The 112,322-nt window shown below is 74.1% G+C and carries 103 protein-coding genes, 1 tRNA gene, 1 pseudogene and 1 riboswitch (2 of these 106 running past the window's edge); of the genes and pseudogenes, 43 read left to right on the top strand and 62 right to left on the bottom strand.

Annotated elements, in window-relative coordinates:
* From ML5_RS25105 to ML5_RS25095, 3 genes are all read left to right on the top strand, one after another.
* Positions 1–531, top strand: the 3' portion of a protein-coding gene (locus ML5_RS25105; protein WP_013476660.1) for a hypothetical protein. 132 nt of this gene lie to the left of the window's left edge; the window shows 531 of its 663 coding nt (coding positions 133–663); its start codon lies beyond the left edge, outside the window; it ends in the stop codon at positions 529–531.
* Between the two features lie 146 nt (positions 532–677).
* Positions 678–2,993, top strand: coding sequence for a transglycosylase domain-containing protein (locus tag ML5_RS25100; RefSeq protein ID WP_013476659.1), 2,316 nt, complete (start codon positions 678–680; stop codon positions 2,991–2,993).
* Positions 2,994–3,405: 412 nt separating this feature from the next.
* Positions 3,406–5,469, top strand: a complete 2,064-nt coding sequence (locus ML5_RS25095) for a M4 family metallopeptidase (RefSeq protein WP_013286503.1) — start codon at positions 3,406–3,408, stop codon at positions 5,467–5,469.
* Between the two features lie 98 nt (positions 5,470–5,567).
* Here ML5_RS25095 and ML5_RS25090 read toward each other — a convergent pair whose 3' ends face one another.
* Positions 5,568–6,017 carry a YbaB/EbfC family nucleoid-associated protein gene (locus tag ML5_RS25090; RefSeq protein WP_013286504.1) on the bottom strand — a complete coding sequence of 150 codons (450 nt, stop codon included), beginning with the start codon at positions 6,015–6,017 and terminating at the stop codon, positions 5,568–5,570.
* Positions 6,018–6,206: 189 nt separating this feature from the next.
* Positions 6,207–6,866 (bottom strand): transglycosylase family protein, encoded by a 660-nt coding sequence (locus ML5_RS25085; RefSeq protein ID WP_013476658.1) that lies wholly within the window; start codon positions 6,864–6,866, stop codon positions 6,207–6,209.
* Positions 6,865–7,036, bottom strand: a riboswitch (cyclic di-AMP (ydaO/yuaA leader). Its footprint overlaps the gene before it by 2 nt.
* Positions 7,037–7,181: 145 nt before the next feature.
* Between ML5_RS25085 and ML5_RS25080 the strand changes: the two genes are divergently transcribed.
* The 3 genes from ML5_RS25080 to ML5_RS25070 are packed head-to-tail and all read left to right on the top strand — an operon-like array spanning position 7,182 to position 9,997.
* A complete protein-coding gene (locus ML5_RS25080; RefSeq protein WP_013476657.1) occupies positions 7,182–8,744 on the top strand; it encodes an LLM class flavin-dependent oxidoreductase in 1,563 nt (520 codons plus the stop codon).
* 46 nt (positions 8,745–8,790) lie between these two features.
* Positions 8,791–9,267 (top strand): helix-turn-helix domain-containing protein, encoded by a 477-nt coding sequence (locus tag ML5_RS25075; protein WP_013286507.1) that lies wholly within the window; start codon positions 8,791–8,793, stop codon positions 9,265–9,267.
* A 31-nt stretch (positions 9,268–9,298) separates the two neighbouring features.
* Positions 9,299–9,997 carry an SDR family oxidoreductase gene (locus ML5_RS25070; RefSeq protein ID WP_013476656.1) on the top strand — a complete coding sequence of 233 codons (699 nt, stop codon included), beginning with the start codon at positions 9,299–9,301 and terminating at the stop codon, positions 9,995–9,997.
* A 381-nt stretch (positions 9,998–10,378) separates the two neighbouring features.
* On the opposite strand, the gene htpG is transcribed toward ML5_RS25070, so the two are convergent.
* Positions 10,379–12,271, bottom strand: a complete 1,893-nt coding sequence (gene htpG, locus ML5_RS25065) for a molecular chaperone HtpG (protein ID WP_013476655.1) — start codon at positions 12,269–12,271, stop codon at positions 10,379–10,381.
* Positions 12,272–12,408: 137 nt separating this feature from the next.
* Here htpG and ML5_RS25060 point away from each other — a divergent pair, with 137 nt between their 5' ends.
* The 10 genes from ML5_RS25060 (at position 12,409) to ML5_RS25015 (ending at position 21,265) form a co-directional block, all read left to right on the top strand.
* A complete protein-coding gene (locus tag ML5_RS25060; RefSeq protein WP_013476654.1) occupies positions 12,409–13,137 on the top strand; it encodes a FadR/GntR family transcriptional regulator in 729 nt (242 codons plus the stop codon).
* Complete coding sequence (locus ML5_RS25055) at positions 13,134–13,961, top strand: sterol desaturase family protein (protein ID WP_013476653.1); 828 nt, start codon at positions 13,134–13,136, stop codon at positions 13,959–13,961. The genes ML5_RS25060 and ML5_RS25055 overlap by 4 nt, the downstream gene beginning before the upstream one ends.
* Positions 13,958–14,632 carry a lysoplasmalogenase gene (locus ML5_RS25050; RefSeq protein ID WP_013476652.1) on the top strand — a complete coding sequence of 225 codons (675 nt, stop codon included), beginning with the start codon at positions 13,958–13,960 and terminating at the stop codon, positions 14,630–14,632. Before ML5_RS25055 ends, ML5_RS25050 begins: the two co-directional genes overlap by 4 nt.
* Entirely contained in the window at positions 14,605–15,096 is a 492-nt protein-coding gene (gene smpB, locus ML5_RS25045; protein WP_013286513.1) for an SsrA-binding protein SmpB, read from the top strand. The genes ML5_RS25050 and smpB overlap by 28 nt, the downstream gene beginning before the upstream one ends.
* Positions 15,097–15,138: 42 nt before the next feature.
* Positions 15,139–15,687 carry a DinB family protein gene (locus ML5_RS25040; RefSeq protein ID WP_013476651.1) on the top strand — a complete coding sequence of 183 codons (549 nt, stop codon included), beginning with the start codon at positions 15,139–15,141 and terminating at the stop codon, positions 15,685–15,687.
* A gap of 47 nt (positions 15,688–15,734) precedes the next feature.
* The gene (locus tag ML5_RS25035) at positions 15,735–16,310 is read left to right on the top strand and encodes a helix-turn-helix domain-containing protein (protein WP_013286515.1); all 576 of its coding nucleotides are present in this window, start codon (positions 15,735–15,737) and stop codon (positions 16,308–16,310) included.
* Entirely contained in the window at positions 16,307–17,587 is a 1,281-nt protein-coding gene (locus tag ML5_RS25030) for an MFS transporter (RefSeq protein WP_013476650.1), read from the top strand. The genes ML5_RS25035 and ML5_RS25030 overlap by 4 nt, the downstream gene beginning before the upstream one ends.
* Before the next feature lie 114 nt (positions 17,588–17,701).
* The gene (locus ML5_RS25025; RefSeq protein ID WP_013286517.1) at positions 17,702–18,937 is read left to right on the top strand and encodes a glycoside hydrolase family 16 protein; all 1,236 of its coding nucleotides are present in this window, start codon (positions 17,702–17,704) and stop codon (positions 18,935–18,937) included.
* Positions 18,938–19,382: 445 nt separating this feature from the next.
* On the top strand, positions 19,383–20,462 hold the full coding sequence (locus ML5_RS25020; RefSeq protein WP_013473518.1) for an IS110 family transposase: 1,080 nt from the start codon (positions 19,383–19,385) through the stop codon (positions 20,460–20,462).
* A 155-nt stretch (positions 20,463–20,617) separates the two neighbouring features.
* Positions 20,618–21,265, top strand: coding sequence for a GNAT family N-acetyltransferase (locus tag ML5_RS25015; RefSeq protein WP_013476649.1), 648 nt, complete (start codon positions 20,618–20,620; stop codon positions 21,263–21,265).
* A gap of 71 nt (positions 21,266–21,336) precedes the next feature.
* Here the strand turns inward: ML5_RS25015 and ML5_RS25010 are convergent, their stop codons facing one another.
* Positions 21,337–27,111, bottom strand: a complete 5,775-nt coding sequence (locus ML5_RS25010) for a TIR domain-containing protein (protein ID WP_013476648.1) — start codon at positions 27,109–27,111, stop codon at positions 21,337–21,339.
* 107 nt (positions 27,112–27,218) lie between these two features.
* Between ML5_RS25010 and ML5_RS25005 the strand changes: the two genes are divergently transcribed.
* The gene (locus ML5_RS25005) at positions 27,219–28,451 is read left to right on the top strand and encodes an SLC13 family permease (RefSeq protein WP_013476647.1); all 1,233 of its coding nucleotides are present in this window, start codon (positions 27,219–27,221) and stop codon (positions 28,449–28,451) included.
* A 75-nt stretch (positions 28,452–28,526) separates the two neighbouring features.
* Positions 28,527–29,426, top strand: coding sequence for a GNAT family N-acetyltransferase (locus ML5_RS25000; protein ID WP_013476646.1), 900 nt, complete (start codon positions 28,527–28,529; stop codon positions 29,424–29,426).
* A 17-nt stretch (positions 29,427–29,443) separates the two neighbouring features.
* Here the strand turns inward: ML5_RS25000 and sigJ are convergent, their stop codons facing one another.
* On the bottom strand, positions 29,444–30,304 hold the full coding sequence (sigJ, locus tag ML5_RS24995) for an RNA polymerase sigma factor SigJ (protein WP_013476645.1): 861 nt from the start codon (positions 30,302–30,304) through the stop codon (positions 29,444–29,446).
* Positions 30,305–30,441: 137 nt separating this feature from the next.
* On the opposite strand from sigJ, the gene ML5_RS24990 reads away from it, so the two are divergent.
* Positions 30,442–31,218, top strand: coding sequence for an SDR family oxidoreductase (locus ML5_RS24990; protein ID WP_013476644.1), 777 nt, complete (start codon positions 30,442–30,444; stop codon positions 31,216–31,218).
* A gap of 14 nt (positions 31,219–31,232) precedes the next feature.
* On the opposite strand, the gene ML5_RS24985 is transcribed toward ML5_RS24990, so the two are convergent.
* The 6 genes from ML5_RS24985 to ML5_RS24960 form a co-directional block, all read right to left on the bottom strand.
* Positions 31,233–31,640, bottom strand: a complete 408-nt coding sequence (locus ML5_RS24985) for a VOC family protein (RefSeq protein WP_013476643.1) — start codon at positions 31,638–31,640, stop codon at positions 31,233–31,235.
* Positions 31,641–31,664: 24 nt separating this feature from the next.
* Positions 31,665–32,567, bottom strand: a complete 903-nt coding sequence (locus ML5_RS24980; RefSeq protein WP_013286528.1) for an inositol monophosphatase family protein — start codon at positions 32,565–32,567, stop codon at positions 31,665–31,667.
* Positions 32,568–32,582: 15 nt separating this feature from the next.
* Entirely contained in the window at positions 32,583–33,236 is a 654-nt protein-coding gene (locus ML5_RS24975; RefSeq protein ID WP_013286529.1) for a hypothetical protein, read from the bottom strand.
* On the bottom strand, positions 33,233–34,234 hold the full coding sequence (locus ML5_RS24970) for a hypothetical protein (RefSeq protein ID WP_013286530.1): 1,002 nt from the start codon (positions 34,232–34,234) through the stop codon (positions 33,233–33,235). The genes ML5_RS24975 and ML5_RS24970 overlap by 4 nt, the downstream gene beginning before the upstream one ends.
* Before the next feature lie 55 nt (positions 34,235–34,289).
* Positions 34,290–35,066, bottom strand: a complete 777-nt coding sequence (locus ML5_RS24965; protein ID WP_013286531.1) for a class I SAM-dependent methyltransferase — start codon at positions 35,064–35,066, stop codon at positions 34,290–34,292.
* Between the two features lie 112 nt (positions 35,067–35,178).
* Entirely contained in the window at positions 35,179–36,132 is a 954-nt protein-coding gene (locus tag ML5_RS24960) for an LpqB family beta-propeller domain-containing protein (RefSeq protein ID WP_230649811.1), read from the bottom strand.
* 149 nt (positions 36,133–36,281) lie between these two features.
* Here ML5_RS24960 and ML5_RS24955 point away from each other — a divergent pair, with 149 nt between their 5' ends.
* From ML5_RS24955 to ML5_RS32435, 5 genes are all read left to right on the top strand, one after another.
* A complete protein-coding gene (locus ML5_RS24955) occupies positions 36,282–36,875 on the top strand; it encodes an HD domain-containing protein (RefSeq protein WP_013476642.1) in 594 nt (197 codons plus the stop codon).
* 82 nt (positions 36,876–36,957) lie between these two features.
* Positions 36,958–37,599, top strand: a complete 642-nt coding sequence (locus tag ML5_RS24950; protein ID WP_013476641.1) for a dihydrofolate reductase family protein — start codon at positions 36,958–36,960, stop codon at positions 37,597–37,599.
* Positions 37,600–37,630: 31 nt separating this feature from the next.
* Positions 37,631–38,110 carry a DUF2975 domain-containing protein gene (locus ML5_RS24945; RefSeq protein WP_013476640.1) on the top strand — a complete coding sequence of 160 codons (480 nt, stop codon included), beginning with the start codon at positions 37,631–37,633 and terminating at the stop codon, positions 38,108–38,110.
* Entirely contained in the window at positions 38,110–38,328 is a 219-nt protein-coding gene (locus ML5_RS24940) for a helix-turn-helix transcriptional regulator (protein ID WP_013476639.1), read from the top strand. Before ML5_RS24945 ends, ML5_RS24940 begins: the two co-directional genes overlap by 1 nt.
* A complete protein-coding gene (locus tag ML5_RS32435; protein WP_013286537.1) occupies positions 38,325–38,489 on the top strand; it encodes a hypothetical protein in 165 nt (54 codons plus the stop codon). The genes ML5_RS24940 and ML5_RS32435 overlap by 4 nt, the downstream gene beginning before the upstream one ends.
* A gap of 32 nt (positions 38,490–38,521) precedes the next feature.
* On the opposite strand, the gene ML5_RS24935 is transcribed toward ML5_RS32435, so the two are convergent.
* The 4 genes from ML5_RS24935 to ML5_RS24920 form a co-directional block, all read right to left on the bottom strand.
* Entirely contained in the window at positions 38,522–39,721 is a 1,200-nt protein-coding gene (locus ML5_RS24935; protein WP_013476638.1) for an RtcB family protein, read from the bottom strand.
* Positions 39,722–39,751: 30 nt separating this feature from the next.
* A tRNA-Glu gene (locus ML5_RS24930) sits at positions 39,752–39,824 on the bottom strand.
* A gap of 374 nt (positions 39,825–40,198) precedes the next feature.
* Complete coding sequence (locus tag ML5_RS24925; RefSeq protein WP_013476637.1) at positions 40,199–40,873, bottom strand: HAD family hydrolase; 675 nt, start codon at positions 40,871–40,873, stop codon at positions 40,199–40,201.
* A gap of 76 nt (positions 40,874–40,949) precedes the next feature.
* A complete protein-coding gene (locus ML5_RS24920; protein ID WP_013286540.1) occupies positions 40,950–41,342 on the bottom strand; it encodes a hypothetical protein in 393 nt (130 codons plus the stop codon).
* Between the two features lie 147 nt (positions 41,343–41,489).
* Here ML5_RS24920 and ML5_RS24915 point away from each other — a divergent pair, with 147 nt between their 5' ends.
* On the top strand, positions 41,490–42,263 hold the full coding sequence (locus ML5_RS24915) for an alpha/beta hydrolase family protein (RefSeq protein WP_013476636.1): 774 nt from the start codon (positions 41,490–41,492) through the stop codon (positions 42,261–42,263).
* Between the two features lie 24 nt (positions 42,264–42,287).
* Here ML5_RS24915 and ML5_RS24910 read toward each other — a convergent pair whose 3' ends face one another.
* The 3 genes from ML5_RS24910 to ML5_RS24900 are packed head-to-tail and all read right to left on the bottom strand — an operon-like array spanning position 42,288 to position 44,674.
* On the bottom strand, positions 42,288–42,794 hold the full coding sequence (locus ML5_RS24910) for a DinB family protein (RefSeq protein ID WP_013476635.1): 507 nt from the start codon (positions 42,792–42,794) through the stop codon (positions 42,288–42,290).
* Positions 42,795–42,838: 44 nt separating this feature from the next.
* Positions 42,839–43,648 carry a M15 family metallopeptidase gene (locus ML5_RS24905; RefSeq protein ID WP_013476634.1) on the bottom strand — a complete coding sequence of 270 codons (810 nt, stop codon included), beginning with the start codon at positions 43,646–43,648 and terminating at the stop codon, positions 42,839–42,841.
* Positions 43,649–43,708: 60 nt separating this feature from the next.
* Positions 43,709–44,674 (bottom strand): acetylxylan esterase, encoded by a 966-nt coding sequence (locus ML5_RS24900; RefSeq protein ID WP_013476633.1) that lies wholly within the window; start codon positions 44,672–44,674, stop codon positions 43,709–43,711.
* 199 nt (positions 44,675–44,873) lie between these two features.
* Here ML5_RS24900 and ML5_RS24895 point away from each other — a divergent pair, with 199 nt between their 5' ends.
* Entirely contained in the window at positions 44,874–45,899 is a 1,026-nt protein-coding gene (locus ML5_RS24895; RefSeq protein WP_013286545.1) for a LacI family DNA-binding transcriptional regulator, read from the top strand.
* 15 nt (positions 45,900–45,914) lie between these two features.
* Here the strand turns inward: ML5_RS24895 and ML5_RS24890 are convergent, their stop codons facing one another.
* The 8 genes from ML5_RS24890 to ML5_RS24855 all read right to left on the bottom strand — a co-directional run bounded on the left by ML5_RS24890 (position 45,915) and on the right by ML5_RS24855 (position 54,906).
* Positions 45,915–47,195: a D-alanyl-D-alanine carboxypeptidase family protein gene (locus tag ML5_RS24890; RefSeq protein ID WP_041784268.1), complete on the bottom strand. Its 1,281-nt coding sequence runs from the start codon at positions 47,193–47,195 to the stop codon at positions 45,915–45,917.
* Positions 47,196–47,295: 100 nt separating this feature from the next.
* A complete protein-coding gene (locus ML5_RS24885) occupies positions 47,296–48,018 on the bottom strand; it encodes a polysaccharide deacetylase family protein (protein ID WP_013476631.1) in 723 nt (240 codons plus the stop codon).
* Positions 48,015–49,178, bottom strand: coding sequence for a UDP-N-acetylglucosamine--LPS N-acetylglucosamine transferase (locus ML5_RS24880; RefSeq protein WP_013476630.1), 1,164 nt, complete (start codon positions 49,176–49,178; stop codon positions 48,015–48,017). Before ML5_RS24880 ends, ML5_RS24885 begins: the two co-directional genes overlap by 4 nt.
* A 62-nt stretch (positions 49,179–49,240) precedes the next feature.
* Positions 49,241–50,527 carry a D-alanyl-D-alanine carboxypeptidase family protein gene (locus ML5_RS24875; RefSeq protein WP_013476629.1) on the bottom strand — a complete coding sequence of 429 codons (1,287 nt, stop codon included), beginning with the start codon at positions 50,525–50,527 and terminating at the stop codon, positions 49,241–49,243.
* 101 nt (positions 50,528–50,628) lie between these two features.
* Entirely contained in the window at positions 50,629–51,045 is a 417-nt protein-coding gene (locus ML5_RS24870; RefSeq protein ID WP_013286550.1) for a protein-tyrosine phosphatase family protein, read from the bottom strand.
* Between the two features lie 98 nt (positions 51,046–51,143).
* Positions 51,144–51,764 carry a hypothetical protein gene (locus tag ML5_RS24865; RefSeq protein ID WP_013286551.1) on the bottom strand — a complete coding sequence of 207 codons (621 nt, stop codon included), beginning with the start codon at positions 51,762–51,764 and terminating at the stop codon, positions 51,144–51,146.
* A 13-nt stretch (positions 51,765–51,777) separates the two neighbouring features.
* On the bottom strand, positions 51,778–53,562 hold the full coding sequence (locus tag ML5_RS24860) for a DUF4012 domain-containing protein (protein WP_013476628.1): 1,785 nt from the start codon (positions 53,560–53,562) through the stop codon (positions 51,778–51,780).
* 102 nt (positions 53,563–53,664) lie between these two features.
* On the bottom strand, positions 53,665–54,906 hold the full coding sequence (locus tag ML5_RS24855) for a glycosyltransferase family 4 protein (protein WP_013476627.1): 1,242 nt from the start codon (positions 54,904–54,906) through the stop codon (positions 53,665–53,667).
* A gap of 144 nt (positions 54,907–55,050) precedes the next feature.
* Between ML5_RS24855 and ML5_RS24850 the strand changes: the two genes are divergently transcribed.
* Positions 55,051–55,605, top strand: a complete 555-nt coding sequence (locus ML5_RS24850) for a low molecular weight phosphatase family protein (RefSeq protein ID WP_013286554.1) — start codon at positions 55,051–55,053, stop codon at positions 55,603–55,605.
* Here ML5_RS24850 and ML5_RS24845 read toward each other — a convergent pair.
* On the bottom strand, positions 55,586–57,034 hold the full coding sequence (locus ML5_RS24845) for a polysaccharide biosynthesis tyrosine autokinase (protein ID WP_013286555.1): 1,449 nt from the start codon (positions 57,032–57,034) through the stop codon (positions 55,586–55,588). The genes ML5_RS24850 and ML5_RS24845 overlap by 20 nt on opposite strands.
* 185 nt (positions 57,035–57,219) lie before the next feature.
* Here ML5_RS24845 and ML5_RS24840 point away from each other — a divergent pair, with 185 nt between their 5' ends.
* Both ML5_RS24840 and nhaA read left to right on the top strand, forming a co-directional pair.
* Positions 57,220–59,067 carry a nucleoside-diphosphate sugar epimerase/dehydratase gene (locus tag ML5_RS24840; RefSeq protein WP_013476626.1) on the top strand — a complete coding sequence of 616 codons (1,848 nt, stop codon included), beginning with the start codon at positions 57,220–57,222 and terminating at the stop codon, positions 59,065–59,067.
* Between the two features lie 161 nt (positions 59,068–59,228).
* Positions 59,229–60,530, top strand: a complete 1,302-nt coding sequence (gene nhaA / locus ML5_RS24835; RefSeq protein WP_013476625.1) for a Na+/H+ antiporter NhaA — start codon at positions 59,229–59,231, stop codon at positions 60,528–60,530.
* Between the two features lie 60 nt (positions 60,531–60,590).
* Here the strand turns inward: nhaA and ML5_RS24830 are convergent, their stop codons facing one another.
* The 8 genes from ML5_RS24830 to ML5_RS24795 form a co-directional block, all read right to left on the bottom strand.
* On the bottom strand, positions 60,591–60,794 hold the full coding sequence (locus tag ML5_RS24830; RefSeq protein ID WP_013286558.1) for a hypothetical protein: 204 nt from the start codon (positions 60,792–60,794) through the stop codon (positions 60,591–60,593).
* A gap of 132 nt (positions 60,795–60,926) precedes the next feature.
* The gene (locus ML5_RS24825) at positions 60,927–61,514 is read right to left on the bottom strand and encodes a TMEM165/GDT1 family protein (protein ID WP_013286559.1); all 588 of its coding nucleotides are present in this window, start codon (positions 61,512–61,514) and stop codon (positions 60,927–60,929) included.
* 227 nt (positions 61,515–61,741) lie between these two features.
* Positions 61,742–62,707 (bottom strand): L-histidine N(alpha)-methyltransferase, encoded by a 966-nt coding sequence (gene egtD, locus ML5_RS24820; RefSeq protein WP_013286560.1) that lies wholly within the window; start codon positions 62,705–62,707, stop codon positions 61,742–61,744.
* Complete coding sequence (gene egtC, locus ML5_RS24815; RefSeq protein ID WP_013286561.1) at positions 62,704–63,486, bottom strand: ergothioneine biosynthesis protein EgtC; 783 nt, start codon at positions 63,484–63,486, stop codon at positions 62,704–62,706. The genes egtD and egtC overlap by 4 nt, the downstream gene beginning before the upstream one ends.
* A gap of 9 nt (positions 63,487–63,495) precedes the next feature.
* Positions 63,496–64,803, bottom strand: coding sequence for an ergothioneine biosynthesis protein EgtB (egtB, locus tag ML5_RS24810; protein ID WP_013476624.1), 1,308 nt, complete (start codon positions 64,801–64,803; stop codon positions 63,496–63,498).
* On the bottom strand, positions 64,800–66,035 hold the full coding sequence (gene egtA / locus ML5_RS24805; protein ID WP_013476623.1) for an ergothioneine biosynthesis glutamate--cysteine ligase EgtA: 1,236 nt from the start codon (positions 66,033–66,035) through the stop codon (positions 64,800–64,802). The genes egtB and egtA overlap by 4 nt, the downstream gene beginning before the upstream one ends.
* A 155-nt stretch (positions 66,036–66,190) precedes the next feature.
* Entirely contained in the window at positions 66,191–66,937 is a 747-nt protein-coding gene (locus ML5_RS24800; RefSeq protein WP_013476622.1) for a hypothetical protein, read from the bottom strand.
* A 1-nt stretch (position 66,938) separates the two neighbouring features.
* On the bottom strand, positions 66,939–67,574 hold the full coding sequence (locus tag ML5_RS24795; RefSeq protein WP_013476621.1) for an RNA polymerase sigma factor: 636 nt from the start codon (positions 67,572–67,574) through the stop codon (positions 66,939–66,941).
* 501 nt (positions 67,575–68,075) lie between these two features.
* On the opposite strand from ML5_RS24795, the gene ML5_RS24790 reads away from it, so the two are divergent.
* Positions 68,076–69,461, top strand: a complete 1,386-nt coding sequence (locus tag ML5_RS24790; protein WP_013476620.1) for a serine/threonine-protein kinase — start codon at positions 68,076–68,078, stop codon at positions 69,459–69,461.
* Between the two features lie 67 nt (positions 69,462–69,528).
* Here the strand turns inward: ML5_RS24790 and ML5_RS24785 are convergent, their stop codons facing one another.
* The 5 genes from ML5_RS24785 to ML5_RS24765 form a co-directional block, all read right to left on the bottom strand.
* A complete protein-coding gene (locus tag ML5_RS24785) occupies positions 69,529–72,009 on the bottom strand; it encodes an ABC transporter permease (protein ID WP_013476619.1) in 2,481 nt (826 codons plus the stop codon).
* Positions 72,010–72,014: 5 nt separating this feature from the next.
* Positions 72,015–72,779 carry an ABC transporter ATP-binding protein gene (locus tag ML5_RS24780; protein WP_013476618.1) on the bottom strand — a complete coding sequence of 255 codons (765 nt, stop codon included), beginning with the start codon at positions 72,777–72,779 and terminating at the stop codon, positions 72,015–72,017.
* A 149-nt stretch (positions 72,780–72,928) separates the two neighbouring features.
* Complete coding sequence (locus ML5_RS24775) at positions 72,929–73,594, bottom strand: response regulator transcription factor (RefSeq protein ID WP_013476617.1); 666 nt, start codon at positions 73,592–73,594, stop codon at positions 72,929–72,931.
* Positions 73,591–74,808 (bottom strand): sensor histidine kinase, encoded by a 1,218-nt coding sequence (locus ML5_RS24770; RefSeq protein ID WP_091327424.1) that lies wholly within the window; start codon positions 74,806–74,808, stop codon positions 73,591–73,593. Before ML5_RS24770 ends, ML5_RS24775 begins: the two co-directional genes overlap by 4 nt.
* 165 nt (positions 74,809–74,973) lie before the next feature.
* Positions 74,974–75,669, bottom strand: coding sequence for a DUF305 domain-containing protein (locus ML5_RS24765; protein WP_013476615.1), 696 nt, complete (start codon positions 75,667–75,669; stop codon positions 74,974–74,976).
* Positions 75,670–75,807: 138 nt separating this feature from the next.
* Here ML5_RS24765 and ML5_RS24760 point away from each other — a divergent pair, with 138 nt between their 5' ends.
* Positions 75,808–77,259 (top strand): LVIVD repeat-containing protein, encoded by a 1,452-nt coding sequence (locus ML5_RS24760; protein WP_013286568.1) that lies wholly within the window; start codon positions 75,808–75,810, stop codon positions 77,257–77,259.
* Positions 77,260–77,338: 79 nt separating this feature from the next.
* On the top strand, positions 77,339–77,959 hold the full coding sequence (locus ML5_RS24755; protein ID WP_013476614.1) for an HD domain-containing protein: 621 nt from the start codon (positions 77,339–77,341) through the stop codon (positions 77,957–77,959).
* Positions 77,960–77,983: 24 nt separating this feature from the next.
* On the opposite strand, the gene ML5_RS24750 is transcribed toward ML5_RS24755, so the two are convergent.
* The 3 genes and pseudogenes from ML5_RS24750 to ML5_RS33125 all read right to left on the bottom strand — a co-directional run.
* Positions 77,984–78,979, bottom strand: coding sequence for a carcinine hydrolase/isopenicillin-N N-acyltransferase family protein (locus ML5_RS24750; protein WP_013476613.1), 996 nt, complete (start codon positions 78,977–78,979; stop codon positions 77,984–77,986).
* Between the two features lie 48 nt (positions 78,980–79,027).
* The gene (locus ML5_RS33130; protein ID WP_255348687.1) at positions 79,028–79,195 is read right to left on the bottom strand and encodes a DUF1203 domain-containing protein; all 168 of its coding nucleotides are present in this window, start codon (positions 79,193–79,195) and stop codon (positions 79,028–79,030) included.
* Between the two features lie 73 nt (positions 79,196–79,268).
* Positions 79,269–79,604 (bottom strand): annotated as a pseudogene (locus ML5_RS33125) (DUF1203 domain-containing protein); the annotation flags it as partial.
* Positions 79,605–79,624: 20 nt separating this feature from the next.
* On the opposite strand from ML5_RS33125, the gene ML5_RS24740 reads away from it, so the two are divergent.
* The gene (locus ML5_RS24740; protein ID WP_013476612.1) at positions 79,625–80,500 is read left to right on the top strand and encodes a transglutaminase domain-containing protein; all 876 of its coding nucleotides are present in this window, start codon (positions 79,625–79,627) and stop codon (positions 80,498–80,500) included.
* A gap of 6 nt (positions 80,501–80,506) precedes the next feature.
* On the opposite strand, the gene ML5_RS24735 is transcribed toward ML5_RS24740, so the two are convergent.
* The 5 genes from ML5_RS24735 to ML5_RS24715 form a co-directional block, all read right to left on the bottom strand.
* Positions 80,507–82,117 (bottom strand): asparagine synthetase B, encoded by a 1,611-nt coding sequence (locus ML5_RS24735; protein WP_013476611.1) that lies wholly within the window; start codon positions 82,115–82,117, stop codon positions 80,507–80,509.
* Positions 82,118–82,121: 4 nt separating this feature from the next.
* Entirely contained in the window at positions 82,122–83,081 is a 960-nt protein-coding gene (locus ML5_RS24730; protein ID WP_013476610.1) for a hypothetical protein, read from the bottom strand.
* A gap of 102 nt (positions 83,082–83,183) precedes the next feature.
* Positions 83,184–83,978: an isocitrate lyase/phosphoenolpyruvate mutase family protein gene (locus ML5_RS24725; protein ID WP_013476609.1), complete on the bottom strand. Its 795-nt coding sequence runs from the start codon at positions 83,976–83,978 to the stop codon at positions 83,184–83,186.
* Complete coding sequence (locus ML5_RS24720) at positions 83,975–84,979, bottom strand: cytochrome P450 (protein WP_236619285.1); 1,005 nt, start codon at positions 84,977–84,979, stop codon at positions 83,975–83,977. Before ML5_RS24720 ends, ML5_RS24725 begins: the two co-directional genes overlap by 4 nt.
* A gap of 105 nt (positions 84,980–85,084) precedes the next feature.
* Positions 85,085–85,828 carry a helix-turn-helix transcriptional regulator gene (locus ML5_RS24715; protein WP_013476607.1) on the bottom strand — a complete coding sequence of 248 codons (744 nt, stop codon included), beginning with the start codon at positions 85,826–85,828 and terminating at the stop codon, positions 85,085–85,087.
* Between the two features lie 125 nt (positions 85,829–85,953).
* Between ML5_RS24715 and ML5_RS24710 the strand changes: the two genes are divergently transcribed.
* Positions 85,954–88,149, top strand: a complete 2,196-nt coding sequence (locus ML5_RS24710) for a family 43 glycosylhydrolase (protein ID WP_013476606.1) — start codon at positions 85,954–85,956, stop codon at positions 88,147–88,149.
* A gap of 37 nt (positions 88,150–88,186) precedes the next feature.
* On the opposite strand, the gene ML5_RS24705 is transcribed toward ML5_RS24710, so the two are convergent.
* Genes ML5_RS24705 through ML5_RS24695 form a run of 3 tightly spaced genes read right to left on the bottom strand, consistent with a single transcriptional unit; the run spans position 88,187 to position 90,512 of the window.
* On the bottom strand, positions 88,187–88,720 hold the full coding sequence (locus ML5_RS24705; protein ID WP_013286579.1) for a 2'-5' RNA ligase family protein: 534 nt from the start codon (positions 88,718–88,720) through the stop codon (positions 88,187–88,189).
* A gap of 44 nt (positions 88,721–88,764) precedes the next feature.
* Positions 88,765–89,370, bottom strand: coding sequence for a response regulator transcription factor (locus ML5_RS24700; protein WP_013286580.1), 606 nt, complete (start codon positions 89,368–89,370; stop codon positions 88,765–88,767).
* Positions 89,367–90,512 (bottom strand): sensor histidine kinase, encoded by a 1,146-nt coding sequence (locus ML5_RS24695; protein WP_013286581.1) that lies wholly within the window; start codon positions 90,510–90,512, stop codon positions 89,367–89,369. The genes ML5_RS24700 and ML5_RS24695 overlap by 4 nt, the downstream gene beginning before the upstream one ends.
* A 132-nt stretch (positions 90,513–90,644) precedes the next feature.
* On the opposite strand from ML5_RS24695, the gene ML5_RS24690 reads away from it, so the two are divergent.
* Both ML5_RS24690 and ML5_RS24685 read left to right on the top strand, forming a co-directional pair.
* Positions 90,645–91,472, top strand: a complete 828-nt coding sequence (locus tag ML5_RS24690; protein WP_013476605.1) for a hypothetical protein — start codon at positions 90,645–90,647, stop codon at positions 91,470–91,472.
* A gap of 118 nt (positions 91,473–91,590) precedes the next feature.
* The gene (locus ML5_RS24685; protein ID WP_013476604.1) at positions 91,591–93,348 is read left to right on the top strand and encodes a DEAD/DEAH box helicase; all 1,758 of its coding nucleotides are present in this window, start codon (positions 91,591–91,593) and stop codon (positions 93,346–93,348) included.
* Between the two features lie 102 nt (positions 93,349–93,450).
* On the opposite strand, the gene lon is transcribed toward ML5_RS24685, so the two are convergent.
* Positions 93,451–95,787, bottom strand: a complete 2,337-nt coding sequence (lon, locus tag ML5_RS24680; protein WP_013476603.1) for an endopeptidase La — start codon at positions 95,785–95,787, stop codon at positions 93,451–93,453.
* A 234-nt stretch (positions 95,788–96,021) separates the two neighbouring features.
* Here lon and ML5_RS24675 point away from each other — a divergent pair, with 234 nt between their 5' ends.
* Complete coding sequence (locus tag ML5_RS24675) at positions 96,022–96,369, top strand: Lsr2 family protein (protein ID WP_013286585.1); 348 nt, start codon at positions 96,022–96,024, stop codon at positions 96,367–96,369.
* Positions 96,370–96,575: 206 nt separating this feature from the next.
* Here ML5_RS24675 and ML5_RS24670 read toward each other — a convergent pair whose 3' ends face one another.
* Positions 96,576–97,838 carry a hypothetical protein gene (locus ML5_RS24670; RefSeq protein WP_013476602.1) on the bottom strand — a complete coding sequence of 421 codons (1,263 nt, stop codon included), beginning with the start codon at positions 97,836–97,838 and terminating at the stop codon, positions 96,576–96,578.
* A 313-nt stretch (positions 97,839–98,151) separates the two neighbouring features.
* Positions 98,152–99,018, bottom strand: coding sequence for a DUF2726 domain-containing protein (locus ML5_RS24665; protein WP_013476601.1), 867 nt, complete (start codon positions 99,016–99,018; stop codon positions 98,152–98,154).
* A gap of 106 nt (positions 99,019–99,124) precedes the next feature.
* On the opposite strand from ML5_RS24665, the gene ML5_RS24660 reads away from it, so the two are divergent.
* On the top strand, positions 99,125–100,216 hold the full coding sequence (locus ML5_RS24660; protein ID WP_013286588.1) for a DICT sensory domain-containing protein: 1,092 nt from the start codon (positions 99,125–99,127) through the stop codon (positions 100,214–100,216).
* 31 nt (positions 100,217–100,247) lie between these two features.
* Positions 100,248–100,970, top strand: coding sequence for a helical backbone metal receptor (locus ML5_RS24655; RefSeq protein WP_013476600.1), 723 nt, complete (start codon positions 100,248–100,250; stop codon positions 100,968–100,970).
* 24 nt (positions 100,971–100,994) lie between these two features.
* Here the strand turns inward: ML5_RS24655 and ML5_RS24650 are convergent, their stop codons facing one another.
* Positions 100,995–101,693 carry a CBS domain-containing protein gene (locus ML5_RS24650; RefSeq protein ID WP_013286590.1) on the bottom strand — a complete coding sequence of 233 codons (699 nt, stop codon included), beginning with the start codon at positions 101,691–101,693 and terminating at the stop codon, positions 100,995–100,997.
* Between the two features lie 218 nt (positions 101,694–101,911).
* Between ML5_RS24650 and ML5_RS24645 the strand changes: the two genes are divergently transcribed.
* Together ML5_RS24645 and ML5_RS24640 are read left to right on the top strand one after the other, a co-directional pair.
* Positions 101,912–102,493, top strand: coding sequence for a DoxX family membrane protein (locus tag ML5_RS24645; RefSeq protein ID WP_030272549.1), 582 nt, complete (start codon positions 101,912–101,914; stop codon positions 102,491–102,493).
* A 152-nt stretch (positions 102,494–102,645) separates the two neighbouring features.
* Positions 102,646–103,014 (top strand): FKBP-type peptidyl-prolyl cis-trans isomerase, encoded by a 369-nt coding sequence (locus tag ML5_RS24640; RefSeq protein ID WP_013286592.1) that lies wholly within the window; start codon positions 102,646–102,648, stop codon positions 103,012–103,014.
* 87 nt (positions 103,015–103,101) lie between these two features.
* Here ML5_RS24640 and ML5_RS24635 read toward each other — a convergent pair whose 3' ends face one another.
* Positions 103,102–103,551 (bottom strand): STAS domain-containing protein, encoded by a 450-nt coding sequence (locus ML5_RS24635; protein ID WP_013476599.1) that lies wholly within the window; start codon positions 103,549–103,551, stop codon positions 103,102–103,104.
* Between the two features lie 155 nt (positions 103,552–103,706).
* Here ML5_RS24635 and ML5_RS24630 point away from each other — a divergent pair, with 155 nt between their 5' ends.
* Positions 103,707–104,726, top strand: a complete 1,020-nt coding sequence (locus ML5_RS24630; protein WP_013476598.1) for an SMP-30/gluconolactonase/LRE family protein — start codon at positions 103,707–103,709, stop codon at positions 104,724–104,726.
* Between the two features lie 61 nt (positions 104,727–104,787).
* Here the strand turns inward: ML5_RS24630 and ML5_RS24625 are convergent, their stop codons facing one another.
* From ML5_RS24625 to pdhA, 4 genes are all read right to left on the bottom strand, one after another.
* Complete coding sequence (locus ML5_RS24625; protein ID WP_030272561.1) at positions 104,788–106,059, bottom strand: Ig-like domain-containing protein; 1,272 nt, start codon at positions 106,057–106,059, stop codon at positions 104,788–104,790.
* 506 nt (positions 106,060–106,565) lie between these two features.
* On the bottom strand, positions 106,566–108,077 hold the full coding sequence (locus ML5_RS24620; protein WP_041784636.1) for a dihydrolipoamide acetyltransferase family protein: 1,512 nt from the start codon (positions 108,075–108,077) through the stop codon (positions 106,566–106,568).
* A gap of 110 nt (positions 108,078–108,187) precedes the next feature.
* A complete protein-coding gene (locus ML5_RS24615) occupies positions 108,188–109,192 on the bottom strand; it encodes an alpha-ketoacid dehydrogenase subunit beta (protein WP_013476595.1) in 1,005 nt (334 codons plus the stop codon).
* Positions 109,192–110,391: a pyruvate dehydrogenase (acetyl-transferring) E1 component subunit alpha gene (gene pdhA / locus ML5_RS24610; RefSeq protein WP_041784635.1), complete on the bottom strand. Its 1,200-nt coding sequence runs from the start codon at positions 110,389–110,391 to the stop codon at positions 109,192–109,194. The genes ML5_RS24615 and pdhA overlap by 1 nt, the downstream gene beginning before the upstream one ends.
* Positions 110,392–110,463: 72 nt before the next feature.
* Here pdhA and ML5_RS24605 point away from each other — a divergent pair, with 72 nt between their 5' ends.
* A complete protein-coding gene (locus tag ML5_RS24605; protein ID WP_013286599.1) occupies positions 110,464–110,970 on the top strand; it encodes an Lrp/AsnC family transcriptional regulator in 507 nt (168 codons plus the stop codon).
* Positions 110,971–110,975: 5 nt separating this feature from the next.
* Here the strand turns inward: ML5_RS24605 and ML5_RS24600 are convergent, their stop codons facing one another.
* On the bottom strand, positions 110,976–111,956 hold the full coding sequence (locus ML5_RS24600; protein ID WP_013476593.1) for a DNA polymerase domain-containing protein: 981 nt from the start codon (positions 111,954–111,956) through the stop codon (positions 110,976–110,978).
* Between the two features lie 34 nt (positions 111,957–111,990).
* On the bottom strand, positions 111,991–112,322 hold the final stretch of the coding sequence (locus ML5_RS24595) for a hypothetical protein (RefSeq protein WP_013476592.1). Its footprint extends 1,798 nt past the window's final position; only the last 332 of its 2,130 coding nucleotides appear in the window; its start codon lies beyond the right edge, outside the window — the gene reads right to left on this strand; it ends in the stop codon at positions 111,991–111,993.

Here is a 112,322-nt window from a genome sequence, read left to right as displayed (position 1 = left end):
GTCCTCGCCGCCGTGGCGCGGATCTGGACCGAACACGCGTTGCTGTTCGGCGACGCGTTCCTGCTGCCAGACGGCAGCGCCGCCACCGTGTGGTTCCACCGCTACCGCCCGATCCCCGTCCCCCACCGGTACGCCGACCGGCTCGCCGGCGCCGCCGGGGCGGACGAGGACCGGTTCCGCCGCCTCGGTGAGGAACTGGCGGCACGCCGTCCCGCCGAGCCGCACAACCATCTGGCGCTGCTGGCCGCGCCCCGGGGCGGCGCGACGCAGGCGCTGTCCGCGGCGCAGCGCCGGATGGACACGTTGAGCCTGCCCACGTACGCGCACCCGTGCGCCGGTGAGCAGGAGGAGGAGCTGCTGCGGCGGCTCGGCTACGCCGAACGGGAGACGTTCGCCGCCCCGGACGGCACGCCGGTGCGGTCGTTGTGGCGGTCGGCGCCGTTCCACGCGGGCGGCAACGACAGGTGGCGGACCCGCCGGGCCGCCCGCCGGGAACGCGACGACCGGGCCGTCGGCTGGGCGGCACGCTGACCGGCTGAGCCCCGGGCCGGGGCGGACGACCGCCGCCCCGGCCCGGACCGGCGCCACACCGTCCGGGTTCTTCGGCCGGTGCCGTCGGCGCAGCTCGGTTAGCCTGCGAGCCGGGCACGACTCAGCCGAGCAGTCGGAGGTAACGCGTGCGGAACAGCGGATCCACCCCGGAACCGGGCGGCGCGACCCAGGTGCGCCCCAGGCGCAAGCGGCGGCGTCTGCTGGTCGTCCTCGCGGTCTGCACGCTGCTGGCCGGCTGCGGGCTGGTCGCCGGCGGCTACTACTTCGACAGCGTGCCGACGCCCAGCGACCTGAAGCTGCCCGAGTCCACCACCGTCTACTACGCAGACGGGCGCACGCCGATGGCGAAGCTGGGCGCGCAGAACCGCACCATCGTGCCGTACGACCAGATGAACGACTCGGCGAAGCAGGCGATCGTGGCGGCCGAGGACCGTACGTTCTGGACGAACCAGGGCATCGACTTCAAGGGTGTGCTGCGGGCGGCCTGGGCCAACGTGAGCGGCGGGCAGCGGCAGGGCGCGTCCACCCTCACCCAGCAGTACGCGCGCATCGCCGCTGACCTGCGCGGGGTCACCTACTCCCGCAAGCTGCGCGAGGCGGTGATCGCGTGGAAGCTCGACGACGCATACTCCAAGGAGGAGATCCTCGGTTTCTACCTGAACACCGTGCCGTTCGGCCGGGGCGCGTACGGCATCGAGGCGGCCGCGCAGACGTACTTCGGCAAGACGGTGCGCCGGGACGCGCCCGCCGCGCGGCAGCTCACGCCGGCCGAGGCGATGGTGCTCTGCGCGATGGTGAAGCAGCCGGAGGCGGACCCGGCCGACCCGGAGGGCTCGCCCGGCTACGATCCGCGCCGCAACGCGCTGGCCCGGCAGAACTCGATCGACAGGTGGAACTACATCCGCGACGGCATGGTCAAGCTCGGCTACCTGACGCCGCAGCAGGCGGCGGATCTCGCGTACCCGGACACGGTCCGGCCGATCGACAAGGACGCGGGCCGCTCCGACCTGGACCGGCCGACCGGCCTGGTGGTCAACCATGTGCTCGCCGAGCTGCGCGAGACCGAGCCGTTCCGCGGCAAGCCGGACGAGGTGATCCGCGACGGCGGCTACCGGATCGTCACCACGATCGACAAGCGCGTGCAGGACGCGGCCGAGGCGGCGGCGGACATCCGCCGCGACACCGCGCCGCAGGCGGTACGCAGCCAGCCGCGCAACTGGCAGGCCGCGCTGGTGGCGGTGGAGCCGGGCACCGGCCGGGTGCTCGGCTACTACGGCGGCGACAAAGGCTCGGGCGCGGACTACGCCGGCTGGTACTACGACGAGAACGGCGAGACCCGCGGCTTCGGCCAGCATCCGCCGGGGTCGTCGTTCAAGGTGTACGACCTGGCCGCCGCCGTACGCGACGGGATCTCGGTGAAGCAGCGGTTCGACTCGCCGGACACCAAGGAGTTCCCCGCCTCGGGGCGGACGAAGGGCAGCGCAGCCGGGCCGATCCGCAACGCGGAGCGCGCGCCCTGCCAGCCGGACTGCGCGCTCTGGGAGGCCACTGTCGCGTCGCTGAACGTGACCTACTTCGAGCTGACCGAGAAGCTGGGCACCGCCAAGGTGATCGAGACCGCGCGGCAGGCCGGCGTGGAGTCGATGTGGGAGACGGTGCGGGGCAATCCCCGGCCGCAGCGCGTCGACCTGCGCAGCGACCCGGCCGACGAGGTGGCGAAGCGGTTCTCCACCGAGGTCGGGATCGGGCAGTACGGCATCACCGTGCAGGACCACGCGAACGGGATGGCGACGTTCGCGGCCGGCGGCAAGCGTGCCGACGCGCACTTCGTCCGGTCGGTGACCAAGGACGACGAGGAGGTGTGGACCGAGCAGCTCCGTACGACGGACCTGGGCCTGGACCGGGAGGCGATCGACCAGCTCGACTGGACGCTGCGCCGCGTGCGGGCCGCCGAGCTGGGCAACGGCTGGGACTCCGCCGGGAAGACCGGCACCTGGCAGGCCGGGCAGAGCACCACGCAGAACGTGCACACCTGGATGGTCGGCTGGACCGGCGCGCTCGCCTCGGCCGTCTGGCTGGGCACCACCGACGGCAAGCCGCTGCGGACCAGGGGCGGCAGCTACGAGGTGTACGGCTCGACCGGCGCCGCGCCGATCTGGCGGCAGTTCATGACCCGGGCCACCGCGGCCATGAAGCTCGACCCGGACAAGTACCGCTTCGGTCAGCCGAAGTTCCCCGGCGAGACCCCGGAGCCGACCCGGTCGGCGCCTCCGCCGGCGACCACCGCCGCGCCGACGCCGTCGGAGTCGCCGAGCCCGAGCCCGTCCTCGTCGAGCCCGAGCCCGGACCCGACCGGGCGGCCGACCTCGCGGCCGACGCTGACGCCGTCGCTGCCGCCGCTGCCCACCGTGTCGCCGACGCGGACCCGCGGCCCACGCTGACCCGGCCGGGCGGCGGTCCGGCCGCCGCCCGGCCGCGCTGACGGCGGCCTCGCGTCTATGCGCGCCATTCGCACACAGCGGCAACGTCCGCAATTTGCACCGGCGTCCATCCACCGTCGGCGATGTTCGCCCTGATCAGGGCCTATTGAAGATCATGGTTGCCTAAATCGGCGCGCGCGGCGGCGCGCCCGACTGTCAGCCGTTGCCCAGGTCACCCATTGCTCCGGGCTCGGGCGGCGTGTGATTGTGCACCAGCGAGCCGCCGACCCCCGGCGAATCGCGACGGTCGATCTGTCGACCCGGAGCCACGCCGGCAGCTCCGGTGACCGGCCGTCACCCTGCCTCGCACCACCGCGCCGCCCGTCCCCACCGGGCTCCGTGCGGCGCGCCTGTAGAACAGGAGCAAACCCCCGTGAAACTCTCACCTCGCCTCGCCGCGCTCACCGGCGCGGCCGCGGCCGGCCTGCTCGCCGCAGGCACCGCCGCCGCCGTGCAGGCCGCGCCACCCGGACCCGCCGCCCCCGACCCGGCGCAGGCCCGCGCGACCGCCGCCGACTCGGCCCGCGCCCTGGTCGCGAACCGCCCCGCCTACCTGCAGGCCGGCTCCGACGACGCGTTCGTCCAGAAGCCGGTCATCTCCTCCGAGGGCACCCAGTACGTGCCCTACGAGCGCACCTACAAGGGCCTCCCGGTGGTCGGCGGCGACTTCGTGCTCGCCACGGACTCGGCCGGCAACCTGAAGTACGCCTCGGTCGCCCAGCAGCGGCCCATCGGCGCCCTCGCCACCACGCCCGCGCTGACTCCGGCCGCCGCCGCGAAGACGGCGCGCGCCCAGCTCAAGACCGTGAACGCGGTCGAGGGCACCACGCTCGTGGTCTACACGCTCGGCGCCGCACCGGCGCTGGCCTGGGAGACCACTGTTCGCGGCACCGGCGCGGACGGGCCGAGCCGGCTCACCGTCGACGTCGACGCCCGCACCGGCGCGGTCCTGCGCAAGCAGGAGCACGTCGTCCGCGGCACCGGCACCGGCGCCTGGAACGGGCCCAGCCCGCTTACGCTCAACACCACCCAGTCGGGCTCCACGTACACCATGAAGGACCCGACCGTCACCAACCTGAGCTGCCAGGACGCGGCCAACAACACCACGTTCAGCGGCTCCGACGACGTGTGGGGCAACGGCACCGCCACCAACAAGGAGACCGGCTGCGTGGACGCGTTGTTCTCCGCGCAGACCGAGCACAAGATGCTCGCCCAGTGGCTGGGCCGCAACGGCGCCAACGGCAACGGCGGCTACTGGCCGATCCGGGTGGGCCTCAACGACCAGAACGCCTACTACGACGGCAGCCAGGTGCAGATCGGCAAGAACACCGCCGGCCAGTGGATCGGCTCGCTGGACGTGGTGGCGCACGAGATCGGCCACGGCATCGACGACAACACCCCGGGCGGCATCTCCGGCGGCGGCACCCAGGAGTTCGTGGCCGACACGTTCGGCGCGGCCACCGAGTGGTTCGCCAACGAGCCGTCCAGCTACGACGCGCCCGACTTCCTGGTCGGCGAGAAGATCAACCTGGTCGGCTCCGGCCCGATCCGCAACATGTACAACCCGTCGGCGCTCGGCGACCCGAACTGCTACTCCAGCAGCATCCCGTCGACCGAGGTGCACGCCGCGGCCGGCCCGGGCAACCACTGGTTCTACCTGCTCGCCAACGGCAGCAGCCCGACCAACGGGCAGCCGTCCAGCTCGACCTGCAACGGCAGCAGCGTGACCGGCCTGGGCATCCAGAAGGCCATGAAGATCATGTACAACGGCATGCTGCTGAAGACCTCGTCCTCGTCGTACCTGAAGTACCGGACCTGGACGCTGCAGGCGGCGAAGAACCTCTACCCGGGCAGCTGCGCGGAGTTCAACACGGTCAAGGCGGCCTGGGACGCGGTGAGCGTGCCGGCCCAGTCCGGTGACCCGACCTGCGCCGGCGGCACCCCGACGCCCACCCCGAGCACCACGACCACCCCGCCGTCGGGCGGCTGCTCCGGCAACAAGCTCGCCAACCCGGGCTTCGAGTCCGGCAACGTGAGCTGGAGCGCCTCGTCCGGCGTCATCACCACCGACAGCGGCCAGGCCGCGCACGGCGGCTCGTACAAGGCGTGGCTGGACGGGTACGGCTCGTCGCACACCGACACGCTCAGCCAGTCGGTGACGATCCCGGCCGGATGCCGGGCGACGTTGAGCTTCTGGCTGCACATCGACAGCGCGGAGTCGACCACCAGCACCGCGTACGACAAGCTCACCGTCAAGGCGGGCAGCACCACGCTGGCCACGTACTCCAACCTGAACAAGGCCACCGGCTACGTGCAGCGGTCCTTCGACATCTCGTCGCTCGCAGGCACCACGGCGACCATCTCGTTCAGCGGCGTGGAGGACAGCTCGTTGCAGACGTCCTTCGTCGTCGACGACACCGCGGTCACCCTGAGCTGACCGTGGCGTGCGCGGCCGGTCGTCGTCCTCCCGGCGGCCGGCCGCCTCGCCGTGTCAGGACCGGCGTCCCGCCGTGTCGGGCCGGCCGTTTCGCCGTGTCAGGCCCGGCGCGCGCCCTGGGACGCGGTGCCGCGGTCGCGGTGGATCCGCGCGGCCGCCTCGTGCATCGCGCGGCCGAACAGCTCGGCCTGGTCGCCCATGCTGCCGAGCCGGGCGGCGAGCGCGTCGGCGTCGGCCCGCGCCGACGCGCTGACCCGGGCGTCCAGCTCGGACAGCGCGGCGTTGGCGGCGGTGACGAAGTGTCCGCAGAGGACGTCGAAGGGCTCGCCGGCCAGCTCCGGGTCGATCGTCACGGAATCCAGCCGGCCACCCTGGACGGCGACCGCGCGGACCCGGCCGCCGGCGGCCGTGCCCTCGGCGCGCAGCAGGTCGCCGGGCTCGCCGTCGGCGTGCGCCGAGGCCCGGGAGCGCATCGCGGTGAGCGCCTGCTGCGTGCGGGTCAGCAGCTCGTCGATGCTCGCGGCCGCCGAGAACGGGTCGTTGGTCATATCCGCGCTTTCTTCACGTCTTAGCCGAGCATCGTGACACTAGCAACCGCCTCCGACGAATCGCGGTCACCGCCGTCGCGGACCGTCTCCCGGACGCCGGGAGCAGGCCGGACACCGTCGACGCGGCGTGTCGCGGACGGGGCGGACGCCCGGCCGGGGTCGCCCCGGCCGGGCGTTCTCGGACCGCTGTCAGCCCAGCCGCAGCCGCTGACCGGGGAAGATCAGGCCGGGGTCGTCGCCGACCACTGCGCGGTTGCGCTCGTGCAGGGCGCGCCAGCCGCCGTCGACGCGCTGCGTCACGGCGATCTCCGACAGCGTGTCCCCACGCCGGACCAGGTACGTCCCGGCGCCGGACGACGGCTGCGGCGCCACTGTCGTCGTAGCGCGCTCCGGCGCGGCCCTGCGGGTGGCCGCCCGCTCCGGCGCGGCCTCGCGCGTGGCGGCCCGCTTCGGGGCCGCCTTTGTGGTGGCCCGCTCGGACCGGGTCGCCGCGCTCGCCGAGCCGCCCTTCTTGCCGCAGACCGGCCACGCGCCGATGCCCTGGCCGCGCCGCACCTTCTCCGCGACGGCGATCTGCTCGGACCGGCTGGCCAGGTCGGCGCGCGCGGCGTACTTCTTGCCGCCGTAGCCGTTCCAGGTGGCGCGGGAGAACTGGAGCCCGCCGTAGTAGCCGTTACCGGTGTTGATCTTCCAGTTGCCGCCCGACTCGCAGCGCGCTACCGCGTCCCAGTTGACGCCCGCGCTGGCCGGAGCGGCCGGGCCGAACAGGCTCGCGGCGCCGACGGCGGCGCCGGCCAGGACCGCTCCGAGGGCGGTACGGCGGCTTCGGGCTGAGTATTCAGTTGCCATGTGGATTCCTCCACGCCGACGAGGTGAGCTGTCGGGTTCGGGCCGAGGAGCCCGGCCGCCGGTGGCGGCTTCACCCCGAGGTGACGATGCACCGTGGAACGTGTGGTTCCCCCGCTCCCGCGCGAGGTCCGGTTACCGGGGACGGCGGCGGGATTTGGCGTTTCCGGCCCGCGGTGTCCGCGTCTGCGAACGAAACCGACGCTAGGAGCGATTTGCGACGATCGTCCACTTCTTGTGACGCTCTTCACCCGGCCGGGCTACCGGCGGCGGCGCTACGGTGGCAGGGCCAGGCAAGATCACGGGAGGGCTTGACGGATGACCGATCACGGACACGAGCTGACCTTCGGCGGCTTCATCACCCCCGCCGCCGGGCAGCCCGACCAGGTCGTGGCGCTGGCCCGGCTGTGCGAGCAGGTCGGACTGGACCTGGTCACGTTCCAGGACCATCCCTACCAGCCGGGCTTCCTGGACACCTGGACGCTGATGTCCTACGTGGCCGCGGCGACCGAACGCATCCGCCTGGCCGGAAACGTCCTCAACCTGCCGTTGCGCCAGCCGGTGGTGCTGGCCCGCAGCGTCGCCAGCCTGGACCTGCTCACCGGCGGCCGGGTCGAGCTGGGACTCGGCGCGGGCGCGTTCTGGGACGCGATCGAGGCGGCGGGCGGGCGGCGCCTGTCCCCCGGCGCCGCCGTCGACGCCCTCGACGAGGCGATCCGGGTGATCCGCGAGGTCTGGGACACCGGCAGCCGCGGCATGATCCGTGTCGACGGCGAGCACTACCGGGTGGTCGGCGCCAAGCGCGGCCCGGCGCCCGCGCATCCGGTCGGCATCTGGGTCGGCGCCTACAAGCCGCGCATGCTGCGCCTGGTGGGCCGCGCCGCGGACGGCTGGCTGCCGTCCCTGTCGTACCTGCCCAAGGGCCCCGACGAGCTGCCCGCCCTGAACGCGCTCGTGGACGAGGGCGCCCAGGCCGCCGGGCGCGACCCGGCCGCGATCCGCCGCATGCTCAACGTGACCGGCACGTTCGCCCGCTCGTCGGCCGGTTTCCTGACCGGGCCGCCGGAGCAGTGGGTGGAGGAACTGGCCGGGCTCACCCTGGAGCACGGCATCACCACGTTCATCCTCGGCAGCGACGAGCCGCGCGCGATCCAGATCTTCGGCCAGGAGGTGGCCCCCGCGGTCCGGGAGCTGGTCGCCGCCGAGCGCGCCACGCCCGCCGGCGGCGCCCGGGAGGCCGCCGACGAGCCGACCACCGCCGGCGGCCCGAGCACGCTCCGCGTCACCCCCACCCCCGACCCGGGGGTACGCCTGAGCGCGCGCCGCCCGTGGGACGAGTCCACCCGCCCGAGCGCCCCGCCGCCGCCGGCCGGACACGTCTACCCGGCCCGGGGACAGGCCGCCGGGCAGCACCTGGTGGACGTGCACGACCACCTGCGCCAGGAGCTGGCCCAGGTGCGCGACCTGCTGGAACAGGTCAAGCAGGGCTCGGTCTCGCCGGGCCGGGCGCGGGCCGCGCTCAACGAGATGACCATGCGGCAGAACAACTGGACGCTCGGGGCGTACTGCGCGGCCTACTGCACGATGGTCACCCAGCACCACGGTCTGGAGGACGCCTCGGTCTTCCCGCACCTGCGCCGCTCAGAGGCCGGGCTGGCCGCGGTGCTGGACCGCCTCGAGGAGGAGCACGTGGTGATCCACGGGGTGGTGGAGAGCGTCGACCGGGCGCTCGTGGAGCTGGTCCGGCGGCCCGGCGACTTCACGCAGCTCCAAGAGGCGGTGGACCTGCTCACCGACACGCTGCTGTCGCACCTGTCGTACGAGGAGCACCAGATCGTCGAGCCGCTGGCCCGGCACGGGTTCTTCCCCGGCCAGCTGTGAGGTAGCTGACTTCTGCTTTCCTAAGTCAGGGGGTACCGTCGACGCCATGACGGACCTCCTTGCGCAGCGTGACTCATGGTCCACCGCCAACTGCTCGATCGCCCGGGCGCTGGAGGTGGTCGGCAACCGCACCACGCTGCTCCTGCTGCGGGAGGCGTCGTTCGGCACCCGCCGCTTCGACGACTTCGCCCGGCGGGTCGGCGTCAGCGAGCCGGTGGCCGCCGCACGCCTCAAGCAGCTCGTCGCCGACGGGCTGCTCGACCGGCGTCCCTACCGGGAGCCCGGGCAGCGCACCCGCGACGAGTACGTGCTCACTGCGAAGGGAAGCGACCTGATCCCGGTGCTCGTCGCGCTGCGGCAGTGGGGCGACACGTACGCCGCCGACGAGGCGGGCCCGGCGGTGCGGGTGGCCCACGAGGAGTGCGGCGCCGCGGTGCACGCCCGGCTGCGCTGCGGCGCGGGGCACGACGTACCCCCCGGCGAGCTGGCCGTCCTGCCCGGTCCGGGCCTGCTGTCCGCCTGACCCCTCCCTTCCCCACACCTCGGAGCGAGACATGAAGATCGCTGGAAGCACCGCCCTGGTCACCGGCGCCAACCGCGGCTTCGGCCGGCACCTGGCCGCCGAACTCGTCGCACGCGGCGCCACCGTCTGGGCCGGCGCCCGCAACCCGGACACCGTGGACCTGCCCGGAGTCACCCCGGTACGCCTCGACATCACCGACCCCGAGTCGGTGGCCGCCGCCGCGCAGCGGGCCGGGGACGTGACGCTGCTGGTCAACAGCGCCGGCGTGAGCACCGGCACCGACCTGCTCGACGGCGACCTCGCGCAGATCCGGCTGGAGATGGAGACGCACTACCTCGGCACGCTGTCGGTGGTACGGGCGTTCGCGCCGCAGATCGTGGCCAACGGCGGCGGCACGATCCTGAACGTGCTGTCGGCGCTGTCCTGGTTCACGTTCCCCGGCGTCGGCGCGTACGGCGCGGCGAAGGCCGCCGAGTGGTCGATGACGAACGCCCTGCGCCAGGAGCTGGCCGGCCGGGGCGTCCGCGTCGCGGGCCTGCACGTGGGCTACATGGACACCGAGATGGCCGCCGCCGTACCCGGCCCGAAGGCCCACCCGGCCGACGTCGCCCGGCTCGCCGCCGACGGCATCGAGTCCGACAGCTACGAGATCCTCGCCGACGACGTGGCGCGCCGGGTCCAGGCCGGACTGTCCGGCGGTGTGGCCGCGCTCTACCCCGCGCTCCCCTGAGCCGACCCGCCTCCAAGGTGGCGGCGCCACCTCGGCGAGCCGTTGCCGACCAACCGGCTGCCACGACAACCGCCTGAGGTCCCTCCAAACGGGACCAGCCTCCCCCACTCTGGGACACCCAAGCGCTCGTCCCCAGTCTGGGAGACCCACCGTGATCAACACCAGTTCGGCGAAATGGCGGGGTCAGAGCCCGTCCGATACCACCACTTCGGCGAGCTGGAGTGGATCACGCAACTGCCCGACCATCGACTTCCGAGCGGGGTCGACACCGGCTCGGCGAGGTGGCGGTATCGGTGGCATGCCGATACCGCCACTTCGGCGGCATGGAGTCGATCACGCCGGCCCGCCGGGGCGGGTCGGGCGAACCGGGTCGGGGTGGGGCTACAGGCCGCGGGCGAGACGGTCGGCGAGGATCCGGGTGAACCGGGCCGGGTCGGCCAGCTCGCCGCCCTCGGCCAGCAGCGCCATGCCGTACAGCAGCTCGGCGGTCTCGGTCAGCGCGGCCGTGTCGCCGCCCTCCCCGTGCGCCTTGCGCAGCCCGGTGACCAGCGGGTGGGCCGGGTTCAGCTCCAGGATCCGCTTGACCCGGGGCACTTCCTGGCCCATCGCCCGGTACATCTTCTCCAGCGTCGGCGTCATGTCGTGCGCGTCGCCCACCACGCAGGCCGGTGAGGTGGTCAGCCGGGTGGACAGGCGCACCTCCTTGACGCTGTCGGCGAGCGCGCCGCCGAGGAACGTGAGCAGGTCGGCGTACTCCTGCCGTTCCGCCTCGGCCTTCTCCTTCTCCTCCTCGGTCTCCAGGTCCACCTGCCCCTTGGCGACCGAGCGCAGCGTCTTCCCGTCGTACGCGCCGACGCGCTCGACCCACACCTCGTCCACCGGGTCGGTGAGGATCAGCACCTCGTAGCCCTTGGCGCGGAACGCCTCCAGGTGCGGCGAGTTCTCGATGGTGGCCCGGTTCTCGCCGGTGGCGTAGTAGATCTCGGTCTGGCCGTCCTTCATCCGCTCCACGTAGCCGCGCAGCGTGGTCGGCTCGGCCGGGTCGTGGGTGCTGGCGGTGCGAACCAGTTCCAGCAGCGTCTCGGTGTTGTCCGGGTCCTCCAGCAGACCCTCCTTTACCACCGCGCCGAACTCGGTCCAGAACGTGCGGTACGACTCGGCGGACATGTCCTTGAGCGTGGCGAGCACCTTCTTGACCAGCCGGCGGCGCACCGCGCGGATCTGCCGGTCCTGCTGGAGGATCTCCCGGGAGATGTTCAGCGACAGGTCGTGCGCGTCCACGACGCCCTTGACGAAGCGCAGGTAGTTGGGCATCAGCGCGTCGCAGTCGTCCATGATGAACACGCGCTTGACGTAGAGCTGCACACCCCGGCGGCCCTGCGGGGAGAACAGGTCGAGCGGGGCGTGCGACGGCAGGAACAGCAGCGCCTCGTACTCGAAGGTGCCCTCGCCGCGCATGTGGATCGTCTCGAGCGGGTCGGCCCAGTCGTGCGCGACGTGCCGGTAGAACTCCTTGTACTCGGCCTCGTCGACCTCGTCCCGCGAGCGCGCCCAGAGCGCCTTCATCGAGTTGAGCGTCTGCTCCTCGCGGGTGGTCGCGCCGTCCTCGCCGGGCTTGTCGACAGTCATCCGGATCGGCCACGAGATGAAGTCGGAGTAGCGCTTGACGATCTCGCGGATCGTCCACTCGGCGGTGTAGTCGTGCAGGTTGTCGTCGGTGTCGACCGGCTTGAGGTGCAGCGTGACCGAGGTGCCCTGGGGCGCGTCCTCGACCTCCTCGATCGAGTAGGTGCCCTCGCCCGCGGACTCCCAGCGGGTGCCGCCGGACTGCCCGGCGCGGCGGGTCAGCAGCGTCACCCTGTCGGCGACCATGAAGGTCGCGTAGAAGCCGACGCCGAACTGGCCGATCAGCTCCTGGGACGCGGCGGCGTCGGCGGACTCGCGCAGCTTGCGCAGCAGCTCGGCGGTGCCGGACTTCGCGATCGTGCCGATCAGGCCGACCACCTCGTCGCGGTTCATGCCGATGCCGTTGTCCCGCACAGTGAGCGTACGGGCGTCCTTGTCGACCTCGATCTCGATGTGCAGGTCGGAGGTGTCCGCCGACAGTTCCTTGTCGACGAGCGACTCCAGCCGCAGCTTGTCCAGCGCGTCGGACGCGTTCGAGATCAGTTCGCGCAGGAAGACGTCCTTGTTCGAGTAGATCGAGTGCACCATCAGCTGCAACAGCTGACGAGCCTCGGCCTGGAACTCCAACGTCTCGACGCGGTTGCTCACACCGACTCCCTCTCCTCTGGCGGGCCTACGGCGGAAAGGATACGAGGGGTGACGGCTGCGGCACGCACCGGCCGCCCCGGAAATCCACTGGTACAACCAGTTGACGGGTTGATGTGTTCGGGGCCACACTTCTGCGCATGACCTTCGATCCCGCGCCTCGTGTCTCGGTCTCCGACCACGTCTTCGGGCGGCTGCGCGACGCGATCGTGTCCGGCCGGTACGCACCGGGCGAGACGCTGCCCGGCGAGCGGGAGCTGGCCGGCGCGTTCGCGGTCAACCGGCACGCGGTCCGGGAGGCGCTGCGCCGCCTGCAACAGCTCGGCCTGGTCCGGGTCAGCCAGGGCGGCGCGACCCGGGTGCTGGACTGGCGGGTCCACGCCGGGCTGGACCTGGCGCTGTCCCTGGCCCGCTCCACTGACGTACTCCCGGTCGAGACGCTGGTGCGCGACATGCTGGAGATGCGGGCCTGCGTCGGGATCGACGCGGCCCGGCTCTGCGCCGAACGCGCGGACGCGGCGGTCGTCGCCGCCCTGGTCCGGGCCGCCGAGGAGTACGGCGACCTGGCCCCCGACCTGGACCTGATGAACGAGGCGAACATCGCCATCTGGCGGCTGGTCGTGCGCGGCAGCGGTAACACCGCCTACCAGCTCGCGTTCAACAGCCTCGTGGCCGGCACGTTCGCGGTCGGCGACGTCCCCCCGGACGCCCGCGCGGCCGAACTGCTGGACGTGGCCGGGCACCGCCGTCTCGCCGCGTCGGTCGCCTCCGGTCAGGGCGCGGCGGCGGCCCGGCACGCCCGGGCGCTGCTGACCGCGCCGGTCACCACCCCCACCACCCCCACACCCGGAAGGAAAGCGCGCGCATGATCCCCGCCGTGCTGTACGCCGTCCCGGCGTTCCTGCTCCTGATCGTCATCGAGGCGGTCTCCTACCGCTTCCTGCCCGACGACGACGAACGCGGCTACGAGCTGCGCGACACCACCACCAGCCTGTCGATGGGGCTGGGCAGCCAGATCATCGGCTTCCCGTGGAAGCTGCTCACAGTCGGCCTGTTCGCGGCGCTGTGGACCGTGGCGCCGGTGCACCTGTCGCCCGGCGACTGGTGGACCTGGGTGATCCTGTTCTTCGCCGACGACCTGGCCTACTACTGGTTCCACCGCTCGCACCACGAGGTACGCGTGCTCTGGGCCAGCCACGTCGTGCACCACTCCAGCGTCTACTACAACTTCTCCACCGCGTTGCGGCAGAGCTGGACGCCGATGACCTCGCTGCCGTTCTGGCTGCCGCTGGCGCTGCTCGGCATCCCGCCGTGGATGATCTTCCTCCAGCAGTCGGTCAGCCTGCTGTACCAGTTCTTCCTGCACACCGAGCGGATCAACGTGCTGCCCCGGCCGATCGAGTGGATCTTCAACACGCCGTCGCACCACCGGGTGCACCACGGCTCGAACACCGAGTACCTGGACCGCAACTACGGCGGCATCCTGATCGTCTGGGACCGGCTGTTCGGCAGCTTCGAGCCGGAGCGGGCCACCGCGCGCTACGGGCTCACCAAGAACATCGGCACCTACAACCCGCTGCGGGTGGCCACCCACGAGTTCGCCGCGATCTGGTCCGACGTACGCCGGGCCGACTCCTGGCGGCACCGCCTCGGTTACCTGTTCGGCCGTCCCGGCTGGCAGCCGGCCCGATGAGGCGCTCCTGGCTGCTGCCCCTGTTCGGGCTGGTCGCGGCCGTCGAACTGGTCGGGGTCGCGCTCGACTCGACCGCGCTCCAGTGGCTGGCCAAGCCGCTGCTCGCGCCGGTGCTGCTGGCGTACCTCTGGGCACACCGCCACCGCGTCGACGCGGTGGCGGTCGGCCTGGTCGCCGCCACCGCGGGCGACGTCGCCCTGCTCCTGCCGGGAGACACCGCGTTCCTGGCCGGCATGGGCTTCTTCCTGGTCACCCAGATCGCGTTCATCACCGCCTTCGTCCGGTACCGGCGTGCCCGGGGCGGGGCGTGGGCCGGTTACCTGCTCGCCTGGGCCGGCGCGAACGCGCTGCTCTGGGGCATGCTCGGGCCGCTGCGGCTGCCGGTGCTCGGCTACAGCCTGGCGCTGTGCCTGATGGCCGCCGCCGCGACCGGGGTGTCCGCGCGGGTCGCCGCGGGCGGGGCGCTCTTCCTCGTCTCCGACCTGCTCATCGGCGTGGGCGCGGCCGGTGTGGACCTGCCCGGGCGGGGCCTGCTGGTGATGACCACCTACTGCGCCGCGCTGCTGCTCATCACCACCGGCTGGGTGGCCGCGGCGCGCCCGGCGACCGGCCCGCAGCCACCCCCGGCGGGTACTCTGCTCGCGTGGCCAGGGAGAACGGGCGCAAGCTGATCGCCTCGAACAAGAAGGCGCGGCACGACTACGACATCCTCAAGACGTACGAGGCGGGCATCGTGCTGGCCGGCACCGAGGTCAAGTCGCTGCGCGAGGGGCGGGTGTCGCTGGTCGACGCGTTCGCCCAGGAGCGCGACGGCGAGATCATGCTGTACGGCCTGCACATCGCCGAGTACGGCTTCGGCACCTGGACCAACCACGCGCCCCGGCGCACCCGCAAGCTGCTGCTGCACCGGGTGGAGATCGCCCGGATCCTGGAGAAGCTGCGCGACGGCGGCATCACGCTGGTGCCGCTGTCGATGTACTTCGCCGACGGCTGGGCCAAGGTGGAGCTGGGCCTGGCCCGGGGCCGCCGGTCGTACGACAAGCGCCAGGCGCTGGCCGAACGGGACGCCAAACGCGAGATCGCCCGGGAGATGGGCCGCCGGCTCAAGGGCCGGACGGCGGCGCGGCGGGGCTGAGCGCGCCGTTTTCTGTCCCAGGGCGGTGGCACGCTGAGGCGCATGACCGATCTGACCTGGAACCCGCTGCTCCGCGAGCAGCTCACCTGGCACTGGACCTACCAGTTGCGCGACCGCCTCGCCGGGCTCACCGACGACGAATACCTCTGGGAGCCGGTCCCCGGCTGCTGGAGCGTGCGCCCGCGCGGCGACGACGGCATTCCGGCGATCGACTTCGCGATGCCGCAGCCGGACCCGCCGCCGTTCACCACCATCGCCTGGCGGCTGGCCCACGTCATCGTGGGCGTGCTGGCCATGCGCAACGCGTCGCACTTCGGCCGCGCGCCCACCGACTACGCCTCGTTCCCCTACTCCCCGACCGCGGCCGGCGCGCTGGCCCAGCTCGACGAGGAGTACGCCGCCTGGACGGCAGGGGTCGAGGCGCTCGGCGAGGACGGCCTCGCCCGCCCCTGCGGCCCGGCTGAGGGGCCGTTCGCCGACGTCCCGATGGCCACGCTCGTGCTGCACATCAACCGGGAGGTGATCCACCACCTGTCCGAGGTGTGCCTGCTGCGCGACCTGTACCGCCATACACCGGAAGCAGCGCGATGAATACAAGACTCCTTGTACATCATTCCTTGTCGGTCTAACCTGGCGGCATGACTGACGGAACCGGCAACCGGCGGGTGAGTGACCCGCGAGCCATGCGGGCGTTGGCCCACCCCACCCGGCTGCGGCTGCTCGGCGAACTGCGCCTGCGCGGCCCGCAGACGGTCGGCATGCTGAGCGAGCGGACCGGCGAGGCGGTCGGGTCGGTCAGCTACCACGTCGGCAAGCTGGCCGAGCACGGCTTCGTGGCCGAGGCGCCCGAGCTGGCCCGGGACCGGCGCGAGCGGTGGTGGCGGGCCGCGCACGCCACCACCGACTGGGATCCGCTCGAACTGCTGGACGACCCGGAGCGCCGCCTCGCCGGCAACATGCTGCGCCAGGCCGCCATGCAGCGCTATGTGGACCGCTACCAGGCATACCTGGAGTCGGAGGCGAGCCTCGACCCGGCGTGGGTCCGCGGCACCACCAGCAGCGACATGGTGCTGCGCCTGACACCTGACGAACTGGTCGAGCTGCGCGACGAGTTGTCCGCGCTGGGCCGGCGCTGGCAGGAGCGCGGCGCACCCGGCCGGCCCGGCGCCGAGATGGTCACGCTGATCTGGCAGGCGTACCGGGGGCCGCAGTGACCCGCGACCGCCGGCCCCTGGCCGGACTGCTGATCGGGCACGCCGTCTCGCTGACCGGCAACGTGCTCACGCTCATCGCGCTGCCGCTCTACGTCCTGGCCGAGACCGGCTCACCGGCCGCCACCGGGCTGGCCGGGGCGTTCGCCACCGCGCCCGTGGTGCTCGGCGGCGCGTTCGGCGGCGTGCTCGTCGATCGGATCGGCTACCGGCGCTCCAGCGTGCTCGCCGACGTGGTCTCCGGCGTGACGATCGCCGCCGTACCCCTGTTGCACGCCACAGTCGGCCTGCCGTTCCCGGCGCTGCTGGCCCTGGTCTTCGTCAGCGGCCTGCTCGACACGCCGGGGCAGACCGCGCGCACCGCGTTGCTGCCGGAGGCCGCCGCGGCGGCCGGGGTGCCGATCGAGCGGGCGGCCGGGTGGGAGGACGCGACCTCGCGCGGCGCCCGGATGATCGGCGCACCCGTGGCCGGCCTGCTGGTCGGTGTGTTCGGGGCGGTGCCGGTGCTGGCGCTCGACGCGGTGACGTTCGCCGTGTCGGCTCTCGTGGTGACGCTGCTGGTGCCGCGCGGCCTGCGGCCGTCCGACGACGGGAGCGAGCCGGAGACCGGCGGCTACTGGCGGCAGTTCGCCGCCGGGCTGCGCTTCCTGGTCCGGGAGCCGCTGCTGCGCGCCATGGTCCTGCTGGTGCTGGTGACGAACCTGTTCGACGCGGCGAAGAGCAACGTGCTGCTGCCGGTGGTCGCCGAACGGGAACTCGGCGGCCCGGCCGCGTTCGGCCTGCTGGTGGGTGTCATGGGTGGTGGGGCGCTGGTCGGCTCGCTGGTGTTCAGCGCGATCGGGCACCGGCTGCCCCGCCGGGCCACGTTCGTCACCGCGTACGTGCTGTGCGGCGCCCCACCACTGTGGGCGCTCGCCGCCGCGCCGCCGCTGCCGGTGGTGGCCGCCGTGGTGGCGATGGCCGGGCTGGCCGCCGGCGCGCTCAACCCGCTGATGGGCGCGGTCCAGTTGGAGCGGGTGCCGCCGGCCATGCGGGCCCGGGTGTACGGCGTGATCGGCGCCGGCGCGTGGGCGGCCATGCCGGCCGGCGCGGTCGGCGCGGGATTCGCCGCGGACCGGTTCGGCCCCACGTCCACGCTCGTCGTGATGGGCGCCTGCTACCTGCTGGTGGTGCTGACGCCACTGCTGGGCGGGCCGTGGCGGGACATGCGCCGATCCACTGTGGTGCGGCAGCGGGAGCCCGAGCCGACGTCGGAGCGCCAGCGGGAAGCGCTCTCTTGACATCGACCGACTTCATTCATACCTTCATCGAAGTCTATTTGTATGGTTTGTTAACCGTTGGGCGGGGCCGGCCGCCGTGACGGTAACGGCCACCACCCCCGCAGGAGGCGCCCCGTGCGCACCATCCGTACCCTCGCCGCCCTGGCGGTGACAGCGGTCGGCCTCACCGCCGCCCTCACCGCCGTCCCCAGCACCCCGGCGGCCGCCGCCCCCGGCGCGGTCACCTGGTCCGACGACTTCAACGGCCCGGCCGGGGCCGCCCCCGACGCGAGCAAGTGGCGCTACGACATCGGTGGCGGCGGCTGGGGCAACAACGAGCTCCAGTACTACACGAACAGCACCCGCAACGCCGCGCTCGACGGCAACGGCAACCTGGTCATCACCGCCCGCAAGGAGAACCCGGGCGGCTACTCCTGCTGGTACGGAAGCTGCCAGTACACCTCGGCCCGGCTGCTCACCAACGGCACGTTCGCCCAGGCGTACGGGCGGTTCGAGGCACGCATCAAGGTTCCGCGTGGACAAGGGCTGTGGCCGGCGTTCTGGATGCTCGGCAACGACATCGGCACGAACCCGTGGCCCGGCAGCGGCGAGATCGACATCATGGAGAACGTCGGCTACGCGCCGTCGACCGTCTGGGGCACGCTGCACGGCCCCGGCTACTCCGGCGGCGGCGGCGTCGGCGCGTCCACCTCGCTGCCAGGCGGCCAGGCGCTCGCCGACGCCTTCCACACGTTCACAGTGGACTGGGCGCCGGACTCGATCACCTGGTACCTCGACGGCGTCGCGTACTCCCGCAAGACGCCCGCCGACATCGGCGGCAACCGCTGGGTCTTCGACCACCCGTTCTTCATGATCATGAACGTGGCGGTCGGCGGCAACTGGCCCGGCTCGCCGGACGGCAGCACCACGTTCCCGCAGACCATGACCGTCGACTACGTCCGCGTCCAGGCCTGGGACAACGGCGGCGGGGGCACCGGCGGCCAGATCGTCGGGTACGGCAACAAGTGCGTGGACGTGGCGAGCGCCAGCACCGCCAACGGCACCCCGGTGCAGCTCTGGACGTGCAACGGCACCGCCGCCCAGCGCTGGACCTGGAACGCCGACGGCTCGGTCCGCGCACTCGGCAAGTGCCTCGACGTGGCCGCCGGATCGACCGCGAGCGGCGCCAAGGTGCAGCTCTACGACTGCAACGGCACCGGCGCGCAGAAGTGGGTGTTCAGCGCGGCCGGGGACATCGTGAACCCCCAGGCGAACAAGTGCCTGGACGCGACGGGTCCCAGCTCGGCCGACGGCACCCGGCTGCAGATCTGGGACTGCACCGGCGGCGCCAACCAGAAGTGGCGGCGCTGACCGGTCCCCGACCCGGGGCGGGCGGCACCCCGCCCGCCCCGGCGCCCCTCATCCCCCGCCCCCGCCCCGCCCTCCCTCCCCCTCTCCCCCGCGATCTTGCACTTTCGGCCCGAGCGGTGACGTGAATGTCCCATTCGCCCGGGCACAAACTGCAAGACGCTTCTATGTCTGTGGTGATCGGTTCGGCTGATTGCCGTTAGGGTTCGGCGTTGGTGATCACTTGGGTGGCTCTTCGTTGATCCGGCCGCCTGTGGTGTGGGTGTGCCTTGTGCAAGACCTGTCCCCGGGTGATCGTCGGCGCCGGCCCGGCCCACCCTGCTGGCCTGATCAGAAGCCTGCCCGTGCGAGCACACGTGGCCCATCACAGATTTGCCGCCGAGGTGATGTCTTCCCGAGCCGACGCCGACTGTCCCGGTCGTCGCTGGCAAAGGAGCAACAATCCGAGATGAGAAGGATCGTAGAACGGGTCGCGGATCGCTATGACGTGGTGGTGGGGGTCGATACTCACACCGATACGCATACCGCCGCCGTGGTGGACCGACTCGGTGGGGTGTTGGCGCAGGTCACGGTGTCCACTGACCCGGACGGGTTGAGCCGGTTGTTGGCCTTCGCCGTCGCGCACACCCCACCGCAGGGGCGCCGGTTGTGGGCGGTGGAGGGCACCCGGTCACACGGGCAAGGGCTGTGCCGGCTGCTGACCGCTGCTGACGAACCCGTCTGCGAGGCACCCAAGCCCCCCGCTGCGGCCCGTCGTCGGGGCGGCAAGTCCGACCAGCTGGACGCGGTCGCCGCCGCCCATACGGTGCTGGCGCTGCCCGCTGAGCGCATCGCCGTGCCCCGCAGCGACGGCCCACGCGAGGCCCTGCGTCTGCTGCTGATCTGCCGCCGGCACCACACCGATGCCCGCACCGCCGCGGTCAACCTGGTCAAAGCGTTGATCCTGACCGCTGACGACACTCTGCGCGAGGCGCTACGCGGGCTGTCCACCACCATCCAGATCGCCCGCCTGGCCGCCCTCGAACTGCCCGAAACCACCGCCCTGCCCTGCGAGGAACACACCCGCCGCCGCGAACTGGTCACCCTCGCCCGGCACATCCACATCCTCGACGCCACACTGGCCGACAACCACCAGCGCCTACGAGCCCTCGTCACCGAACTGTGCCCGCCCCTGCTCGACCAACCCGGAGTCGGACCCGTCACCGCCGCGATCGCCCTCACCGCCTGGTCCCACCCCGGCCGCGTCCGCTCAGAAGCCGCCTACGCCACCCTCGCCGGCGCCGCCCCCATCCCCGTGGCCAGCGGCCGCACCGACCGACACCGCCTCAACCGCGGCGGCGACAGAACCCTCAACAGCGCCCTGCACACCATCGCCCTGACCCGCCGACGCATCCACCCCGAAACACGCGACTACATCACCCGACGCCACGCCGAAGGCCGCACCACCAGAGAAATCACCCGCTGCCTCAAGCGCTACATCGCCCGACAGCTCTACCGCACCATCACCACCCACCACCAAACCCCTTGACAACCCCACTCACAGATCAGCGAGGGCTGCCGGCCCGGGGCTGCCCGCCCTGGAGGGTCGGGGACGGCGTTGCGTTTCTCTGGGCGGGTCTGGGATACCGTGAGGTCCGTTTCGCTCCCGCGAGACCAGGTCATCGCTCTACTGGAAGCGCGATCATGGATGAGTCGACCGGCGCGCTGACGTCGATGAGCGGGTTCACGCCGGAACCGATCCCCACCGCCCGGCTGGTCCTGCTGCCGCTGGGTGTCGAGCATGCCGAGGAGATGGCCGCCGTCCTCGCCGACCCGGCGCTGCACACCTTCATCGGCGGCGAACCCGCCACCCCGGCGGCGTTGCGGGCCCGCTACGAACGGCTTGTCGCCGGCTCGCCCGACCCGGCCGAGTCGTGGTGCAACTGGGTCATCCGGCTCCGGGACGGCGGCCGGCTGACCGGCTTCGTCCAGGCCACAGTCACCGAGGCACACGGGACGGTGACGGACGCCGCCACGGCGGGCGCGCGGGCGGTAGGACACCGGCACCTCGACGAGGCGACACCGGCCACCGCGGGACCGGTCGCGGAGATCGCCTGGGTGGTGGGAACACGGTGGCAGGGGCGCGGGATCGCCACCGAGGCCGCCCGTGGCATGGTCGGCTGGATGGGGCGGCGCGGTGTGCGTACCCTCGTGGCCCACATCCATCCCGACCACCGCGCGTCGGCCGCGGTGGCCACGGCCTGCGGCCTGGCCCCGACCGACGTGTGGCACGACGGCGAGGTCCGCTGGACCGGACCTGCCGCCCTGTCTCCCCCGCCTGCCCGGAGTTGACCAAGGAGTTCGTGTCGGAGACGACGTCCGATCCGGACACGAACTCCTTGATCACCGGGGCCGGGGGGGGTTCAGAAGGGGGCGTCTACTGAGAGGCGGCGGACCTGGGTCAGGTAGGGGTCCAGCTCGCCCACCTCGAAGCGGCACGTGCCGATGACGTGCCAGAACTGGCCGCCCGGGTCGCCGTCCAGCTTGTACCGGCCGTCCGGGCTGACCGCCGCCCACCCGTCCGGCAGGCCGATGAGCGTGGTCCGCAACTGGGCGTGCTCGGGGTCGGCCACGTCCCACAGCCGTACCGTGCCGTCGTCACCGGCGCTGGCGAGCAGGCTGCTGTCCGGGCTGAAGTGCACCGACCAGACGCGCCGGGTGTGCGCCGCAAGGGTGCCGTGCAGCCGGCCGGTGACCGGATCCCACAGCCGGATCACCAGGTCGTCGCCGGCGGTGGCGAGCAGGTTGCCGTCCGGGCTGAACGCGCAGGACCAGAGCCGGCCGTCGTGCTCGGTGAGCACCAGGCGCCGCTCGCCGGTGACCGCGTCCCAGACCACCGCCGTGCCGTCGTTACCGGCGCTGGCGAGCAGCGTGCCCTCGCTGTTGAAGCCGACCGAGTAGACCCGGTCGGTGTGGTGTTCGAGCGTGAGCCGGCAGGTGGCGGTGGCGGCGTCCCAGAGCCGTACCGCCTGGTCGTCGCAGCCGGTGGCGATGGTCTCGCCGTCGGGGCTGAACGCGACGGTGCGCACGCGCCCCCGGTGCGGGGTGAGCGTGGCGAAGTGCCGGCCGGTACGGCGGTACCACAGGCGTACCGTGTCGTCGTCGTTGGCGGTGGCGAGTGCGTCGCCGTCGGGGCTGAACGCGACCGCCCAGACGTGGTCGGTGTCCACGTTGAGTTCGCGCTCGTCGGCACCCGTGTCGGTGTTCCACAGGTGCACGCCGCCGTCGCCGCTGGGCGTGGCCACCAGCGGTTCATCCGGGCAGAACACCACGGACAGCAGCCGGTCGGCCGGGCTGGCGAGCTGCCGCACCAGGCGGCCGGTGCGCGGCTCCCAGAGCCGGATCACGCCGTCGTTGCCGCAGGCGGCGAGCACCTCGCCGTCGTCGCGGAAGGACAGCGCGGTGACCTTGCGGCCGTGCCCGCGCAGCGTGTGCTGGAGCTGCCCGCTGCGGACGTCCCACAGCCGGGTGGTGCCGTCGTTGCTGCTGGTCGCCACCTGGTTCTGGTCCGGCCGCCAGACCACCGGCCACACCGAGCCGCGGTGCCGGGTCAGCTCGTGCCGCACCTGCCCGTCGTCGGTGTCCCAGAGCTGGATCGCGCCGTCGCTGGCGGCGGTGGCGAGCAGGCTGCCGTCGCCGTTGAACCGGACGCTGTAGATCGCGCCGCGCTGCCGGCCGAGCACCCGCACCGGCCGGCCCGTCTCGGTCTCCCACAGCCGCAGCGCGCCGTGCGTGTCGCCGGTGGCCATCAGCGTGCCGTCGGGGTGGATGTCGAGGGCGTACACGTCGGCCTCGTGGCCGCGCGGCGCGCGCAGCAGCTCGCCGTCGGTGGCCCGGCGGATCCAGACGCGGCCGTGCTGCCCGACGGCGGCCAGCAGCCGGCCGTCCGGTGAGTGCACGACCCGGTAGACCACCTCGGGCTCCTGCACCTCGAACGCCAGCTTGCCGGTGGGGATGTCCCAGCCGCGGACCGTGCCGGCGCTGTCGGCCACCACCACGCGCCGCCCGTCCGGGCTGAACGAGGTGCCCCAGATCGGCGCGGAGTGGCCGGGCCACTCGTGACGCAGCCGGGCGCCACGGGTGTCGTAGAGCCGCACCACGCCGGCCGCGTCGCCGACCACCAGGCGGCCGCGGCGGCCGTCGGTGAGCATCGGCCACACCCAGCCGGTGAAGACGTCCTCGATGACGTGCCGCACGTCGCCGTGGTCGGCGTCCCACAGCCGTACGGTGAGGTCGGCCGAGCCGGTGACGAGCTGGTGGGACGCGGCGTCGTAGCGGACCGCGTACACCCGGGACCGGTGTCCCTGGAGCGTGCGCACCGGCAGCCCGGTGGCGGTGTCGCAGAGCAGCACACCGCCGTCGTCGCTGCCGACGGCGAGCACCGCGCCGTCCGGGCTGTACGCCACCGGAACCGGCAGCCGGCCCACCTCGAAGCCGTAGCCGACGCCCACGGCGGGCGGGGCCAGGCCCGGCGCGACCGGACGGCCCGGCGCGACGACGGCGCCGCGCAGTTCCGGGGCGCGCAGCAGCGCCGGGTCGGCGCTGACATCGATCAGCGCGGTGCGGTGCCAGCTGCTGCCGGCCACGCGCGCACCCCGCAGGTCGGTACGGAACAGGCGGGCGCCGGCCATCTCCGCGTCGCGCAGGTCGGCCCCGGCGAGGCGGGCCTGGTCCAGGCGGGCGCCGCGCAGCCGGGCGTGCTCCAGCCGCGCCTCGGTCAGGTTCGTGGCGACCAGCCGCGCGTCGGTCAGGTCGGCCCCGGTCAGGTCGGCCCCGGCGAGCTCGCGGTGCGACAGGTCCTCGCCGCGCAGCACCGCGCCGCGCAGATCGGCCCGGTCGGGCAGGCGCAGCCGGGCGGACAGCCGCAGCGCGTTGGCGCGCAGCGTCTCGCCCGCCGACTCGTCACCGAGCACCCGGGCGGTCCACGCGGTGCAGCGGGCCGGGTCGGCGAGGTCGCCGAGGAACTCCACCGCGAGCGCGGACAGCGACCGGACCGCCAGCGCGCCCGGCTCCTCGCCCCTGTTGATCTGCTCGGCCACCCCCTCGGCCACGAGCCACTCCATCACCGAGGTGTGGATGAACCCGAACAACCCGTCGTCGGTACGGACCAGCAGGCTGCCCGCGCCGACCGCGTGCGCAGCCTGCGGGCCGGACAGCCGCGAGTCGGCCCGCCCGGCGAGCTGACCGGTGGACTCGGCCAGCTCGGCCAGGCGCAGGTATGCCTCGCCGCTCTCCCAGAGCTGGAACGCCAGCCGGCTGACCGCCTGCCACAGCTCGGGCCGGCGCAGGCTGACCGGTGCGCCCGGGATGCCCTGGGTGCGGCGCTCCTCGAAGTCCAGCCAGGACTCCAGGATCTCCCGGTACAGCGCGGCGGCGCTGAACGTGCCGCCCGCCCCGGCCACCGCGGCGAGCCGCCCCTCGTCCAGGTTGGCGATGAAGCCGAGCATGCGCGGGTTGCGGGAGAGCCCGAGCAGGTCCTTCACGCCGGCGAGCAGGTCCATCCGCTCGCGGGCGGCCCGCTCGTCGCCGCCGTACCGGTTGCGCAGGAAAGCCTCGATCTGCCCGGGGGTGAAGTCCTCCACCGCGAGCACGCGCCGGTGCGGCAGCAGGCCGACCCGCTCGCCGAGCGCGGTCAGCACCTGCGAGTTGGTCTTGAAGTGCTGGGTACGGCTGCTCACCACGATCTTCGCGTTGCCCTCGGCGGCCTGGAGCAGCGTCTCCAGGTGGTCGGCCGCCCGGTCGTACGTCACCCGGGCGACCAGCTCGTCGAACCCGTCGAACAGCAGCACGATGCGACCCTGGCGCAGCATGTAGCGGAACGCCTTGAGGTCGATCACCTGCTCGCCGTGGTTGGCCAGGTGCGCGGCGACCAGGCCGTCCACGGAGTGCGCCTTGTCGAGCGCCCGCAGCTCCACCAGGATCGGGATCAGGTCGGGCGCGGCGGTGGGCAGCCGCCGGGCCACCTCCCGCAACGCGAACGTCTTGCCCCGGCCGAAGTCGCCGAGCACCAGCACGAACCGGCCGTCCGGCGCGGAGACGGTCTCCAGCAGCTCGTCCACCACGTCGTCGCGGACGCGCTGGTCGGCGCCGACGAGGTGGCGGTAGCGCTGCGGCACGTACTGCCCGGGCGGGTAGAGCCGGTCCGCCTGAAGCCGGGCGGTCTGCGCGGCGACGTACTCGCGCAGGTCGAGCAGGCCCTGGAACTCGGTCAGGTGCAGCACGCGTACGCCCCGCCGCTGTGCCTCCTCGGCGAGCCCGCGTGGCACGCGGTCGCCGTCGTAGACCAGCTCGGAGGCGATGTCCGGGTCGGTGGCGTGCACCCGCCGGGCAAAGACGTCCACGTCGGCGGCGGTGGGGGTGCCCACGTGCGCGCCGACGCGTTGCTGACGGACCACCCCGTCGGAGCGGTAGCTGATGTAGAGGTGCGGCGGGTCGGTGCCGACGCGGCGCACCACCACCCGGTCGTAGCGGGCCTCGCAGACCTCGGCGAGCCGGTCCAGCAGCCGCTGCACCGGTGCGACCGGCGCGGCGGCCACCGCGGCGCCCTGGGTGGCCCCCTCGACGGCGACCGGACGGCGCGGGTCGGGTACCTGGGCCGGGCCGGACGCGCCGAAGGTGGCCTCGGCGTGCGGCCAGGACACGGCGGTCACCGCGCCGCCGGCCAGCCGGTCGTCGCGGCCGAGCACCCAGCGGGTCATCCCGTCCGCGCCCAGCCGCAGCACCTGCGCCCGGCCGTCGCGGGGCGCGGCGGCCAGCGGCACCACCGGGTCCACCCGGGCCGACGGCGCGGCGTCGGAGAGCAGCAGGTCGAGCATCGGGCCGACCAGCCGGTTGACCGAGCCCCGGTCGCGCAGCGACACCGGGTCCGGCGGCACCTCGTCGGCGTACGGGCTGCGCGCCCCCGGCGCGTGCGCCATCGCGCCCAGCCGCAGCCAGCCGGACTGCTGGTAGTGGCGCAGCCGCTGGGCGAACCAGCTGGACTGCGCCTCGCCGAGGAAGCCGTACCGGTCCTCCTCGCGGTGGGTGATGGCGATGGTGGAGTTCAGCCCGGCCACCACCACCCGCAGGTCGGGCACCGGGAACAGCGTCCAGGGCTGCTCGCTGTCGAAGATGCGGTCGTCGAGGCCCTGGTAGAGGTCGTCGAACAGGCGCGCGTAGTGCCGCCACTTCGGCCAGTACGGCGGCTGCGGGTCGACGTCGTCGGCCTCACAGGTGGCGAAGTACGCGCGGCAGGCGGCCATCGTCACGTCGCGCGGGCCGGGCACCACGACGAGCCGGTGCGGCTCCAGCCCGAGCAGCACCCGCAGGCCGGTGAGGAAGCTCAGCGCGTCGGAGAACTCGCGCGGGCTGCCCGACTCGGTGAGGTTGCCGGCGACGACGAGCAGGTCCGGCCGGGGCACGCCGTCGTTCATCAGCAGCGTGAGGTCGCCCATCAGGTGTTCCTGCACCTCGCCCGGGGTGACCGGCGCGCCGGGGGTGATCACGCCCCGGCCGAAGCGCGGCCCGGCGACCTGGAGCACGGTGACGGTGTCCCGGGCGGTCGGTGGCGCCGCCGCGGCGGGCGGGAACGGCGGCGGGTTGATCGGGGTACGCCGGGCGCGGCGGGGCGCGGGCGCTCCGGCGGCCGGTGCGGCGAGCACCCCGTGCGGGTCGGCCGGGTGGTGCGGGAACGCCGGCTGCCGCATCGGCTTGGCCCGGCCGTCGAGCGCCTCCCGGATGCGGTCGAGCACCCGGTTGCGGGCCTGCGCCGGGTCGTCCACGCCGACCAGGTCCACATAGGTGATGGTGGCGAGCAGGCCGTCGATCGGGCAGTCCTCGACGCGTACCGTGACGAGCTTGTTGCCGGTGCCGTCCGGGTCGGCGCGCAGCGCGGCCTGCCACTCCAGCTTGCCGTACGTGGAGTGCAGGTAGCGTTCGGACAGCACCGCCACCACCACCTCGGCCTCACGGACGCCGCGGTCCATGAAGTCGATGAAGTTGGTGCCTGCCACGAAGTCCCACGCCTGCAGCAGCGTGCGGTAGCCGGCCGCCTCGAACTCCCACGCCAGCCACGTGGCCCAGCGTTCGTCGGCCGGCGAGTAGCTGATGAAGAAATCGATGGGGCGGTCGGACCGGGTGGGGTGCGCGCCTACAACCACATGGTCATTATGGCCACCGACGGTCAACAGATCGACACCCTCGGCAGCTCGGATCGTCCCGCGTCGGGCTCCTGCGCCCGCGCCGGCATGTGCGAGGATCATCCCTCGTGGAGACCCCCGGCGATCCGCCGAACGCCGTGCCCGACCGCTCCCGCTGGGGCCGCCTGCACGTGCTGGACTGGATCGCGATCGGGCTGGCCGTGCTCGGCGTGGTGTTCGTGCTCACCGGGCTGCTCCCCCGCGCCGACGCCGAGGCGACGATGCGGCGGATCATCCCCATCCTGATCTTCCTCGGCACGGTGGTGGTGCTGGCCGAGCTGACCGCCGTGGCCGGGGTGTTCGACGCGCTCGCGACCCGGGTGGCGGTGACCGCGCGGGGCAGTTTCCGGGCCCTGTTCTGGCTGTGCGTCGGCTTCGCCTCGGTGACCACGATCGCGCTCAACCTGGACACCACGGCGGTGCTGCTCACGCCGGTGATGATCGCGCTGGCCCGGGCGCTGAACGTGCCGCCGACGCCGCTGGCCATGACCACCGTGTGGCTGGCGAACACGGCGAGCCTGCTGCTGCCGGTGTCCAACCTGACGAACATCCTGGCCAGCGACCGGGTCGACCTGGACCCGGTGCCGTGGGCGGCCCGGATGTGGTGGCCGCAACTGGTCGCCGTCGCGGTGACCGCGCTGCTGCTGTGGTGGTGGTACTGGCGTCCGGCGCGCGCCGGGGCCGACCCGTTCGTCCCGCCGCCGCCGTACGTGCCGCCGGACCGGGTGCTCTACCGCACCGCGCTGGCGGCCTGCCTGCTGTTCGTCGCCGGGATCCTGGCCGGGGTGGAGATCGGCATCGCCTCCGGGGCGGCCGCCGCGATCCTGGTCGCCGGCTTCGCGGTCCGGGCCCGGCACCGGCTGCGTCCGGCGCTGGTGCCGTGGCGGCTGCTGGTGTTCGTGACCGGGCTGTTCCTCGTGGTGCAGACCATCGGCCGGCACGGCCTGGACACGGTGATGGGCACGCTCATCGGCACCGACCTGGGCGCGGAGGGGGCGCTGCGGGCGGGCGCGGTCGGCGCGCTGTTCAGCAACGCGGTGAACAACCTGCCCGCGTACCTGGCCGGCGAGGCGGTGATCGCGGCCGACCGGCACACCCAGTTGCTGGCGCTGCTGATCGGCACGAACGTGGGTCCGCTGGCCACGCCGTGGGCGTCGCTGGCGACACTGATCTGGTACGAGCGCTGCCGGGCCGCCGGGGTCGCCGTACCGCTGGGCCGGTTCGTGGCCACCAGTGCCGCGCTCGCCGTGCTCGCCACGGCCGCCACCGTGACGGCGCTTCTTGTCGGTCCCGGCGCCTAGCATCGCGGCATCGCCCCCTGAGCCGGGGCGAAAAACCGGTACGGCCCGATCCCGGGCGGTGGCTACCGTGCCCGCATGACCGCCGCACCCACGCTGCACTTCTGCACCGACCCGGGCGAGTTCCTCGCCGCCGCCGAGGCGTACCTGGCCGCCGATCCGGTGGTCGGCACGGTCGTCGCCACCGTCGCGCAGCGGATGGCGGCCCGCCGCGCCGAGGGCGTCGCGCTGCCCGAGGACGACTGGTGGCTGGTGGTGCGCGACGCCTCCGGGGCGGTGGTGGGCGCCGCGATGCGCACCGCGCCGTTCCCGCCGCGACCGCCGTTCCTGCTGCCGATGCCCGAGGCAGCCGCTGTGGCGCTGGCCGGGGCGTGGCACCGGCGCGGCGAGCGGGTCCGCGCGGTGAACGGCGCGCTGCCCGCCGCGCGCGCCTGCGCCGACGAGGTCGCACGCCTCGACGGCGGGCGGGTCGCTGTGGCCCAGCACACCCGGCTGCACGTGCTCGACCAACTGGCGCCACCGGCTCCGGTCCCCGGCGCGCTGCGGGCGGCCACCACCGACGACGTCGACCTGGTCGCCGCGTGGTTCGGCGCGTTCACGGCCGACGCCGACGAGCAGGCGGGCCGCCCGCCCGGCACCAGCGCACACGAGACGCCCGACCGCGCCGAGTTGCTGCGCCGCATCCGGGACGGCCGGGTCTGGTTCTGGACCGACGGGTCGGGCCGCCCGGTGCACCTGACCGCCGCCCACCCGACGTCGTTCGGCGTGGCTCGCGTCGGACCCGTCTACACGCCACCGGAGCAGCGCGGACGCGGCTGGGCCGGCAACGCGGTCGCCGAGGTGTGCCGGCTGCTCACCGCCGAGGGCGCGCGGGTGTGCCTGTTCACCGACCAGGCCAACCCGGTGTCGAACCGCCTCTACGCCCGGCTCGGATTCCGGCCGGTGGTCGACATGGCCAACCTGGCCCTGGTCGACTGACGGTCCGCGACTCCGGGTCAGCCTGCGAGGCCGAGCGCGGCCAGCCGGCGCGGGTCGGCGATCACGTCCACGGCGGCGATCCGTCCGCCGGCAACGGTGAACGCCATCACCGACAGCGGGCGGTCGCCGGCGGTCACCAGCACCCCGGCAGCGCCGTTGACGAGCACCGGCCGGGCGTGCGGGAACAGCCGGCCGAACGTGGTGGCCTGCGCCGCCACAGTCGTCGCGCCGGTGAGCACGACCGTGTGGCGGGCGCGGGCGGTCCCGGCGTCGGAGCGCAGCACCACGTCCGGGTGCAGCACCGCGATCAGCGCGTCGAGGTCACCGTCCCGGGCGGCGGCGAGGAAGGCGTCGACCACCGCCCGCTGCCGGGTCAGGTCGGGATCGGGCGTGGGCGCCTGTCCGCGTACCCGGCGGCGGGCCCGGCTGGCGAGCTGCCGGGCCGCCGCCGGTGAGCGGTCGACGAGCGGGCCGATCTCGTCGAACGGCACGCCGAACATGTCGTGCAGCACGAACGCGAGCCGCTCGGCCGAGGTCAGCGTGTCCAGCACCACCAGCAGCGCCAGCCCCACCGAGTCGGCGAGCACCGCGGCGTGCGCCGGATCGTCGGCGCCGGTGTCCACCACCGGGTCGGGCAGGCGTACGTCCAGCGGGTCCTCCCGGCGGGCGGCGCGGGACCGCAGCGTGTTGAGGCTGACCCGGGCGACCACAGTGGTGAGCCAGGCGTCGAGGTTCTCCACGGTGTCCGCGTCGGTGCGGGACAGCCGCAGCCAGGTCTCCTGCACCGCGTCCTCGGCGTCGGTGAGCGACCCGAGCAGCCGGTACGCCACCGCGCGTAGCCGTGGCCGCTCCCGCTCGAACCGCTCCGCCAGGTCCATCACCTGAGCCTCCCCTCCCGCACATCGACTCGACCCGCGCCGGGTCACCGATGTGACCACAGGTGACAGCCGTCACACCTGTCACGTCGGCAGGCCGGCGCGGGTCGAGGTGGCAGCACCGACAACGGGAGGACGACATGAACGCACCCATTCTGGTCACCGGCGGCACCGGCACGATCGGCCGGCACGTCGTGCCGCTGCTGCGCGCCGCCGGGCACCCGGTGCGCGTGCTCAGCCGGCGCGGCGGGCGGCCCGGCGACGGTGTCACCCACGTGGCCGCCGACCTGCTCAGCGGCGCGGACCTCGGCCCCGCCCTGAGCGGGGTGTCCACTGTGCTGCACCTGGCCGGCGGCGCGAAGGGCGACGACCGTGCCACCGCCCACCTGGCCCGCGCCGCGCACCGGGCCGGTGTGGCGCACCTGGTGCACATCTCGGTGACCGGCGCCGACCGGGTGCCGCTGGCCTGGATCCGGTCCAAGCTCGACGCCGAGCGCGCGGTGACGGACTCCGGCGTGCCCTGGACCGTGCTGCGCGCCGCGCAGGTGCACGACCTGGTGTTCACCATGCTGACGGCGATGACGAGACTGCCGGTGGTGCCGGTGCCGGGCGGCCTGCGGTTGCAGCCGATCGACGCGGCCGAGGTGGCGGCCCGGCTGGCCGAGCTGACGCTGGGCGCACCGGCCGGGCTGGTGCCGGACCTGGCCGGGCCGGACACGTACAGCATCGGCGAGCTGCTGACCGGACACCTGGCGGCCACCGGGAAGCGCCGGGCACGGCTGCCGGTGCGCATTCCCGGGCGGGCCGGCCGGGCGTACCGGGAGGGCGCGAACCTGGCCCGGCCAGGCGCCGCGAGAGGCGTGCGGACCTGGACGGGCTTCCTGGCCGAGCGGGAGCCGTCGCGGCCGGTCGCCTGAGCCGCCGCGGCGCGTCAGGAGGCGGCGCGCGACGGCGGGTGGAACTGCTCGCACATGACCTCGTAGCCGTCCGGGTCGAGCCCGTAGAAGATCCGCGCCCATCCCACGTCCTCCGGCTCCAGCGTCACCGGCAGCCCTTCGTCGCGCCACAGCGCGTACGTGGCGTCCAGGTCGGCGGTGGGCACGGTGAGGACGACACCGAGCCCCGGCGGCCCGGCCTTGACCTCGCGTTCCCGCTCCGCGTTGTGGTGCCCGTGGCGGTGCAGGTCGGACAGGATCAGCCAGGTGTGGCCGAACGTGAGGTAACGCAGGTTCGTCTGGTCGGTCTGCGGGATCTCCTTGAAGCCGAGTCGCAGGTAGAGCCGGTGGGAACGGTCCAGGTCACGGACCCGGAGCCCGAGCTTGAGTTGTCTGGCGGCCATCCCGCCGAGGCTAGCCGACCCGGCTCACCAGCCGACCGAGCCGAGGCCGACCGGGGTGAGGCGGCGTACCTGCGGCTCGATCCACTGTGCCGCGGTGACCAGTTTGACCAGCCGGTCGATGGTCTCCGGCGGCCCGGCCACGAAGCTGCGCCGGTCCGCGGGGCAGCCGTACCGGTCGTCGAACGTGCCGCCGTCGAGCGCGCGGACCGCCATGCCGGCCTCGACGGCGAGCAGCATCCCGGCCGGCAGGTCGACCGCCTCGGGACGGTAGCCGACGATGCCGTCGATGTCGCCGCGGGCCAGCATCACCCAGGACAGCAACGGCGCCCACAGTTGCAGCACCCGGCGCGCGCTGGTGTCCAGCACCACCTTCAGCGCGCGGGCGGTGCTGTCGTCCCGGCGTACCTCGTGCCCCTGGGTCCAGGCCAGCACCGGCGCGGACGGCACCGGGCGCTGCGCGGCCCGCAGCGGACGCGCGGCCGGGCCGGACGCGTGCACGAACGCGCCCCGGCCGCGCACCGCCGACCAGGTACGGCCCGCGACCGGGTCGTGCACCACGCCGAGCACCGGCGAGCCGTTGTCGCACAGGGCGATGCCGACCACGTACGCGGGCAGCCCGATCGCCACGTTGTTGGTGCCGTCCAGCGGGTCGACGAGCCACGCCCACGCGGTGTCCGGGGCGTACTCGCCGCCCTCCTCGGCGATCACGCCGTGCTCCGGCCAGCGGGCCCGGATCCGGTCGACGATCAGCCGCTCGGCGGCCAGGTCGAGGTCGGTCACCAGGTCACCGGTGTCGTTCTTGGCCCGGGCGTGCACTTCCCCCCGGGTGCCCCGGCGCAGCAGGCGGCCCGCCGCCTGCGCTGCCTCCACCGCGAACCGGTGCGCGTCGCGCAGGTCGGGCCCGCCTCTGCTCGGCTCCACGTCCATGGCTCCTCCAGCCAGTCAGCCCCGTGCCACCAGTCGCGCGATCTCCCGCGCCATCCGCGCGGTCTCCGCCGCGTCGCAGCGGTCCCGGCGTACCCGGTGGCTGCGCCCGTCCACCGCGCCGAGGCTCAGGTCGCACGCGCCGGGAGTGGTCCGGCCGAGCGCCACTGTCACCGCCGGCTCACCGGCGTCGACCTCCGAGGTGTGGAAACCGCCGGCACGCAGCGCGTACGAGTCGCCGGCCGAGTGCGTCTCCACCGTCGCGGTCATCGCGGTGACCAGCCGGTCGGTGGCGGCCATCTCGTCCACCTCGCCGAGGCTGTGCACCTCGTAGATCCGCCAGGCCGGATCGGCCGGCGCGTCGTCGACCTCGATCAGCTCGTTGCGGACGGTCCCGTGCAGCACGTGGCTGAGCAGATCCCAGCTGTGCGAGTGCATGGTGGAGGTGGTCGGGCGCACCGGCGGCGGGTCGGCCGGCCAGGCGTGCACGCAGATGCCGTCCGGGCCGTCGCGTTCCACGGGCAGGCAGGTGAAGCCGAGCGGGTGCCGGACCGCGCGCAGCGGCCGCCGCCCGTCCGCGACGTCGCCGAGCACGTCCAGCACCCAGCCGCGCAGCATCTCCGGCCGGGTGCCCCGGTCGATCTCCCGTTCGAGGTCGGCGTAACTGGTCATGAGTAGGGGTTCCTCGCCTGGACGGCCTTGCCGATGATGCCGGCGACCTCACGGTCGCCGAAGGACCGGGGCAGCGTCAGGCCGAGGGCGGTGAACAACCGCCGTACCTGCTCGACCGACGGCTCGTCGTCGAGCTTGACCTGGGCCGCCGCCTCGATCGGCACGCGCCGGCTCTGCCGGCGGCTGTAGTCCAGCTCGATGTTGAAACGGTTGTAGTAGACCTCGCCGCGGTCGATGCGCAGCGCGGGCGTCTGCGGGTTCTCCTGCGTGATGACGACGCAGGAGGAGGAGAGGTCGTAGCGGAACGTGGTCATCTGCGCGGAGAGCCGGACGTCGATGGTGAGCAGGCCGGAGCGTTGCAGGTGCCAGCAGGCGGCCAGCACGGTCGCGTACGACTCCTTGCGGGTGCGGTCGACGGTCCACGGCTCGCCGGGCGCGTCCGGGTCGAGGCTGCGCCGGAACCGCGCGTACCGCTCGCAGACCTCCTCGTCGGTCGGGTCGATGATCTCGATCGCGACGGTGAGCGTGGCGTTGCGCCGCCGGGCGTGTTCCAGACAGTCCGGCAGCGTGACCGCGCGCAGGTAGGTGCCGGTGCCGCCCTTGAAGCTCCACTGGTCGGTGTGCCGCCGCGCCTCGGCGAGCGCCTGCCCGACCTCGCTGCCGTGCAGCACGCGCACCATGGAGACGCTGTCGATGGCCTCGCGGGCCCGGTTCAGCGCGCCCTCCGGCCCGGTGATCTCCTGCATCTGCGGCACCAGGTCGGTCAGCCGGTCGCGGGTGTCCGAGATGACCTGGCGGACCTCCCGCTCGGTGGTGCGCCGGCGCAGCCGGTCCCGCAGCATCGCCTGCGCGAGCAGGCCCAGGACCAGCAGGATCGCGCTGTTGACGACCTCCTGGTCGACCGCGTTGGTGAGGCCGAGCACGGACACCGTGAGGGCCAGGACGAGGCCGATGAACGCGTCGAGATTGGTCACGACCCAGGCGAGCAGGCGCGTCATGACATCCCCCGGTCGACGACGGAACCTCCATGATAGCCCGCTGTCAATGTCGCCATCACGCCCTGTTCTGCTGTGGTGGCGGTGCGCCGTGCCGGCGGGCGGCGCAGATCAGCGAACCGCCGAGCCCCGGTGCGGCGCGGGCCAGCCGCCGCGAGGCCACCCACCGGCCGCCCGGCAGCCGCCAGCCGACCTCGTTGGACCGCAGCGCCACCGGCGTGAACCCGGCCCGGCGCAGCGTCCGGCGCAGCAGCGAGGCGGTGAACGGGCGGATGTGCAGCCACAGGTACGGGTGCAGCGGATCGACCTGACGTGGCGCCCGCCCGGCGAGGAACGCCAGCCGGTCCTGCACCGGCGCCAGGTTCGGCGTGGTGAGCACCAGCAGGCCGTCGGGCGCCAGCACCCGGTGGCACTCCCGCAGCAGCGCCAGCGGGTCGTACACGTGCTCGATCAGCTCGCCGGCGAGCAGCCCGGCGAAGCTGCCCGCCCGGAACGGCAGCCCGCGGGTGGCGTCCAGGCAGACCGGCAGCGCCCGTCCGCGGGCCGCGGCGCGGGCCGTGCGCAGCGCCGTCTCGGCCGTGTCGGCGAGCACCACCGGGCCGGGCAGCGCGGCCGGGTCGAGCATGCCGCGCGGTCCGCAGCCCAGTTCCAGCACCGGCCCACGTCGGGTCACCCCCTCGGCCATCAGCCGGGCCGCGACCGCGCGGCGCACCCGGTGGTACGGGTCGTCGACGTACCCGTCGACCTCGGCGCCGTCGTGGTAGCGGCGGTGGTTGGCGTGCCTGCCGTGCGCCTGCGCGCGGTGCGACGACGTCCCGGTCGGCGGCTCGGCCATCACCCCTCCACAGCGGACGCCGGCCCCTTCGGCGGCGTCCGCACCAAGCCTCGCACCGGTTACGCCCGGCGGCGCGCACATCCGGCCCACCGGATGTGCGCGCGGCGCTACGTCAGATCGCCCGCGCCCAGTCCAGCCGGGTGCTGTCGTCGTACTCGTCGCCGGGGATCCACCACTGCTCGCCGAAGCCACTGGTGGACACGATGATGTTGCCGCCGTCCGGGTACTCGTTCTCCGGCGGGATCGACAGCGCGGCGCAGTAGCGGCCGTCCGGGGAGAACACCGGCGACAGGTAGAACCGGGGCTCGTCGGTGAGCTTCTTCAGCCCGGTGCCGCCGATGCGCACCGACGCCAGCGACTGGTTGTAGACCTCCCGGTCCAGGTGCCAGCGGTTGGTGCAGAAGACGACGCGCCCGGAGTCGGGCATGAAGACCGGCGAGATGAACATCTCGCCCGCCACCGGCGTGTAGATCGGCCGCACCGTGCCGGTCGCGAGTTCCAGCACCCGCAGTTGCCAGCCCTGCGAACGGCTGCGCCACCGTACGACGATCATCGAGCCGTCCCGGGACCAGTCCGGGTCCCTCATGGAGTGCCCCTCGACCAGCACGCGGGTGGCGCCGGTGACCACGTCCACAGCGATCAGCCGGTCGTTGCCCTGCCCGGTGACCAGCGCGATCTCGGTGCCGTCCGGCGACCACGTCGGCGCGCCGTAGCGGACACCGAACGGATCGGCGAGCAGTGTGCGCTTCTGGCCGGTGACCCGGTCGTACACGGCCACGTACGGCTCCAGCGTGCCGTCGCCCGAGCGGGCCGTGTTGACCCAGGCCACGTACCGGCCGTCCGGCGAGGCCTTCGCGTGGTCCCCGTTCGGCAGCAGCTCCCGCGGCGTGGTGCGGCCCGGGTCGACCTGGAGCACACCCCAGCCGACGCTGACCAGCCACGACCCGTTCACCACGTCGGCGGCGGACGCGGGTGCGGCGGACGCGGCGTGGGGCCCGACGGCCAGCCCGGTCGCGGCGGCGACTCCGGTCAGCGCGGCGGTACGCAGCAGGGCACGACGATTCATTGCGGTCATTCGACAACCCCCGTGTGAGACGTGGCCCCCACACTCGCGAGTGGATCGACGCACCGGAATCGGACGAGTGGCCGCTTCACGCTCGGCTGCTCGTCCATCACCAGAGGTGAGCCCGAGGCGGCCCGGGTACGCTCGCCCCGATGACCTCCGACGCGCTGCGCCGCGCCCTCACCGAACCGGGCGACCCGCCGCTGCTCCCGCTTCCCGGCGTGGCGGTCGAGCTGCTGGACGCCCTCGCCGCCCCGCCGCGCCTCGGCGCGCACCTGCGGCTGGTGCACGACGTCGCCTGGCACCTGACTGCCGCGTTCGCCGACCGGTTCGGCGCGGTGCCGTTCGACAGGCAGGCGGTGCTGTTCGGCGCCGCAGTGCACGACCTCGGCAAGGTCGAGCATCCCGGCGAGCTGACCGGCCCCGGGTCGGCGCACGAGGAGGCGGGCTACCAGCTGCTGTTGCGCTTCGGCGTACCGGAGGAGCGGGCCCGCTTCGCCGTCACCCACGCGGCGTGGCACTCCCCGGGCGTACAGCTGGAGGACCTGCTGGTCAGCCTCGCCGACAAGGTCTGGAAGGGCCGCCGGGTCGCCGACCTGGAGCAGCTCGTGGTCGACCGGCTCGCCGCCATCACCGGCCAGGAGCGCTGGCAGACGTTCCTGGACCTCGACGACGTCCTCGCCGAGCTGGCCGCCGGCGCGGACCGGCGGCTGGCGTTCCAGGCGGAACATCCGGTTTACGGCTGACGTCGGACCGGCGGCGCCGATGAGTCCGCCGCGCGAGGGCGGTCTGCCCCGGGTCGGTGTTCTCCGATCTCCGGGAGGAAGCATGAGCACCAGCGAAGCGCGGGGCCGGGTGCGGGCGTTCGTCACCGTGTCCCTGGACGGCTACGTCACCGGTCCGGACGACCACGCGGGCCAGGGGCTGGGCGTCGGCGGCGAGCGGCTGCACCACTGGGTGATGGGCGGGCCGTGGACGTACGACACGCCGCGCGAACCCGGCACCGGCATGACCGGCGAGGACCGCGCGTACTTCGACGAGCTGCTGGCGGGCGTCGGCGCCGCGCTGTGCGGCCGGGGGATGTACGACAGCGCCGGCGCCTGGGGCGGCAGCAACCCGTTCGAGGCGCCACTGGTCGTGCTCACCCACCGCACCGCCGACCAGCCCGACCCGGACGCCGGTTTCCTCATGGTCGACGGGTTCGACGCGGCGCTGGCCGCGGCCCGGCGTACGGCCGGTGACGGCGCGGTGGTCATCGGCGGGGGCGCCGACGTGATCCGGCAGGCGCTCGCGGCCGGCGTGGTCGACGAGCTGGGCCTGTCCACCGCGCCGGTGATCCTCGGTCGCGGGAAGCGGCTCTTCGAGGGCTTCGACCGGGACGTCGACCTGGAGATCCGCGCCGTGCACCACTCGCGCCACGCGGTGCACGTCAGGTACGCCGTCGGCCGCCGCGCGAGTGATACCGATTGACTTTCGATAGGTTACGCGCGATAGTCGATGCATGTTGACGGCGCAACGCGCGGTGACACCACTCCGCGCCTTCCTGGTCCTGCTGTTCGCGATCCTGGTGCTGTTCCAGACCATGTCGCTGCCCGGGCAGTTCGCGCACATGGCGCGCGAGAACCCGGACATGGCGTACCTGCGGTGGCCCGCCACCGCGGTGACGATCTTCTGGGTGCTGTGCGTGCAGGTGGTGATCGTCTGCACCTGGCACCTGCTCACCCTGGTCAAGAACGACCGCATCTTCACCGAGGCGTCCCTGGGCTGGGTCGACGGGATCGTCTGGGCGGTCGCCGCCGCCTGGGTGGTGCTCGTCGGCGTGTTCCTCTACGTCGGCTTCAACGCCGACGACCCGGGGTTGCCACTGCTGCTGTTCCTGCTGGTCACCGGCGTCAGCGTGCTGGGGCTGCTGATGGTCGTCCTGCGCGCGCTGCTGCGCCAGGCCACCACGCTGCGCACCGACATGGAAGCGGTGATCTGATGCCGATCGTCGTGCGCATCGACGTCGAACTGGCCAAGCGCAAGATGAGCGTCGGCGAGTTCGCCGAGCGCGTCGGGCTCACCCCGGCCAACGTCGCCGTACTCAAGAACGGCCGCGCCAAGGCCGTCCGTTTCAGCACCCTGGAGGCCATGTGCCGGGTGCTCGACTGCCAGCCCGGCGACCTGCTCGAATGGGTCGCCGACGAGGAGGAGCGATGAGATACCTGGCCGTCGTCGTCGCCCTGCTCGCCGTCGTGCTCGGCGTCACCGGCTTCGTGTACGGCGAGGCCGACGACTCCCCCGGCCTCCAGTTCCTGTCCGCACTGCTCGTCATCGGCGCGGTCGCCATCGGCGTACGCGTCGCCCGGCGTACCCGGTAGGGCCGGCGCCCCCTCGACGCCGGCCCTGCCGGTCAACCCTTCACGCAGACGACCTGCTTGAGGTGGGCGACCACCTCGACCAGGTCCTCCTGCTGGGCCATCACCTCGGTGATGTCCTTGTACGCGCCGGGGATCTCGTCGACCACACCGGCGTCCTTGCGGCACTCCACCCCGGCGGTCTGCGCGGCCAGGTCCGCGGTGCTGTACGTCCGCTTCGCCTGCCCCCGCGACATCCGCCGCCCGGCGCCGTGCGACGCCGAGCAGTACGCGTCGAGGTTCCCCTTCCCGCGCACGATGTACGAGCCGGTGCCCATCGAGCCCGGGATGATGCCCAGGTCACCCCGGCCGGCCCGGATCGCGCCCTTGCGGGTCACCAGCACGTCCACCCCGTCGTAGTTCTCCTCCGCCACATAGTTGTGGTGGCAGGAGATCGGCTCGTCGTAGCCGGCGTGCGGGAACGCCTCCCGGACCACCTGGCAGAGCAGGGCGAGCATGACCGCCCGGTTACGCCGGGCGTACTCCTGCGCCCACCACAGGTCCCGCCGGTACGCCTCCATCTCGGGCGTGCCGGCGAGGAACACCGCGAGGTCCCGGTCCGGCAGGTCGGTGTTGTGCGGCAGGCCGCGCGCCACCGCCATGTGCCGCTCGGCCAGCTCCTTGCCGATGTTGCGGGAACCGGAGTGCAGCATCAGCCAGACCCGGCCGTCGTCCGCGCCACCCTGCTCCAGGCAGACCTCGATGAAGTGGTTGCCGCCGCCGAGCGTCCCGAGCTGCCGCTGCGCCCGCGTCTGGAGCTGCGCCACCTTCCGGTCCAGCGTCCCGAACCGCCGCCAGAACTCGTCCCAGCCCGCCTGCTCCAGCCCCCGGACCCGGCGCGGATCGACGGCGTCGTCACGCATCGCGAAGCCGACCGGGATCGCCGCCTCGATCGCCGACCGCAGCGGCGCGAGGTCGTCGGGCAGGTCGGCGGCGGTCAGCGAGGTCCGCACCGCCGACATGCCGCAGCCGATGTCCACGCCGACCGCGGCCGGCGACACGGCCTGCCGCATCGCGATCACCGAGCCGACAGTGGCGCCCTTGCCGAAGTGCACGTCCGGCATCACCGCGACGCCCTGCACCCACGGCAGCGCGCCGATGTTGCGCAGCTGCCGGGCCGCCTGCGCCTCGATCGCGTACGGGTCGGTCCAGACCCGGACCGGTGCCCGGGTACCGGCCAGCGAGGTGAAACCCATCGTCGTCTCCTTGCTCATGTCCGTCTGACGTAGGCCGTACGGGACTCGAACCCATAGCCTCCCGGGTGAGAACCGGGTGAGCTGCCAATTGCTCCAACGGCCCTCCGGCGGCGTGACGCCGTCGGCGGATTCACCCCGGACACGGAGAACCGCCCGGCTCCGGTCTGGGGCGGGCGGTTCGCGCGGATCGTCGCGCCGGCGCTAGACGCGCCACCACCCTGGTTGCCATTGCCGTCGCCGGCCCGTGCCCGATTCGGGCAGCAGGACACCGGCGCGCGGCGCTTGCCGCTCGGCGCGGGTGCGGTTCTGCTGCGACACGGTGGACTCCCCTGGTGGACCAGAACGTTGCCGCTCACGGTACGGCCGCCGCGCACCGGCGGCAACGTGAATTTGCGAGTGAAGCCCTCGTATGAAGGAGGTCTCTGCCGAGAGATCAACTTCACGAGGGGCTTCACGTGAGTGCCAGCGGCAGACCCGTCAGGACGGGACCTGGGCAAGCCTGAGCACGTAATCGAATCCGCGTTTCTGCGCGGGCGAATCCACCATTGGCAGGATCAGCGCTGGTATGCCGGCGGAAACCGATCCGCCGTCGCCGGCGGGATGATCACCGACCATCAGGGTCTGGCCCGGTGTGGCATGGAGGGCCTCGAGGGCGGCGCCCCAGATGCGAGGGTCCGGTTTGACGAAGCCGACCTCGTAGGACAGTACGAACGCATCGACATGGCCGTCGAGTCCGTGCCGCGCGAAGCATTTGCGGATGTCCCAGCCGACGTTGCTGACGACGCCGATGCGAACACCGCTGTCACGCAATGCGGACAGCGTGGCGACGGTGTCGGCGTACGGCTCGATTGCTTCGGCGTGTGTTTCGTGCATGACCGATGCCAGCGCCTGGTCAACCCCAGGAATCTGTTCCAGCACGGTGAGGATCGCCCGATCCCAGACTCGCGGATCCAGATCTCGGGCGATGTGGGCCGGATCCGTGGCCGTCTCCCGCAACAGTTCCGCGAAGTCGCCAGCAATACGGTGCGCCTCGCCAGCAGCCAATGCCCGGTCGATCGATGCCGCCGCGTTGCCCACCCAACGCTCCGAGTCTCTGGCGAACAGAGTCCAGGCGAAGTCGAACAGTACTGTCGTCACGCGCCTGGCGGTCATCGCATCACCCTAGATCGACACGACGCGTCCGGGAGCGGCGGTCGACCTGGATCGGGCAGGGCTGGGGTGCCCGGTCTCAGCCGGCGTGCGCCACCGGGTGGCGCCGCATCTCCTCCATGAACGGGTAGCGCGCGGTCAGCTCGGCGAGCGTGATGCCGGCCCGCCACGCGGCCGCCACCTGCGCGACCTGGAGCAGATCGGTGGCGTCGCCCCGCGCCTGGACGTCGCCGTCCACCCGCAGGTCGATCATGAAGTAGCGGGCCTGGGAGCCGAGGCTGACGCAGACCACGCCCCGGGCGGAGGTCATCTCGGCGCATGTGAACCGGCTGCGCCCCTGCTCGGGCGCGGTAACCTCGCCCACGTCGAGCTGGTGCGCGGCGGCGGTCGCCACGAGCGCGGGGGCGAGACCGCCGGGCTCGACCAGGTCCGGGTAGAGGCGCACACCCAGTGCGGCCGACACGTCGCTCATGACTGACTCCCACTTCCTCGTGACAGAGACCAGCAGCGCGCAGGTTACGAGTGTGTTTCCGGCACGCACGGCCATCTTTTCCCGTGCGACGGTCCCGGGGCAATAGGAACGCCCTCATCGAACCCCTCCGAGGTACGCTGCCGCCTCATGGCGCTGATCCGGTGTGACTTCTTCTCCGAGGCGTTGGGCATGGGCACGTCGATGACGGTGCTGCTGCCCGATCGCGGCGCGGCCGGGATCGGCGTGCCGGGCGCCGCCTCCGACGGCGACCCGCCGGTGCTCTACCTGTTGCACGGCCTGACCGACGACGACACGGTGTGGACCCGGCGCACCTCGATCGAGCGGTACGTGGCGCCGCTCGGGCTGGCCGTGGTGATGCCGCAGGTGCAGCGGAGCTTCTACTGCGACGAGGCGCACGGCAACCGGTACTGGACGTTCCTCAGCGAGGAGCTGCCCGAGGTGTGCCGGTCGTTCTTCCGGCTGTCCACGCGGCGGGAGGACACGTTCGTCGCGGGCCTGTCGATGGGCGGCTACGGGGCGATGAAGTGGGCGCTGCGCCACCCGGAGCGGTTCGCGGCGGCGGCCAGCCTGTCCGGCGCGCTGGACGTGACGCGCCGCCGCCACCATGCGACCCGTCCGGTCGACCCGGCGGTGTGGCGCACCGTCTGGGGTGACGGCCCGGTGCCCGCCGACGACGACACGGTGGGGCTGCTGGAGCGCTCCGGCGACGACCGGCCGGCGCTCTACGTCGCCTGCGGCACCGAGGACTTCCTGTACGAGGACAGCATGCGGTTCCTCGACGTGGCCCGGAAGCGCGACGTGCCGGTCACCGTCGACTTCGGTCCGGGTGACCACGACTGGGCGTACTGGGACGCGCGGATCTCCGACGTGCTGGCCTGGCTGCCGCTGCGCACGCGCTGACCGGTGCGCGGGCGCTGAGCGGGCTCAGACCCCCACGGTGCCGTCGATCGCCTCGCGGATCAGGTCGGCGTGCCCGTTGTGGCGGGCGTACTCGTGCAGCATGTGCAGCATGACCAGGCGCAGCGAGACGTCCTCGCCCCAGCGTGCCTGGTGGCCTGTCACGTCGAGCGACTCGGCCTCCCGCTCGATGCGCCGGGCGTGCCCGATCTCCCGCTGCCACGCCTCGAACGCCTCCGCCGCGTCGGCGTCGCGGGCGTCGTACGCCTGCTGGAAGTCGCCGCTGTCCGACCACACCAGCGGCACGTCCTCGGCGGCGATGACCCGGCGGAACCAGGTGCGCTCCACCTCGGCCATGTGGCGGACCAGGCCGAGCAGGGACAGCGTGGACGGCGGCGACGCCTGCCGGCGCAACTGCTCGTCGGTCAGCCCCTCGCACTTGAGGGCCAGCGTGGCCCGGTGGAAGTCGAGGAAGGCGCGCAACGACTCCCGCTCGTCCGCGAGCAGCGGCGGGCCGATCCGTTCGGTCTCCATGAGCGTCGAGCCTAGCCGCAATCGATCATGGTGGAACGACCGCGTCACCGCAGTGACGAACCGGCCACCGGGAAGTCGAACCAGGTGTCCGGGTACGGCTCGTCCACGTACCGGTAGTGCCACCACTCCAGCGGATAGTTCTCGAATCCCTGCGCGGACATCAGCCGGCGCAGCAGGTCCCGGTTGTTCCGGGCGGTGTCGCTGATCCGCGCGTCGGCGGTGTGGGCGCGCGGGTCGAAGCAGTCGAACCCGGTGCCCATGTCGATCGAGTCGTCGGCGAAGCGGCGCCCGGCCGGGTCGGTGCAGGGCACGATCGGCTGGCCGGGCGTGTACGCGGCCTGCGGCGGCCCGGAGACCGGGACCAGGGTCAGATCGACTGTGCTGCCCCGGCTGTGCGCGGTGGGCGCGCCGATGTAGCCGTCGGCGAACAGCCGGTCCTTGGCTACGCCGGGATAGAACTCCCCCTTCATCCGCTGCTCACCGGGGAGTTTCGCCCAGGCGACGAAGTCGTCAGCGGCGCGTTGTGGGCGGTAGCAGTCGTACACCTTGAGGCTGTGCCCGCCGGCGAGCGCTGCGGTCTGCACCCGGTGCAGCGCCTGCGCCGCCGGGCGGGTGAGCAGGCAGCGCGGCTCGGCGTACCCGTCGACGGGACGGCCGACGAAGTTGTGCGGGCCCGCGTACCGGATGTCGGTGCGGACGGTGGGGTCGACGGTGGTGAGGTCCACGACGTCCGCCGGGGCCCGGGGGCCGGTCGGGGTGGGTGAGGGCGGCGCGGACGGCGACGGGGACGGCTCGGGCCGCTGGCAGGCGGCGAGCAGCGCGGCCGCGACGGCCAGGACCGCCGTCGCGCGCATGCCGGTGCCCATCCGCCGTGTCTACCAGCCCGAACGGGCCGGCATCGGCGGAACCGGTGGTCAGCCGCCCAGCACGGTACGCAGGAAGTCGACGGCGGCGGCGTCGTCGTCGATGCCGCCCGCCTCGTGGCCGTTGAACCGCCACACCGTCAGATCCTTGTCGCCCCGGTAGTCGTGGTAGGCGGCGTAGACGGTGGACGGCGGCGTGATCTCGTCCATCAGTGCGACGGAGAACCGGGCCGGCACTGTGGCGCGGCGGGCGAACGCGACGCCGTCGACGTAGCCGAGCGTGCGCAGCGCCTGCTCCGCGCGGTCGCGGTGCACGGCGAGGTAGTCGCGGATCTCCCGGTACGGCGTGGCGTCGGTGATCGTGATGGCGCGTGGGATGTCGCAGAGGAACGGCACGTGCGCGACAGCCGCGCGGACCCGCGGGGCCAGCGCGGCGGCGGCGAGCGCGGCGGCGCCGCCCTGACTGTGACCGAGTACGGCGAGCCGGTCCGGGTCGACAGCGGGCAGCTCGCACGCGGCGTCCACGGCGCGGACCGCGTCGGTGAGGAAGCGCCGGTAGTAGTACTTGTTCGGGTCCTCGATGCCCCGGGTGGCCATGCCCGGCGCCTGCGGTCCGGCGGCGGCGACGTCGGGTGTGTCGCCCCGGCTCCACCCCGAGCCCTGGCCGCGCGTGTCCATCTGGAGGTGCGCGAAGCCGGCCGCGGACCAGAGCAGGTTCTCCAGCGCGTGGCCGCGGCCGCCGCCGTACCCGACGTACTGCACGATCGTGGGCAGCGGCTCCGTCGCGCCGCGCGGCACCCGCAGCCAGGCGCGGATCGGCTGTCCGGCGAAGCCGGGGAAGGTCACGTCGAAGACGTCGACAGCGGTCAGCGGCGTGGGCAGCGGAGTCGCCGTCACGGGGTCGCCGCAGGAGCGCGCCTGTGCCAGAGTGTCAGCCCAGAAGGCGTCGAAGTCCGGAGGCTCGTGCAGGTCGCTGCGGTAGGTGCGGAGTTCGGCCTCGGTCAGGTCGGTGAACACGCCTCGGTTTTCCTCGTCGTTCGTCGGGGGTGGACGGCGAGCCGTCGGAAGATGACGGGCGCATTTCCGGAACGTTTCCGCAACTCGTGCGAACGCTAGGGCCGGTCCGGCCTGTCGTCAAGCCCTCGGCGTACGGCAAGATGTGCGTGGGGCGGGACGGTCTACCGGTCGGTTCCGGCAGCCGGCGAAGGGAACACGGGTGAGCGCGGACGACGAGCGCAGGGTGACCATCACCGCGATCGCACGGGAGGCCGGCGTCTCGGTCCCGACCGTGTCGCGCGTGCTCAACGGGCGGTCCGACGTCGCGCCGGACACCCGGGAACGGGTCGAGGAGCTGCTGCGCCACCACGGCTACCGCCGCCGCGGCAGCCGTACCGTGCGCCGGGCGGACCTGGTCGACCTGGTCTTCAACGACCTGGACAGCCCGTGGGCGGTGGAGATCATCCGCGGCGTGGAGGACGTCAGCCACGCCGCCGGGGTGGGCACCGTCGTCTCGGCGATCCACCGCGAGTCCAGCTCCACCCGGCAGTGGCTGCACAACCTGCGCGCCCGCGCGTCCGACGGCGTGATCGTGGTGACCTCGCACCTGAGCCCGGCCGTGCAGGCCCAGTTGCGGCGCCTCAACGTGCCGGTGGTGGTGGTCGACCCGGCGGCCGGCGTGGCCGCCACGGACGTGCCGGCGATCGGCGCCACCAACTGGACCGGCGGCCTGGCCGCCACCGAGCACCTGCTCAAGCTCGGCCACCGCCGGATCGGTTTCGTGGCCGGCCCGCCGCACCTGCTGTGCAGCCGGGCCCGGCTGGACGGCTACCGGGCCGCGCTGGCCGCCGCCGGAGTCGCCGCCGACGACCGGCTGGTGCAGCCCGGCGACTTCTACCACGCCTCCGGGTTCACCGCCGGTGGCGCGCTGCTCGACCTGGACGACCCGCCGACGGCCATCTTCGCCGCCAGCGACCAGATGGCCTTCGGCGTGTACGAGGCGGTGCGCCGCCGCGGGCTGCGGGTCTGCGACGACGTGAGCGTGGTGGGCTTCGACGACCTGCCCGAGGCGCGGTGGGCCTCACCGCCGCTGACCACGGTGCGCCAGCCGCTGGTGGAGATGGGCCGGCTCGCCGCGCGTACGGTGCTGCGGCTGGCCCAGGGCGAGGAGATCGACTCGCCCCGGGTCGAGCTGGCCACCGAACTCGTGGTGCGGGACAGCACAGCGGGGCCCGCCTACCGCTGATCCGGGCCGCTCCTTTCAGTCCTGTTCCGGAATTTCCGGCTCCCGTAGAGCCGACCCGGCCGACAGGGCGACGGCGGCGGCGTTACGGCGACGCCGGGCCAGCAGCAGCGCTCCCCCGGCCGTCAGCACCGCGCCCACCGCCACAGTCACGCCCGTACCGGGACGCGGCCCGGGTGCCGCCCCGCCGCCCCGCAGACCGGCCTGCCCGGCCAGCGCCGAGGCCGCCCCGCCCGCCGGTGGCGCCGGCCGGTCCAGCTCCCCCGGCTCGACCAGCCGTCCCACCGCGGCGTCGCGGGGCTGCGCGAACCCCCAGTCCAGCAGCGCCGCGCCCTGCTGCCAGCCCCGCTGCGTGGTCACCTCGGCGCCGAGCAGCGTGACCACGAGACGCCGCCCGCCGCGCTCGGCCGCGCCGACGTACGTGTGCCGGGCCAGGTCGGTGAAGCCGGTCTTGCCGCCGAGCGCGCCCGGGTAGTGGTCCAGCAGCATGTTGTCGTTGGAGATCGCGAACCCCTTCGCCCGCTGCGCCGGCTGGGCCGGGATCTGCGCGATCCGGGTGGTGGCGTACCTGCGGAACGCCGGGTCGGCGAAGCACGCCCGCGCGATCAGCGCCAGGTCGTACGCGCTGGTGAACTGCCCCGGTCCGTCCAGCCCGGACGGGGTGACCGCGTGCGTCTGCCGGGCGCCCAGGCGGTGCGCCTCCTCGTTCATCGCCCGCACCCCGCCGGCCAGCCCGTCCGGGCCGCCGCCGAGGCGGGCGAGCGCGTTGGCCGCCTCGTTGCCGGAACGCAGCAGCAGGCCGAGCCAGATCGTCTCGATCCGGTAGCGCCCGCCCTCCACCAGCCCGACCGCCGAGCTGCCCGGTTCGACAGCCAGGTCCCCGGCGGTCACCGTCACCTCCCGGTGCGGGTCCAGCCGGGGCAGCATGGTGGCGGCGAGCAGCAGCTTCTGCACGCTCGCCGGTACGCCGTACTCGTGCGGGCCGCAGCCGCCGAGCACCGCGCCGCTGTCCAGGTCGGCGACCACCCAGGAGGTGGCTGTCACCGCAGGCGGCGCGCTCGACGCGGGCGGGACGACCAGGCCGGCGGTGTCGAGCGCGGCGCCGCCGACGGCCCGCGCGGCCGGGTCGGGCGCCGGTGGCGGCTGCGGCGGCCGGGCCGACGGGGCCGGCACGTTCGGGCAGGGCGGCGCGGCGGGCAGCCGGCGTACGGGCGAGCGGACGGCGGCCACGGCCGGTGTCGCCGGCACCGGCAGCAGCAGGGCGGCGGCCAGCGCCACGAAGGGTCCCCAGGTCCTCATGCCCCGGACGCTAGCCACGCCGACCCGAACGGGTCACCGGCTCCGGGATTCGCGTTCCGGCGCCGCGGGCACGCGGTAGGCTCCGCCGCCCGTTCGCGGATCAGCGCGCGCGGAGCCCGTGGCCGCCGAGCGGGCCGACGTGCCATCCGCGCCGGCGACACTCGGCCAGCACGCGCGGAAGCGCGGCGAGACCGGCCCGCCAGGCGCCCGGCGCGGCGGTACGGGAGGAGTCGTGCAGCAGGATCGTGCCGCCCCCGTCCAGCCCGGCCAGGACGGTGCGTGCGACGGTGCCGGCGGTGGCCGTGGCGGTCCAGTCCCGGCCCCAGCAGCTCCACAGCACCGGCCGCAGGCGCAGCCGCCGGGCAGCCACGAGCGCGGCGGTGGTGAGCACGCCGTACGGCGGTCGCAGGAACCGGGGCGGACGGCCGGTCACGTCGGTGACCAGGTCGTACGCACGGGTCAGATCGCGAACCGTGCGAGCCGGACCGCGCAGCAGCAGGTTGTCGTGCGTCCAGCCGTGCACGGCCATCTCGTGGCCGTCGCCGACCACCCGGCGACCCAGCGCCGGGTGGCGCCGCAGCATCGCGCCGAGCACGAAGAACGTGGCGCGGACCCGGTGCGCCGCCAGCACGTCCAGGACGTGGCCGGTGGACTCCGGGTCCGGGCCGTCGTCGAAGGTCAGCGCGACCCGGTCGGGCGCCCCGAGCCCGTGCAGGCCGGGCAGCAGCAGCCGCCGTACGGCGGGCAGCGCCGTCACCACCGGCGCCGCCTGCACCGCCGGCAGCGCGAGCGCGGCGGCCCGGGCGAGGGTGGCGGCTCTCATCGCAGCCCGCCGGTGGACTGGAGCAGCGCGGCGAGGACGGCGACCGCGTCGCCGACCGGGTCCAGCAGGGGGCGACGTGTACCAGCCGGGCCCGCGGGCGGTGCCCGGCGTGCCGCCTCGGCGACCAGGCCGGCCGGGTCCTGGGACACGTCGTCGCGGGACGGGGCCACCGGTCCGGTCCCGATCACCGCCGCGAGCACCGGCCCGAGTTGCTGCGGTGTGGCAGCCCACCGGCTCAGGCCGGCGCGGGCCAGGATCGCGGCGTTCGCGCGTCCGTGCCCGGCGATGGGCCGGTACGTGGCCACCGGCAGCCCGGCCGCCAGCGCCTCCTGGCAGGTCAGCCCACCGGCGTTCTCCACCATGACGTCGACGGCGCGCATCAGCGCCGGCATGTCGTCGACCCAGCCCAGCACGTGCCGGCCGGCGCCGCGCAGCCGGTGGCGCAGCGCCGCGTTGTGCCCGCACACCACGACCGGCCGGACGCCCGCGGCGGCGACCTCGGCCACCGTGGCCGCCACCTCGCCGGCGCCCCAGGAGCCCGCGACGACGAGCGCGAGCACACCCTCGGCCGGGAGACCGAACCGCTGCCGGGCCCGCCGCCGGTCCTCCGGGCCGGTGCGGGTGAAGGCGCGGGACACCAGCGGCTGCACCGCGGTGACGTCGGCGGCGGAGGCCTGGTGCGTCTCGGCGTGACGGACCGCGCAGTACACGTCGACGCCCGGCGCGAGCCACGTCGGGTGCACCACGAAATCCGTCACATAGGTGATCACCGGGACACGGAGCCGCCCGCGGCGCCGCAGCGGGCCGAGGAGCTGGTTGGCGAACGGATACGTGGTGACCACGGCCCGCGTGTCGGGCGGGATGCGGCGGCGCAGGTGACGCCGGAACGGCCGCAGCAGTGCGCGGATCGCGCGTACGGCGGTCTGCGACCTGCCGGTCAGCCGGAACAGCGCGTGGTAGCCCCAGGGAAGCCGGTGCAGCACGCCCCGGTACGTCTCGCGTACCACCCGGTGGACCGGGTGGGGCAGCAGGTGCAGGAGGTTCAGCCGGTCCACCGCGAAGCCCCGCGCGCGCAGCCGGTGCGCCAGTTCGTCGGCAGCCCGGTCGTGTCCGGCGCCGATGTCCGCCGAGACCACCACGATCCGGCCCGGGTGCTCCATGCCGGGCGCATACCCACGGAACCGGTGTCCACGCGACCTCGCCCGGGGCGCCGGTGACCGGGTCAGGCGCGGCGGCGTCCGCGGCGGCGGGATCGGCCGCGGCGGGCGGCGAGCACCGCCGCCACCCCGCCGACGGTGAGGGCCAGCAGACCGGCGACCGGCACGATCACCCGCCAGTCCCCGTCGCCGATGCGGTGCAGCGCCGTCCCGGCCGGTCCCCGCCACGGCGGGGAGGCGGTACGTCTCGGTTCGGCGGCCGCCGCCTGCCGGGGCTCCGCCGCCTCGGCGTCCCGCTCACCCGGCTCGACCAGCCGGCCGACCGAGGCGTCCCGGGGCAGCCGGAATGCCCAGTCGAGCAGCTGGGCGCCCTGCTGCCAGCCGCGTACCGGGCGGGCCTCGGCGCCGAGCAGCGTCACCACGAGGCGGCGTCCGTCCCGCTGCGCGGCGCCGACGTAGCTGTGCCGGGCCAGCTCGGTGAAGCCGGTCTTGCCGCCGAGCGCGCCGGGATAGCGGTAGATGAGCTGGTTCTCGTTCTGGATCTGGAACCCGCCCTTCTTCAGCGCGGGCTGGGCCGGGATCTGCGTGCGCTCGGTGAGCGCGTACCGGCGGAACGCGGCGTCGGCGAAGCAGGCCCGCGCGATGAGCGCCAGGTCGTACGCGCTGGTGAACTGGCCGGGACCGTCCAGGCCGGACGGCGTGACCGCGTGCGTCTGCCCGGCGCCGAGCCGGCGGGCCTGCTCGTTCATCTCGGCGACGCCTGCCTGCGCGCTGCCGGCGCCGAGGCGGGCCAGCATGTTCGCGGCGTCGTTGCCGGACTGGAGCAGCAGGCCCAGCCACAGCGTCTCCACGCTGTAGCGGCCGCCGACGAGCAGGCCGACGGCCGAGCTGCCCGGCTCGATGTCCAGGTCGGCGCGGGTGGCGACGGCGACGTGCTTCGGGTCCAGCCGGCTCAGCATGGTGGCGGCCAGCAGCAGTTTCTGGGTGCTGGCCGGGGTGCCGGGGACGTGTGCGCCGCACGCGCCGAGGACCTCGCCGGTGTCCAGGTCCGCCACGAGCCAGGTGGTGGCGGTGACCGCCGGGGGCGCGGGGCTGCCCGGTGGCACGACCAGCCCGGCGCCGGCCAGCGCCTCGCCGCCCACCGCCGCCTGTTCGGGCGTCGTGGCCGGCGGTGCCGGGCGGGGCGGCCGGCTGACCTTCGGGGCGGGCAGGCGCGGGCAGGGCACGGGAGCGGCGCCAGGGGCGGCTACCGGGGCGGCGGGTGTGGTGGCCGGGGCGGCGGCGGCCGGGGCGGGCGTCCCGGTGGCGAGCAGGGTGACGGCGGTGGCGACGGCCAGGGCCCGGGCTCTCATGAGAAGGCACCCTACCGATCCCGATGATCAGGTCGGGACGGCTCACCGGTGTCGTGACGCCGCGCCGACCGGACGCTCCCGGTGGGTGACCGGCCGGGGTGTCAGCGCACGCCGCGCAGCCACCACCGCTGCCACGGCGTCTCCACCGCGCGCCGGTGGTAGTGGGAGCGGACCCAGGCCACTGCCCGCGCGGGCGGCAGCCCGTCCAGCACGGCGAGCGCTGCGAGTGCGGTGCCGGTGCGCCCGACGCCGCCGTGACAGGCCACCTCGACCCGCTCCCCCGCGTACGCGCGCCGCCACGCCTCCCGCAGCGCGTCGAGGGCGTCGGCGCGGTCGGCCGGGATCCAGAAGTCGGGCCAGCGGACCCGCCGGACCGGCCATTCCGGCTCGGGACCGGGCGCCAGCAGCAGGGCGAAGTCGGCGGGCGAACCGGGCTCGGCGACCCGGCGTCCGCGCACGGTGGCACCCCCGGGCAGCGTGAGCAGGCCGGCCTGGTCGGTCCACGGTGTCGCGTCCATGGCTCATTGTGTCGTGTCGGCCGGACACGTGAGTGCCCGCCGGACCGGGTCCGGCGGGCACTCACGATCGAGCCGGGTCGTCCCCGGCGCGCCTCGGATCAGCCGAGGCGACGGCGGCGCCAGGCCATGGAGGCCAGGAGCAGCACCGCACCGGCGGCGGCGAGGCCTCCACCGAGCTTCAGCGGCGTGCCGATGCTGTCACCGGTGACCGGCAGTCCACCCTTGTGCGGCGGCCGGGTCGGCCGCGGCGGCAGGACGGTGCCGGTGGCGCTGGCGATCCGTCCGGACGTCAGACCGGTGGCGGTGAACGTGTACCGGCCCGGCCGGGTCGGCCGGTAGGTGACGGTGAAGTTGCCGCTGGCGTCGGCCGTCACGGTGAACGTGGTCGGCGCCGGCTGCGGCTGGGCACGGTTGGGCGTGTAGGCGACAGGCGCCATCGCCACCGTGCTGCCGTCGCTGCGCCGCGCGGTCCCCTCGGCCGGGGCGGCCGCGGGCAGGCCCGAGATCGCCACGTCGATCCGCACCGACTCGTTCGGCGCGAAGTTCGAACCCCGCAGGGTGAACGTCTCGCCGAGCCGGATGGTGGTCGGTGAGACGGTCAGCGACGCGACCTCGGGCGGGTAGACCGGGGGCTGCGGCTGCGCCGCCCCGGCCGCGGTCGGCACGGCCGCTACGGCCAGGCCCACCGTGAGCGCCATGATGATGCGGGATAGCCGCATGATGGTTTCCCTCCTACTGTTCACAGCTTGGTGCGTTGACTACTTGGGTGGTCCATGGGGTGACGGTGGGCGTGTGCACCAGCTCGGCCGTCCCGGCGCCGGTCTTGCCGGTGAGCACCGTGACGTCGAGCGTCCGGGTCTGCCCCGGGCGCGTCTCCACGTTCGCCACCGCAACCTGGCGGCGGCCGTGGGTGCCACTGCCCATCGCGGTGTCCCGCCCGTCCAGCCGGCCGGTGAGCACGGCGCCGCCGGTGGGCGTGTGGACGGAGACGAAGGTGCGTGCGGTGTACTTGTCGCCGGCCAGAGCAAGCCCGGTGACCGACTTGCTCAGGCCCGACTTCGGGGCGGTGGAGTGCACCGTGACCCGCAGCCGCAGCTCACGGCGCCCGTCCGGGTGGCATTCGCCGACCGTCACGGTGGCCGAGAACCTGAGGTAGTAGCCGAGCTTCGCGCCGCTGCCGTCGTTGAGGAACACGCCGACAGTCGGCACGGAGTCCTTCTCCGGGAGCTGACCGGCCAGTCGGCTGCCGGCCAGTGCGCGTTGCTCCTCAGATCGGACACTCCAGAACAATATCCGACGTTCATTGATTGAACGGGTAAAAACGGTCAAAAGTGCGCGCGGGTCGACCGTCTTGGTGAACAGGGTGTCGAAGACGCCCGAGGCGGCCTTGGTGAAGTACTCGTCCTGGTCCTTCGTGTCCAGGTCCCGGTACGAGTCACTGAGGAGCGTCCGTACGGCGGTGGCGGCGCCCAGCGACGGCCCGTCCGGCACGGTCACCGGACCCACGACGCCGAGCAGGTACGACAGGACCACCGGGTCGACCGCCAGGACCCCGTCCACAGTGGTGCCGGTCCGGCGGCGCACCATGTCCCGGTAGAGCGCGGCGGCGGCCGGGAAGTCCGGGTTGAGGTTCACGTCCGCCGGATAGATGCCCGGCAGCTCGCCCCAGAGCCGCTTCGCCTCCGCGTCGACCTTGAGTGGCGGGTCGAAGAAGCGCAGGTCCGACGAGCTGCCCTGCTTCACGAGGCGGATCCGCCCACCCTCGGCGCGCAGGACGGCGTACGCGCCGAACATGCCACCGGTGGCGCGCAGCTCGGCCGGGTTCTGCGAGACCAGCAGATAACTGCGCGGCCCGTCCGCGCCGAGCAGCGGCGGCAGCAGCCGGGCGCCGCGGTCAGCCGCCGAGGTCAGCTCGCCGAGCTGGTCCAGCTCGGCGCGCAGCGCAGTGACCGCGTCGCGTACCTGCGTCACGAGGTCACCGGTGGGCACCTGCCGCAGCCGGTCGGCGGTCCGGCGTACCGCCTGGTCGGCGGCGGAGACCTCGGCCGAGACGGCGCGCAGGCGGGCCAGATCCAGCTTGCCCTGCTTCGGCACCAGCGAGGCGAGGTCGACGCGCAGCAGCGTGGGGAACGCCAGCCGGGCCAGATCGTCCACCGCCACCGAGATCTGCCGCACCGCGGCGAGGTTGTCCCCCGCGTACGGCGTCTGCTGGCCGACCCACCACACCGGATCCCCGGTCTCGCCGCGCGCGGCGGCGGCCTGCTCCTGCAATGCGGCGAGCGTGCGCTGGGCCCGGGCCACGTCGCCGTCGAGCACCTGGGCGCTGAGTTCCCGGGCCAGCCCGGCGGCGTTCACCAGGTGAGCGCGGGCCTGCCAGCCCCGGAACGCGACCCAGCCGCCGGCGCTGAGCAGCACCGACACGACGACCAGCCCGGTCAGCAGGATCCGGCGGACCCTGGTGCGCCGGCGCCGTCGCGAGCGGCGCCGCCGGACGGGCGTGGCACCAGGTCCGCTCACGGATTCCCCCTATGCGTCGGTCGAATCAGACACAATTCGCGATCGAGTGCTTTTTAGCATGAAAAAGTGCTCGTTCGAGGCGTTATTCGACACTCTGACGATTTAACTGCTGTGTGCGAACTTTGTTCGGTTCGACGGTCGCTCGGCCGCCTCGTGCAGCAGCGCCTCGATCCGGTCCACACCGGCCCGCATCGACATGTCCCGCAGGTACGCGTCACGTCCCCGCCTGCCCATGTCGAGCCGGGCGGCCGGCGGGATGGCGGCGGCCAGCCAGAAGCGGTCGGCCAGCGCCGCCCAGTCCTCCGGCGGGCAGGACAGACCGGCGCGGGCCCGCTCCACCACCTCCGCCGTCTCCCCCGCCGCGGAGGCGACCACCGGCGCGGCGCAGGAGAGCGCGGCCTGGAGCTTGCCGGGCACCCGGCCACGCAGCTCCGGCAGGTCGCGCTGGGCCACGAGCTGGTAGTCGGCGGCGGCGTAGAGCTGCGGCATGTCCACCGCGGACCGTCGCTCCAGGAACCGGACGTTGTCCGCGCCGAGGTCGGCGGCGAGCCCTCGCACCCGCCGCTCCTGCGGACCCGAACCCACGAGCACCAGATCCATCCGGTCGCCGAGCGCCGCCGCCGCGCGGACCGCCGTCTCCAGATCCTGGCGCACGCCGATCGTCCCGGCGTGCATCACCACGCAGCGGTCGTCCCGGCGGACCAGCCGCCGCACGGCCGGACCGGCCTGGGTGGGCCGGAAGATCCGCTCGTCGGTCCAGTTCGGCGCGGCGCGCACCCGGCCCGGGTCGGCCCCACCGGCGCGGACCAGATCCGCCATGAACGGCGAACCGACACCCACCACCGCCGACTCCCGGTAGAGGCGGCGGGTGGCGGCCTCCAGCCGCGCCGGCCACCCGCTGTCCTGCGCCGAGCGCCCGTCCCGCTCCGTCCACACGTCCTGCACGTGCAGCACGGTCGGCGTACGGCCGAGCAGCCGCAGCAGCCCGGTGGCCGCGAACGTGACCGCCGGATGGCCGTAGACGTAGAGCACGTCGACGTCGCGCAGCAGGCCCCGGCCGGCGAGCGCGGCGCTGCCGGCGAAGGAGAGCCAGGTCGCGGCGCGGGCACGGGCGGAACCGTCGCCCGCGGCGTACCGGGGCACCCGGCGCACGGTCAGCCGCTCGCTGTGCGTCTGGTGCCGCCAGCGCTGCCGCCAGCCGGGATAGACGTGGCCGCCCGGGTAGTCCGGGAAGCCGGTGAGCACCCGTACCTCGTGGCCCCGGGCCACCAGCTCCTCGGCCAGGCTGCCCGGGACGAACGCCGGCTCCGGCGGGAAGTGGTAGGTGAGGATGCCGACCCTCATGACCGCGCTCCCGGCGCGGCTTTCCGGACGGCCGGGCACCGCAGCGCGTACCATTCCCGCATCCCCTCTGCGTCCGGCCGCGACCGCCGGAAGAACGCCGTCGCGGCACCCTCCGTCGCGACCGTGCCGACGAGAGGGGTGCAGATGGTCGACGAGGTGCTCTTCGTCTGCCACGCGAACATGTGCCGGTCACCGATGGCGGAGTTCATCGCCCGCCGGATGCTGGCCGGCCTGCCGCTGGCGGTGGCCAGCGCGGGGACCGACGCGATCGACGGTGCTGCCATGCACCCGTACGCGGTCGAGGTGACCGCGGCCACCGGCGCGGACCCGGCGGCCTTCCGCACCCGCCGGCTGCGCGCCGAGCACCTGACCGGGGCGGCGCTGGTGCTGACCGCGACCCGCCGGCAACGCTCGGCCTGCACCTCGCTGGCGCCGGCCGCGCTGACCCGGACGTTCACGCTGCGGCAGTTCGCCCGGCTGGCGGCCGAGGCCCGCCCCGCCGAGGCGGAGGCGGGCACGCCGTTGCGGGCAGCGGTGTCGGCCGCGGTCCGCGCCCGGGGGCGGCTGCAACCCGCCGCCCCCGACGCGGAGGACCTGCGCGACCCGATCGGCGGTTCGCCCGCCGACTTCCGGCGCTGTGCCGAGGAGATCGAGCGGTCGATCCGGCCCGTGCTCGCACTCATCGCGACAGCCGGGTGAGTTCCTGCGTCCGGTCGCCCACGGCCTTCGCGCCCCGCCGGGTGCCGGCCCGGTCGGCCGGTACGGAGGGCGCCGCTGGCGGCACGACCACCTTGTACGCCTCGTACTGGTAGGCGTCCGACTTGGCCACCTTGGCCATGTTCAGCACGCAGCCGAGCAGGCGCACCGAGACCGAGCTGAGCGCGTGCGCCGCCGCCGCGACCTGGCTGCGGGAGGTACGCCCCTGCTGGGTGACCAGGAGCGCGCCGTCGGCCTGCACGGCCACCACCACGCCGTCGGTGACCGCCAGCAGCGGCGCGGTGTCGATGACCACGATGTCCGCCGAGTCCCGCAGCGCGACCAGCAGGTCCGCCATGGACTTGGAGCCGAGCAGCTCGCTCGGGTTGGGCGGGGTGGCGCCGCTGGGCAGCACCAGCAGGGACTTCTCCCCCCAGCGCTGCACCACGTCACCGACCTGGACGTCGCCGACGAGCACGTCGGTGAGGCCGACGCCGCCGTCGAGCCCGAGGTAGTCGGCGACCTTGGGGCGGCGCAGGTCGGCGTCGATCAGCAGCACCCGCCAGCCCGCCTCGGCCAGCGCGATGGCGGTGTTGCAGGCCATCGTGGTCTTGCCCTCGCCCTGCAACGCGCTGGTGACCGCGATGACCCGGGCCGGCTCGTGCACGTCCACGAAGCGCAGGTTGGTACGCAGCTTGCGGACCGCCTCGGCCCGGGCGGAGGTGGCCGCGTCGCCGACGATCAGCGGCGCCGACCGCGCGCCGGTCTCGTACGGGATCTCGCCGAGCAGCGGACTGCCGGTCACCCGTTGCAGCCCGGCGCCGTCGCGCATCCGGACGTCGGCCACCCCGCGCAGCACTGCGAGGCCGACGCCGAGCAGCAGGCCGAGCAGACCGCCCAGGACCAGGTTGCGGGTGGGCTGCGGCGAGACCGGGTTGGAGGTGACGCGGGGACCGCTGACCACCTCGATCTTGATCGGCGGGGCCTTGCCGTCCGGCGGCGTCTCGACCTTGCGTACCAGATCGGTGAACTTCGTCGCGAGCGTCTCGGTGGTCTTCAACGCCCGGGTCTGGTCGGTGTCGGTGATCGTCGCCTGGAGCAGGACCGTGCCGGCCGTGGCGGTGGTGTGGATCCGGCTGCGCACCTGGTCGGCGGTGAGGCCGAGCGGCGCGTCGGCGACCACGCTCTGCGCCAGCCGGTCGCTGGTGAGCAGGTCACCGTAGGACTTCACCCGCTGCTGGAGGAAGAGGCTGCCCTGGTAGGCGTCGGTGACCCCCTGGCTGGGCGTGGTGACGAAGAACGTCACCGAGGCCTCGTACCGAGGCGCCGTCCGGACCGTCACCAGCGCGGCGGTGCCCAGACCGAGCATCACCGTCACCAGCACGATCCACCAGTGGCGTCGGACCAGGCGCAGGTAGCCGAGAACGTCCATCACGCTCCCCCTCGCGACACGCCGGTCTGCCGATGAAACTGCACGAAAGCCCCCTAAAAACACCAGTCGCCGTGCCAGGATCGAATCGCCTATTCACGACGTTACGTGACTGGACGACAGTAAACGACCGAACAGGCACAGACGGTCTAATCCTTTCAATACGGATAGGACGTAGAGGGCAGCCCATGGATCGTGACGCGATCACAGCCGTTCGACCCGCCGGCCGGATCACCCACCGCGCCGCCACCCTTTCCCTGTTAACGCTGGACACGGCCGCGTGGTGCGGAGGTTTTCTCGGCGCCGCCTGGACGCGGTACGAATTCGACCTCACCGCCGCCGCCAGCGCCCGTACGCTCGGCATGGCGCTGGCCTGCGCCGCGCTGTACGCCGTGCTCACGCTGCTGCGGTCCCGGCTCTACGGCCGGTATCCGATCGGCAGCGCCGGCGACGCGCAGGGCCTGGCCACCACCGTCGCGCTCGTCGCGGCCGTCGGTTTCGTCGCCCTGCTGCCGTGGACGCAGCACCCGGTGCCGGCCAGCACGCCGCTGATCGGCGGCTCGGTCGCACTCGTGGTGATGGCGACCGCCCGGGGAGTCTGGCGGGCCCACGCCGACCGCCGGCCGCCCGCCGCACGACACGCCGAGCGCTGCCTGATCTACGGGGTGGACGCGGCGAGCGAGCGGCTCGTCCGGGTGCTGCTGCACGACCCGGACAGCAGCTACCGGCCGGTGGGCCTGCTCGACGACGCGCCCGACAGCCGCGGACTGCGGCTGGAGCGGCTGCGCGTGCTCGGCGGCCGGGAACAGATCGCCGCCGCCGTCCGTGCCACCCGGGCGAGCACAGTCATCTTCTCGATGAGCGGCTCGGATCCGCAGCTGCTGCGCGACGTCCGGACCCGCACGCTGGAGGCCGGCGCGGCGTTCAAGGTCCTGCCGCCGGTACGCGAGGTCCTCGACCGCCCGGTGGCCGCCACCGACGTACGCGACCTCCAGCTCACCGACCTGCTGGGCCGCGCGCACCGGGTGGCCGAGCTGAGCGTGGAGCGCGGCGGGCTGGCCGGGCGCCGGGTGCTCGTCACCGGCGCCGGCGGCTCGATCGGCTCGGAACTGTGCCGGCAGATCGCCCGCTGCGAGCCGGACGAGCTGATGATGCTCGACCGGGACGAGTCCGCGCTGCACGCCTTGCAGATGTCCCTGCACGGGCGCGCGCTGCTGGACGGGCCGGAGCTGATCCTCGCCGACATCCGCGACGCCGAGGGCATCGCCCGGGTGATCGCCGACCGGCAGCCCGACGTGGTGTTCCACGCCGCGGCGCTCAAGCACCTCACGCTGCTCCAGCGCCATCCCGGCGAGGCGATCAAGACCAACATCCTGGGTACGCTGAACGTGCTGGAGGCGTGCCGGGACGTCGCCGAGTTCGTGAACATCTCCACCGATAAGGCGGCCAACCCGGCGAGCGTCCTCGGCTACTCCAAGCGGATCACCGAACGGCTCACCGCGTACCACGCGCAGCGCCTGGACGGCCGATACCTGAGCGTCCGGTTCGGCAACGTGCTCAGCAGCCGCGGCTCGGTGCTCACCGCGTTCCAGGCGCAGATCCGGGCCGGGGTGCCGATCACCGTCACCCACCCCGATGTGACCCGCTACTTCATGACCGTGCAGGAGGCGGTGCACCTGGTGCTCCAGGCCGCGACGATCGGCCGGGGCGGCGAGGCGCTGGTGCTCGACATGGGCGAGCCGGTCCGGATCGCCGACGTGGCGCGCCGGCTGGCCGCCGAGGCGGACCGCCCGACGGAGATCGTCTTCACCGGCCTGCGACCGGGCGAGAAGCTGCACGAGCACCTGTTCGGCGCCGACGAGGTGGACAGCCGGCCGCTGCACCCACTCATCTCCCACGTCCCCGTGCCCGAACTGGACCCGGACGAGGTGCGCGGGCTCGACCCGTACGCCGACCCGGACGAGCTGATCAAGCGGATGGCCGCGTTCTGCGACCCGGTCGGGGCGTCCCTGCCGGCCCTGCCCGGGCAGCGCTGACCCGCCGGCCGACGGGACGCCCCACCCAGGTGGTGAGACGGGCGTCCCATCGGCCGGCTCGGCTCGCCGCCGGTGGCGGCGCCCGTTAGGGTTGGTCCAGGTGTGCCGGGAAGCCTGGTCGGCGATGGTTCCGCCGACCCCAGCTTCCGAACGGACGCCGCATGCCCCAGCACACTCCGCACCGCTCCCGCCTGCTGTCCCGCCGCTCCTGGCCGGAGGCCCGCTTCCTGGCCGACGTGCTGCGCACCGAGACCGTCGGCGGCGGCCTGCTGCTGCTCGGCGCGGTGCTCGCCCTGATCTGGGCCAACTCGCCGTGGCGCGCCACGTACGCCGAACTGAGCCACTGGGTGCCCTGGCCCGGCGGCGCCGGCCTGCACCTCGACCTCGACCTGCGCACCTGGGCCGCCGACGGGCTGCTGGCGATCTTCTTCTTCGTGGTCGGCCTGGAACTCAAGCGCGAGTTCGTCGCCGGTGACCTGCGCGACCCCCGGCGGGCCGCGTTGCCGGTGGTCGCCGCGCTCGGCGGCATGATCGCGCCCGCGCTGGTCTACCTCGCGGTGACGCTCAGCGCCGGCGGTACCGGCCTGCGCGGATGGGCCATCCCCACCGCCACCGACATCGCCTTCGCGCTCGCCGTGCTCGCCGTCATCAGCTCCCACCTGCCGCAGGGGCTGCGCGCCTTCCTGCTGACCCTCGCCGTGGTCGACGACCTCTTCGCGATCACCATCATCGCGGTCTTCTACACCGACGGGTTCCACCCGCTGCCGCTGCTCGCCGCGCTGCTGCCGATCGCCGCGTTCGGGCTGCTCGTGCAGCGGCGGCGGACCTGGTGGTGGGCGCTGATCCCGCTCGCGGTGACCGCCTGGGCGCTGGTGCACGCCTCCGGTGTGCACGCCACGGTGGCGGGCGTGCTGCTCGGCTTCACCGTGCCGGTACTGCGGGGACGCGACGGCGCACCCGGTCTCGCCGAGCGGCTGGAGCACCGCTGGCGGCCGGTCTCCGCGGGCCTGGCCGTACCGGTCTTCGCCTTCTTCGCCGCCGGGGTGACGCTGGTCGGGGTGGACCTGGGCGGCGTGCTCACCAGCCCCGTGGTGCTCGCGGTGGCCGCCGGGCTGGTGCTCGGCAAGGTGATCGGCGTGTTCGGCTCGACGTACCTGCTCGCCCGGTTCACCAGGGCCGAACTGGACGAGGAGATCACCTGGGCCGACCTGGCCGGGCTGGCGCTGCTGGCCGGAATCGGGTTCACCGTGTCGCTGCTCATCGGCGAGCTGGCGTTCGGCGCCGGCAGCCCGGAGGAGGACGGCGTCAAGGTGGCGGTGCTGCTCGGCTCGCTCACCTCCGCGCTGCTGGCCTCGGTGGTGCTGGTCCGCCGCAACCGGGTCTACCGGCGGATCAGCGAGCGGGAGAGCCGGGACGCCGACGGCGACGGCGTCCCGGACGTCTACCAGGAGGGCCCGGCCTGAACCGGCGCGGCGGGCGTGACCAGCCGGTCACGCCCGCCGCACGGGTCGGCGCGGTACGCCTCAGCGCCGGCGCTCGGCCGGGCGCGGCTCGCGCTTGCGCTCCGGTTCCTCGAGCGCCTCGGCGGCCGGGGCGGTGAGGTCGTCACCGGGCACGGCCACCTGCTCGGCGCGGTCCTGCTCGTCCTCGCGCCCGCCCGGCGGCGGCTCCGGCGCGGTGGCGCCCCCGGCGAAGCCGTACTCGTTGGGCTCGTCGTGCCTGCTCATGGGCGGAACCTCCCGGTCGTGCCGATTCGTCCTCCGCCGGGCGGTCACCGCCACGGCGCTCACCCGGGCTACTTACCCACCGAGGCGCTCTCCGATCATCGGGCGCCGCCGCACCACTCACGTCGGTTCCGCTCAGGTCAGCTCGGAGACCGCCTCGAAGATCAGCCAGAGGCCGCAGATGGCGAACAGCACCGCCGCGCCGTAGCGGATGGTCCGCTCCGGCAGGTGCCGGCCGAGCATCCGGCCCACCAGGATCGCCAGCGCGTCCGCTGCGACCATGCCGAGCGTCGACCCGAGCCAGGTGCCGAACCAGCCGTACTTGGTGGCCAGCGTGATGGTGGCGAGCATGGTCTTGTCGCCCAGCTCGGCCAGGAAGAACGCCACACCCACGGCGATGACGGCGGATCGACCGCCGCGCTCGGCCTTGCGCTTCTCCTCCTCGGTCAGCCTGTCGCCGCGCAGCGTCCAGGCGCCGAAGCCGAGGAACGCCAGACCGGCGATGAGCGAGATCCAGTCGGTGGGCAGTGCGGCGTTCAGGCCGTACCCGATGGCCACCGAGGCCAGGTGGACGACGGCGGTGGCGATCGTGATGCCGATGAGCACCGGCACCGGCTTGAACCGCGTGGCGAACGTCAGTGCCATGAGCTGGGATTTGTCGCCCAGCTCGGCGACGAAGATGACGCCGAAGCTGACCACCAGCGCGACGAGGAAACCCTCCATGTGAACCTTCCCGATCAAGCCGGGAGGAGGAACGGGGGCGCCCTCGACCCGGCTGCGACAGCCTGAGTCGAAGGTCTCGCCCGCCCCGGAGACCGGGGCCGCGTGGCCGGATGCGGAACGCACCAGTGTGTCGACCACGACATTGGGGGCTACTCCCCTTCGCGCCGCCAGCCTAGCCGATCACCGGCCGCCCCGGTCACCGGGTGTGGGCGGGGCCACGGCGGCCCTCAGTCGGCGCGGGCCAGGCTCACCCCGAACAGCCCGTCCGGGTCGGTCCAGAACGCCCGCCTGTCGAACCCGGCGGCGGTCAGCTCGGCTGCGATCCCCTCCGGCCGGAACTTGGCCGACACCTCGGTCCGCAGCTCCTCGCCGGCGGCGAACACCACGTCGGTGTCCAGGACCCGCACCCGGGCCGGGTGCTCGGCGCGCAACCGCATCTCGATCCACTCCCGGTCGGGATCCCAGACCGCCACGTGCCGGAACGCGTCGACGTCGAAGTCCGCGCCCAGCTCACGGTTGATCACCCGGAGCACGTTGCGGTTGAACTCGGCGGTCACGCCCGCCGCGTCGTCGTACGCGGGCACGATCACGCCCGGGTCCTTGACCAGGTCGGTGCCGACCAGCAGCCAGTCGCCGGTCTCCAGCGCCGCGCGCATCGCGGTGAGGAACTCGGCCCGCTCCACCGGCAGCAGGTTGCCGATCGTGCCGCCGAGGAACGCCACCAGACGACGGCCGCCGGTGGGCAGCCGGTCCAGGTGACGGGTGAAGTCACCGACGATCCCCCGCACCCGCAGCCCCGGGTACGCGGCGGCGATCTGCTCGGTGGACGACCGCAACGCGCTCACCGAGACGTCCAGCGGCACGAACGTGCCCAGGTCGCCGTGGCGGGTGAACGCGTCGAGCAGCAGCCGGGTCTTCTCCGACGAACCCGAACCCAGCTCGATCAGCGTCTTCGCCCCGGTCATGGTGGCGACGTCGTCGGCGTGCGCGGCCAGCACCGCCCGCTCGGCCCGCGTCGGGTAGTACTCCGGCAGGCGGGTGATCTCCTCGAACAGCTCGCTGCCCCGGGCGTCGTAGAACCACTTCGGCGGCAGCCACTTCGGCGTCGCGGCCAGCCCGACCCGCACGTCCTCCCGCAACCCACGGTCGAGGTCCTGCTGCTCCAGGTGGATCTCCAGCGGCTCCGCGCTCATCGAGTGTCCTCTCTTGCGGTGGGTACGGATCGTCGGACGGCGGTCGTCTCCCGCACGTCGAGCCCGCCCGTGGTCGCCACCACGAGCCGGCCGTCCGGCACGGCCCGCCAGGCCGGGTCGTCGTCGAACGGTTCGGACGCCAGCAGCACCGAGTCCGGGCCGCGGCGCACCGACAGCGCGTGCCCGGCCGTGCTCGCCACCACAGTCGTACCGTCGGTGAGCAGCAGGTTCAGCCGCGAGCCGGGAGCGGCGGCGGCGACCGCCGCGACGGTGTCCGCCACCGCCTCGTCCGGTGGCGCGCCGGCCCGCAGCCGGTGCCGGACCAGCGCCCACAGCAGCGCCGAGTCGGTCGGCACGTCGAGTGTGATCAGGTCGCGCACGGGCAGGCCGGCGGCGAGCGGGACCAGGCTGTCCGGCCAGCCCTTCACCACGCCGTTGTGGCTGAACAGCCACCGCCCCTCGGCGAAGGGCGCCGCGGCGGTCTCGTGCAGCGGCATGCCGACGGTGGCGGATCGGACCGCGGCCAGCACCGCCCGCACCCGCGTCACGGCGGCCAGCTCCGGCAGTGTGGTGTCGCTCCACATCGGCTGGGCCCGCCGGTAGCGGACCGGGTCGCCGTCGTCGGGATACCAGGCGACGCCGAAACCGTCGGCGTTTATCGTGCCGCCGCCACGCATGTCACGCGGCGCCCACGACTGGCGCAGCAGCCCGTACGGCGGGTCGGACAGCAGGCTGCGCAGGAGCACGGGTGGACCGAGATACGCGAGGTGACGGCACATCGGGCCGGCTCACTCCTCGGGTCCGGTGTCACGGGCGCAGCGGAAACCGCTGAAGATCTGCCGCCGGATCGGGTAGTCCCAATTGCGGAACGTGCCCCGGCAGGCGGACCGGTCGGTGCCGAACGAGCCGCCGCGCAGCACCCGGTGGTCGTCGCCGAAGAAGACCTCCGAGTACTCCCGGTACGGGAACGCGGTGAAGCCCGGGTGGCCCCGGAACGGCGAGGAGGTCCACTCCCACACGTCGCCGACGAGCTGGTGCACGCCCAGCGGCGAGGCGCCCGCCGGGTACGCGCCCACCGGCGCCGGCCACAGGTGCCGCTGGCCCAGGTTGGCGTGCTCGGTGGCCGGGTCCTCGTCGCCCCACGGGTAGCGGCGGGACCGGCCGGTCGCCGGATCCCAGCGGGCCGCCTTCTCCCACTCCGCCTCCGTCGGCAGCCGCTTGCCGGCCCACGCCGCGTACGCCTGCGCCTCGTACCAGCAGACGTGCACCACCGGCTCGTCGTCGCGTACCGGCGACCAGCGGCCGAACCGGCGGTACGCCCAGCCGTCCCCGTCGCGCCGCCAGTGCATCGGCGCGCTCAGGTCCGCCTCGATCCGGTGCCGCCAGCCGGCCTCGCTCCACCAGCGCGGCTCGTCGTACCCGCCGTCAGCGACGAACGCCCGGTACTGCCCGTTCGTCACCGGCGCGGCGTCGATGACGTACGCGGGCAGGTCGACGGTGTGCGCCGGGCGCTCGTTGTCCAGCGCCCACGGGTCGGTGGAGGTGCCCATGGTGAACGGCCCGGCCGGCACCCGCACCTCCCCGCCGACCCGGGCCCGGGGCTCCGGCGGGGGCGGCGCGTCCAGCACCGGGGCGCCGGCACGCAGCTGGTGGGTGGCGAGCATGGTCTCGTCGTGCTGCTGCTCGTGCTGCACGATCATGCCGAACGCGAACCCGTCGGCGACGAGGGGACGCTCGGTGAAGCGGATGCCGTCGAGCAGGTCGAATACCTTCTCCCGTACCGTACTGACGTACGCGCGGGCCTCGGCCGGGGGCAGCAGCGGCAGGGCCGGCCGGTCCTTGCGGGGCTGCTTGAACGCGTCGTAGAGGTCGTCGATGTCGTGGCGCACCGGGTCGCGGCCGCCGACGTCGCGGACCAGCCACAGCTCCTCCTGGTTGCCGACGTGCGCCAGGTCCCAGACCAGCGGCGACATCAGCGTGGAGTGCTGCCGGACCAGGTCGTCGTCGTCCACCGCGTCGGTCAGCAGCGCGGTACGGGCCCGGGTCCGCTCCAGTTCCGCGGCGATCCGGTCGCGTAGTCGCTCGGTGGTGGTCACCGGTGTCCCCTCTCCGCGGCGGCGCGGTGCCGCCGGATCGCTCGCTGGGTCTCGTCGTGGATGCCGGCCGGCAGGTCGAGCCGGGGCAGGGCTGTCAGGGCCAGGTCGAACAGCGCCGCCGCGGCGGTGGCCAGCGGACGCTCGGCCAGCCCGCACCGGGCCGCCGCGCGCCACCGGTCGGCGACCGGGCCGGCCGCCGCCAGCGCGTCCCGGGTGGTGGCCGGGTCGGCGAAGAGCGCCGCCAGCACCGCCAGCGGCACGGTCCACTCCGGGCCGGGCTGGGTGTCCAGGTAGCGCAGCTCCAGGTAGCCGCGCGGGCGTACCGGCGGGAACAGCGTGCTGAGGTGGTATTCCAGGTCGTCGGTGGTCGGTGGGCGGGGCAGCGCCCCGGCCAGCCAGTCGGCGAACGTGACACCGGGCGGCGCGGTCCAGTCCGGGCCGTCGCCGCGTACGCACAGCAGCGGCGCGGCCAGCGCGTACCCGGTCCAGGCCGCCACCGGGTCCTCGTCGGCACGCTCGGGCGACCAGACCGGACGGGTCCGGGCCGGATCGATGGCCAGCCAGGTGGCCATCCGGGCGGAGGCCCAGCCGGTGCGGCGGCCCGCGTGCCGGTCGGCGGTGGCGAAGGCGGCGAGCAGCGGCGGGCCGACGGCGTGCGCGGCGGCCCACCGCTGGGCCACGTGCTCCGGTTCGCCCGCGTCCAGGCAGACCTGGAGGCCGGCGGTGCTGTACATCATCGCCCGTCCCGCCGGGCCGCGCCGGTCGAAGGCGCACCGCATGGCCCGGTAGCGCGGGGTCTCCACGACAGGCCGGGGAAGGCGCCAGGGGTCGATGCCGCTGCGGCCGAGCACCAGGCCGGCGGCGTCCAGCCGGGCCCGCAGCTCGGCGACGTCGGCCTCGGTGGCCAGGATGAGCGCGGCGACCGACGATCGCGGTGTCGCGGAGATCTCCACCTGCCCGCCGGGCTCCACGGTCACGGCGCCGCCGCGCCGGAGCTCGTCGGCCGGGCTGGTGGGGTCGAGGGTCACGGGGCTGTGCCGCCCCAGCGCCTCGCGTAGTCGCTCGCGGTCGACCGGCCGGGCCGGGTCCGCGGCGTCGTGCACGGTCCATTCCAGTTCGACGCCGACGAGTGCGGGTGGCCCGGTCTTGAAGCAGATCCGGGCGAGGTGGCCCCGGGCCGCCTCCTCGTCCCCCAGGACGACTGCCCGGTCCAGATCCGGCGACATCACCATGGGACGGCTCCTCCTCGGCGATGGGCGACAACGTCGTGGCGACGCGCCCGGCCGGGACGGCACGGGACGCCGCCCCACCATCCTCTGTCTAGCAGACGAGTTCCGCTTGCCCGGAGAGATGAATTTTTGTCCGGAATCTGATTGCGCGGTGGCGGTCAGTCGTCCGTCCGCGGACCCGGGCGCTCGGGCTCCGGGTCGTCGTGCGGGTCGTCCGCCGGAGCGCCGACCAGGTTCCGGCAGTAGCTCTCCACCTGCTCGGGGCCGCCCGCGGCGGCCACCAGGTCGGCGAAGCCCGGCTTGGTGAGCGCCTTCTCCCGCTGCCGCTCCGACTTGGCCAGGTAGGCACGGCAGTGGCCGGCCATGCTCGCCCCGCCGGCCGGGGGTGCGGACGGCCGGGCCTTGGCGCTCGGCGTACCGGAGGGCACCGGCGTCGGCGCCGGTGGCGACGCCGCTCCGGACGCGTCGCCGGCGGGGGTGCTCGGTGCCGGCCGCGACGGCCCGGTGACGGCGGGGCCGGTGGGTCCGGCTGTCGTCGCGGGCGGGAGCACCGGCTCGGGGTTGCTGTCCAGGCGTACGGCGGCGAACGCCACCCCGGCGACGGCGGTGGCGGCCAGCCCGGACAGCGCGGCGGCGATCCGCAGGCGCCGGCGCGGGCGCGGCGCGGCCACCGGCGCCGGTTCGGTCCCGGCGCGGGCCGCCCGGAAGGCGGCGAGCGCCCGCTCCTCCCCGGCGACCTCGCCGGGGGCCGCCGGTCCGGCGGCGGCGGACAGCAGCCGGCTCAGCGGGTCGGCGTCGGCCTCCGGCGGCGTGCCGGCGCGCGCGGCGTCGAGCAGGCGGTCGGACTCCGCCCGGTCGGCGGGCCCGCCGGACCGGCGAGCGTGCATGCCGTCGTCTCCCCTCACGTCAGCCCTCCGCCGGCTCGGCCTCGGGCGCGTGCGGCACCTGGCGGTCGGTACGGGGACGCGGCGCGACGGCGTCCCGGGTGTCGTCCGGCGCGGCCTGCGCCGCCGAGCGCTCCAGCATCGCGGCCAGCCGGCGCAGGCCCCGGTGCGCGGCGGTACGGACCGCGCCGGCCCGCCGGCCCAGCACCCGCCCGGCGGTCTCCGCGTCCAGGCCGATGACGGCCCGCAGCATCACCGCCTCGGCCTCGGCCGGTGGCAGCGTACGGATCAGCGCCAGCGCGCTCTCGGTGGCGATGGCCTCACCGGCCCGGTCGGCGGTGTCGACGTCGGCGGCCAGGTCGTTGAGCGCCTGCACGGGCACCGGCACGGAGGGACGCCGCCGCTGCCGGCGCAGGTGGTCCATGGCCCGGTTGCGGGCGATCGTGACCACCCAGGCGCGGAACTCGCCACCGGTGAACGACGGCAGGTCGCGCGAGATCTGGAGCCACGCCTCCGAGGCCACGTCCTCGGCGTCCGCGCCGACGAGCGCGGTCAGGTAACGCAGCAGCGCGGGCTGCAGGCTGCGGTAGAGGAACCGGAACGCCTCCTCGTCGCCCGCCTGCGCCCCGGCGACCGCCTCGTTCAGTTCGGCCGTCACGCGCGCCGCCCCACCCGGATGACGGCCCGGAGCCGGGCGTCAACGGGTGCCAGTGACCACACCGCCATCCGCACTCGGCCCCCCGGTGAGCTGATCGGGCACCCGCACGAGGGTGCGGTGCGCCGTGGAAACTGCCGCGCGCGGCACGGGCGTCGGCGGGACATACCGTACCGGCGTCCGGGGGCGGCCGGGAGTCGGGCCGACGCCGGGGCGGGCGGGATGCGTCGGCAAGCCTCCGCACGGCGGAGAAACAGAGAGAAATGTCTACCTGCGCCACCGGCGTGTCGGGGTAACACCGACGGCGGGCGTGACGCTCCCCGGATCGGACCCCCGCCGGTACGGCGGGCCGGGAGCGCGGGGGCGCGTCACTTTCTGGCCGATCGTACCGGGTCGATCACGATCAGCCGATCGGCGTCCCGGGTGCCGGACACCCGGCCGAACGGCCGGCCGGACCGGCCGCCGATATCGCGGGAAATACTTCAGGCCTGCTGTGGGTACGGTATGGGGGTGCTGTCCTCAGACGTCGTACTCAGCGGTCGGTACCGCCTTGATGACCGTGTCGCCACCGGCGGCATGGGCGACGTCTGGCGTGCCACAGACCTTGTCCTCGGTCGCCCGGTCGCGGTGAAGGTCCTGCTTCCCGCCCTGGTGTCCGACCCCGACTTCATCGCCCGGTTCCGTTCCGAGGCCCGGATCATGGCCTCCCTGCGCCACCCCGGCGTGGTGCAGGTCTTCGACTGCGGTGAGGACGACCTGCCCAGCGGCGGCCGGGCCGACTACCTGGTGATGGAGTTCGTCGCCGGTGAGCCGCTGTCGCGGCGGATCGAGACCGCCGGGTGCCTCGAGGTCGCCGAGACCATGTCGATCGTGGCCCAGGTGGCGCAGGCCCTGCACGCGGCGCACGGCCGGGGCATCGTCCACCGGGACGTGAAGCCGAGCAACCTGCTCGTGCAGGACGACGGCACCGTGGTCCTGGTCGACTTCGGGGTGGCCCGCTCGACCAACGTCACGAGCATCACCAGCACGAACGCGGTGCCCGGCACCGCCCTCTACATGGCGCCGGAGCAGGCCGCCGGGCGGCCCGTCTCGGGCGCCACCGACGTGTACGCGCTCGGCGCCGTCGCGTACTGCTGCCTCACCGGCAGCCCGCCGTTCACCGGCGACAACCCGCTCCAGGTGGCCGTACGCCATCTCGACGACGAGCCGCCGGAGCTGCCGGCGGAGATCCCGGCGTCGGTGCGGGAGCTGGTGTCGCGGGCGCTGGCCAAGGATCCGGCCGACCGCTACCCGAGCGCGGCGGCGATGGCCGACGCGGCCCGGGCCGCGCGTACCGACTCGCCGACCGCGACGGTGGCGCTGCGCGGTGCGGCGGGCCAGGCGCGGTCGCGGGACGACCAGCCGGCGGTCCGCCCGGGTGCCGCGGTGGCGACGTCGCGGCGGCGGGGCCGGCGCGGCACGCTCGTCGGTGCGCTGGGCGCGGTGCTGGTGGCGATGGGCGCGCTGGGCGCGCTCGTGGCCGCCGCGAACGACACGGCCGAACCGGCCACGAAGATCGACAAGACGGCGCCCGCGGTGGCGCCGAGCGATCCGGCCGCGGAGCCGGTCGCCGACGAGCCGTCGGCCGACGACGAGTACACCTACCGCCCGGTCGGTCCGGGTGGCCGGCCGTCGGCCACACCCTCGGTGACGCCGAGCTCCTCCCCGACCCCGTCGGCGCAGCCGAGCGTGACCGACGAGCCGGCCCCGACGGACGAGCCGAGCAGCACGCCGCCGAGCGCCCCGACGACGACGGAACCGGTCACGCCGACAACGACCCCACCGAGCACTCCGCCGACCGAAGGCACCGGCGGCGGGGACACCGGCGGGCAGCCGGTCACCCAGCCCTGACCCACGGCATCCACGAGCCGGCCCCGCCCACGGCGGAGCCGGCTCGTGCGTGTCCGGGACCGGGCGGTCAGTCCGCGCCGAGCGACGCCACGACCGGCCGGGACAGGGCGCGGCGGGCCGGCAGGACCGAGGCGAGCAGCGCGGCCACCACCGCCACGGCGACGATCAGCCCGATCCGTCCCCAGGGCAGCACCAGCGTGAAGTCACCGCCGATGCGGGCGACCACAGCCGTCGCCCCGGCCGCCGTCCCGGTGCCGAGCGCGATGCCGAGCAGCGTGCCGACGAGCGCGGTGAGCACCGCCTCGACCGCGAGCACGCCCCGCATCCCGGCCCGGCTCAGTCCGACCGCACGCAGCACCGCCGTCTCCCGGGTGCGTTCCACCACGGACAGGCTGAGCGTGTTGGCGACCCCGACCAGCGAGATCACCACGGCCAGGCCGAGCAGCGCGGTGACGAACCCCAGCACCAGGTCGACGGTGCCGGTGAGCATCTTCTTGTACGCGGCCTGGTCCATCACGTTCACCGTCGGGTAGCGGGCCAGCACCGACTCGACGGCGGCCCGGGCCGCGTCGACGCTCACCCCGGCGGCCGGGTCCACCTCGGCCAGGTAGCCGCGCTCGGCCGGGAACATGGCGGTGAAGTCGGCGTCCAGCACGTCCACCAGATGCCCGGCGGGCACCGGGCTGCCGGCCAGGACCGGCTCCTCGTCGGCCACCACCGCGGCGATCCGGAACGGCCGCCCGGCGAGCGTGATCGTGGAGCCGGCCGTCCAGCCCCGGGCGGCGGCCAGTTCGCGGTGCACCAGCACCGCTCCCGGCCCCAGATCCGCCGGGTCACCGGCGTCCACGGCGGACAGCGTCCGCCGGACCAGCGCCGGATGCGCGGCGCGCAGCTGCATGTCGCCGACCACCCGGCTGCGCTGCTCGTGCACCACGCCCAGCTCCGGGCGGGCGGCCAGTTCGCCGGCGACCGTGGCCGGCAGGTCACCGCCGATGCCGGTGACGAGGAAGTCCACGCCGATCCGGGCGTCCACCGCGCGTTCGATGCCGGACTTGACACTCGCCGCGCCGACCACGAAGGCCGAGACCAGCCCGATGCCGATCACCATGGCCGTCGCGGTGGCGGCGACCCGGCGCGGGTTACGCACCGCGTTCGACACCGCCAGCCCGCCGGTGGCGCCGAACGCCGCACGGAACGGCCCGCCGAGCACCCGTACCAGCGCCGGCACCAGCACCGGGCCGAACGCCACGATGCCGCCGAAGGCCAGCAGCCCGCCCGCCGCGACCAGCACCACCTGGCCGGTGGCGCCGGCGCCGGCCAGCGCCGCCACACCGGCGGCGAGCGCCAGCACGCCGACCGCCAGCCGGATCCGACCGGCCGGGCGGACCGGGTCGACCGCCGCGTCGGTGAGCGCCGCCACCGGGGCGACCCGGGTGCCCTGCCAGGCCGGCAGCGCGGCCGACGCCACCGTGAGCAGCGTCCCCAGCCCCAGCGAGACCAGCAGCGTACGCGGGGTCAGCGTGAGCCCGCTGCCCAGCGGCACGCCGGTGCCGGCGAGCAGGAGGCCGAGGCCGCCGGCCACCGCCGCGCCGGCCAGCACTCCGACCACGGAGGCGAGCAGGCCGGTCACCGCCGCCTCGGACAGCGTGGCCCGGTAGATCTGCCCCCGGGTGGCGCCGACCAGGCGCAGCAGCGCGGTACGCCGGGAGCGCTGGGCGAGCACGATGGCGAAGGTGTTGGCGATCACGAAGCCGGCCACCACCACGGCGACCGCCGCGAACGTGCCCAGCAGCATCCCGAACTGCCGCAGGTCGCGTACCGCGTCGTCGACTGCCGCGTCGAGGACGGCGTCCCGGTCCCGGACCGTCACGTCCGGCCCCACCACGGCGCGGATCCGGTCGGCCAGCGCCGCCGCGTCGGCACCGGGCCGCGCCGCCACCATGATCCGGCCGTAGCCCTTCTCGCCGCTGACGGTGAGCGCGTCCGGGCCGGTCAGCCCGATGTACGGGCCGCCGACGTCGCGGGAGCTGCCGTCCACGTCGACGGTGCCGACCAGGGTGTACGGGCGGGCCGCGCCGTCCCGCCCGCCGATCGACACCGGTCCGCCCAGTGTGAAGCGCTGCTCGGCGACGGTCCCGTCGTCCAGCACCACCTCGCCGGGGCGCTGCGGCAGCCGCCCGGCCACCACGTCGTAGGACTGGAGGTCCGCCTCGGTGGGGATCGCGGCGAGCACCGCGTACCCGAGCACGGGACGGCCGTCGGTGCCGACCACGCCGGCGGAGCCGGTGAGCTCGCCCGCGGCGGCGGCCACCCCGTCGACGGCGCGTACCCGGTCCACGAGCGCCGGGGGCAGCGGTTCGGTCCCGGCGTACGCGGCCAGGTCGGTGTGTCTGTCGAACTCACCGGCCCGCTCGTACGCCCCGGCGCGCATGCCGTCGACGAACATCAGCGTGCCGGCGACGAACGCGACGCCGAGCACGATCGCCAGCGAGGACAGCAGCAGGCGCAGGCCGTCGGCGCGGACCTGGCGCAGGGTCAGGCGCAGCATCACGCTCACCGCCCCGCCGGCGCCACGGCCGGGTCGAGCCGGCTGAGCGCGTCCCGGACGTCACCGACTGTCGGCTCGTGCAGCTCGTCGACCAGCCGGCCGTCGGCGAGGAAGACCACCCGGTCGGCGTGCGCGGCGGCGGCCGGGTCGTGGGTGACCATGACGACGGTCTGGCCGAGCGTGTCCACCGCCTCGCGCAGCAGCCGCAGCACCTCCGCGCCGGAGCGCGAGTCGAGGTTGCCGGTCGGCTCGTCGGCGAAGATCACCCACGGCCGGTTGATCAGGGCGCGGGCCACCGCGACGCGCTGCTGCTGCCCGCCGGACAACTCGGCCGGACGGTGCCCGAGGCGGTCGGTCAGGCCCACCGCGGCGACCACCTGACGCAGCCACGTCGCGTCCGGCCGGCGGCCGGCGATCGCCAGCGGGAGGACGATGTTCTCCTCGGCGGTGAGCGTGGGCAGCAGGTTGAACTTCTGGAAGACGAAACCGATCCGGTCCCGGCGCAGCCGGGTGAGCCGCCGGTCGTCCAGGCGCGTCAGGTCGGCGTCACCGATGTGGACCGCCCCGGCGGTCGGCCGGTCGAGGCCGGCGAGGCAGTGCAGCAGCGTGGACTTGCCGGAGCCGGACGGGCCCATGACGGCGGTGAACCGGGCGGCGGCCAGGTCGAGGTCGACGCCGTCGAGCGCGACGACGCGGGACTGCCCCACGCCGTACTCCTTGCGCAGTGCGCGGGCGGCGAGGGCGACGCCTGTGGTCGGTGGTGCGGACACGGTGGTGCTCCTGTCGGACACGGTCTTTGGGACAGTTCCGACGCTAGGTCCGGCACCGGTCAGTTGATCTCCACCTGCGCGCTCGACCTCGGTGCGACCACGGTCGTCCCCCACCGGGCAAACCCGTACGACCTGGGACGTACGGCCGGTCAGCCGCCGGGCGTGACCAGGCCGCTCTCGTACGCCAGGACCACCGCCTGGACCCGGTCGCGGAGCTGGAGCTTGGCCAGGATGCGGCCCACGTGGGTCTTCACGGTCGCCTCCGCGACGTGCACCCGGGCGGCGATCTCGGCGTTGGAGAGCCCCTGCGCCACCAGCAGCAGCACCTCGCGCTCCCGGTCGGTGAGCTGGGCCAGCCGCGGGTCCGCCGTCGGCGCGGGGCCGAGCTGCCCGGCGAACCGGTCGAGCAGCCGCCGGGTGATCGACGGGGCCACCACCGAGTCGCCCTGTGCCACCACCCGGATCGCGGCCATGAGCTCCTCCGGCGGCACGTTCTTGAGCAGGAACCCGCTCGCCCCGGCGCGCAGCGCGGCGAACGCGTCGGCCTCGGTGTCGAACGTGGTGAGCACCAGCACGCGCGGGCCGCCGCCGGCCGAACCGGCGCAGATCCGCCGGGTCGCCTCCACCCCGTCCATGGTGGGCATCCGCAGGTCCATCACCACCACGTCGGCCTCGACCCGGTCCAGCACCCGCAGCGCGTCCGCGCCGTCGATGGCCTCGCCGACCACCTCCAGGTCCGGCTGGGAGCCGAGCACCATCCGGAACCCGGCCCGCACCAGCGCCTGGTCGTCGACGATCATCACCCGCACGGTCACGCCGCCGCGCTCCCTTCCTCGATGCCGGCCGCCGCGGGCAGTGGCAGCCGCGCCTGCACCCGCCAGCCACCGGCGAGTGTGGGGCCGGCGGCGAGGCTGCCGTCGTACACCCCGACCCGTTCCCGCATGCCGACCAGGCCGTGCCCGCCGGACGGCGCCGGCCGGACCACCGGAGCGCCGCCGCCGTCGTCCACCGCCCGGACCACGACGGCGTCCGCGGCCCAGTCCAGCGTCAGCTCCACCGACGCGCCGACGCCCGCGTGCTTGAGCGCGTTGGTCAGGCTCTCCTGGACCACCCGGTAGACGGTCAGCTCCAGGCCGGGCGGCAGCGCCCGCGGGGTGCCGGCGCCGCCGCAGGCGATCCGCAGCCCGGCGGCACGGAACCGGTCGAGCAACGCGGGCAGTTCCACCAGCGCGGGTCGGCGGTGCGCCGGCTCGGCGGCCGGCTCGCCCGCCGCCGGCAGCGGCTCCGGGCGGTCGGGTTCCCGGAGTACGCCGACCAGCCGCCGCATCTCCTCCAGCGCCGCCCGGCCGGTGTCCGCGACCACCTTGGCCGCCTCCCGGGCGGTGGCCGGATCCCGGTCGAGCGTGAACCGCACCCCGTCCGCCTGCACGATCATCACGGCCATGCTGTGGGCGACCACGTCGTGCAGCTCACGGGCGATGCGGGTGCGTTCCTCGGCGACGGCGGCGCGCGCCTCCGCCTCCCGTTCCCGCTCCAGCGTGGCGGCACGCTCCTCCAGGCTGACCACGTAGAGCCGGCGGGTCCGCAGGTTCAGCCCGGCCAGCCAGACCGCGCCGACGATCAGGGCGTAGAAGAACGCGCCCATCCACCAGGGCCCGGTGCCGGGCGACTGGAGCGCGGCGAGCACCCCGCCGATCGCGGCGACGACCCCGGCGACGATGCCGTCGCGGAGCCGGTCGGCGTACTTGACCACGCTGTACAGGGCGATCAGCACGGCGACGTCGTAGCTGAACGGACCCCAGCCGGCGATCACCTGGACCAGCGCGAGCGCGGCCACCAGGACGCCCACCGCCGACGGGTGGGTACGCCGGAAGAACAGCACCGCCGCCATCGCCAGGCCGACCGCGGACGCCGCGAGCCCGGTCAGCCCGGCGAAGTACCCGGACAGCACGAAGAACACGACGAGCCCGCAGACGGCGGCGTCGAACGCGACGCCGCGCAGCGGACGACCGAGGATCAGGCGGTTCACGATCCCCCAGCCTAGGCCCGCCCCCCCGCCGCCCCCGGCCCGTCCCCGACCCGTCCCCGGCCCGTCCCCGTCGATCATGAAGTTGGCGGCGGATGCTGTCCGATTTGTCGCAGCCAACTTCATGATCGACGGGGTGAGGGGCGGGTGGGGTGGGGTGAGGGCGGGTCAGGGGGTCAGGAGGGCCTGCATGCGGGTGATCTCGGCGGACTGCTCGACCGCGACCGCGGTGGCGAACTCCTGCATCGGCTGGTCGGCGCCGACCTTCAGCAGGTCGGTGGACATGACGATGGCGCCCCGGTGGTGGTCGGACATCATCTGCACGAACAGCCGGTCGAACGCCGCGCCGCGCGCGTCGGCGAGCCGCCGCATCGCCTCGGCGGACTGCATCCCGCGCATGCTGCCGTGGTCGTGCCCGGGCACGTCGGCGGGCAGGTCGCGGGTACTGAGCCAGGCGCGCAGCAGGCCGACCTCCGGGCCCTGTGCGGCGCGGATCCGCTCGGCCACGGCGCGGATCCGCGCGTCGGCGGCGCGCTCGGGCGCGAGGGATGCCATCTCCAGGGCCTGTTCGTGGTGCGGGATCATCATCCGGACGTACCAGACGTCGAGGCTGTTCCACCGCGGCGTGGTGGCGCCCCGGACCTGCTCGGCGGGGCGGGTCGCGGCGGGCTCCCCCGGGCGTCCCGGGACCACCACGGGTGGCGCCGACCCGGCGGCGCTCGCGCTCGGCGCGGCCGCCGCGGCGGTTCCGGCCGCCTCCGGGGTACGGGCGTCCTCGCGCCCGGTCAGCGCGAGCGCCCCGACCACCACGAGGGTCACCAGTGCTGTGACGCCCACCCACACGCGCGCCTGCCGGCTGGTCATACGACGCCTCCTCCGGTCAAGGTGACAGCGATCCTATCCATAGACGAAAGTTCCCCAGTGTGATCCAGATCACATTGATGGCCGTCTCCAATAGGTAAGGTGTGGCGAATCATGACCCCCTTTCGAAGGGTGTTGCCGATGATCAACATCCGCACGTCTCGTATCCGGATCGTCAGCCTGGCCGCCGCCGGCCTGCTGCTCGCCGGCGTCGTCACCGCGCCGCCGAGCAGCGCCCAGGAGATCCCCCGCGCCCAGGCCGCGCCGGCCACCGTGGACAACGCCGTCCCCGGTGTCGACGAGATCTCCAGCAGCCCCAACCTGCGCCAGGTGGCGAACCTGCCGAAGCAGGCGCCGTTCGACACCACGGCCGCCCTCGGCACCGACATCGCCTTCCAGGGGCGGTACGCGTTCGTCGGCAACTACGACGGGTTCGTCGTCTACGACGTCTCCCGCCCGAGCCGCCCGGCAATCGTGTCCCAGGTGCTCTGCCCCGGCTCACAGAACGACATCTCGGTCCACGGCAACCTGCTGTTCCTGTCGACCGACTCCTCCCGCAGCGACGACTCCTGCGCCAGCACCAGCCAGCCGGCGTCGGTGAAGGAGTCCTGGGAGGGCATCAAGATCTTCGACATCCGGGACAAGCGCAACCCGCGCTACATCAAGTCGGTCGAGACGGCGTGCGGCTCGCACACCCACACGCTGGTGCCCGGCAAGGACAAGCGGAACGTCTACCTGTACGTCTCCTCGTACAGCCCGCGGGCCGAGTTCCCGGACTGCCAGCCGCCGCACGACTCCATCTCCATCGTCAAGGTGCCGGTGAAGAACCCCACCACGGCCTCCGTGGTCGCCACGCCGAACCTCTTCCCGGACGGCGGCTACCCGGGTATCCCGGGCCAGTCGTCGGCCACCACCGGCTGCCACGACATCACCGCGTACCCGTCGAAGGACCTGGCCGCGGGCGCCTGCATGGGTGACGGCGTCCTGCTGGACATCAAGAACCGCGAGGCGCCCCGGGTGATCGAGCGGGTCACCGACGCGGAGAACTTCGCGTTCTGGCACTCGGCCACGTTCAACAACGCCGGCACCAAGGTCGTCTTCACCGACGAGCTGGGCGGCGGCGGCGCGGCCACCTGCAACGAGGTGGTCGGCCCGAACCGCGGCGCGGACGCCATCTACGACATCACCGGCCGCGGTGACGCCCGCAAGCTGGAGTTCCGCAGCTACTACAAGATCCCCCGCGTCAACGCGGACACGGAGAACTGCGTGGCCCACAACGGCTCGCTGATCCCGGTGCCCGGCCGCGACATCATGGTCCAGGCGTGGTACCAGGGCGGCATCTCGGTGTGGGACTTCACCGACTCGCGCAAGCCCAAGGAGATCGCCTACTGGGAGCGCGGGCCGCTGGACGCCTCGCAGCTGCGTACCGGCGGGTCCTGGTCGGCCTACTGGTACAACGGCCACATCTACTCCAGCGACATCCAGAAGGGACTGGACGTGCTGGAGCTGCGTGACCCGCGTACCTGGCTGGCGCAGTTCCTGCTGGTGCCCGAGCTGAACGTGCAGACGCAGGCCGGTTACCTGAGCTGGTGACCCGCTGACCGTGGCCGGGCCCGGCGTTCCCCGCACGGGGGCGCCGGGCCCGGTGCTGTCCCGGGACGGGAACGGACACATGCCGGTGACGATCGACGACCGGACGGCGGTGCCGAGCGACGCCCGGATCCGGGCTCTGCACGAACGGCTCGCGCCGTCCCGGGAGGTGTTGCACCTCGTCTGGACGCACTGCCGGATCGTGTGCGACATCGCCGGACAACTGCTCGACAGCAGCGGTGCGGACGCGGACGCCGCCCTCGTGCGGGCCGGCAGCCTGCTGCACGACATCGGGGTCTACCGCCTCTACGACGAGGCCGGGCGGCTCGACGAGCGGAACTACGTACGGCACGGCGTGCTGGGCCACGCGCTGGCACGGGAGGCAGGGCTGCCCGAGATGATCGCCCGGTTCTGCTCCCGTCACACCGGCGTCGGGATCACCCGGGCGGACGTGCGCCGGCAGGGCCTGCCGATCCCGGCCGCCGACTACACGGCCGTCACCGCCGAGGAACACCTCGTGATGTACGCCGACAAGTTCCACAGCAAGACCACGCCACCGGCGTTCGTCTCCGCCGCCTCCTACGCGGTCGCCGTGCGGCGCTTCGGCCCGGACAAGGTCGACCGGTTCGCGGCACTCGTCGAGCGGTTCGGCGAGCCGGACCTGCCCACGCTCGCCGCCAGGTATCGACAGCCGATCGTCTGAGGGGGCGCGGCGCCGCAGCCGTGGTCAGTCGCTCATCGGCAGCCGGTAGTCGCGGGTGCCGCCGCCCGCCGTGACCACCCGCACCTCGCCGCTGCGCAGCCCGTACGTCACCGACCAGCGGGTGTGCGACTGGCGTACCGCGTTCAGCAGCCGCAGCGCACCGGCCGCGTCCACCACCCCGCCGGTACGGTCGAGTTCCTTCGCCAGCACCCCGTACCTGTGGTCCTGGCGCAGTTCCCGGTCCGGCACGCCGACCGCGGGCACGTTCGTCAGCGCCTGCCACGGGCCCTGCCGCCAGTCCACGGTGAGCTTCCCGTCGACGAACTCCACCACGGCGGACGCGCCCGTCGCGTCGGCCAGCAGGTAGTGCAGCGGCGGCCCGCCGTCGAAGTCGAGGTTGTAGCGCCGGAACACGGCGACCGCCTCGTCCACAGTGGCGGCCGAGTCGAGCACCAGGCGCAGGATGCGCACCGAGCCGACCTTCGGCAGGCCGGGCACCGGCTCGGCGCGGGCCCCGTCGTCGGCGGCCAGCCCGACCGCGAGACCCCGCTCGTTCATGCCGTCGAACGGCAGCAGCGGCGCGTCCAGCAGCCGCCGGTCCCCGGTCGGGTCGGCGGACACGCCCAGGTAGGAGATGTCGACGAGGGAGATCGAGGCGTACCCGTCCGGCGGGTCGGTGCGCAGCACCAGCGCGGGGTTCGGCTCCCAGTCGAAGTTGCGGGCGAACAGCGGCCGGTCCCGGTCGGCCAGCGCGGCGAACAGCGAGCAGCCGAACGGGCTCGGCGGCGTGGACCCGGCCAGCCCGGCGGTCGGGTCGTAGTCGCCGTCGTACGTCATCTCGTACATCGGCAGGTCGTCGATCTTGCGGAGGCTGGCCAGGGTCCGCTCGACCTGCGCCGGGTCCTGCCGGGACGCGGTCGGTGAGCCGGCCGCGGCCGGTGGGCCGGGCCGGCGGCTCTCCCCGCAGGCCGTGGCGAGCAGGAGCAGCGCGAGCCCGCCGGCGATGAGGGTCCTCCGCATGACTGCGACGCTAGAAGAGGCGTCCGCCGATGTCCATCCGGGACTCGGTCAACTCCGCACGATCGCGAACATCCAGCAGCCGTACACCACGTTGCGGCTGTGCAGCTGGTCCACCGCCGGGTCGGCGAACAGCTCCGCGATCACCGCCTCCGGGTCGCCGCCGTCGTGTCGCCGTCCGCCCACGATGCGGCCCCGGCTGTCGTACGCGCGCAGCACCTGCCCCCGGTCCGCGCCACTGCGACGGGTACGCCGTCACGTCGTCCGGGCCGGCGCAGACGGCGGCGTGTGCGAACACCGGCCCCACCTCCCGGTACGGGCCCGGCGGCAGCGGCGGGGCGTACCCGAACAACAGCAGCTCCTCCTCCGGCCGGGCGTCGCGCAGGCAGCAGCGCAGCGGCTCGCCGCCGGTGGCGCGCCGGTGCTCGGGCGGCTGCCCGGTGGCGTCGCGGCCGGTGCGACGCAGCTCGGCGAGCGTCCCGGCGGGCAGTGGGCGGATCCGGAACGCGGTACCGGTGGTCGTCACGGTCCCAGCCTGGCGCGGCCCGGACCGCGGCGCTGGCGGTGATCGGACCTGGCGTTCGGGTACCGCGAAAATGCGCGCCGAGCGGGCACCCGCGGGCCGCATCCGGCGCCGACAATGACCGGATGGACGTCGACGACTACCGGACCCACTCCCCGTACAGCGATCCCCGCCACCACGCGGCGCTGCTCGACGCCGTTCCCGCCGACCTGCCCACCGTCGCGGCGACCGCCCGCAACGTGATCGTCCACTACCGCGCCGGTGGCGTGGAGCTGCCGGACGTCCGCCGGGCCGAGGTGAACCTGCGCTGGCTGGACCGCATCCTCGACGCCGACCAGTCCCGGTTCCCGCTGCCGCTGACCGCCGAACGCCCGGCCGTCGAGCGGGTCGCCGGCTGCTGCCGGGACCACACGCTGCTCACCGTCGCGGCGCTGCGCCAGCACGGGATCCCGGCCCGCAGCCGGATCGGGTTCGTGAGCTACTTCTCCCCGGACTGGCACCACGACCACGTGCTCGCGGAGTGGTGGGACGGCGAACGCTGGGTCTGGTCCGACCCGGAGCTGGACCCGGCCGTCGACCGGCCGTTCGACGGCTACGACATCGACCCGGAGGCGGGGCACTTCGAGTCGGCGGCCCGGGTGTGGCTGGCGTACCGGGCGGGCCGGATCGACCCCGGCACCTACGGCGTGGACCCGTCGCTGCCGATCCGGGGCGACTGGCTCGTCCACGACTACGTGCTGCTGGAGCTGGCCCACCGGCACAAGGACGAGGTGCTGCTCTGGGACGGGTTCGGTGCGATGACCGAGGATCTGACCGGTGCCGACCTCACGCTCGTCGACGAGGTCGCCGCGCTGCTGGTGGCAGCCGACCGCGGCGACGCCGCCGCCGGGCGGGAGCTGGCCCGGCGGTACGCCTCGGACGCTCGGTTGCGTCCGGGCCCGACTGTGCACTGCATGGACCCGGTCTCCGGGGTGGCCGCCGACGTGGACCTGCGACGCTGACCGGGCTCACCCGGGCAGGGGCGCCTCGTCGCCTCGGGTGCGGCGCGGGTTGACCAGCCGGCGGACCATCGGGGCGGCGTTCCAGCGGGCCGCGCCGACCAGGTCCCGGGCGTGTTCCAGCACCGTGTAGTCGGGCCGGGCGATGCCCTCGGCGATGGCCCGGTCGAGGTCGTTGCCGCAGCGGGTGAGCACGCTGTCGAAGTCCCGGCGGACCGGTTCCAGAAGGTCGTAGCCGAAGGAGCGGTGCAGCCGGGCGAACAGCGGCTTGTAGAGGCGGGCCCGCTCGTGCAGCCCGGACGAGTACGACATCGGGTTCTTCGGCCGCTGCCGGACGTAGGAGGGCAGCACGTCCGCGAAGGCCCGCCGGACGATCCACTTCTCCTGCCCGTCGCGCAGTTTGACGTCCAGCGGCAGCCGCATGGCCAGCTCGACGACGCTGAGGTCGAGGAACGGCACCCTGGCCTCCACGCCGTGCGCCATGCTGGCCCGGTCCACCCGTTGCAGCTCGGTCCGGCACAGATTGCGGATCTTGTGGAGGAACAGGCGACGGGACCGCTCCGGGCCGACCCGGTGGTACATCGGGTACCCGCCGAACAGCTCGTCCGAGCCGTCGCCGGTGAGCACCACCCGGACGCCCAGCTCGCGCAGCCGCCGGAAGATCGGCACCGAGACGACCGCGTTGATGATGTCGCCGTACTCGGTCAGCTCGGAGACCCGGATCGCCTCGCGGACGTCGGCGAGCCGGATGTCGCGGGGCCGCAGCTCGATCACCTCGTGCGGTACGCCGAGGTCGGCGGCGAGCCGCCGGGCGTACGCGACGTCCGGGCTCTCCGGCACGCCGATGGTGACCGCCACGCAGTCCGGGTGCAGTTCCCGGGCGTGCAGCAGCGCCAGTGAGCTGTCCAGACCGCCGGAGAGCACCACGCCGACGGTGAGGTCGGTGTCCAGCCGGGCGCGCATGGCGTCGGTGAGCGCGACGCGGACCAGCAGGGCCGCCTCGTCCGGGTCGTCGATCACCGGCAGGCCGTCGCCGAGGGTGAGCAGGTCGACGTGCGGACCGACCCGGACCGGGCGGCCGGGCTCGACCCAGCCGTGGTGCCCGGGCGCCACCTCGCCGATCGGCGCGCCGTGTCCGACCAGCGCCTTGACCTCGGAGGCGAGGTGCAGGCAGCCGGGCAGGCGGGACCAGTAGAGCGGCTTGACGCCGAGCGGGTCGCGGGCCAGGTACGTCCGGCCGGTGTCGCGCTCGACGATCACGAACGCGTACTCGCCGCGCAGCCGGCGGACCGCGTTCTCGCCCCACTGGCGGAACGCGGTGAGCACCACCTCGGTGTCGCCCGCGGTGATGAACCGGTGGCCCAGCCGGGTCAGCTCGGCGCGCAGCTCGTGGTGGTTGAAGATCTCGCCGTTGAAGCAGAGCAGGTGCCGCTCGTCCGGCGACATCCACGGCTGGACGGACCGTTCCCGGTCCACGATCCTCAGCCGCCGTACGCCGGCGAGCAGGCCGTTCTCCTGCCGGGTCTCGGTGACCTCACCGCGCGGCGCGAGCGCGGCGAGCATCCGCCGGAAGGTGGCCGGATCCGCCTCGGGGCCGATGCCCAGCGCGATGCCGCACACCGGGTCACACCCCCATCTCGGACTCGTACGCCCGCCGGTACCGGCGACGGGCGGCCGGGGCGAGACACACGTGCCAGGCCTGTCCCTCGTCGACCACGTTCACCTCGCCGGCGTCCTGGCGGGCCAGCAGCAGCCCGGCGAGCGCCGGGCGGGCGCCGAAGCGGTCGTACCACTCCAGTTCGACGTCGGCGGCCCAGCCGAGGCAGTGCCCGCTGGGCACCATCGCGGCGTACCCGAGGCGGCGCAGCCGGTACTGGTGCTCAGCGCTGCGGGCCAGGCTGGTCACCCAGAGCGGCGGCGTGCCGTCCGGCGCGACGGCCGTGAACTCCCGGGCCAGGTCGTTGAGGAACGCGATCATCTCGCGGCGGGCCCGGCGGAACAGCAGCCCGGCGGTACGCGGGGTGGCGTCCGGGCGCAGCCGTCGCCGCACCGCCCGCAGCCCGCGTCCCACCACTGTGGCGGGCTGTTCCTGGTAGCGGAACTCGATCAGGCCGCGGCGGCGCAGCCACTCCAGGTCGACCAGTTCGGTGCTGGTGCGGACCTGGTCGTCGGTGAGGAACGTCGGGCTGTCCCGCCACCAGAGCACGTCGACGCGGGAGAGCAGGTAGATGCGGACCAGCGCGGTGAGGTCCTGCGCCGAGCTGCGCGCGTTGGGCTGGTAGCGGGCCATCTCCAGCAGCAGCGTCTCCCGGGCGCCGATCAGGCCCTGCGGCGTGGCGTCGAGGACGGCGGCGATGGCCGGTTCGCGCAGCCGCTGGTCGAGCAGCACCTGGCGGGCGGTGGTGGACGGCGCGTCGGCGAGCGCGCCCACCTCGACCAGGAGTTCCGCCACCGCCGCCCGGTACGCGGACAGGTCCGGCTCGGTGCCGGCGCGCCGGCCACCGGCGGGCACCCGCCGGGCGGGAGCGGTGGACGTGACGGCGGGACCGGGCTGGCGACCGGGGCTGCGGCTGGGCACTCGCATGGTCTCCGTCCCCTCTCGGTCAGGACACGGCGTGATTGGGCCTGCACACACCGTAATGAGCCGAGAGGGCGGCAATCGTCCCATCTCCCCCGATGCGCCCGATCAGGTGGCGGACGGTGGCACCAGCGCCTGCACCTCCTCGTACGTGGGCGGTGCCGGCAGGCCCGCGTCGCGCCCGGCGCCGATCGCGTCGGTCAGGTGCAGCGCCGTTCCGAGGGCGGCCCGGAACAGCAGTGAGCCGGTGCTGACCCGGGCCACGCCGAGCCGTCCGAGGGCGGCCAGGTCCGGGCCGCCCGGCCGGTACAGCACGTTGAGCGGCAACCCCGCCTCGGCGGCGAGCACACCGACCAGTTCGTCGGGCGCGCCCGGCACGAACAGGCAGTCGGCCCCGGCGTCCCGGAACAGCGCCGCCCGCCGCCGCGCCTCGTCCAGCGGCGACGGCACGCCCAGCCACCACGCGTCGGTGCGGGCGTTGACGAAGATCTGCGGTACGGCGGCGCGGACCGCCGCGATCACGGCGGCGACGTGCTCCGCCGGGGCCAGGCGGCCGTCCGGGCGGCCGTCCTCCACGTTCACGCCGACCACGCCGAGCGCGGCCAGCTCGCCGACGAAGCGCGCCACCTCCGCCGGGTCGTCGTGGAAGCCGTCCTCGACGTCCACAGTCAGCAGCGCCGGCAGGTTCCGCAGCCGGTACGCCAGCTCCAGCGTCTCGGTGCGGGTGGCGCGGACCGCGTCCGGCCGCCCGGCCGCCGCCGCCACGCCCAGGCTCGTCGTGCCGATCGCCTGATGTCCCCGGGCGGCGAGCGCCGCGGCGGAGGCGTGGTCCCAGGCGTTCGGCAGGAGCAGCGGTTCGCCGCGCCGGTGCAGGTCACGGAATGCGCGGTACCGGTCGGTCATCGCAGGATCACCTCGAGTCGGGTCGTCGGAACGTCAGGAGTCGGGCGGGCGGGACGGCAGCGGCGGCGCAGCACGCCGACCACGCCAGCGGCCAGGGCGAGCGCGTGCCGCTGCCCGGGGCAGCCGCGGGGACCGGCGCCGAACGTCAGCGCGGCGTTCGCCCGGCTGGCGCGGAAGCGGTCCGGCTCCGGGAAGGCCGCCGGGTCGCGGTTGGCGGCGTCGAACCGCAGCAGCAGCCGCTCCCCCGCGCGCACCGGTTGGCCGCCCAGGCTCAGCGGGTCGGCGGCGACCCGGCGGGTGACCCGTACCGGCGGGTCGAGGCGCAGCACCTCGGCGAGCAGCGCGTCGGTCCCGAGCCCGTCCGGCGCGGCGAGCCCGTGCCGGACGGCGGCCACGATCAGCCCGGCGGTGGCGTCGGCGGCCTGCACCAGCAGCCCGAGCCGGTTCGCTGTCACCTCGGCCGGAGCGGGCGGCGACATGGCCAGCAGCGCCGCCACCGCCCGGTCCGCCCGCCGCACCGCCGCCGGTTCGGCGCCCGGCTGGTAGGCGGCGGCCACCGCCGTCACCTCCGCGACGGCCGCCGCCGGGTCGGCCAGGCCGAGCCGCTCCGCCAGCACCACGAGGGGTACGCGCCGAGCCAGGTCACCGGTCACGTCCACCCGGTCACCGCCGTTGTCCCCGGTCGCGGCGCGGTCGAGGATCCGCCCGGTGAGCCGTTCCGCGGCCACACGCAGTTCCCGCGGGTCGAGGGCGTCGAGCGCCGCCACCCCGACGGCTCGCCGCGCGGCATGCCGGTCCGGCGGACTGAACCGGCTCACCGAGGCGCGCAGCCATGCCAGGCCGCCCTCCGGCGCCTGCTCGGCGGGCGGCACCACGCAGCGGGGATCAGTCAGGACGGAGACGACGTCCGCGTACCGGGTGACCACCCAGCCGCCGTCGTCCGAGGTCGGCGGCCCGCAGGGCGGTGTGCCCGGAGCAGCCGTGATCGTCGGTGAATCCATCGTCCGACCGTAGGGCGCCGACAGTTCGGTCCGAACCGAACGATCCGGCCGGGCACATCCGGCGGCCCGGCGCGGGCGGGACGGGTGCCGCGGGGCACGGGCGGGTCAGGCGCGCGCCGGGCCGGTGTCGCGGGAGGCGGGCGGGGCCAGCAGCGCCGGGTCGACGGCGAGCGTCTCGGCCAGCGCGTCCCGCCCGGTGGCGGTGAGCCGTACCGCCCGGCCGGTGCCGCGCGCGGTCCAGCCGAGGTCGAGGAAGCGCCCGCACAGCGCCGCCCCGACCGCGCCGGCCAGGTGCGGGCGCCGTTCGGTCCAGTCCAGGCAGTCGCGGACCAGGGGTCGCCGGGTGGCGCGCAGCGGTTCGACGGGTACGCCGAGACGGTCCAGCCAGGTCATGCCAGCCCCGGTCAGCGCGAGGCCGCCGGTGCGGTCGAGTACGCCTCGGTCGAGCAGGGCGTCGTGCAGCAGCACGCCGAGCCGCCCGGCCAGGTGGTCGTAGCAGGTGCGGGCGTACGCCAGGGCGGCGCCGGCCGACGCGGCGCGCAACGTGCGGGGCGGGGTCGCCGGTGCGGGCGCCCGCGCGGCCAGATCCTCGACGAGCTGGGCGACGCCCGGGTCGGCGAGGCGGACGTACCGGTGGCGGCCCTGCCGCTGCTCGACGAGCAGGCCACCGGCGACCAGCCGGGTGAGGTGGTCACTCGCGGTGGACGCGGCGACCCCGGCGGCGCGGGCCAGCTCTCCGGCGGTCCAGGCGCGGCCGTCGAGCAGGGCCAGGCAGAAGCCGGCCCGGGTGGGGTCGGCGAGCAGCGCGGCGAACCCGGCGAGTCCGCGGCCGTCGGCACCGGTGGTCATCGGCCCATGCTGACACGGGCACGGTTCGGGCCGCGCCGAACGGTCAGGGGGTTCTTTACAGCACTCTCTCCAACGTTGTAGAAACGGTGGCACCGCACCTCCGTCTATCCCCGAGGGCAGGCCCGATGGGACACCTCCGCCGCGGTGGCGCGCTCGCCGCCGTACTCACGCTTCTGCTCGCCGGCGCGGCCCCCGCGTCCGCCGCCGGGCCCGACCGCTACCGCAACCCGGTCTCCGCCGGGTTCGCCGACACCTTCGCCGACCCGGTCGTGGTGCGCGGCGACGACGGACTCTGGTACGCCTTCGGCACCTCCGACCCGCTGCGCGAGGGCGAGGGCCGCACGCATCGCGTGCCGATCGCCCGCTCCGCCGACCTGGTCGACTGGACCTACGCCGGCGACGCGTTCGCCCCGGACCAGCGGCCCGCCTACGCCGCTCCCGGCGCCGCGTTCTGGGCGCCGGACGTGCGGCGGGTGGCCGGCCGGTGGGTGATGTACGTGACGGTCACCGACACAGGCGTCTCCGACGACACGTTCGACACCGCGGTCGGTGTGGCCACCGCGCCGAGCCCGGCCGGGCCGTGGACGTTCGCCGACACACCAGTGGTCGCGCCGCGACCGGGCGCCGGCGGCGGTTACCTGTGGACGATCGACCCCAGCCAGCTCACCGGCGCCGACGGCCGCCACTGGCTCTACTACGGCAGCTACTACGGCGGCATCTCGGTCACCGAGCTGTCCCCGGACGGGCTGCGCGCGGTCGGCACGCCCACGCCCGTCGCTATCGACAACAAGTTCGAGGGCGCGTACGTGCTGCGCCGCGACGGCTGGTACTACCTGTTCGCGTCCACCGCGAACTGCTGCGCCGGGCCGGCCACCGGCTACTCCGTCCAGGTCGGCCGGTCCCGTGACCCGCGCGGCCCGTTCACCGACCGCGACGGGCAGCGCCTCGACGTCTCCCGGGCCGGCGGCACACCGGTGCTCACCCAGAACGGCAACCGCTGGATCGGCACCGGGCACAACGCGGTGCTCACCGACCTGTCCGGGCAGGACTGGATCGCCTACCACGCGATCGACCGCGCCGACCCGTACCTGGACGAGCCGTTCGGCGTCAACGAGCGGCCCATGCTGCTCGACCGGCTCGACTGGATCGACGGATGGCCCACTGTGAACGCGGGCGCCGGCCCCTCCGACACCGCCCGGCCCGCGCCCGTCACCACCGGCCCGGTCGACGCCCGCTTCGCCACCGCCGACCTGCGCGGCTGGCGGGCCGGGCACGGCCGCTGGCAGGCCGCCGACGGGGTGCTGACCGGCAGCGGCACGCTCACCTCGCGTACCCGGATCGGCGGTGACCTGCGCGCGGAGACCGACCTGCGGCTGACCGGCGCGGCCACCGCCGGGCTGCGGCTGGGTGGCGTGGACGTCCGCGTCGGGCACGGCCGGCTGAGTGCGGGCGCCGCGACCACCGTGCTGCCCGCCGGCCTCGACCTGGGCGACCGCCACAATCTCGCCATCGAGGTACGCGGGCGGCAGCTCGTCGCCACGCTCAGCCCGTCCCGCCTCGGCGACCCGGTCGCCCGGGTGTCGCTGCGGCTGCCCCGCCCCGGCGCCGGTGAGCTGTCAGTGCGCGCCGAGGGCGGCCCGGCCGAGTTCGACAACGTCAGCGCCGTCCGGCTGTACCGTCCGGCGCGGCACACCGTCCCCGACCAGCGGGTCGGACCGGTGCTGCGCGGCTACTCCGACGAGTTCACCGGCGGGCTCGACCCGGCGTGGCGGTGGGTACGCCAGGACCCGGCCGCCACCGTGTCCGGCGGCGCGCTGCGCTGGCCGGTGCAGGACGCCGACCTGTCCGGGACCGGCAACACCGCAGGGGTGCTGCTGCGCGACGCCCCGGCCGGGAACTACGTCGCCGAGACCAAGGTGACGCTCGACCTGGGCGAGGACAGCGTGCGCAACTACCAGCAGGCGGGCCTGGTCGCGTACGTCGACGACGACCGGTTCGCCAGGCTGACCCAGGTGGCCATCTGGAACACCCGTCAGGTCGAGTACGGCTACGAGCTGCCGTTCGCCGGTCAGCCGGTGTACGGCGGCAGCATCGTCGGCACCCCCGGCACCACCACCTGGCTGCGGCTGGCCCACCGGGTCGACCCGGTCAACGGCGAGCACGAGTTCCGGGCCGGGTCCAGCCGCGACGGCAAGCACTGGACGTGGGGCGCGGTGTGGACGTTCCCGGCGGACACGACACCGCGGATCGGGCTGGTGGCGCACGGCGGGGCGACACCAGCAGTGACCGCCGAGTTCGACTACCTGCGCTTCCACCGCTGACGTCCGGGGCCGTCCCCTCCCCCGGGGGCGGCCCCGCTCAGCCGCCGGAACGAGGGCAGGCGGTGGTCAGCTCGCTGATGGTGCGGGTGTCGCCGTCGTAGCTGCGCGCCGCCACGAACGCCCCGGCCGGCGGGTGTGCCCCGGCGACCGCCCGGGCCCGGCGCCGGTCCGCCGCGCCGAACCGCAGCGCCAGGCTCAGGTGTGGCACCCACCGGCCGGGCTGGTGCCACGAGTGCCCGCCGGACGCCTCGGCGAGCACGTCCCAGACCGCGCCGTGCAGCGCGACGAGCTGCGGGGTCGGGCGGACCAGCCACACCAGTGGCGCGCTGCCGTCGAGCACCGCCACCCGGCCCAGCCGCACCGGCAACGGGAGCGCCGCGTCGCAGAGGTCGGCCAGGCGCTGCTCGACGCCGGGCGGGAACTCCTCGACCGAGGCGAGCGTCAGGTGCGGCCGGTTCGTCGGGTGCGTGTTGCGGGCCAGGCTGGGCAGCCCGGCGGCGGCGAGCCGGTCCCAGGCGGCGCGAACCGCCGCTTCCAGTTCGGGAGAGCAGAGCAGTTCGACCGTCCGCACGTGATCAGGCTAGTCGGCGTCAGCCGCCCGCGACGCCCCGTACGTCAGAGCCAGCCGGCCTCGCGCGCCCGCCGTACCGCCTCCGCCCGGTCGGCGGCGCCGAGCTTCTGCACGCAGGCGCTGAGATGGTTGCGGACCGTTCCGGCGGCCAGATGGGTCCGCCGGGCGATCACCGCGACCGGGGTGCCCAGCTCGGCCAGCCGCAGCGTCTCCAGCTCGCGCGGCGTCAGCGGGCACTCCGGCAGGGTGAGCGCGTCGGCCGCGAGCGCGGGATCGACGTAACGCGCCCCGGAGTGCACCCGGCGGATCACGTCGGCCAGCGCGCCGCCGGGGGCGCCCTTGGCGAGGAACCCGCGTACCCCGGCGGTGAGCGCCGGCCGGAGCTGGGCGGGCCGGCCGTGTCCGGTGAGGATCACCGGCGCGCAGCCGGGTAGCGCCCGGGTCAGCTCGGCGGCGACCTCGACGCCTCCGGGCGGCGGCATCTCCAGGTCGAGCACGGCGACGTCGGGGCGGTGGGCCAGCGCCGCGTCCAGGGCGCTGCGCCCGTCGCGGGCGTGCGCGACCACCTCGATGTCCGGTTCCAGGTCGAGCAGCGCGGCCAGGGCGAGCCGGATCAGCTCCTCGTCGTCGGCCAGCAGTACCCGGATCACGGCGTCACCGGCACCGTCGCCACCAGGCTGAACACGCCGTCGGCGGCATCGGCCCGGACCCGTCCGCCGGCCGGGGCGAGCCGGTCGGCCAGGCCGCGCAGGCCGCCGCTGAGCCGGTCCGGTCCGGCGTCGTCGCGGACACCGTCGTTGCGTACGGTCAGCGTCACCACGCCGTCCTCCCGGGTGATCTCGATCCGGCACCAGCCGGCCCGGCTGTGCCGCAGCACGTTCGTCCCGGCCTCACGCAGCACGGCGGCCAGGTCGGCGGCGACCGCCGCGGGCACCTCACCGGCGGGCGGGACCACTGTCGTGCGGACCCCGCTGGAGCGCAGCACCTCCCCCACCGCCGCGGCCTGCTCGGCCAGGTCGACGGCGCGGTAGCCGTGCACCGCCGCCCGGACCCGGGTCAGCGCCGAGCCGGCCAGCCGCCGGGCCTCGGCCGCCTCCCGGGCGGCCCGGCCGGCGTCGCGCGGCGCCAGCCGCTCCGCCAGCTCGGCCTTGAGCGCGATCACCGTCAGGTCGTGGCCGAGCAGATCGTGGACGTCCCGGGCGAAGCGCAGCCGTTCCTCGGCGGCGGCGAGCCGCGCCTGGGCGGCCTGCCCCTGCCGGGCCTCGACGAGCAGGTCCCAGAACCAGACCTGGACCCAGGTGAGCGCGGCGATCCCGGCGCCCACCACGCCGGTGACCAGCAGCGCCGTGGTCACCGGCCCGCCCGTCGACCAGGTGACGACGGCCGACACCGCGAGGACGCCGGCCGCCGCCACCACCGCGACGACGGGCCGGAACAGCAGCGGCGTCATGCCGACCAGGGACGCGCCGAGCCACGCCCAGGTGGGCCAGGTCCCGGCCGCGACCGGGCCGAGCAGCGGCAGGCTGAGCAGCGCCGCCGCGATCAGCGCGGCGTGCCGGCGACGACGGGCCGGTACGGGCAGCCACGGCGTGACCGCGGCGTGCAGCACCGCGATCTGGGCGACCGCGAATCCGAGCAGCCCGGCGGCGCCGAGCGCGACGCGGACCGGGTCGGGCTCGCGGGCCAGGCCGACGACGGGCAGCAGCACCGTCGTCCACACGTTCGTGGCCAGCGACAGCAGGGTGACCCGCCGGGCCCGGCGCAGCCGGTGGTCAGCGGAATCGACTGTCATGCCCGCCGATCCTAGGGCGTGCGGCGCCCCGCCCACCCCCGAGAAACGTCACGGCCGGACCGTGCGATCCGCACGGTTTCCCGATGACTGACGCGTCTTCTCCGGTGCGCCGGGCGGCGGCAGGGTCGGGGCATGACGGAGATGACTGTGGGCGTACCCCGGCGGTGGGCCGGGTGGGCGCGGACCCGGCACCTGGCCGGGATGGTGGTGGCGATGGTGGCCGGGATGGTGCTGCTCGGGCCGCTGTGGCAGGTGGGCGGGAACCTGCTGGGGGGTGCGGCGGTGCTGGCGCGGCCGGACGTGGGCGCGCTGGTGATGGCGACGAACATGGCGGCGGGCATGGCCGCGTGGATGTGGTACCGGGGGGACGGCCGGGCCGCCACCGCGGAGATGTCGGCGGCCATGTACGTGCCGTTCCTGCTGCTGCTCCCGCCCTGGTGGGCCGGGTGGGTCGGGGACGACACGCTGCTGCTCGGCGGTCACCTGCTGATGGTGCCGGCGATGCTGCTGGTGGCGCTGCGGCACCGGCACACGCCCGCCGCGCCGCCGCGCCGGCACCCGGTCGCCGCGGCCGTGGCGCGCGGGTGGCCCGCCGGGCTGGGGCTGCTCATGACGGTGGACATGTGGTTCGCGCCCAGCGTCTTCGCGCCGTGGACGCTGCTGGTCCTGCCGGCCGGCTACCTGCTGATCGGCACCTGGCGGCGGCAGTGGGGCGACCGGCGCGCGCTGGCGGCGCAGCTCGCCGGGGCGGCCGTGTGGGGCGGCCTGGCGGTCGTGGCGATGATCGCGTCCGCCGACGTCGCCGGGGTGCTCGTCGGGGTGGGCTGGCTCGTCCACGCGGCCTGGGACGGCTGGTACCACCGCACCGGCGCGGTGGTACCGCGCGGGTACGCGCTGTGGTGCGCGGTGTTCGACGTCGGAGTGGGCCTCACCACGCTGCTGGCCGTCCTGTCCCGGTGATCCGGCGGGGGCACGGGGCCACGCCGGATCACCCGGAGGGGACGGCACACAGGTGGCGCGGCGAACGTTTGACCCGGTCGCCGCGACCGCCGCGCGGCGGTGATGAAAAGCTTGTCGCATGAACGCCGCACCGACCCCGACCGACCCCGCCCTTCCCGCCGACGCCGAGGACGGCATCGCCTTCGCCGATCTCGGGCTGCGCACCGAGTTGCTGGGCGCGCTGTCCGCGCTCGGCTACGAGGAACCGACGCCGATCCAGCGGGAGGCCATCCCCCCGTTGCTGGCCGGGCAGGATCTGCTGGGCCAGGCGGCGACCGGTACGGGCAAGACCGCCGCGTTCGCGCTGCCGCTGTTGCAGCGGATGCCGGTGGGGCGGGCCGAGGGCGACCCGGTGTCGCTGGTGCTGGTGCCGACGCGGGAGCTGGCCGTGCAGGTCTCCGAGGCGTTCCACCGCTACGGCAAGGACCTGGGCGCCCGGGTGCTGCCGATCTATGGCGGGCAGCCGATCGGCCGGCAGCTGCGTGCGCTCGACCACGGGGTGGACGTGGTGGTGGCGACGCCCGGCCGGGCGCTGGACCACATCGCCCGGGGCACGCTGCGGTTGGGCGCGCTGAGCACGGTGGTGCTGGACGAGGCGGACGAGATGCTCGACATGGGCTTCGCCGAGGACATCGAGGCGATCCTGGAGCACGCCCCGGCCGGCCGGCAGACGGTGCTGTTCTCGGCCACCATGCCGGCCCGGATCGACGGGCTGGCCCGGCAGCACCTGACCGACCCGGTCCGCATCCGGATCGAGCGGGAGCGGCCGGTCGCCGGGGAGGCGCCCCGGGTGCGGCAGAGCGCGTACATCGTGGCCCGGGCGCACAAGCCGGCCGCGCTGGGCCGGGTGCTGGACGTGGAGTCGCCCACCGCGGCGATCGTGTTCTGCCGCAGCCGGGAGGAGGTGGACCGGCTCACCGAGACGATGAACGGCCGGGGCTACCGGGCCGAGGCGCTGCACGGCGGGATGAGCCAGGAGCAGCGGGACCGGGTGATGGGCCGGCTGCGCGCCGGGACGGCGGACCTGCTGGTCGCCACCGATGTGGCCGCCCGTGGCCTGGACGTCGAGCAGCTCACCCACGTGGTCAACTACGACGTGCCGTCCGCCCCGGAGTCGTACGTGCACCGGATCGGGCGGGTCGGCCGGGCCGGGCGGGAGGGTGTGGCGATCACGCTCGCCGAGCCGCGTGAGCACCGGATGCTCAAGACCATCGAGCGGGTCACCGGCCAGCGGATCGCCATCGACAAGATCCCCACTGTCGCGGACATGCGTACCCGGCGGCTGGAGCTGACCCAGGGCGCGCTGCGGGAGAGCCTGCTGGAGGACGACCTCGACCCGTACCGGGCGATCGTGGAGTCGCTCACCGACGAGTTCGACCTGGTCGAGGTGGCGCTGGCGGCGGTGAAGCTGGCGCACGAGGCGACGTCGCCGGGCTCGGACGACGAGGAGGAGATCCCGCAGGTTCCGGTCCGGGGTCCGCGCGAGGGCCGCCCGGAGGCCGGCGGGCGGGGTGAGCGCCGGGGTCCGGCGCGCCCGCGTACCGGCGGCACCACCCAGGTCTTCATCGGTCTGGGCCGCCGGGCCGGGGTACGGCCGCAGGACCTGGTGGGCGCGATCACCGGGGAGACCCGGATCAGTGGCCGGGACATCGGCTCGATCGAGATCGCCGACCGGTTCTCGCTGGTCGAGGTGCCGCAGGGGGTCGCCGACGAGATCATCGCGGGGCTGCGCGGCACCACCATCAAGGGACGCAAGGCCACAGTGCGACGGGACCGGGACGGCGACGGGCCCGGTGAGCGCCGCGACCGGGGCTACGAGCGGCGCGACCGCCGCTGAGCCCGGCGCGACCGGCTTCCGTGCCGGCCGGCGTGGAGACCACAGCGGGCGGACACGACGGCGCCCCGGCCACCGTGCGTACGGTGGCCGGGGCGACGGTCGTCAGGCCGCGGCGAGCGCCGGACCGTCCAGCGACTCCGTGCCGATCTCGACCGGGCGCAGCGCCAGTGCGAGCACGTCCGCCACGTCGGACAGGGTGTGCACGGTCAGCGCCTCCCGCACCTCGGCCGGCAGGTCGTCCAGGTCCGGCTCGTTGCGCTTCGGGATGATCACCTCGGTGAGGCCGGCCCGGTGCGCGGCAAGCAGCTTCTGCTTCACGCCGCCGATGGGCAGCACCCGGCCGGAGAGCGTCACCTCGCCGGTCATCCCGAACTCGGGCCGCACCGGCCGACCGGTCACCAGGGACGCCAGCGCGGTCACCATGGTGATGCCGGCGCTCGGGCCGTCCTTGGGCACCGCGCCCGCCGGGACGTGCAGGTGGATCCGCCGCCCGGCCAGCGCGTTCGGGTCCAGCCCGTAGCGCCGCCCGTTCGACCGCAGGTACGACCACGCGATGTGCGCGGACTCCTTCATCACGTCGCCGAGCTGGCCGGTGAGCGTCAGCCCCGGCTCACCCTCCATCGTGGTGGCCTCGATGAACAGCACGTCGCCACCGGCGCCGGTGACCGCGAGTCCGGTCGCCACGCCGGGTACTGCGGTGCGTTCGGCCGACTCCGGGGTGAACTTGGGCCGGCCCAGGTAGCGGGCCAGGTTGCCGGCGTCGACGTACACCGGCGCGGAGTCCGTGGCGAGCGCGACCGCGACCTTGCGCAAGATCTTGGCGAGAGCGCGTTCGAGCTGCCGGACGCCGGCCTCCCGGGTGTACTCACCAGCGATCAGCGCCAGCGCCTCGTCGGCGACTGTCACCTCGTCGGTGGTCAGCCCGGCCCGTTCCCGCTGCCGGGGCAGCAGGTGGTCCCGGGCGATGGCGACCTTCTCGTCCTCGGTGTAGCCGTCCAGCGCGACCAGCTCCATCCGGTCCAGCAGCGGGCCGGGGATCGCCTCGACCACGTTGGCGGTGGCCAGGAACAGCACGTCGGACAGGTCGAGGTCGACCTCCAGGTAGTGGTCGCGGAACGTGTGGTTCTGCGCCGGGTCGAGCACCTCCAGCAGGGCCGCCGCCGGGTCGCCGGAGTAGCCGGCGACCAGCTTGTCGACCTCGTCGAGCAGCACGACCGGGTTCATCGAGCCGGCCTCGCGCAGCGCCCGCACGATCCGGCCGGGCAGCGCGCCCACGTAGGTGCGCCGGTGACCGCGGATCTCCGCCTCGTCCCGGACACCGCCGAGGGAGACGCGGACGAAGTTGCGGCCCAGCGCCCGGGCGACCGACTCGCCGAGGCTGGTCTTGCCGACACCGGGCGGACCGGCCAGGGCCAGCACCGCGCCGGAACCGCGTCCGCCGACCACGCCGAGGTTGCGCTCCGCGCGCCGGTTGCGCACCGCGAGGTACTCCAGGATGCGGTCCTTCACGTCGGCCAGGCCGGCGTGGTCGGCGTCGAGCACGGCCCGGGCCGCGGCCAGGTCCATGTTGTCCTGGGTACGCGTGTTCCACGGCATCTCCAGGACGGTGTCCAGCCAGGTACGGATCCAGCCCGCCTCGGGTGAGGCGTCGCTGGCCCGCTCCAGCTTGCCGACCTCGCGCAGCGCCGCCTCGCGGACCTTCTCCGGCAGGTCGGCGGACTCCACCCGGGAGCGGTAGTCGGCGGAGCCGTCCGGCTCGTCCTCGCCGAGTTCCTTGCGGATCGCGGCGAGCTGCTGGCGGAGCAGGAACTCGCGCTGGGACTTCTCCAGCCCCTCGCGGACGTCGCTGTTGATCTGCTCGGTGACCTCCTGCTCGGCGAGGTGTTCCTTCACCCAGCCGACGAGCAGTTCCAGCCGGGCGGTGACGTCCGGCGCGGCGAGCAGTTCGGTCTTCTGCGTCAGGCTGAGCCAGGGCGCGTAACCGGCCGAGTCGGCCAGCTCGGACAGGTCGGTCATCCGCTCCATCGCGTCGATCACCTGCCAGGCGCCGCGCTGCTGCAGCACCGAGGTCATGAGCGCGCGGTACTCGCGGGCGAGTTCGCGGGCGCGGCCCGCCGGTGCGGGTTCGTCGAGTTCGGCCGCCTCGACCCAGAGCGCGGCGCCGGGGCCGGGCACGCCGGAGCCGATGCGGGCGCGGGTGAGACCACGGACGACCGCCGCCGGTTCGCCGCTGGGCAGCCGGCCCACCTTCTCGATCGTGGCGACCACGCCGACGGAGCCGTACTCGCCGTCGAGGCGGGGTACGGCCAGAAGTTCCTTGTCGCCGGTGGCGCGGGCCGCGTCGACCGCGGCCTGGGTGGTCGGGTCGAGGGTCACCGGGATGACCATCCCGGGCAGCAGGACGGCGTCGGTCAGTGGGAGTACCGGAAGAGTTGCCATCGAACACCTGCCATCACGTTGGTTGAGCGTGTCTGGCTCAAGTAACAAAACGTGCCCCTTGTTCCGGGTTGTGACCCACGCCACTACGAAGCGCCGCGTTCCCGCGCTCCGCACCCAATGGCGGCGCCCTTTACCGCGACCCGCCGAATGGAAACAGTCGGCTATTGTTGCGGAATTACCGCGCGGTAGGTCAAACTCTTAGCCACACCCCGCCCGACACAGGGAGTAATGGCGATGGCAAGGAAAGTAATCACCGTTCTGACCGACGACCTCGACGGCGGAAAGGCCGATCGGACCGTCGAGTTCAGCCTGGACGGCGTGGCGTACACGATCGACGTCTCCGACGAGAACGCGGGCGTCCTGCGCAAGGCGCTGGATCCGTACATCAGCGCTGGCAGGCGAATCGGCCGGGGAGCGACCGAGGTCGCCCGCGGCGCCCGTCGCACCGCCCGGCCGAGCACCTCGGGAATGGACCGCGAGCAGAACCGCGCCATCCGGGAATGGGCCGCCAAGAACGGGTTCGAGATTTCCGAGCGCGGGCGCATCCCGGTGTCGGTGGTCGAGGCGTACAAGAACCGCTGACCGCCACCGGTTCACCGTCGGGCATCCCGGGGTCACGCTGAGAAATCGGCGCGGCCCCGATCGGCTTTCTACGGTCAGCGCTTTTCATCCGGCCGGATACCGCCGGCACGAAATTTCTTCCGGGATCACCTTCCACCGTGCCCGTGCGCGGGAACGGCAGCGGCCGCCCGGAGGAGTCCCCCGGACGGCCGCTGCCGTTCGCCCGCTCAGTTGACCCGGATGCGCACCACGTCGATGGCGGGAGTCTGGTTGGCCCGCTCCATCATCGGGATGCGGTGCGAGCCGTCACCGGCCCAGACCGCGCACTGCGCCACGCCCGACTGCGCCAGGCCCGGAATCTGGATCAGCACGTCGTCCGGCTGGTTGCCGCCCCGCCCGTCCTCGGTGGCCACGAAGAAGGCCGGCACGTCCTGCGGGTTCGGAGGCTGCCGGGTGCTGCCGAGCATGCGGCAGGCGGTGTGGAAGTGGCCGCGCACCAGGCCCTGGCCGTTGAGCAGCGAGCTCTCCAGGTAGTAGCCGCCCTGGCCGGCGGCGAGGAAGCGGTCCCGCACCAGGTTCTTGGTGGTGACCCGGAGGGTGAACGGCTGGTTGCGCCGCACCTGGTTCGGGAACTGCGTGATCAGCAGCGACGGGTTGTTCGCCGCGGCGCCCACCTCACCGAACGCGGTGCTCACGCACCGGTTGCCGTTCTGGAAGCCGTCGTGGGCCTGGAGCTGGCTGCCGGAGCAGTCCTTGGCGAGCACGTTCAGGCCGTTGCCGCCACCGTTGTTCTGGCCGCCGCCGTTGTTGTTCCCGCCGCCGTTGTTCCCGCCGTTCTGACCGCCGTTGTTGTTGCCGCCGTTCTGGCCCCCGTTGTTGTTGCCGCCGTTCTGACCGCCGTTGTTGTTCCCGCCGTTCTGGCCGCCGTTCTGCGGGGTGTCGGTCACCGCGCACTGGGCGAGCTGGTCCAGGCCCTGCGGGCGCTGGGCGACCCGGCCGATGGCGGTGGCGATCCGGTTGAGCGCCGCGGTCCGCTTGTCCGCGAGCGGACGCAGGATCGCGTTGTTGATGAACTCGCCGCCCTTGCGGCCCTCCGCCGCGAGCCGCCGGTTCGCGTCGGCGATCTGCGACTCCAGCAGCGCCAGGGTGCGGTCCACCTCGGCGCGGGCCCGGTCGGGCACCTGCGGTAGCCGGCCGCGGACGTCCGGGCAGGCCACGGTCGGGGTGCCGGCGCCCGCGCCTCCCGCGTTGGTCTGCTGGCACTCGGCCGGCGACATCTGCCCGTCGCCCCAGTGGTTGCGGACCCAGCGGCCGTTCTGCCAGGTACGGGTGGTGCTGCCCTGGCCGTCCGGGGCGGTCGCCCCGGGGCTCGCGGGCACGCAGGACGCCGAGGCGGCGCGGGTGGTCGTCCGCCGGTCCTGGGCGGACGAGATCTGGGTGACGGCGACGATGCCGCCGAAGACCGCGAGCGTGCCGACAACCGCCAGCATCCGCTTGCTCCGCGCGTTACCGGATGACCGGCGCGCCCGTGTGGACCTGCGCATCGAATTGCTCTCCTTCACGATCCGGTAGTTGACTGGTGATCCCGGCGGACCGACGAATTCGGGGTGTGAGATCACTGCGACGCTCAGTCGCGCGTCAATGGCCGACGATGCCCTTTCCGCACCGTCTCCGCGCCGTCCGGGCGCGGCGGGGAAGATCTGCGTCCATTCCCGATGAGGTACGGAGCGCCGTCGGCGAAGGTTCAACCGGAGATCGGAAAAAATCGAAAAGTCGCCGTCCTCGCCGGCGAGGACGGACGGCTCAGTCGGCGCAGAGGTGATCGAAGGCGAACCCGCCGTCGAAGGAGTCCCGCCGGGCGGCCAGCGCGCGTACCCGCCGGAGAAGCTCGTCGCGGTCCAGCAGGGACGGCGCGGCACCGTCGAGGTCACGCAACCGCTCCCCCAGCGCCACAGCCGCCAGGTCCTCGGCGAGCCGCCCCGGGTCGACGCCGCAGGAGAAACCGCGCGAGGTCAGCCGTACCCGCTCCAGCAGACAACGGCCGGGCCGCACCTCGGCCCAGGCCCAGCCCTCCGCCGGACCGTCGGTCCAGCGCACGTGCAGGCCGCGCACGATCGGGTCGGCGATCCGGCCCGCCACGTACGCCTCGACCGCCTCGACCCGGGCCAGCGCGCCCAGGTCGTTCACCGGTCCGCGCCGGCCGTCCGGCAGCCGGCCGATGATGTCCCGGAAGCCGACCGTGTCACCGCCGTCCGGGTCGGTGCCGTCGGCGTAGGCCCGCGCGTCCAGCACGTACTCGACGAACCGGCGGACCTGCTCCGCGCCGCCCAGCGTCGGCGACTCGACGCGCACCAGCGGCAGGCCGACGGCGACGCAGACCGCGTCGGTCAGCCGTTCGGACCGTCGCGCGGCCGATCCGTCGGGGGCGGGCGCGGTGAACCGCACCGCGAAACGCGGCAGCCCGGTGTCGGCCGCGCAGACCACCAGGTCGAGCGACGCCCGCCCGGCGGTGCTCCACTGGCTGCCGGTGACCCCGGGCGGGCGGCCCTGCACCAGGTCGCCTAGCCGCCGCCCGGTGTGGCCGAGGTGGCCGGCACGGACCAGGGACGGCGCGGCGCCGGGCGGGATCGGCCGCAGCCAGGAGGCGGTCACGCTGCCTGTGCTCGTCATCTCGCCCCGATCCCCCTCGTCCGGTCGACGCCCGAGTGTAGGCCGTGCGGCACGACCGGTCCGGCCGACCGGTGCGCTACCGCGCCCGTCCCTCTAGGCTCTGCCCGTGCCCAGCGGACGGACCCCGGAACAGTTCACCAAACGCAGTCTCGTCACCGTCTCCCACGCCATCGAACGCGCGGCGCTCGCCGAGGCCGAGGACGGCCCTCTCGTCGTGCTCGCGCTGTTCCAGCGGCTGCCGTACTTCGCCCGGGAGCGCGAGGTCTACCGGCGCATCGCCGGCCGCGCCGCCGTGACGGTGGTGGCGATGGTCGGCGGACCGCCGCCCGACCTGCCCGACGGTACCTACGGCGTGGCGCTGGACGAGGCGGAGGCGCTGGCCCGGGAGTGGACGGTGGTGGCGCTGAGCCCGCGTTTCGGCGCCACACTCGTCGCGCACGACCGGGCCGAGGTGGCGCCCGCGCCGACGCTGGAGTCCGGCCGGCTGTTCGAGGGACGCTGGGGCTTCCGCCGCGACGAGGCGCTGCACGAGGCGATCCGGCTGCGCGAACAGCTCGCCGAGCGGCTGCCCGCCGCGGCGCGTACCGCGCTGGACGAGGCGATCGCCCGGGTGCGGGACATCCCGGCCGGGCCGGGCGAACCGCGTGCCGAGGCGGCGCTGCGGCTGCTGGCCCGCCGCGGCGACCGGAACAACCAGCCGGTCGAGCCGGCCGAGACGATGCTGGACGAGCCCGGCCTGGCCCGGTGGTCCGGCGCGGACGGGGTGACCGCCTCCGGCACGCTGCCGGTGGCGCTGGTCGGCCTGCGGGTGGACGCGCCGCCCGGCTCGCCGGAACGCTTCGGCCGCCGCGGCGTCGCCCGCGAGGGACACGCCGTGCTCACCGCGATCACCGCCGTGCTGCGGCCGGTCGACCGCGCGCTGCGCGTCACCGAGAACGAGTTCCAGCTCCTCCTGCCGGGGCTCGACGAACCGGCCGCGCTGGAGGTGGTACGCCGGCTGCACGACGCGATCGGCGCGTTGGCCCGGTCGTACCCGTTCATGGCGTACACAGTGCACGCGGCGGTCGGGGTGACCACCCGGCGGCCGCTGCCCACCGCGGACCTGCGCGCCGCAGTCGACTGGGCGGTACGCAAGGGCCTGCCGGTGGCGGGCCTGCCGCCGGAGACCGCCGACGCCGTGACCGCGGCGGCCCGCTGACCGGCGGTCCGGCTCAAGGAGAGGAGACGCGGTGCGGGTGGTGTCGCTGGTGCCGTCGCTGACCGAGGCGGTCGCGGCCACCCGCCCGGAGGTGCTGGTCGGCGCGACCGACTGGTGCACCCACCCGGCCGGGCTCGACGTCGCCCGGGTCGGCGGGACGAAGTACCCGGACCTGGACCGGGTGCTCGCCCTGGAGCCGGACCTGGTGCTGCTCAACGAGGAGGAGAACCGGCTGGCCGACGCCGAGGCGCTGCGCGCGGCCGGGGTGCCGGTCCGGGTCACCTTCCCGCGTACCGTGCCGGAGGCCCTCGACCAGCTCGGTGAGCTGGTGGTCGCGCTCGGCGCGCCGGCCGAGCCGCAGTGGCTGCGCGAGGCCCGCCGTGCCTGGGCCGCACTGCCCGCGCCGGGACGCGTCCGCACCGCCGTGGTGCCGGTGTGGCGACGGCCGTGGGTGGTGCTGGGGCGGGACACGTTCGCCGGGGACGTGCTGGCCCGGCTCGGTGTGCGCAACGGCTGGGCCGACGACGCGGAACGCTATCCCCGGCCGAGCCTGGACGAGCTGCGCGCCCGGGCGCCGGACCTGGTGGTGCTGCCCGACGAGCCGTACCGGTTCACCGCCGACGACGGGCCGGAGGCGTTCCCCGGTGTGCCGGCGGCGCTGGTGTCCGGCCGGCACCTCACCTGGTACGGGCCGTCGCTGGCCGAGGCCCCCGCGCTGCTGGCCGCCCAGCTCGCCACCGAGGGCCCCACCTGACCGGCGGGGCCCGGGTGGCGACGCTCAGGCGACCGGGGTGGCGTGCACCGGGTCCAGCTCCATCAGCGTGGTGTCGTCCACGTCGTACCCGATCGCGTTGTGCACCGCGACCACGCCCGCGACCTGGGCGGCGAGGCGGCCGGCCAGCTCGACGGCGCTACGCCGGTCCAGCCGCCCGTCCATGGTGACCTCGCCGCCGCGGACCTGGACCGTGACCAGGCCGTCGCGCACCGACAGCACCCGGCGCAGCACCTCGTGCACGACCTCCTCGCGGATCTCCGCGTCGGAACGCAGGTGCACGCGCAGCAGGTCACCGCGGGTGACGATGCCGGCGAGCCGGCCCAGGTCGTCCAGCACCGGGAGCCGCTTGACGGCCTCGTGGTCCATCAGCCGGGCGGTCGCCGCGAGCGACGCCCGCTCGTGGGTGGTGACCGCGGGCGCGGTCATCAGGTCCCGGGCGACGAGCGCGCCCGCCTTCTCCCGCGCGGTACGGCGGCGCCGTCCCTCGAAGACCCGCCGCTCGTCCGGGTGGCCGGACCGCTCCACCTTGTGCAGCAGGTCCGCCTCGGAGATCACCCCGAGCACCCGGCGGAACGAGTCCACCACCGGCACACCGCTGATCCGCTGCCGCACCAGCACGTCGACGACCTCGCGGTACGGGGTCTCCTCCGTCACCGTGGCGACGTCCCTGGTCATCACGTCGGTAACCTGCCACGTCCTCATCACGACCTCCTCGTGCCGGGTCTCCACCTGCGACGGTAGGCCGCCGGCGTACGGCCTGGTCAGGGGCGGCGGACCGGCTGCGAGGGGCCGACCGGACCGGGTACGGACGGGACCAATGACCCGGTCACGAGGGCACCTCTCGGCCCTGCTCCCGGGTGCCGCGCGGCGGTGGAATGAATGTGCCACCGGGAAGCGCGGTGCGAGGCACAGGAAGGGACGTGGAGACCATGACCGCGACAATCGAGCGGACCCCCGCCGTCAAGCGGACCCCCGCCGCCACCATCGCTCCGGCGGCGCACACCGAGACCACCCGCCAGAAGGCCACCCGGTACGTCTGGGCCGGGCTGCGGCTCGCCCTGGGCTGGGTGTTCCTCTGGGCCTTCCTCGACAAGATGTTCGGCCTCGGCCACGAGACCCCGGCGAAGAACGCCTGGATCAACGGCGGCAGCCCCACCAAGGGCTTCCTCGGACACGCCGTCGAGGGACCGTTCGCGGGCATCTACCAGAACCTGGCCGGCGCGGCCTGGGCGGACTGGCTGTTCATGGTCGGCCTGCTCGGCATCGGTGTCGCCCTGATGCTCGGCATCGGCATCCGGGTCGCCGCCGTCGCGGGCGGTCTGCTCCTGGTCCTGATGTGGACGGCCGTGCTGCCCCCGGCGAACAACCCCTTCATGGACGACCACCTCATCTACGCGGGCCTGCTGGCCGGCCTGGCCCTGGTGGGCGCCGGCAACACCCTCGGCCTCGGCCGGGCCTGGGCGAGGCTCCCCCTGGTCCAGCGTCTCCCCTGGCTGAAGTGACCAGCTCGCCCCGGGGCGGGCGTCGCCGACAGGCGACGCCCGCCTCTTTCGTGTACCCGCCACGCCGGTGTGCGGGGACCGGCGCGTATCGGCCGGTCGCGATCCGGCAGGATCGACTGTGACCACACCGTCAGCACCGAGGAGACCCGCTCATGGACAAGCCCCAGATCGGCCCGATCGAGGGCGCGCCGCCCGCCGATCTGGTCGTCGAGGACATCACCGTCGGCGACGGCCCGGAGGCCCGCGCGGGCCAGCTGGTGAGCGTGCACTACGTGGGCGTGGCCCACTCGAACGGCCGCGAGTTCGACGCCTCGTGGAACCGGGGTGAGACGTTCGAGTTCCCGCTCGGCGGCGGCCAGGTCATCGCCGGCTGGGACCAGGGCGTCGTGGGCATGAAGGTGGGCGGCCGGCGCAAGCTCACCATCCCGCCGCACCTGGGCTACGGCGCCCGGGGCGCGGGCGGCGTCATCAAGCCAAACGAGACGCTCGTCTTCGTGGTGGACCTGCTCGGCGTGCGCTGAGCGCAACGCCGTTCACATCGGGCCGTCGGCTTCCGCGCCGGCGGCCCGGCGTGCGCCCGGGCTGCGTGCGCCCGGGCCGCCGGCCGTTCAGGCCGCGCAGGCCATCAGCTCGTGGGCGCGGCCGGACGGATCCTGGGCGCGGCCGGGCAGGTCCGGCGCGCGGCCGGGCAGGTCCTGGGCGCGGTCGGTGCAGCGCACCGGGAGCACCCGGTGCAGGCCGGTCACCCGCAGCACCCGGGCCACCACCGGGTCGGGGTCGGTGAGCACCAGCTCGCCGCCGCGGGCCCGCACCCGCAGGTGGGTGGCGACGAGCGCGCGGACCCCGGCGGCGGAGAGCAGCCGCACACCGGACAGGTCGACCCGCAGCACCGGCCGGGCCGGCGCCGCCCAGAGCGCCGCCCGGAACGCCGTCACGGAGGCGATGTCGATCTCGCCGACCGGGCGCAGCTCGACCACGTGATCGTGCACGTCCGTCACCACGTGGAAGCGCTCACCGCTGTGTACCATGCGGCCAAACCTACCCGGGCCCACCGACATTTCCGGACCTCGCGGCAGGGGTTCCGGGTAGTGTCCGGGAACCGACCCCGAGCCGTCTCAGGGTCATCCCGCAACCGCCACGCCACGTCGCGCGGGAAACGGCGAAACGCCGTCGGGGGCTGCCCAGCGCGACGCCGCCGGGCCACAATGAGCCGATGGTCGTCCCCCGCCCGCGAGCCCCACTGCTGATCCGGCCGGTCCGCGAACCGGCGACGGTGCCGCCGCCGCTCACCGGCCCCTGGTCGCCCGCTGACACCCGGCTCGACCGGGCCGACCTGCTGCCGCTGCCGGCCGGCGGCCACGGCCCGGAGGACGTGGTGGTCGACGGCGACGGCCGGGTGGTCAGCGGCGACGAGGACGGCCGGCTCTGGTGGTGGCCGGCCGACTCCCCGCCCGGCACGCCGCCGACGCTGCTGGCCGAGACCGGCGGACGGCCGCTGGGCATCGAGCGGGATCCGGTCGACGGCGGGCTGCTGGTCTGCGACGCCTACCGAGGGCTGCTGCGGGTCGACCCGGCCGGCCGGGTGCACGAGCTGACCGGGACCGCGCCGCCGGTGCACCTGGCCGACAACGCGGCGGTGGGGCGCGACGGCACCGTCTACTTCACCGACTCGTCCGACCGGTTCCCGCTCTCGCACTGGAAACGCGACCTGCTGGAGCATCGGCCCAACGGGCGGGTCCTCGCGTACGACAGGCGCACCGGGCGCACCGACGTGGTCGCGGGCGGGCTCTACTTCCCCAACGGGCTCGCGCTCACCCCGGACGAGTCGGCGCTGATGCTCGCCGAGACCGCCACCCACCGGCTGCTGCGGGTCGACCTGCCCAGCGGGCGGGCCACGGTGCTCACCGACCTGCCCGCGTACCCGGACAACATCTCCGGCGTCGGCGACGGCACCTACTGGGTCGCGTTGCCCAGCCCGCGGCTGCGGGCCATGGAACGGCTGCTGCCGCATCCCCGGGTGCGGCAGATCGTGGCCCTGCTGCCCGGCGCGGTGCAGCCGCAGCCGCGCCGCTACGGGCTGGTCGCGCTGGTCGACGGCGACGGCCGGGTGCTGCGCACGCTGCACGGCCCGAGCGGGGCGTACCCGATGGTCACCGGCGTGCGGCAGCACGGCCGCCACCTCTGGCTGGGCAGCCTGACCGCCACCGGGGTGGCCCGCGTCGACCTGGACTGAGCACGGCGCGGGGCCGGCCCGCGCGGACGCGGGCCGGCCCCGTGGCCGTTCCTCCCCAGGTTCAGCCGCCGCTGTTGCTCCGCGAGGGGGCCGGGGCCGGTGACGACCCGCCGGCCACCGCGCCCGGGTGCGGCGTGGCACTCTGCGTGGGCTTCAGCCCCGCCGGTACGGGCAGCGCGCTGCCCTTGGCGAACTCGTCCCAGCCGACGTTCCAGGCGGTGAAGCCGTTGCCCTGGTCGAGCTTCACCTCGGTGCCCTTGACCGTCACCAGGTCACCGACCTGCGTGAAGCCCATCAGCCAGTCCGCGGCGGTGGCCGAGACGTTGGTGCAGCCGTGCGAGACGTTCGTGCTGCCCTGGTCGCCCTCCGACCACGGCGCCGAGTGGATGAACTCGCCGCCCCAGGTCAGCCGCTGGGCGTCGTCCACGTCGACCACGTAGCCACCGTTGGGCTCACCGCGGGTGTCGAACGTGGTGTGCTCGTGCTTCTCCATGATCACCATGTTGCCGCTCGACGTCGGCGTGCTCGGCTTGCCGAGGCTGACCGGGATCCTCTTGACCACCTTGCCGTCCTGGTAGACGGTCATCTGCTTGGCCTCGTTGTCGATGTCGAGCGTCACCTGCCGGCCGACCTTGGCGCTCGCGACCCGGTCGGAGTCACCGATCGCCTCCTTGCCGATGGGCAGACCCTGCAACGCGCTGCGCACGCTGATCTTCGTGCCCGGCTTCCACCGGTCCGGCGCCCGGTACTCGGCCTGCTTGCCGTCGGCCACCCACGACCAGGTGCCCGGCTGCGGCGGGTCGGTCTTCACGAACAGCCGGCGCTGGACGTCCGCGCGCGCCTCCTTCGGAATCGGCGGGTCGAATCCGAGCACGACCGGCATCGCCGTCCCGTACGTCTGATTCGGCCGGAAATACAATTCGCTGGTGACTGCCGGTTTGGTGGATTTGGCCATTGTCGTGAACGTCGTCTTCTGCGTGGCGGTCCTGCCCGAATCGCCGGTCGCGGTCACCTCCGCGGTGTACGTCCGGGAATTGGCGAGCGGCCGGTCCGGCACCCAGCCGGAGCCGTCCTCACGCGGCTGGGCCGGCACCGCGTTGCCCTTGTCGTCGGTCAGCTTGACGGCTGTCACCTTGCCGTTGCTGACCTTCGTCCCCACCTCCGCGCTGATCGGCACGTCCCGGGTGCGGTCGGCCGGCGTCACGGCGACCGACGGCGGCGCGGCCTCGGCCCGCTTCGTCACCGACTTCGGGCCGGCGGTACACGCGCCGACCGCCAGCGGCGCGGCTGCGACGGTCATCGCGAAAAGCGTCAGTCGGCGCCTCGCAAACATATTTCGCCCCCCATTTCCGAACCCTCTCGCCCACAGTCTGTAGGCCTGAGATCGCGCCGTGGCACCTTCGGCGGAATTGCTCGGAAACAGCTGCGCGAATTGTGCCGGACAGGTAATTCCCGTCCCCGGTTGCGCCCCACGCGCCCTCCGCCCGGTTCCCCACCCCCTCACCCACCGCTGGGCGCAGAGCGAGATCTTGGTACGAAACGGCCCTCATAGGGGCACTTTCGTACCAAGATCTCGACTGGTCCCACCCGTCGGAACAACGATCTCGCAAGGGCGGCGCTGGACGCCGCAGGCCGGCCGAGCCCGGCTCTCGTCCGCGCCACCCGCACCGCCGCCGCGCCGCCCGCACCACTGCCGCGCGATCTTGCAGTTTCGGCCCTGGAGAAGGGTGCGAATCGGGCACACCGCGGGCCGCAAGTGCAAGATCGCGAGCGGGCGGGCGGCGGGGACGGAAGCGGCCCCGGCTCTCCGTGGGGAGGGCCGGGGCCGGGAGGGCGGGGTCAGACGTTGGCGACCAGCAGGGCGGGCTGCTCGACGCAGTCGGCGACGTGGCGCAGGAAGCCGCCGGCCACGCCACCGTCGCAGACGCGGTGGTCGAACGTGAGGCTGATCTGGGTCACCTTGCGGACGGCGAGCTGCCCGTCCACCACCCACGGCTTGTCCACGACCCGGCCGACGCCGAGCAGCGCCGCCTCCGGGTGGTTGATGATCGGCGTGGAGCCGTCCACGCCGAACACGCCGTAGTTGTTGAGCGTGAACGTCCCGCCGGTCAGCCGCGCCGGCGGCAGCGTGCCGGCCCGGGCCGCCGCAGTGGTCTCGGCGAGTGCGGCGGCCAGCTCCCGGGTGGTGAGCCGCTGCGCGTCGCGCAGCACCGGCACGACCAGGCCCCGGTCGGTCTGCGCGGCGATGCCCAGGTGTACGCCCGCGGACTGGACGATCCGCTGGCCCTCGGTGTCGACGTGCGCGTTGAGCTGCGGGTACTTCCGCAGGCCGCTGAGGCAGATCCGGGCCAGCAGCGCCAGGATGCTCACCGGCGTGTCAGGGGTGGCCGCGTTGATCGCGGCACGCGTCTCCAGCAGGCCGGTGGCGTCCACGTCGACCCAGATGGTCACCTCGGGGATCTCCCGCCGGCTGCGGGAGAGCTTGTCGGCGATCACCTTGCGGATGCCGGTGAGCGGGATGACAGTGTCGCCGTCGCCGGCCGGGGCGAGCCCGACGTGCGCGGCCGGGGCGTCCGGCACCGCTGCCAGCCGGGCCGCCGGAGCAGCGGGCGCGGCCACGGCGGCGTCCAGGTCGGCCCGGCGGATCACGCCGCCCGGCCCGGTGCCGCGCAGCGACGCCAGGTCGATGCCGTGCTCCTTCGCCAGCCGCCGCACGATCGGCGAGATGACGAGCGGCGCCGATTGCACGCCGGTCGGTTCCGGCTCAGCCGTGCGGTCCGCCGAGGCGGCCGTGCCGTTCGGAGCCGACAAGCCAGCCGAAACCGAGCCCGCCGGACGCGATGAACCGGCCAGAACCGGGCCGGCCGGAACCGGAGAGCCCGCTGGAGCCTGTGAGCCCACCGGAGCCGGAGAGCCGGCCGCCGGACCGGACGCCAGATCCGCCGTGACCGGCGTACCGGGCTCGGGGGCCAGCGCCAGCCGCGGACGGCGCCGCCGCCGACCCGTGCCGCCGTGGCCGGTGCCGTAGCCGATCAGGACGTTGCCGGAGCCGGCCCGCTCCTCCTCGCGGTAGGTGGCGTGCGGATCGGGGGCGTCGTCGAGCGGGGCGATGGTGATCAGCGGCTGGCCCACCGGGCGTACCTCACCGGCCGCGCCGTGCAGGGCCACGACCCGGCCGGCGTACGGGCACGGCACGTCGACCACGGCCTTGGCGGTCTCGACCTCGACCACCGTCTGGTCCACTGTGACCACGTCGCCGACTGCGACCCGCCACTCGACGATCTCCGCCTCGCTCAGCCCTTCCCCGAGGTCCGGCAGAAGGAAGTCCCGCGTACCCACAGCCGTGCTCATGCCGTGCCGGCCGGGCATGCCCTCACGGCCCTCGCTCCGCTCGGTGCGTTCGGTCATGCTGTACCGGCCGGGCATGCCCTCACGGCCCTCGCTCCGCTCGGTGCGTTCGGTCATGCCGCCACCCACCTTGTGTCGGGCTGGTCGTCCCACTGGAGCCGGGCCACGGTGTCCAGCACCCGGTCGACCGAGGGCAGGTGGGTGTGCTCCAGCATCGGCGCCGGGTACGGGATGTCCAGGCCGGACACACGCAGCACCGGAGCGTGCAGGGCGTGGAAGCAACGCTCCTGCACCCGCGCGGCGATCTCCGCGCCGACACCGGCGAAGCCCTGCGCCTCCTGGATCACCACGCACCGGCCGGTACGGCGGACCGAGGCGGTGACTGTGGCGTCGTCGAACGGCACGATGCTGCGGACGTCGACGACCTCCAGGTCCCAGCCCTCCTCGCGGGCGGCCTCGGCGGCGGCGAGCGCGACAGGCACGGCCGGGCCGTACGCGATCAGCGTGGCGTCGGTGCCGGGGCGGCGGACCACGGCGGTGCCGATCGGCGCGGTACGGGCCGGCAGATCCGCCTCTGCGCTGGTGAAGTAGAGCTTCTTGGGCTCCAGGAAGACCACCGGGTCGGGGTCGTCGATGGCGGCGCGCAGCAGCGAGTACGCGTCGTCCACCGTCGCGGGCGTGACCACCTTCAGGCCGGGGGTGTGCGCGTAGTACGCCTCGGACGAGTCGCAGTGGTGCTCCACGCCGCCGATGCCACCGGCGTACGGCACCCGGATGACGATCGGCACGCTCAGCGCGCCGCGGGTGCGGTTGCGCAGCTTCGCCACGTGCGAGGCGATCTGCTCGAACGCCGGGTACGCGAACGCGTCGAACTGCATCTCGACCACCGGCCGCAGCCCGGACATGGCCAGGCCGACGGCGAACCCGACGATGCCGGCCTCGGCGAGCGGGGTGTCGAAGCAGCGCTTGTCGCCGAAGCGGGCCTGCAACCCGTCGGTGATCCGGAAGACGCCGCCGAGCTGGCCGACGTCCTCACCGAAGACGAGCACGCGGTCGTCGTCGAGCATCGCGTCGGCGAGCGCGGCGTTGAGCGCCTTCGCCATGGTCATGGTGGCCATCAGGCGTCCCCCTCCGCGTCGGCGGCCAGCTCGGCCCGGACCATCTCGCGCTGCTCGGCGAGTTGCGGCGTCGGCTCGGCGTACACGTGGTCGAACAGGCTCAGCGGGTCCACTGTCGGCTGGGCGTCCATCCGGCGGCGCAGCGCGGCGGCGTACTCCTCGGCCTCCGCCGCGATGGCCGCGACGGCGGCGTCGTCGAGGACGCCCCTGGACCGCAGGTACGCCTCGAGCCGGGCGATTGGGTCGCGGTCGCGCCACGCCTCGACCTCGTCGGCGTCGCGGTAGCGGGTCTGGTCGTCGGCGTTGGTGTGCGGTTCCATCCGGTACGTGTGGGCCTCGACCAGGTAGGGGCCCTTGCCGGCGCGGGCGTGCGCCACCGCGCGCTCCAGCACCGCCAGCACTGCCACCGGGTCGTTGCCGTCGACCTGCTCGCTGGGTACGCCGTAGCCGACGCCCTTGTAGGCGAGGCTCGGCGCGGCGGTCTGCCGGGACAGCGGCACGCTGATCGCGTACTTGTTGTTCTGCACCAGGTAGACGACGGGTGCCTTGAACACGGCGGCGAAGTTGATGCCCTCGTGGAAGTCGCCCTCGCTGGTGGCGCCGTCGCCGATGAACGCCAGCGCCACTGTGTCACGCCCCTGGTACGACTCGCCGTAGGCCAGCCCGGCGGCGTGTACGCACTGGGTGGCGAGCGGGGTGCACTGCGGCGCGGTGTGGGTGGCGGCGGGGTCGTACCCGCAGTGCCAGTCGCCGCGCAGCAGCGTGAGCACCTCGACCGGGTCGAGGCCGCGCGCGGTCAGTGCCATCGACTCGCGGTACGTGGGGAACACCCAGTCGGTGTCGCGCAGCGCGAGGACGCCGCCGATCTGGCACGCCTCCTGGCCGCGGGCCGACGGGTAGACGGCGAGGCGGCCCTGCTTGGTGAGCGCGGTGGCCTGCACGTCGAAGCGGCGGCCGACGACCATCCGCCGGTACATCTCGCGCAGCGTCTCGACCGGCGGCTCCGGGTAGTCGTCGCGGGCCGGCAGCGGAGTCCCGTCGGGTTCGAGCAGCCGGACCGGTTCCCGCTGCGGCATGAAGCCGGCCGACGGGTCGGGTGCGGCCGGGGTGGACTTCCGGCGGGTGCGCGGGGATGCCCTGCGGACCGCCTGGGGTGTGGTCGTCACGGCGGGGACCTCCTGGACGTGTGGTGGCCCTATGCTCCCGGTCGTGGATGATTGACTCAACATCCGGGATGAACGCGGGACGAATGGCACAGGAGGGCGGCTGAGGTGAGCCAGGAGACCGGCGCCACACCGGGCGCGGCGGGCGGAACGGGACGTTCGGCCGGGCCGCTCGACGAGGTGGATCGGCGGATCCTGCGCGAGCTGGTCCGCGACGCCCGGACGTCCATCCGTACGCTCGCCGAACGGGTGCACGTCTCCCGCACCAACGCGTACGCCCGGGTGGAGCGGCTGCTGCGCGACGGGGTGCTGACCGGGTTCACGGCGCGGGTCGCGCCGGAGCCGGCCGGGCTGGGCACGTCGGCGTACATCGCGCTCACCATCGAGCAGAACACCTGGCGGGAGGTCTCCGCCGAGCTGGCCCGGGTGCGCTACATCGAGCACGCGGCGTTGCTCAGCGGCGAGCACGACGTCCTCGCGCTGGTCCGGGCGCCGGACAACGCGACGTTGCGGGACGTGGTGCTGGACCGGGTGCAGAGCATCGCCGGGGTGCTGTCCACGCGTACCTGGCTGGTGTTCGAGGAGTTCGACGGCACGCAGAGCCCCTGGGACTGACCGCCTCAGCGTTCCGGCGGCGACTCCAGCCCTTCCGCGTCGGCCCGCTCCAACAGCGCTTCCAGCGAGTACCGCCGCCCGTCCAGCCCGGCGTGCGGGTCGCCAAGCTCGGCGAACCGCTCGGGCATGCTGAGCACGTCGAAGTCCTCCGGGCGGGCGTCGTCCAGCTCGGACCACTCCAGCGGTGCCGAGACCAGCGCCGCGGGCGTCGGCCGGATCGAGTACGCCGACGTCATGGTGTGGTCACGGGCCATCTGGTTGTAGTCGACGAAGACCGGCCGGTCCCGCTGGTCGCGCCACCAGGTGGTGGTGACCAGGTCGGGCAGGCGGCGCTGCATCTCCCGGCCCAGCGCCAGGACCGCTCGCCGGCACTCGCCGAAGCTCCAGCGCGGCTCGATCGAGACGTAGACGTGGATGCCGCGCCCGCCGGTGGTCTTCGGGAAGCCCTCCAGGCCCAGCTCGGTGAGGTACGCGCGCACCTCGTGCGCCACCGGCACCACCTGCGCGAAGCCCACGCCCGGCATCGGGTCGAGGTCGATGCGCAGCTGGTCGGGGTGTTCCACGTCGTCCTTCGACACCGGCCACGGGTGAAACCGCAGCGTGCCCAGGTTGGCCGCCCAGATCACCACCGCCAGCTCGCTCGGGGCGACCTCGTCGGCGGTACGCCCACTGGGGAACGTGATGTGCGCGGTGCGGACCCAGTCGGGCGCACCGGCCGGGAGCCGCTTCTGGTAGAACGCGTCGCCCTTGTTGGTCTGCCGGGTGGCGACCTTCGCGCCCTCGAACACGCCGCGCGGCCAGCGTTCCAGCATGGTCGGCCGGTCCCGCAGCGCGCGCAGGATGCCGTCGCCGACGGACAGGAAGTAGCTGATCACGTCCAGCTTGGTCAGCCCGCGCTCCGGGAAGTAGGGCTTGTCGGGGCTGGAGACGCGGACCAGCCGCTCCCCCACCTGGATCTCCTGCGCCGCCGTGGTCGCCACCGTCACACCGTAGCGATCCGGCCCGGCCGTGGGGACCGGCTCACCGGGACTCCGCCGTCACCGACAGCCGGATCCAGGCGTCCACCCAGGCCCGTACCGCCGGTTCGCCGGGGTCGGCGCCGAGCGTCCCGGCCAGGCCGGACAGGGCCGCGCCGCAGCGGTCCAGGCCGACTCCGCCGAGCGCGGCGGCCGTCGCGCGCAGCCGGTCGGGGAAGCCCACCGGCAGGTGCCGCAGGCCGGTGTGCGCGGCCTGGGCGAGCAGCGCCGACGCCGTACCGAGCGCCGCGGCGACCGGGTCGGGCCGGGCGTCGACCGCGCCGGTCAGCCGGCCGTCGCCCACCCCGGGTGCCAGATCGGGTACGACCACCGCGT

The sequence above is a fragment of the Micromonospora sp. L5 genome, assembly GCF_000177655.2.
Classification (GTDB): domain Bacteria; phylum Actinomycetota; class Actinomycetes; order Mycobacteriales; family Micromonosporaceae; genus Micromonospora; species Micromonospora aurantiaca.
This window is presented reverse-complemented; position numbering and strand designations above follow the sequence as displayed.

What these genes read in the sequence shown, in the direction of transcription:
- ML5_RS24615 (WP_013476595.1), bottom strand. Translation starts at nt 109,192, where the DNA reads ATGGCCACCATGACCATGGCGAAGGCGCTCAACGCCGCGCTCGCCGAC.
- ML5_RS24755 (WP_013476614.1), top strand. Translation starts at nt 77,339, where the DNA reads ATGCCGGTGACGATCGACGACCGGACGGCGGTGCCGAGCGACGCCCGG.
- ML5_RS24825 (WP_013286559.1), bottom strand. Translation starts at nt 61,514, where the DNA reads ATGGAGGGTTTCCTCGTCGCGCTGGTGGTCAGCTTCGGCGTCATCTTC.
- ML5_RS24620 (WP_041784636.1), bottom strand. Translation starts at nt 108,077, where the DNA reads ATGAGCACGGCTGTGGGTACGCGGGACTTCCTTCTGCCGGACCTCGGG.
- ML5_RS24870 (WP_013286550.1), bottom strand. Translation starts at nt 51,045, where the DNA reads ATGGACGCGACACCGTGGACCGACCAGGCCGGCCTGCTCACGCTGCCC.
- ML5_RS24845 (WP_013286555.1), bottom strand. Translation starts at nt 57,034, where the DNA reads ATGGACGTTCTCGGCTACCTGCGCCTGGTCCGACGCCACTGGTGGATC.
- ML5_RS24710 (WP_013476606.1), top strand. Translation starts at nt 85,954, where the DNA reads ATGGGACACCTCCGCCGCGGTGGCGCGCTCGCCGCCGTACTCACGCTT.
- lon (WP_013476603.1), bottom strand. Translation starts at nt 95,787, where the DNA reads ATGGCAACTCTTCCGGTACTCCCACTGACCGACGCCGTCCTGCTGCCC.
- ML5_RS24730 (WP_013476610.1), bottom strand. Translation starts at nt 83,081, where the DNA reads ATGCGAGTGCCCAGCCGCAGCCCCGGTCGCCAGCCCGGTCCCGCCGTC.
- ML5_RS25080 (WP_013476657.1), top strand. Translation starts at nt 7,182, where the DNA reads ATGACCGATCACGGACACGAGCTGACCTTCGGCGGCTTCATCACCCCC.
- ML5_RS24925 (WP_013476637.1), bottom strand. Translation starts at nt 40,873, where the DNA reads ATGACCGCCAGGCGCGTGACGACAGTACTGTTCGACTTCGCCTGGACT.
- ML5_RS24905 (WP_013476634.1), bottom strand. Translation starts at nt 43,648, where the DNA reads ATGCGCGCGACGGCGGTCCTGGCCGTCGCGGCCGCGCTGCTCGCCGCC.
- ML5_RS24990 (WP_013476644.1), top strand. Translation starts at nt 30,442, where the DNA reads ATGAACGCACCCATTCTGGTCACCGGCGGCACCGGCACGATCGGCCGG.
- nhaA (WP_013476625.1), top strand. Translation starts at nt 59,229, where the DNA reads ATGCCCCAGCACACTCCGCACCGCTCCCGCCTGCTGTCCCGCCGCTCC.
- ML5_RS24790 (WP_013476620.1), top strand. Translation starts at nt 68,076, where the DNA reads ATGGGGGTGCTGTCCTCAGACGTCGTACTCAGCGGTCGGTACCGCCTT.
- ML5_RS24920 (WP_013286540.1), bottom strand. Translation starts at nt 41,342, where the DNA reads ATGAGCGACGTGTCGGCCGCACTGGGTGTGCGCCTCTACCCGGACCTG.
- ML5_RS24675 (WP_013286585.1), top strand. Translation starts at nt 96,022, where the DNA reads ATGGCAAGGAAAGTAATCACCGTTCTGACCGACGACCTCGACGGCGGA.
- ML5_RS25060 (WP_013476654.1), top strand. Translation starts at nt 12,409, where the DNA reads ATGACCTTCGATCCCGCGCCTCGTGTCTCGGTCTCCGACCACGTCTTC.
- ML5_RS24885 (WP_013476631.1), bottom strand. Translation starts at nt 48,018, where the DNA reads ATGAGAGCCGCCACCCTCGCCCGGGCCGCCGCGCTCGCGCTGCCGGCG.
- ML5_RS24715 (WP_013476607.1), bottom strand. Translation starts at nt 85,828, where the DNA reads ATGACCACCGGTGCCGACGGCCGCGGACTCGCCGGGTTCGCCGCGCTG.
- ML5_RS24915 (WP_013476636.1), top strand. Translation starts at nt 41,490, where the DNA reads ATGGCGCTGATCCGGTGTGACTTCTTCTCCGAGGCGTTGGGCATGGGC.
- ML5_RS24640 (WP_013286592.1), top strand. Translation starts at nt 102,646, where the DNA reads ATGGACAAGCCCCAGATCGGCCCGATCGAGGGCGCGCCGCCCGCCGAT.
- ML5_RS24850 (WP_013286554.1), top strand. Translation starts at nt 55,051, where the DNA reads ATGGTCGACGAGGTGCTCTTCGTCTGCCACGCGAACATGTGCCGGTCA.
- ML5_RS24720 (WP_236619285.1), bottom strand. Translation starts at nt 84,979, where the DNA reads ATGGATTCACCGACGATCACGGCTGCTCCGGGCACACCGCCCTGCGGG.
- ML5_RS25020 (WP_013473518.1), top strand. Translation starts at nt 19,383, where the DNA reads ATGAGAAGGATCGTAGAACGGGTCGCGGATCGCTATGACGTGGTGGTG.
- ML5_RS25090 (WP_013286504.1), bottom strand. Translation starts at nt 6,017, where the DNA reads ATGACCAACGACCCGTTCTCGGCGGCCGCGAGCATCGACGAGCTGCTG.
- ML5_RS24725 (WP_013476609.1), bottom strand. Translation starts at nt 83,978, where the DNA reads ATGACCGACCGGTACCGCGCATTCCGTGACCTGCACCGGCGCGGCGAA.
- ML5_RS24970 (WP_013286530.1), bottom strand. Translation starts at nt 34,234, where the DNA reads ATGACGCGCCTGCTCGCCTGGGTCGTGACCAATCTCGACGCGTTCATC.
- ML5_RS24840 (WP_013476626.1), top strand. Translation starts at nt 57,220, where the DNA reads ATGGATCGTGACGCGATCACAGCCGTTCGACCCGCCGGCCGGATCACC.
- sigJ (WP_013476645.1), bottom strand. Translation starts at nt 30,304, where the DNA reads ATGGACCTGGCGGAGCGGTTCGAGCGGGAGCGGCCACGGCTACGCGCG.
- ML5_RS24625 (WP_030272561.1), bottom strand. Translation starts at nt 106,059, where the DNA reads ATGTTTGCGAGGCGCCGACTGACGCTTTTCGCGATGACCGTCGCAGCC.
- ML5_RS24985 (WP_013476643.1), bottom strand. Translation starts at nt 31,640, where the DNA reads ATGGCCGCCAGACAACTCAAGCTCGGGCTCCGGGTCCGTGACCTGGAC.
- ML5_RS32435 (WP_013286537.1), top strand. Translation starts at nt 38,325, where the DNA reads ATGAGATACCTGGCCGTCGTCGTCGCCCTGCTCGCCGTCGTGCTCGGC.
- ML5_RS24950 (WP_013476641.1), top strand. Translation starts at nt 36,958, where the DNA reads ATGAGCACCAGCGAAGCGCGGGGCCGGGTGCGGGCGTTCGTCACCGTG.
- ML5_RS24865 (WP_013286551.1), bottom strand. Translation starts at nt 51,764, where the DNA reads ATGCGGCTATCCCGCATCATCATGGCGCTCACGGTGGGCCTGGCCGTA.
- ML5_RS25070 (WP_013476656.1), top strand. Translation starts at nt 9,299, where the DNA reads ATGAAGATCGCTGGAAGCACCGCCCTGGTCACCGGCGCCAACCGCGGC.
- ML5_RS24630 (WP_013476598.1), top strand. Translation starts at nt 103,707, where the DNA reads ATGGTCGTCCCCCGCCCGCGAGCCCCACTGCTGATCCGGCCGGTCCGC.
- ML5_RS24980 (WP_013286528.1), bottom strand. Translation starts at nt 32,567, where the DNA reads ATGGACGTGGAGCCGAGCAGAGGCGGGCCCGACCTGCGCGACGCGCAC.
- ML5_RS24670 (WP_013476602.1), bottom strand. Translation starts at nt 97,838, where the DNA reads ATGCTGGCGGTTGTCGGCACGCTCGCGGTCTTCGGCGGCATCGTCGCC.
- ML5_RS24935 (WP_013476638.1), bottom strand. Translation starts at nt 39,721, where the DNA reads ATGGGTTTCACCTCGCTGGCCGGTACCCGGGCACCGGTCCGGGTCTGG.
- ML5_RS25040 (WP_013476651.1), top strand. Translation starts at nt 15,139, where the DNA reads ATGACCGATCTGACCTGGAACCCGCTGCTCCGCGAGCAGCTCACCTGG.
- ML5_RS25075 (WP_013286507.1), top strand. Translation starts at nt 8,791, where the DNA reads ATGACGGACCTCCTTGCGCAGCGTGACTCATGGTCCACCGCCAACTGC.
- ML5_RS24880 (WP_013476630.1), bottom strand. Translation starts at nt 49,178, where the DNA reads ATGGAGCACCCGGGCCGGATCGTGGTGGTCTCGGCGGACATCGGCGCC.
- ML5_RS25015 (WP_013476649.1), top strand. Translation starts at nt 20,618, where the DNA reads ATGGATGAGTCGACCGGCGCGCTGACGTCGATGAGCGGGTTCACGCCG.
- ML5_RS24910 (WP_013476635.1), bottom strand. Translation starts at nt 42,794, where the DNA reads ATGGAGACCGAACGGATCGGCCCGCCGCTGCTCGCGGACGAGCGGGAG.
- ML5_RS24760 (WP_013286568.1), top strand. Translation starts at nt 75,808, where the DNA reads ATGATCAACATCCGCACGTCTCGTATCCGGATCGTCAGCCTGGCCGCC.
- ML5_RS24890 (WP_041784268.1), bottom strand. Translation starts at nt 47,195, where the DNA reads ATGAGGACCTGGGGACCCTTCGTGGCGCTGGCCGCCGCCCTGCTGCTG.
- ML5_RS24855 (WP_013476627.1), bottom strand. Translation starts at nt 54,906, where the DNA reads ATGAGGGTCGGCATCCTCACCTACCACTTCCCGCCGGAGCCGGCGTTC.
- ML5_RS24785 (WP_013476619.1), bottom strand. Translation starts at nt 72,009, where the DNA reads ATGCTGCGCCTGACCCTGCGCCAGGTCCGCGCCGACGGCCTGCGCCTG.
- ML5_RS24940 (WP_013476639.1), top strand. Translation starts at nt 38,110, where the DNA reads ATGCCGATCGTCGTGCGCATCGACGTCGAACTGGCCAAGCGCAAGATG.
- ML5_RS24690 (WP_013476605.1), top strand. Translation starts at nt 90,645, where the DNA reads ATGACGGAGATGACTGTGGGCGTACCCCGGCGGTGGGCCGGGTGGGCG.
- ML5_RS24665 (WP_013476601.1), bottom strand. Translation starts at nt 99,018, where the DNA reads ATGACGAGCACAGGCAGCGTGACCGCCTCCTGGCTGCGGCCGATCCCG.
- ML5_RS25055 (WP_013476653.1), top strand. Translation starts at nt 13,134, where the DNA reads ATGATCCCCGCCGTGCTGTACGCCGTCCCGGCGTTCCTGCTCCTGATC.
- ML5_RS24945 (WP_013476640.1), top strand. Translation starts at nt 37,631, where the DNA reads ATGTTGACGGCGCAACGCGCGGTGACACCACTCCGCGCCTTCCTGGTC.
- ML5_RS24955 (WP_013476642.1), top strand. Translation starts at nt 36,282, where the DNA reads ATGACCTCCGACGCGCTGCGCCGCGCCCTCACCGAACCGGGCGACCCG.
- ML5_RS25050 (WP_013476652.1), top strand. Translation starts at nt 13,958, where the DNA reads ATGAGGCGCTCCTGGCTGCTGCCCCTGTTCGGGCTGGTCGCGGCCGTC.
- ML5_RS25085 (WP_013476658.1), bottom strand. Translation starts at nt 6,866, where the DNA reads ATGGCAACTGAATACTCAGCCCGAAGCCGCCGTACCGCCCTCGGAGCG.
- egtD (WP_013286560.1), bottom strand. Translation starts at nt 62,707, where the DNA reads ATGAGCGCGGAGCCGCTGGAGATCCACCTGGAGCAGCAGGACCTCGAC.
- ML5_RS24695 (WP_013286581.1), bottom strand. Translation starts at nt 90,512, where the DNA reads ATGACAGTCGATTCCGCTGACCACCGGCTGCGCCGGGCCCGGCGGGTC.
- ML5_RS24965 (WP_013286531.1), bottom strand. Translation starts at nt 35,066, where the DNA reads ATGGCCGAGCCGCCGACCGGGACGTCGTCGCACCGCGCGCAGGCGCAC.
- egtA (WP_013476623.1), bottom strand. Translation starts at nt 66,035, where the DNA reads ATGGTGATGTCGCCGGATCTGGACCGGGCAGTCGTCCTGGGGGACGAG.
- ML5_RS24875 (WP_013476629.1), bottom strand. Translation starts at nt 50,527, where the DNA reads ATGAGAGCCCGGGCCCTGGCCGTCGCCACCGCCGTCACCCTGCTCGCC.
- ML5_RS24685 (WP_013476604.1), top strand. Translation starts at nt 91,591, where the DNA reads ATGAACGCCGCACCGACCCCGACCGACCCCGCCCTTCCCGCCGACGCC.
- ML5_RS24960 (WP_230649811.1), bottom strand. Translation starts at nt 36,132, where the DNA reads ATGAATCGTCGTGCCCTGCTGCGTACCGCCGCGCTGACCGGAGTCGCC.
- egtC (WP_013286561.1), bottom strand. Translation starts at nt 63,486, where the DNA reads ATGTGCCGTCACCTCGCGTATCTCGGTCCACCCGTGCTCCTGCGCAGC.
- ML5_RS24975 (WP_013286529.1), bottom strand. Translation starts at nt 33,236, where the DNA reads ATGACCAGTTACGCCGACCTCGAACGGGAGATCGACCGGGGCACCCGG.
- ML5_RS24750 (WP_013476613.1), bottom strand. Translation starts at nt 78,979, where the DNA reads ATGCGGAGGACCCTCATCGCCGGCGGGCTCGCGCTGCTCCTGCTCGCC.
- ML5_RS25035 (WP_013286515.1), top strand. Translation starts at nt 15,735, where the DNA reads ATGACTGACGGAACCGGCAACCGGCGGGTGAGTGACCCGCGAGCCATG.
- ML5_RS24765 (WP_013476615.1), bottom strand. Translation starts at nt 75,669, where the DNA reads ATGACCAGCCGGCAGGCGCGCGTGTGGGTGGGCGTCACAGCACTGGTG.
- ML5_RS25000 (WP_013476646.1), top strand. Translation starts at nt 28,527, where the DNA reads ATGACCGCCGCACCCACGCTGCACTTCTGCACCGACCCGGGCGAGTTC.
- ML5_RS24635 (WP_013476599.1), bottom strand. Translation starts at nt 103,551, where the DNA reads ATGTCGGTGGGCCCGGGTAGGTTTGGCCGCATGGTACACAGCGGTGAG.
- ML5_RS24740 (WP_013476612.1), top strand. Translation starts at nt 79,625, where the DNA reads ATGGACGTCGACGACTACCGGACCCACTCCCCGTACAGCGATCCCCGC.
- ML5_RS24830 (WP_013286558.1), bottom strand. Translation starts at nt 60,794, where the DNA reads ATGAGCAGGCACGACGAGCCCAACGAGTACGGCTTCGCCGGGGGCGCC.
- ML5_RS24650 (WP_013286590.1), bottom strand. Translation starts at nt 101,693, where the DNA reads ATGAGGACGTGGCAGGTTACCGACGTGATGACCAGGGACGTCGCCACG.